The organism is Streptomyces sp. NPDC025784 (assembly GCF_055558435.1).
In genome coordinates this window covers 396,794-497,027 of the sequence record NZ_JBVHMN010000003.1, presented here as the reverse complement: position 1 = coordinate 497,027, position 100,234 = coordinate 396,794, and the positions used below count along the sequence as shown (strand labels likewise).

The following is a 100,234-nucleotide window of genomic DNA, read 5'->3' as shown; positions in this document are numbered from 1 at the left end:
GCCCGCGCGACGCGCCGCACCGCAGACGAGGAACTGCGGTGTCCGGCTCCGCCGGACCTGAATCCGCGACGCCCCGCGTCGCCACCATCAGATTCACTTCACCACCGGCCTGAAGGCCAATGCACTGCGAAAGAATTCCGGTAGCCCGAGGGGCGGACCAGGCCCGATTCGTAGGCGAAGACTGCTGCCTGGGTGCGGTCGCGCAGGCCCAGTTTGACCAGGATGCGGCCGACGTGGGTCTTGACGGTCTGTTCGGCCACGACCAGGCGATCGGCGATCTCCGCGTTCGACAGGCCCTGGGCGATGTGGGCCAGTACCTCGGTCTCACGCTCGGTCAGCTCGCCCACGCGCTGCTTCAGCGGGGACCGCGGTGCGGCGTGCAGGCGGGAGAACTCGGCGATGAGGCGGCGGGTGATGCCCGGCGCGAGCAGCGCGTCGCCCGCCGCGACCACGCGTACCGCCTCGGCCAGCTGGTCGGCGGAGGCGTCCTTGAGCAGGAACCCGGAGGCGCCGGCGCGCAGGGCGTCGTACACGTACTCGTCGAGGTCGAAGGTGGTGAGCACCAGCACCTTGATCCGGGGCGTGTCGTCGGTGATGCGGCGGGTGGCGTCGATGCCGCCCAGCTCGGGCATGCGGATGTCCATCAGGACGACGTCGGGCGCGAGTTCGGAGACCTTGGCGATCGCGTCGAGGCCGTCGACCGCCTGGCCCACCACCTCGATGTCCGGCTGGGTGTTGAGCAGCACGGTGAAGCCCTGCCGGACCATCTGCTGGTCGTCGGCGATCAATACGCGAATGGTGCCGCTCGCGGTCGTCATGAAGTCTCTTCTCCCTCAGGGGCGGTGGGGTCGTCGAGCGGGACGGCGACGCCGTGGCGCGGCAGGAACGCCGCCACCGCGAAGCCGCCGCACGCCGTCTCCGAGGTCACGAGGGTGCCACCGAGCATCGCGGCCCGCTCCCGCATGCCCAGCAGGCCGTGCCCGGCACCGGGAGAGGGTGGTGCCGGGCGCGCGGGACGCGAGTTGACGACACGCACCTGGAGGCCGCGCGGGAAGTGCCACAGCTCGACATGGACCGCTGAACCGGGCGCGTGCCGCAGGGCGTTGCTCAGCGCCTCCTGGACGATCCGGTACGCCGACAGCTCCACGCCCGGCGCGAGGGGAAGCTGCTCGCCGGTGATCTCCGTCGTCACGACCAGTCCCGCGGCGCGCGTGTTCTCCACGAGGGCGTCGAGACGGTCCAGCGTCGGCTGCGGGGAGTCGGGCGCCGCGCCCGAGCCCGCGCCGAGACCGTACGGGTCCTCGGGGTTCTCCGAACGCAGCACACCGAGGACGCGGCGCAGTTCGGTCAGGGCCTCTAGCGCGTTCTGCCGGATGCCCTCCAGGTTCTCCCTCAGCTCGTCGGTGGGGTTCTCGACGAGATGAGGCGCGACCTGGGCCTGGATGGAGATCACGGACATGTGGTGGGCGACGACGTCGTGCAGTTCGCGTGCGATGCGGTTGCGCTCCTCCAGGAGGGTGCGCCGGGCCCGTTCCTCCGCGGTCAGCGAAGCCTGTTCGACCAGCTGGGTACGGGCCTCGCGGCGGCCCCGCAACGCGGTACCGAGCAGGACGACCGCGGCGAAGACGACGACTGCCAGTACCCCGGTCGACCGGTAGACCGTGCCACCGACCAGCCCTTGCAGGAAGTAGGTCACCAGGACGGTCACGGACAGCGCGCCGACTGCGACGCGCGCGGACACCCGCAGGGCGAGGAGGAAGAGCACGAAGGCGTGCGTGATGATCGCCAGTGCGCTCCACGGCCAGTCCGGCCGCGGGCCCGGGAAGCTCATCACCATGTGCGACCTGACGGCCGTGGCGGCCAGCACGGTGGCGCCCAGCGACAGCCACAGGGCCGGTACGGGCCGCCACAGGGCGAGGGCCATCGCCGCACCCTGCGCGGCACCGGTCACCGCGCTCAGCGCGAGACCCAGTCCATAGCTTTCGTTCAGCTCGGCCGACGCCGCGAACGCCAGCCCGAAAGCGAGCCAGCACACCACGACATGCGGCAGCAGGCGCAGCCACCTCGGTCTCGACAGCGGGGGCAGCGGGGCGGCCGCCGGCGAGGCGAGGTCGGCCAGGACCGAACGCAGGACAACTCCCGTGCCGAGCAGGCGGCGTGACCGGGCGCGTCCGGCAGGAGGATCGGTATCGGTGCCGGACGGCTTCGCCGGGTCCCCGAGGCGGGGTGGAGCAGGCACGGCGGGGTCGTCGGCCACGGCCCGGTGCTCCTCGCTCGTCATCTGGTCAACCCTAGGCATGAGGCCTTCCCTTCGCTCCCCCCTGACCGAGACCGTGGGCCCGCACGATCCGGGACGGTCTGCCGGTCCGACGGCGCGGCCCCTGCTCGTGGACGCGGAAGGCGGACCAGCAGACGGTCAGCGCGAGCAGGAACACGGGCAGCCAGGCCAGCCGGGCCGCGACCCAGCCCGGCCCGTCGGGCGCGGTGTGCAGGCCGGCCAGCCGCCCCGCGCGCAGCCCCAGAGCGGTGACCGCCATCATCGACGTCTGGTGCCAGAGGAATATCGTCATCGCGGAGAGGTTGACGAAGGCTGTCACCGCCCAGGCCGCGGGGCGTCGCATCGCCCGGCGCAGCGGCTCACGCAGCAGCAGCGCGAGGCCGCACTGGGCCAGGCCGAAGGTGACCACCGCGAGCGTCGGCGGATTCAGGTTCGAGACCGCGGCGCCCGGCACACCGACCATCGACGCCGGACAGCCCGCCCACGCCACGAGCGCCGCCGTCGCCGCGGCGCCTCCGGCGAACAGCAGCAGGCCCGCCCGCCGTCGGTCCAGTTCACCGCGCGTCCAGGCCGCGCCCAAGGTGTACGGCACCAGCCAGCCCGCTGCCACGTTCACCCAGCCGAGCCACGAGGGGCCGCCCAGGCCGAAGCGAATGAGGTCCACGTGGAGAACGACGGCCAGCGGCCACAACGGGTTGATCCTCGTCACCAAGGGTGTCGCCGCGGTCAGCCCGGCGAAGACCAGCAGGAACCACAGTGGCGACAGGGCCAGTTTCACCAGGGTGTGGACGGTGCCGTAGTCCGTGCCCGCGGCGAGCAGGCACGCCGTGGCCACCGCCCAGAGGCTCAGCACCGCGGCCACCGGCCTGAACAGACGTCCCAGCCGGGCCCGCAGCCACCGCCCGTACGACATGCCCCGCGCCCTCGCCGACGCATGACTCTTCGTCGCCACATGCCCGCCCACCAGGAAGAACACGGCGAGCGTCTGGAAGACCCAGGAGATCGGGGCCAGCCACGGCATGTACTGCAACGGGCTCGCCGCGTGCAGCGCCCCGCCGTCCTCGACGAGGGCCGTCACCAGCCAGTGGCCGAGCACGACGCCGAGGACCGCCAGGGCCCGCAGGGCGTCGACGGCGCGGTCCCGATCCACCGGGGTCGCCTCGTCGATGCGGCGGACACCGCCCCGCAGGGCGTCCGCCGCCACCCGTCGTGTCCGGACGATCCTGCCCCACGCGCCCGGTGTCCCCGGCGTCCCCGGTCCGCCTGTCGTCTCCTGGCTTTCCGAAGCTCCTCGGAGTTCCGTCGCCGCGCCGCGCTCGCCGCGGTCGTCCGGTCGTGTGCCCTTCCGGCCGTGGGCATCGCGCAGGTTCGGCTCACGCACGGGTCACCTCCGAGGTGTCACCGAGGACGATGCGGGCGAGGTTGTCCAGGGACGCCGAGCCCGGCTTGAAGTAGTCGCTGTGCCCGCCGCAGCCCGCGGCGAAGACGTGGGCGCCGAAGGCCGGGTTCATCGGGTCTCTGCCGAAGCCGACGGTCGTGCCGAAGAAATGGGCCCGCGTGTGCGGGACGTGCGCGACCCAGTCGTCCGCGCCCCGGGCCGCCCATACGCGTGCCGACGTGCGCAGCCGGGCCGCCGAGTCGACGCCGGTGCCCGGGCTGCCGAGGAGGACCAGCTCGTCCACGTCCGTGCCCCTGGCCGCGCTGCCGCAGACCACCGTGCCGTACGAGTGGCACAGCAGGGACACGTGCGTCGACTCACCGACGACGCCGCGCAGTTCGCGGACGAAGCCGCGCAGGCGCGGGGCCGCCCCCTCGGCCCGGGCCGTCGTCAGCACCGTCGTGCTCACCGTGCCCGGGGTCTCGTAGCCCAACCAGGCCACGACGGCCGTGCGCGGGCCGAGGGCACGGTGCAGGGCGCGCGCTCCGGCGCGGAAGCGGTCGTACGTCTCCAGGGTGGTGTCGGAGCCCGGGACCAGGACCGCCACCCGGTCGGCGCGGGCCAGGTCGCCGAAGACCTCGACCGCCTGCCCGGGCCCCCGTCCGTCGAACGAGAGCAAGTGGCGCGAGCGTGCGGCCATGGCGCGGTCCGCGGCGGCGCGGCTGCGATCGCCGTGTCCCGCGGCCATGCGGGCCGCCTCCGCGGCGTTGGCGCGGTTCGCCTCGTACGCCCTGCCCAGCGTCGCCGGCGTCAGAGGTGCCACGTCCGCAGGCTCCGGGGCGGGGATCCGCGGGCGGGAGGCGGCGGACACGGGGACGACTACGGCGCCCGTCACCAGTGCGGCGAGGAGGGTGCGACGCAGGCGTCGTCGGAGTCGGAGTAGGAGTCGGAGTCGGTGCGTGAGGGGTGGCTCTGCCGTCGACGGGAGGGCGAACGGTGGCTTCGTGTCCGGCAGGCCGGTGATCAGCAGCTCCGTGTCCGACGAGGCGTCAGAGGGCGGCTTCCCGTCCGGGGGAACGGCAAGCGGGGAACGTGGGGCTCCCCGCCGGGCAGGCTGAGGGCGCGCGTCCGGTGATCGTCCCGTCCTGCTCCGCCTCGCCCGGAATCCCATGGTGTCCTTCCCTTCGGGGAGCCCGTGCGTCGGGCGTCCTCGAAGGGGAAGTTACGGATCGTGACGTGTCGTCGGCGTCCCGCTGGGGAGCTCACCTGGGAGGTAGCTCTCAGGTATTACGGGTATGACCGGGGGCGGCACCAACTGTCCATGATGGAGCGTCACATGTGAGGCGCGTGACGCCAGTCGTGCCGTGCGGGCCGCCGGGGCGGGCCCGCACGCGGCTGGCTCACCAGGCCAGTTGGGCGATCTCCTCCGCCACCACCGCGCAGGCGTCCGCGGCCGGGTCGATCAGGGGGAAGTGGCCGACGTCCTCCAGGAGCGTCAGGCCCACCACCTCGCCCGCCCTGGCCGCCGCGTCGGCGTACGACTCGGCGACCGCCTGCGGCACGACGATGTCGGCACGCCCTTGGACGAGGGTGGTGGCGATGCCGGTGGGCATCAGCTGCACCGGGTCGGCGTAGGGCAGCCGTTCGGCGAATTTCGCTTCTCCCCCGAGGAGTTGGCGGGAGGCTCCACCGCAGACGTCGAGCTTCTCCGCCACCTGGAAGTCCGCGATCGGCGCGAGTGCGACGACACCGCGCAGCGGGGCCGGCCCGTCGGTAAGCCAGGGCGCGTCGGTCGGCAGGACGTGGCGGGCGGCGGCCCACAGCGCCAGGTGGCCGCCCGCCGAGTGGCCCGTGACCACCGTGCGCCGGAGGTCGGCCTGCGGGAGCGCCTCGCGGGCCAAGGCGGGCAGGGCGTCGAGTGCGGCCGCCACGTCGTCGAAGGTGTCCGGCCAGCGGCCCGCCACCGGGCCTTGCCCCGGGCCCGGTCCGCCGGGGCCCGCGTCCGCCGGACCGCCCTGCGCGGGGATCGCGGCGCCCCGCCGGTACTCGACGTTCGCCACGGCGAAGCCGCGGCGGGCCAGGAAGTCCGCGAACGGGGTGATGTGGCGGCGGTCGTACGGGGCTCGCCAGGCGCCGCCGTGCAGGACGACCACGAGGGGGGCGGGGACCGACGGGTCGGGCTCGCGCGGGGTGTAGAAGTCGATCACCTGGTCGGGGTGGTCGCCGTACGCGACGGTGATGTCGGGGTCCACGGGCGGGTGCGAGAAGGCTGACGCCTCTTCCGCTGCGTCGCGCTGGGCGGCTGACTCGCGCTCGGCGCCGGCGTCGTCCTGCATGCTCCAACCTCTCAAGGGTGAAACGGTTTTGGCGGACCAGGGGAGTATTCGGCCGTTGGCGGGGACGGTATCAGGCCGGTGACGTGCGTCGACACGGGGTTGTCACGCTCGGTGAGGGTTGTGCGGGCGGGCCGGGGGTGTCGCGGGGCGCCCGGGGGCCTGTGCGGCTCGCCGGGGGCGACCTTCGCGAGGTGGGCCTTCGGCAGCGTGGGCGGGGTCGTCGGGCGGGGGCCGGAGCTGCTCGCCGGGGGCGCCCTTCACGGGGTGGGCCTTCGGCGGGGCGGTGTCGTCGGGCGGGGGGTCGGAGCGGGGTGTTCGCCCCCTCCGCCCCTGCCCGGCCCGTACACCTGGGGACTTCGCCCCCAGACCCCCGATCGGCCTGGACGGCCTCGTCCGCAAGCGCCGGACGGGCTGAAACCTGCCGCCCAGGCCCCCACACGACGAGCCCGCCGGCCGGACCACGGGAAACGGCCTGGACGGCCTCGTCCTCACACGCCGGACGGGCCGGAACCTGCCGTCCAGCCCTCAAGCCGACCAGCCGAAACGGCCCTACGCCCCAAGCGTCCGCCCCAGTACCCGTGCCGCCCTCTCCACGTCGGCGAAGCCCACGTACAGGGGGGTGAAGCCGAAGCGGAGGACGTCGGGGTGGCGGAAGTCTCCGATCACGCCCTGCTCGATGAGGGACTTCATCACGGTGCCCGCGTCGGCGCAGCGCAGGGCGACCTGGCTGCCGCGTTCGGCGTGGGCGGGCGGGGTGAGGGACTCGACCCGGCCCTCGGGGACGTACTGCGAGACGCAGTCGAGGAAGAAGTCCGTGAGGGCCAGCGACTTGGCGCGGACGGAGTCGACGGAGACGCCGTCCCACACGTCGAGCGCGGCCTCCAGGGCGAGCATCGACAGGATGTCGGGGGTGCCGACCCGGCCGCGCAGCGCGCCCGGGGCGGGGGCGAACGTCGGGCTCATGCCGAAGGGTTCGGCGTGGGAGTTCCAGCCGGGCAGCGGCGAGTCGAAGCGGTCCTGATGGGCGGCGGCGACGTACAGGTAGGCCGGTGAACCGGGCCCGCCGTTCAGGTACTTGTACGTGCAGCCGACTGCCAGGTCCACCCCGTGGGCGTCCAGGCCGACGGGCAGGGCGCCCGCGCTGTGGCACAGGTCCCAGACCGCGAGCGCCCCCGCGTCGTGGATCGCGGCGGTGAGGGAGGGCAGGTCGTGCAGCCGGCCGGTGCGGTAGTCGACGTGGTTGAGGAGGACGGCCGCCGTGCGCGGGCCCAGCGCGCCGGGCACCTCGGCGGGTTCCACGGGGCGCAGCTCGCAGCCCGTCAGTCGGGCGGCGGACGCGGCGATGTAGCCGTCGGTGGGGAAGGTGGTCGCGTCGACGACGATCTCGTCGCGGCCGTCGCCCGCCAGCCGGACGGCTCCGACCAGGGCCTTGAAGACGTTGACGCTCGTGGAGTCCCCGACCACGATCTGGCCCGGGGCCGCCCCGACGAGCGGCGCGATACGGTCGCCGATGCGTTCCGGCGCCGTCCACCAGCCGCTCTCCTCCCAGGAACGGATGCGGAGTTCGCCCCACTGGCGGCGGACGACGTCGTCGACGCGGGCGGGGACGTCGGCCGGCAGCGCGCCGAGCGAGTTCCCGTCGAGGTAGACCGCGTCGTCGAGCACGAACCTCTTGCGCAGTCCGGCGAGTTCGTCGGCCGCGTCCAGCTGCGCGGCTCGTGCGCTCGGCTCGGACTGCACGGCGTTGCCGCGCGGCTCAGACATGGGACCTCGCCGTCCACAGCTCGGGGAACACGTTCTTCTGGGCGCGCTTCTCCAGCCAGGCCACGCCGGCGGAGCCGCCCGTGCCGGCCTTCGCGCCCATCGCGCGGCGGGTGGCGACGAGATGGTCGTTGCGCCAGCGCCAGACCAGTTCCGCGACGTCGGTCAGCGCCTCGCCGAGGCGGGCGAGTTCGTCGTCCTCGGGGCCGGCGTACAGGGCCGTCCACACGGCCTCGACGTCGCGGGACGGCTCGTAGCGGAGGGACACGTCACGCTGCAGCACGGATGCCGGGACGGCGTGCCCGCGCCGGGCGAGCAGCCGCAGGACCTCGTCGTACAGGCTCGGCTCGTGCAGGGCCTTCTCCAGCTCGGCGTGGACGCGCGGCGCACCCCGGTGCGGGACCAGCATGGACGCGGACTTCTCGCCGAGCAGGAACTCCATCCGGCGGTACATCGCGGACTGGAAGCCGGAACCCTCGCCGAGGGCGGAGCGGTACGCGTTGAACTGGGCGGGGGTGAGCTGGGAGAGCGGGCGCCAGGACGCGTTCAGCGCCTCCAGCTCCCGTACGGACCGCTTCAGCGCGGCGACCGCGACCGGCACCCGGTCCTCGCGCAGCGCGTTCGCAGCGGTCTCCCACTCGTGGACGATGACGGTGAACCACAGCTCCATGACCTGGGTCGTCACCAGGAAGACCATCTCTCCGGGGTCGTCGGAGAGGGTGTGCTGAAGGTGGGTCAGGACGTCCGCCTGGACGTAGTCCTCGTACGGAGTCGTTCCCTGGAAGTCGAGATGCGGGGTCTCGGGCTCCGTGGCCTCGACGGGCTGAGCCTGATGGGACATCGCTGTCTCCTGCAATGTGCTCCGGGTAGCGGTCCGCCCCTGCCGTTACCGACACGGGGGCCCCGGTCCCCACCGGGCATCCTCCACAATCGTGCCCCGAAACCGCAAGGTCCGCCTGGTCACACCAGGCGGACCTGCACCCGCCCGGCCGCGGGCCGGGTTCCGGGGCTAGCCCAGGGTCTGGGCCGCCGTCGGCGAGGAGTCCTTCAGGAACTGGCTGCAGCGCTCGTACTCCTCCTGCTCGCCGATCGCCTGGGCGGCGCGGGCGAGACCGTGCAGGGCGCGCAGGAAGCCGCGGTTCGGCTCGTGCTGCGACGATGACGACGGGGTGCGCCTGCGCCGTTGCTCGGCTCGCCGGGACCGCCGGTGTCCCTCATTGTCCGCTCCTGTGGGCACGCCGCCCGAGGACGCCGGCCGAAGTGCTTGTGGGACGGGCTCCGCGCTCGGCCGCCGCGGTCTTTGCCGACCGGCCCGGGGAGCCCTGGCACGTACACAGCCCTTCCGGCGGACTGCGCCCCTGCCACGCGCTCGCTCGGTACTCCGGCGTTCCGGACACGGTCGCGCGGGTGATCAGCCGGAGCCGGAACTGCCCGCCGACTCGCTGGCGGCACGGCGGTGCTCGGCGTTGATGCGCTGCGCTTCCTCGAGCTGGTCCTCGAGGATGACGATGCGGCACGCGGCCTCGATCGGAGTCCCCTTGTCGACGAGTTCGCGGGCGCGGGCCGCGATCCGCAGTTGGTAGCGGGAGTACCGGCGATGGCCCCCCTCCGAGCGGAGCGGAGTGATCAGGCGAGCCTCACCGATGGCTCGGAGGAAGGCCGGGGTGGTGCCGAGCATCTCGGCTGCCCGACCCATGCTGTATGCGGGGTAGTCGTCGTCGTCCAGACGATCATTCAGTGGGTTGTCCGATGTCATGTCACCTCGCTGTGCAACGCGTCGAGGGCCCTGGTGCCGTACGGCACCAGGGCCCCGAAGGAAATTCAACACCATCTGTCGGCCCTATTGCTGCGCCGACCTTCTGTTTCCGCTATCCGGCCCCGGCAGGGCGGAGCGGGGGATCGCAGTTGCGTGACCGGGGACCACCATCCAATCCGGGGTCTTGCGGTACCCGGGCCGAGCGCTTCTCGGGCCGGGCGATCCTGATGGCGTCTACTCCTCCGTTCCTCTCGTGTACCGACCACTGGACGAACTGGTACTGCTGCGGCAGCTCCTCCACGTACGAGCCGCCCAGTGCGGCTCTCAGCTCCGTCACCGTTCTGGGAACGCTGTGGCTTCGAGGCTCGAGAGCCGCACTGACCTGCGTACTTCGTGTTCAGCCACCCGCCAGTTCGTGTCTGGCGGATCTTGTCGACCATGTCTACGAGATAAATCGTATCCATGACAGGGAGCAATGTCTACTCTGGCAAAAGTAGATTTCATCCTTCCGGTGGAGGAAGAGACCTGCCGTGGCCGGCCCTCACCGTTCGGTCGGGAGTCGCTTCCCGTCGTCCGCGCGACCGCTTCATGCCCCTCGGGCGGTGCCGGGGCGGGTGGGCCGAATAAACTCTGCTGTCATGTCGAACCCTGATGAGCTGCTCGTCGCCATCTCCGCCGCTGTGGAGTCCGAGCGAAGCAATCAGATGTCGCTGACCGTGGTCGTCGGCGGTGCCGTCATCACCGGCCGGCTGGCTCCCGAGGCCGTGTGGAGGGAGCGGGTGGCGGAGGTCCTGAAGGACTCGGACCGTCTCGGCCCGTTCTCGGACGTCTTCGCCCCCGGTCCGCGAGGGAACCGGCCCGGTGGCGGGGAGGCGCCCACGCATCTGCACTTCCATCTCGCCCGGATCCTGCAGGGCAGCCTCGGGATCCCGGAGACGGGCGGCATGTACCGAGTCGCGATCAAGGACGTCAGCGCATGGACCGTAGGAGACCTCATCCGCTTCGACCGGTGAGGCGCTGTCTCCGCCCCGTTGCCCGCCGCCGGCGGTTTCCGATCGGACGGCGACACAGCGGTGGGGGCCCTGCCGACGCGAGTCGACAGGGCCCCCACCGAGGATCATGAGGGCGGCCTCTCCGCCCGTCCTCACACGGCCACAGGGTCGGCGCCGCCGAGCAGTGCGGACGCGGTTTGGAGGAGAGTGGGTCCACCCACACCCACGGGCGCGGCCTCGGGGCGGTCGTGGCAGGTGAAGCCGAGGCGCGTCAGCGCCCGCGTGACCTCACCGGCGGTGAAGTCACGCGGGTCCTGGCGGGTGATGACCTGGCCCACCTGCTTGACGGGGTAGCGGCGGCGGCCGATGGTCACGGACACGCCCGTGACGAGCTCGGGCCTGACGCCCTTCATCGAGGCCAGCACCCCGGTCCTGGTCAGGTCGAACGGGTACCGGGCGATGACACAGCGCATGATGCCTCACAGGGGAGAAGTCGCGGGTGGAGGGAGAACGGGCCGCCCCGGGTGAGACGGATCAGCACGCGAGGGCGGGTACGCCCGGAACCCGGCCGTACTCACCCACGCCGCCGGAGCGGACGCCGGGCGAGGGCAGCGGTCCGTCGAGGATGTCCCGCAGCCGGATCCGGTCCGTGTACGCGGAACTGTCGCGGAGAACGGCGAGCCGGACCTGGGTGATCAAACCGGTGCTCTGGTCGTCGCCGTCGCACACGGTCAGGTACTCGACCCGGGCACCCGCCATGACGGCCAGAGCCACCTCGACGGTCATGTCGTCACAAATCCGAGGCCCGTGCCGTTCGATGTCCTCAATCGCGGTCACGGGAGCGGGGTCCGGCATACGGTACGTCGTCCGCGCTGGCGTCAAGAGTGTCTCCTTCGGTGAGGGATGGTCGACTTGGTGGCCCTCAGGGCCCCGGGATGCCAAGAGGACTGCGCCGGCCTAAGCGGCCGAGTCGTTCCCGGGCCGCCGCTGTGCGCTGCGGCGCACCCTCGCGCCGACGGGTCGGCCCTGGCCGGTGCGGCCTCGACGGTCCCGGGACGGCGAAGGCGCGCGGCGGGTGCGTTCCACGACAGGCGCGGTGATGACCACAGGGGACCCGGAGGGCGCCTGGGCGCCTGTGATGCGGCTCAGCTCCGCCTCGCCCGAGCGGACCGGGGTGACGTGCGGGGTGATGCCGGCCGAGGCCATCAGCCGGTTCATGCCGCGGCGCTGGCCGGGGGTCACCAAGGTGACCACGCTGCCGGACTCCCCGGCGCGGGCCGTACGGCCGCCACGGTGCAGATAGTCCTTGTGGTCGCTGGGCGGATCCACGTTGACGACCAGGTCGAGGCTGTCGACGTGGATGCCGCGGGCCGCGACGTTGGTGGCCACCAGGACGGTGACGTGACCGTCCTTGAACTGCGCCAGCGTCCGGGTGCGCTGCGGCTGGGACCGGCCACCGTGCAGGGCCGCGGCGCGGACACCACTGTTCAGCAGGTGCTTGGTCAGCCGGTCCACGGCGTGCTTGGTGTCCAGGAACATGATGACCCGGCCGTCCCGGGCCGCGATCTCGGTGGTCGTGCGGTGCTTGTCCGACTCGTGCACGTGGAGCACGTGGTGCTCCATCGTGGTGACGGCACCGGCCGACGGGTCGACGGAGTGAACCACCGGGTCGGTCAGGTAACGGCGTACCAGCAGGTCGACGTTGCGGTCCAAAGTGGCCGAGAACAACATCCGCTGGCCCTCGGGGCGCACCTGGTCGAGCAGGGCGGTGACCTGGGGCATGAAGCCCATGTCGGTCATCTGGTCGGCCTCGTCGAGCACCGTGATGCCGACGTCGACGAGCCGGCAGTCGCCCCGGTCGATGAGGTCCTTGAGCCGACCGGGCGTCGCGACGACCACCTCCGCGCCGGCACGCAGCGCACCGGCCTGCCTGCCGATGGACATTCCACCGACGACGGTGGCGAGCCGCAGGCTCACCGAGCGGGCATAGGGGGCGAGCGCGTCGGTGACCTGCTGGGCCAGCTCACGGGTGGGGACGAGGATCAGGGCCAGCGGCCGGCGCGGCTCGGCGCGCCGGCCCGCCGTACGGGCCAGTGCCGCGAGGCCGAAGGCGAGGGTCTTGCCCGAGCCGGTGCGGCCGCGACCGAGTACGTCACGGCCGGCCAGGGAGTTCGGCAGGGTCGCCGCCTGGATCGGGAACGGGACGGTCACGCCTTCATGCCCGAGCGTGGCCAGCAACGGGGCCGGCATGGAGAGATCGGCGAACGACTCGACGGCGGGCAACGCGGGCGTGTCCGTCTTCGGCAGGGCGAACTCGCCCCGCGCCGGATGTCGGTTTCCGTGACCGTTGGAGCGGCGCGGGGCGCCGGAGCGGCCCCCGGCGGCGCTTCCTTGGAAGCGGTCGTATGTGCGATTGGTGCGCGTGCGGTTCATGCGGAACCTTCCTCGATGCGGGCACGTAACAAGGAATTCCGCAGCAGAATGAGCGGCGCAGAGAATCGCGAGAACGGGCCGAAAAACAGGGCCGTATCACCCTGGGATTGAAGCCAGCTGGGGCCCGCACCCCAAGGTGCGGGCCCCAGCTGCGAAGTATGCGTCAGCGCCGGTGCGTCAGGCGGGAACGATGTTCTCGGCCGTCGGGCCCTTCTGGCCCTGCGCGATGTCGAACGACACCTTCTGGCCTTCCAGCAGCTCGCGGAAGCCCTGGGTGGCAATGTTCGAGTAGTGGGCGAAGACGTCGGCGCCGCCGCCGTCCTGCTCGATGAAGCCGAATCCCTTTTCCGCGTTGAACCACTTCACGGTGCCAGAAGCCATTTTGTTTCTCCTTCGGAGGGCGGTGTCAGAAATACGCCCTGTGCGCATTCCGTGTCGCCGTGATGATCAGCCGTCGGAAAAACCGTCTGGCAACCACACCCGCAACTGAGATCGACAGTAGCACGGCGCGATCGCCCTTGCGTGCTCGATAATTAACGCTCCGCAGGGCGGCCGAGAAATGCTCGCGCGCTCCGCACCTATTTCTCATTCCACGGGAACAGATATTGCTCTCCGCGGGGGCGGTTTTCCTGTCGTGCACTTCCGCCCGCAGCTCTGTGACCTGCCTCGACGGGAGATGCGCCGCCACCGTCGTCAGCGGATGACACAAACCGCGCGCGCTCCCGACGCCCCCATTCCGCAATGAAGGTCACATCCATCGCGAAGAGCGCAACGACCGGTGGCCACCAGCCACTTCCGCAGGGCCGGCGCGCGGCGTCGTCCCGGAACAGCCACGTGATCGTCACGGCGTCATTCACCCTGAGTGGGTGCGGCCGACCCTTCTCGAAGCCGGACCCCTGTCCCCACGGCCCGGCTTTCGTCTGTCACCTGAGCACTGGCTCGATGTCCGCTGGGTCGAAGACCGGCCCGTTGGACGCGGGCTTGATGACGACCGCGCGGAAGACCTTGAGAACCGCCGCGCGCTGCTGCTCGATCGTCAGCTTCTCCCACCGCTCCCGTATGTCGACAGGGCCCGCCACGAAGGTCGCGGCCTCGGCCCGGTGCAGGGCACGCTCCCGGTGCAGCTCCGCGATCTGCTTCTCCAGGTCCTCGGTGAGCGCGATGTAGCGCGCGGCCGACATGCGCCTGTCCCGCCACGCCTGCTTGAACTCGGCCATATCCCTTTCCAGGGAGGCGAGTTGCTCCACCCCGGTCCAATCCGGTGCACGCGCCTGCACGTTCGCCGGTGCCTTGTCCGAGCTGAGGAACACGGCGTTCCTGATGAGGCGGTCGACTGGTTCGCCCGCCCTGGCCACTCCCCCGCATCCTCCGTCGTTCTTTCCGGGACACGCGTACCGGAACTGCGAGGACGTCTTCGACTTCCGATACGACGGGAAGGCCCGCATCCTGGTGCCGCACCGTCCGCACCGGGCGATGCCGGAGAGCAGGTACTTGGTGGCGTGGTCCCGTACCGTCCGCCCCTGCGACTCCCGCCGGATCTTCTCCATGAGGAGGTACCACTCGTCCGGGGCGATGACCGGCTCCCAGTCGCCGGCCACGGGCTCGCCATGCTCGTCCAGGAACAACTTCCCCTGGTGCATGCGGTAGCCGCAGATCCTCGGATTCATCAGCATCCGCTTGATCTTGGAGTCGTCGAAGAATCCTCTGCTGTGCGACCTGCCTCCCTTGCCCCGCCACTCCCTTGCGATCGTCGCCCAGCGGACCCCGCCGAGGAAGTCCTTGACCGCCTTGCGGAGGTTCTCCGCCTCGTCCGGAACCAGCGTCCTGCGGTCCTCGCGGTTCCAGCCGTACGGCGCCCGGCCGCCGGGCAGCTTCCCCTGCGCGGCCAGCTCCAGGTGCTTGCGCTTCGTACGCCGTGACGTGTCCGCCGAGGTCTTGTCGGCGGTGGCGACCTTGATGCGCGCGACGAGGCGCCCGTTCTCCGTGGACAGGTCGATGTCCGACGCCGACACGGAGTCGAAGACGAGGCGGCGCCCGCGACGCTCGCCCTCCTCGTACTCGTCGATCCACGCGTCGAGTTCGCGCGGCCGGCGCGTGAAACGGTCGATGTCCCAGACGACGACTCCGTCGATCCGCCCGGCCCTGAGGTCCTCCAGCATCTGCCGGAACTCCGGGCGTACGGCCCCGCGCTTGTACGCGGACAGGTCGCTGTCCTCGTAGACCCTGGCAACCTCCCAGCCTCTGGCAGCGCATTGCACGCGACAGTCCTGCTCCTGCCGCGCGACACCGAGACCCCCGGCCTCATCGTCCTTGCCGATCCGGGTGCAGATGCCCACCTGTACGGCCCCGGAGGCCCCCCGACGTGCTGCCATGCGCCGGATGCTCGCACACCGGGATTGATCACATCAACCGCTGTTCTCAGCCCCCCACACGCCTTCTCCGTTCCCCGTCGTCGGCTTCCCGAACTCCAGGGCGCAAGTGGCAGACTGCATCCATGACGACTCACAAGAACCTGCTCGGCGGCCCGGAGCCGACGTACCTCCCGGAGAACGAAGAGGCGTACCGCCTCCTGGGCGAGGAGTCCCAGCCTCCGGCAGAGGTCGCGGCGAAGTACCCCACGTTCTCGCTCGCATGGGCCATGCTCGCCGACGACGCCTTCGAGGCCGGGCGAGTGGTCGAGTCGTACGCGTACGCGCGCACCGGCTATCACCGCGGTCTGGACGCACTGCGTCGGGCCGGCTGGAAGGGCCACGGGCCCATCCCCTGGGACCACCGAGCCAATCGCGGGTTCCTGCGCTGCCTCGCCGCCCTCGCCCGCGCCGCCGGCGAGATCGACGAGAAGGACGAGACGGAGCGTTGCTGGCAGTTCCTCAAGGACAGCAGCACCGAGGCGTACGCCGAGCTGAAGCGGTAGTCACCACGACGAAGGCGACCGTGCCGCCGTTACCGGGAGGCGACGGCGGCACGACACGCACCATCACATGTAGCCCCTTCTCCCGGAGCACATGGCCGCGGCCCTTCCGTCGCGGCGCAGGACGTCCAGGCCGCGGTGGTAGCCGGGTCTGCTGCATTGTCCGTGATCGGTAACGGTTGCCCGCGGCCCTTATGGAACGACGGGTTCCGCGGGCACACTGCGATCACTCACGAGCTGAACGTGCTCACGACAACGCGCACGGGGATGTGCGACGACGACGGGGGAATCCACATGCGTACGACGACCGCTGCCCGGCTGCGCAGGGCCGGCGCCCTGGGCGCTCTCACCGCCGCGGCCCTGCTGGCCACCACCGCCTGCCAGCCGGAGGACGAGGCGCAGGGAGCGGCCTCCCCGTCGTCCACCGCCTCGGCCGGCACCGAGGCCTCCCCCTCCGCCGACGCGTCCGACGCCCCCTCCCCGACGGCGTCCGCCACCGCGAAGGACCCCGCCTGCAAGGGCTGGAAGGGCATCGACCTCATGCTGCTGCCCGGCGTACGGACCGAGGGCGACCATGCCTACCTGAAGGTCCAGGAAGGCACCTGGTCCTGCCCGAGCACCGACATGCCCGTCTGGCACGCGATCGGCCCGAAGCACGAGATACCGCTCTCCGGGACGGCGAAGATCTCCGTGAACCACCCGCTCTACAACACCGAGGTCAACAAGCCGATGGACGTCCGTACCTTCCTGGACAAGGCCGACGCGGCGGCGACCGCGAGCCGGATGTACTTCGCCTACACGATCGACAAGACCGGCACGGTCACGAACCTGGACCAGCGCCGGATGCCCTAGACGCCCCCGGGGCGGGAGGGGTTGCGGTCGCCCGCCGGGGCTCCAGCGGGGGCGCCGTGACACAGCCGTGCGTGAGGCACTCGGGCCGCCGGCAGCCGGGCGCCGGACGCCGGACGGTCACGAAGGCCAGCACCGCCCCGACCACCAGGACGCCCGCGCACAACGGCATCGCACGCCGGAACGCGGCGTTGAAGGCGTCCGCCTCGCGGTAGGCCTCCGGGCCCATCCCGGCGAGCAGCGGCAGCGCGGCCACGGCGATCAGCCCGGCCGCGCGGGCCGCCGCGTTGTTGATCCCGCTGGCCAGGCCCGCCCGCCCGGTGTCGACGGAGGCGAGGACGGTGGCGGTCAGCGGCGCGACCAGGGTGACCATGCCCGCCCCCATCACGAGCAGCGCGGGCAGCACGTCCACCGCGTACGACGCGTCGGGGCCCACCCGCAGCATCAGCAGCATCCCCGCCGCGCACAGCAGTGGCCCCACCGTGAGCGGGATGCGCGGCCCGATGTGCTGGGCCAGTTCACCCGAACGGGCGGAGAACAGCAGCATCAGGACCGTCGTCGGCAGCAGCGCCGTACCGGCCTGGAGCGGCGAGTACCCCGCCACCACCTGGAGCTGGAGCGCGGTGAGGAAGAAGAAGCCGCCGAAGGCCGCGTACACGCACAGGGTCACCAGGTTGACCGCGGTGAACTGGCGCGACGCGAAGATGTCGAGCGGCAGCATCGGGTCGGACCGCCGCCGTTCGACGAACACGAAGCCCACGCCCGCCGCCACGCCCGCGACCGCCGTCACGGCGACCACCACGGACCCGCCGCGGGCCTCGATCAGGGCGTACGTCACCAGTGCCAGCGAGAGGGCGCCGAGAGCCGCGCCGAGCACGTCGAAACCCTTGTGGGCGCGTTCGTCCGACGACTCCGGGACGTGGCGCAGCGCGATCGGGGCGCACACCAGCGCCACCGGGACGTTCAGCAGGAAGACCCAGCGCCAGCCGGGACCGTCCACCAGCCAGCCGCCCAGGAACGGGCCCACGGCGGCACCGACGCCGCCGAAGCCCGACCACAGCCCGACGGCGCGGGCGCGGTCGTCGGGATGGAAGGACGCCTGGATGAGCGCCAGGGAACCAGGGGTCAGCAGCGCTCCCCCGACCCCCTGCAGGGCGCGCGCGGCGACCAGCACGGTGTCGGTCGGCGCGAGCCCGCACAGCAGGGACGCGGCCGCGAACCACACCACGCCCAGCACGAAGATCCGGCGCCGCCCGAAGCGGTCGCCGAGCGACCCGCCCAGCAGGATCAGACCCGCCAGCGTCAGCATGTACGCGTTCACGGTCCACTGGAGGGTCGTGAGTCCGGCGTCCAGGTCGCGGCCGATGCGCGGCAGCGCCACGTTCACGACCGTCGAGTCCAGCAACGCCATGCTGGAGCCGAGGACGGTGGTGAGCAGGATCCACTTGCCCGTGGTCGAGGAGATCCGTACGTCCGGTCCCGCTCCCGGCGTCTCCTGTGCACTCTTCTGCGAAGGCGCAGCCATACCTCGGAGGATACGGAAGGGCCCGGCACCGTGGGAGGTGCCGGGCCCGGCCGCGCGGTACTGCCGCGAAAGGACCCGGGCGGCCGTGGTCCGGCCGCCGCGAGGCTCCCGCGCGCGCCGCTACTTCAGCTTGGTGCCCGCGGAACGCAGCGCCACGCAGGCCTCGCCGACGCGCTTGGCCATGCCGGCCTCGGCGAGCTTGCCCCAGGTGCGCGGGTCGTAGGTCTTCTTGGAGCCGACCTCGCCGTCGACCTTCAGGACGCCGTCGTAGTTCTTGAACATGTGGTCCGCGACGGGACGCGTGAAGGCGTACTGGGTGTCGGTGTCGAGGTTCATCTTCACGACGCCGTTCTCCAGCGCGGTGGCGATCTCCTCGGCGGTGGAGCCGGAGCCGCCGTGGAAGACGAAGTCGAACGGGTCGGCCTTGCCGTGCTTGGCGGCGACGCCCTCCTGGAGGTCCTTGAGGAGCTCGGGACGCAGCACGACGTTGCCGGGCTTGTACACGCCGTGCACGTTGCCGAAGGACGCGGCGAGCAGGTAGCGGCCCTTCTCGCCCAGGCCGAGGGCCTCGGCGGTGCGCAGGGCGTCCTCGACGGTGGTGTACAGCTCGTCGTTGATCTCGTGGCTGACGCCGTCTTCCTCGCCGCCGGTCGGGGTGATCTCGACCTCGAGGATGATCTTCGCGGCGGCGGCCTTCGCGAGCAGTTCCTGGGCGATGGCCAGGTTGTCGGCGAGGGTCTCGGCGGAGCCGTCCCACATGTGCGACTGGAACAGCGGGTTCGCGCCCTTGGCGACACGCTCCGCGGAGATGTCGAGCAGCGGACGGACGTAGCCGTCCAGCTTGTCCTTGGGGCAGTGGTCCGTGTGCAGCGCGACGGTGATGTCGTACTTGGCGGCCACGATGTGCGCGTACTCGGCGAGGGCGACCGCGCCGGTCACCATGTCCTTGTTGTACTGGCCGCCCAGGAACTCCGCACCACCGGTGGAGATCTGGATGATGCCGTCGCTCTCGGCCTCCGCGAAGCCGCGCAGCGCAGCGTGCAGGGTCTGGGACGAGGTCACATTGATGGCCGGGTAGGCGAACTTGCCTGCCTTCGCCCGGTCGAGCATCTCGTTGTAGACCTCGGGGGTTGCGATGGGCATCTGTCCGCTCCTTGTATGTGCGGGTCTGCGTACGGCTGATGCGGTACGTAGGGACTGGTGCTTACGGCCCTGACCTAGGGGGGCGACGTCATCGTCGTCCCCATCTTTCCAGACTTGGCCGGATGCTTGAGACACCCTGTCCGGGATACGGGACCGAGCCGCGGGACCCCGCCGCCGGCGGGGTCCGTCCGGCCGTCGCGCGGGACCGCGAGCGTATGCCGGTGCCGGGCCTCAGTCGAGGCCCAGCTCGTCCTTCGAGTAGGCGAAGAGGTACGGCACCCCGGCGCCGGCCTCGATCTTCTCGGCCGCGCCGGTCGCCCGGTCGACGATCGTGGCGACGCCGACGACCTCCGCGCCGGCCTCACGGACCGCCTCGACCGCGGTCAGCGGGGAGCCACCGGTGGTCGACGTGTCCTCGACGACGAGCACGCGCCGCCCCTTGATCTCGGGGCCCTCGACCCGGCGCTGCAGCCCGTGCGCCTTGGCGGCCTTGCGCACGACGAAGGCGTCGAGCCGGCGCCCGCGCGCGGCGGCGGCGTGCAGCATGGCCGCGGCCACCGGGTCGGCCCCCATGGTCAGCCCGCCCACGGCGTCGAAGTCGAGGTCGGCGGTGAGGTCGAGCAGCACCTGCCCGACCAGCGGGGCGGCCTCGCCGTCCAGCGTGATCCGGCGCAGATCCACGTAGTAGTCGGCCTCAAGACCCGAGGAGAGGGTCACCTTGCCGTGCACCACGGCCTTGTCCTTGATCTGCTGCAGCAGCTCGCCGCGTGTGCCGGGCGGCATTGCTGCGTTGACGTCACTCATGTCCGCCAGCTTAGAGGCGCCGCCAGCTCCAGGTGGTGGTCGCCTCCAGGGGCTCGATGGGGGTGACCAGACGGGGGAGGGTGTTCAGGCCGTTGGGCGGCCCGGTCTGCGGCTCCACGCAGACGGCGGCCTCCTGCTCGTCGTAGACGACGACCCACTCCTCGCGGCTGGCGACCTTCAGCTCGAGCTGCCCCGGCCAGGTGAGCGTCACGTCTACGCCGTCCGGCATGCCGAAGCAATCGTCCCAGGGGCCGGGCTCCGGCTCGGTCCGCCGGCCGGTGGGCAGGTGATCGTCGCCGCGTTCCTCCTGCCAGGCGGGGGCGAAGTCGACGCGGACGTCGTCGCCGCCGTCGAGGCTGCGGTTGAACCAGGGATGCCAGCCGACCTGGGCGGGGAACGAGGAGCCGTAGGTCTCCACGGACATCGTGAGCGTGAGGGAGTCCTCGGCCAGCGTGACGGCGTGCGTGACGCGCGCGGGGTGCGGCCAGGGCTCCACGAGGTCGTAGGTGATCACGGCCTCGTCCTTGCCGGCGCGGGCGGTGCGCCAGGCGCCGTCGCGGGCCGTGCCGTGGATGGCGTGCGGCGGGGAGTTCAGCGGCATCTGCCGTACGGTGGCGCCGTCGAGGAAGCGGCCGTCGCGGATGCGTCCGCACCACGGGACCATCGGGAAGCACCCGAACTTCGCGCCCTGCCTCAGCAGTTCGACGCCGCCGATCCGCAGACTTCCGATCCGTCCGCCGTTGGCCGGCGCCACGGTCACCTCCGCGTCGCCCGCGGTCAGCGTGATGTCTTCGTTACTCACGGAGTTGACCCTACTGGGGTGCGGGCCCCTCGTGGTCAGCGGCGCTTGCGCAGGGCCCGGGTCAGGGCGATGGCCGAGGCCAGGGCGAGGGCAGCCGCCGGGGCGGCCCAGCGGAGCGTGACCCGGGCGGCGGTGGCCTCCGGGGGCGGGACCGGCGCGTACCGGCCGCGCGGGGGAGCGTGGTCCACCTCCTCGGCGCTGCGGCCGATCATCGTCCGGCGGGCGTGCGCCGCCTCGGCCATGGCGTCCTCTCCGTCCAGCACGTCCTCGCCGTCCTCCTCCGTGTCGAACTCCTCCCCCGCGAACTCCCCTTCCATGAGGTCGTCGTCGGCCAGCGGGTCGAGGGACGGGGGCGGCACCTCCGTCTCGAAGACCGAACCGGGGGCGGGCGAGGAATCGGGAGTGGAGTCGGGCGCGGAGTCGGCGGTGGAGTCGGAGGCGGCGGCGTCGGGCGCGTGTCCGGATTCGGGCTCGGGCGTGGGCCCGGGCACGGCATCGGGCGCGGTTCCGGAATCGGGCTCGGACCGGCCGGCGGGCCCGTTCCCGGCGGGGGGCGGTGCGTCCGTGACCGCCTCCGGACCGGCGGCGGACCCGGTGGACCGCTCCGGCTCCGGTTCCGCGGCTGCCGCCGGGGCGAGGCCCGCGGCCAGGCCTTCCGCGAAGCGGCTCAGCAGCCGGGCGCCGGCCGAGGACACCGCGTCCGCGGGCAGCTCCGCCACGCGGCCGTCGCCGGTGGCCGTGCCGCCGAAGGCGAACGTCGTACCGCCGTCGGCGGGAAGGAGGCGTGCGGTGAGGGCGAGTTTCACGGAGCCGCCGCCGCGGACCTCGCTCGCGTCGCCCTCGACGGCGTAGGAGCCGTCGTCCTGCGGGGTGACGGCGAGCCTGCCGCGATAGGTGATGGTGTGGCCGCCGACGCGGACCTTCAGACGGCCACAGACGGGCCGCGTCCCCGCGTCCTGCTGGAGACCGGGCACCGCGCGGGCCACCCGGGCGGGGTCGGCCAGCGCCTCCCTCAGCCGCTCGGGCGGAACCGGAACGAACACCTCATGCTCCATGTCTGCCGAGCCTACCCAGCACGGCGCGGAACGCACCCGGGTATCACCGGATTCCCCCACGTGCTCCTCAGTCGGCGTACCGCGGATGCACCAGCTCCGACGGCGGCAGATCGCGGCCGACCCGGGTGCGGCGGACCGAGCGGGCGTCGGCCGCCAGGCCCGCCTGGGTGAGGGTGCGCGGCCGCGGGCCGTCCGACGGCAGCCGCAGGGGCACGGCCGTCCGGCCGGCCAGGACGAAGCCCCAGTCGCCCGGTGCGCCGGGCTCGCCGCCCCGCGCGCGGTCGGGGCCCGCCGCGAAGCCGGAGTTGCGGCCGCTCACGCGGTAGGGGGTGGTGCGCAGGCCGGCCGCCCGTATCGTCGCGTCCACGGTCCAGAAGGCGTGGGGGCGGGCGGAGACGGGTCCCGCGTGCACGACGAGGCGGCCGTCGGGGGCCAGCACGCGGCGGGCGAGTCCGTAGAACTCCTGGGAGTACAGCTTGGTGCTCGCGGTGATGCCCGGGTCGGGGAGGTCCGAGATCACCACGTCGTACGTGGAGGGGGCCGAGCGCAGCCAGCGGAAGGCGTCGGCGGTGACGACGTGCACGCGCGGGTCGTCGTAGGCGTGCCGGTTGAGGGCGGACAGGGCGGGGTCCGAGCGCGCCAACCGCACCACCTGGGAGTCGAGTTCGACGACGTCGACGCTGCGCACCCCGGGCCGGAGCAGCACTTCGCGCGCGGCGAGGCCGTCGCCGCCGCCGAGGATGAGCACGCGCGCGTGCGGCCCGTTCATCGCGGGATGCACGAGTGCTTCGTGGTAGCGCTGCTCGTCGCGGCCGCTGAACCGCAGGCGGCCGTCGAGGAAGAGGTGGAGGGGGCGGCCGTGGGTGCCGCCGGTGAGGACGACCTCCTGGACACCGGTGCGGAGCGCGACGCGCACGTCCGCCCCGTACACCGCGTGCCGCGCGGCCCGTTCGAAGTCGTCGACCAGCGCGGCGGCCGAGGCGAGGAGTCCGAGGACGGCGACGTTGACGACGAGCAGGGTCCAGCGGGCGCGGCGGGTCAGGTCCCGGCGGAACAGGCCGAGGACGAGGGCGCCGCCCGCGACGGCGTTCACCATGCCGGTGAGCAGGGCGCCGGTGAGCTGGCCGAACATCGGGAGCAGCAGGAAGGGGAAGGCGAGGCCGCCGACGAGGGCGCCCACGTAGTCCGCCGCGAACAGGTCCGCCACCGCTCCGCCCGGGTCCTGGCGGCGGATGCGCTGTATCAGCTCCATGAGAAGGGGGACTTCGGCGCCGATGAGCAGGCCGATGGCCAGGGAGAAGGCCACCAGCAGATAGCGGCATCCGTCGCCCCAGAGGCCGCCCCAGCCGCCGGTCCACGCGAACACCGCGTACAGGGCCATCGCGCTCGACCCGCCGACCAGCGCGAGGGCCGCCTCGACGGCGCCGAAGCCCGCCGCGGCGCGCGGGCGCAGGCGTTTCGCGGCGAGCGAGCCGATCCCCATCGCGAAGACCATGACGGACAGCACGACGGAGGCCTGGGTGACCGAGTCGCCGATCAAGTACGAGGCGAGGGCGACGAGTTCGAGTTCGTACACGAGTCCGCACGCCGCACAGACGAAGACACCGGCGAGGACGAGGAACCTCCCGATGCCCGGGCGGACCGGCAGCCGCGCCTGGCCCTGGGCGCCCCAGGACGGCGGCGCGCCGGGGGGAGCTGGCGCGTGCGGATCGATCACGCTGGGAACGCTACGTCACGCCACCACTACGCCTCGTCACCCACACGTGTGGAACCGCGGCGCTTTGTGGCACCCTGTCCGCCCGGCGCCGCTCCCGTCCGGCGCGGTCCCAACGCCGTCGCCACCCGGACCCCGACCCTGGTGCGGGTCGCCACCAACTGGCCGTCCTCCGGGTACGCGTGCCACGTGCGCCAGTGGATCTGCCCCTCGTGGCGCTGGGCGAGCATGGCGGTGAAGGCGTGCGGGCTGCCGGGGAAGACGCCCGCGAGGCCGTGGGGGTGGTCGGAGACGAGGGCCAGCAACTCCTGGGCACGGCCGGCGAAGGAGCCGGGCGACAGCACCTCGACGCGGGCCGCGAACTCGTACTCCCAGTCGTTGACCCGCTTCGCCACGCCGAGCGGGAGGGGCGTGCTGCTGCCCGGGATGCAGGCGACGGTCTCGGAACAGCGGCCCCGCTCCTCCTCCAGGAGCACCTGGTGGGACGCGCCGAGGAGTCTCAACTGAAGCTCCACCCCTTCCAGTTCGAGGTCGAGCGTGGCCAGGGCCGGCAGCGGTTCACGACCGAGGGCCCAGGCGAGGTCGGCCGCACGCGTGTCGGTGTAGGAGGTGTTCAGGGTCGTGAGCATGGGTCGGCTCCGCTAGCACGCAAAGAGAGGTGGGGTTCCGGCGCACCCGGTCGGCACCGGGGGAACGGCCCGGCCGGCCCGGTCAGGAGGACGCCCGAAGGACGGACCTGAAGGGGAGAAGGACCGGTCCCACGGGCCTCCCGGGACTGTAGGCCCAGGGCTGCGTTGGTGATTTAGAGGGAATCATGAACTGTGGCGCCACCACAGCGTTTTTACCCAACTTCGTAGGGTTTCCATCCCCCCGAGGGCTCCACAGCTCAACTGTTCAACCACGGCGCGCGCCCGGCGCGCGCCCGCGTCTGCCGGAAGCCGCCCCCCGGTGTGCGACCGGACCCTCCGGATCCGCCCCTCTCGACGTGCCGTCGCATATGCCGTGCGCGCGTACCCCCGGCGTGCCACGGCGTACCGCCCGTGGCCTCCCGCACGACGGCGCGTCTCCCCCGACGCGGACGTGCCCGTCGGCGCTGCCGGCCGACGGGCACGTTCGCGTGCTGCGGATGCGCTTCCCCCGAAGGGAGCTCAGCTGCCCCGTGTCAGCTGCCTCCACCGCATCCGCCCCCGCCGCCGCACGAGGACCCGCCTCCGCAGGACGAGCCTCCGCCGCACGACGAGTGGCCACCGCACGAGTGACCCCCGTGGTGTCCGCCGGACGAACCGCTGCCGCAGGACGAGGCACCGCCCGCCCCGCCGGCCCACCAGCTGCTGCTGCCGCTGCCCGAGGAGCCGCGGCGTGAACGGCGGCCCCTCTTCGAGAGGTTGACCTGCCCCACCTTGTTCTGGCTGCGGTCGGTGGCCATGAAGGCCACGACGACCACGATGCAGACGACCGCCAGGATGATGCCGATGACCATGGCGTCACCCTCCTTTCGTTCCCCCGAAGAGGCCCCCCGTGGGCCGTGCTTCCCGGATCTGTTGTCTTGTTCGCTTCTCTTGTCGCTTCGTGTCGTTCCCGGTGCCGCTGTCGTGCGTGAGAGGGGGATGCCCGTGCGCCCGGCGGGCCAAAGCAGAGTTGAGGAACTCCAGAGCTTGGGCGCAGGATGACCGGCATGACCTCCAGCGAACGCCCCTTCCTCAACCGCCGGCTCGCCGAGTTCGGAACGACGATCTTCGCCGAGATGTCGGCGCTCGCGGTGAGTACCGGTTCGATCAATCTCGGTCAGGGCTTCCCCGACACGGACGGTCCGCAGGAGATCCGGGAGGCGGCCGTGCGGGCGCTGCGGGACGGGCGGGGCAACCAGTACCCGCCGGGGCCCGGCGTGCCCGAGCTGCGCGCGGCGGTGTCCGCGCACCAGGAGCGCCGCTACGCGCTGTCGTACGACCCCGACACGGAGGTCCTGGTGACGGCCGGGGCCACGGAGGCGATCGCCGCCGCGCTGCTCGCGCTGCTGGAGCCGGGCGACGAGGTGATCGCGTTCGAGCCGTACTACGACTCGTACGCCGCGTGCATCGCGATGGCGGGCGGGACCCGGGTGCCGGTGACGCTGCGCCCGCACGAGGGCAGCTTCCGTCTCGACCTCGACGAGCTGCGGGACGCCGTCACCGACCGGACGCGCCTGCTGCTGGTCAACACGCCGCACAACCCCACCGGCACGGTGCTCACCCGCGAGGAGCTCGCCGAGATCGCGAAGCTCGCCGTGGAGCGGGACCTGCTGGTGGTGACGGACGAGGTGTACGAGCACCTCGTCTTCGACGGCGCCGAGCACGTACCGCTGGCGTCCTTCCCGGGCATGCGCGAGCGGACGGTCACGATCGGTTCGAGCGGGAAGACGTTCTCGTTCACCGGCTGGAAGGTGGGCTGGGTGACGGCGTCGCCCGCCCTGGTCGGCGCGGTGCGGTCGGCGAAGCAGTTCCTGACCTATGTGGCGTCGGGGCCGTTCCAGTACGCGGTGGCCGAGGCGCTGGCGCTGCCGGACGCGTACTTCGAGGCGTTCCGCGCGGACATGCTGGCCAAGCGGGACGTGCTGGCGGCGGGGCTCGCGGAGGCGGGCTTCGAGGTCTTCCGCCCGCAGGGCACGTACTTCATCACGACCGACATCCGGCCGCTCGGTGAGTCGGACGGCTTCGCGTTCTGCCGCGCCCTGCCGGAGCGCGCCGGTGTCGTCGCGATCCCGAACGCGGTCTTCTACGACCACCGGGAGGCGGGAGCGCCCTTCGTGCGGTTCGCGTTCTGCAAGCAGACGCAGGTGCTGGAGGAGGCGGCGAAGCGGCTCAAGGCCGCGTGGTGAGTCCGGTGCCGCCCGCCGGGCCCGCCCCGCGCGAGGCGACGGAAAGGGGCGCCGCGGCGAGTCCGGGACCGCTCTAGCACCGTGGGCGCCGTCCGCGCGGGCGGCGCGCCGGGGCCCCACGAACGCTACCCGCACAGCCGAGCAAAGCTCGCAAATGACCCGTAAGTTACGCACAGTTCCGGTGTGACCCACCCGAGTACCCTCGCTCGCCCGGCTCTGACGGAGCCCGGGGACCGTGCCCGACCGTCCCGCCTCGCGCCCAGCCTGCCGGCCGCCGCGATGACCGCGCTGGGGCTGTTCGCCGCCGCGCGCCTCACCGGCATCCTCGCGCTCGTCGCGACAGCCTGGGCCACCGGCAGGCACCCGATCGTCCTGCTCGCACGGTCCTGGGACTCGATCTGGTACCTGGGGATCGCGGCGCACGGGTACGGCCGCACGCTCTACTTCCGCCCCAGCGTCGTCCACAGCGACCTGGCGTTCTTCCCGTTGTACCCCGCGCTGGTGCGCGGCGTCACCGCCGTGACCCCGCTCAACGCGGCCACGGCGGGCCTGCTGGTGTCCTGGCTCGCCGCCGGTGCCGCCGCATGCGGGATGTACGCCATCGGGGCCAGGCTGTACGGCCGCGCGGTCGGCACCGCCGTCGTCCTGCTCTGGGGGCTGCTCCCGCACTCGGTGGTGCTGTCGATGGCGTACACGGAGCCCGTGCTGACGGCCTTCGCCGCCTGGTCGCTGTACGCGGTACTGGGCGGGCACTGGGTGTGGGCGGGCGTGCTGGCGGCGCTCGCGGGGCTGTCCCGGCCGAACGGCTTCGCGGTGGCCGCGGCCGTCCTCGCGGCGGCGGCGTACGAGGTCTGGCGGCTGCGCGCGCGGAAAGTTCCCCACAGGCTGTGGACAGGCGCCGCGCTCGCACCGCTGGGCTGGGTGGGTTACGTGCTGTGGGTGGGACGCCGCCGGGGCGATCCGCTCCGCGGCTACTTCGAGGTGCAGCGGCTGTGGGGCTCGCGCTTCGACTTCGGCGAGGGATCGCTCCGCTTCGTCAAGCACCTGCTGCTGGACGGCGACCGCTTCGTGTTCCCCGTGACGCTGGGCATCGTGGCCGCGGCCACGATGCTCTACGCGCTGCTGATCGCCGACCGCGCACCGCTGCCGCTGATCGTGTACAGCGGCGTCCTGCTGCTGATCGCCCTCGGCGGCTCCGGTTTCTTCGAGTCGAAACCGCGCTTCCTGCTCCCGGCCTTCCCGCTGCTGCTGCCGCTGGCGCGGGCGCTGGTGCGCACGGCGAGAGCCCGGCCCTGGCACGCGACCGTGGTGGTCGGCGCCCTGGCCGGGCTCTCTTTCGCGTACGGCGCGTATCTGGTGGTGCTCGCGCACACGCCGTTGTAGGGCCGCCGGCAGGCGTGCCCCGTCGGGGCCGGACGCGGGGAGCGTGCCCCGGGCCCGGACCGGAGGGGCCGGACGCAGCGGACGGGCCGGAGGACTACTCCTCGCCGTCCTCGGGCTTCTCCGCCTCGTTGATCTCCTGCTCCAGGCCGAGCTGCTCGACGAGCCACTTGTCGAACTCGATGGCGGCCCGCACCCAGCTGACCGTGGAGGACACGAAGTGCTCCAGGCTGACGCCGGTGCCGATCAGCATCTGCGCCTCGCCGATCAGGCGGACGGTGCCGTCGTCGTGGGTGTGGCTGTAGACCTTGGGCCACAGCGTGCGGCGGTTCCAGTCGTCGATGGACTCCAGCAGCGCGGGCTTCTCGTCGATCTGGTGCGGCCGGTCGTAGAACGTCCGCACCGAGAAGACCTGCTGGTCACCCTCGCCGCGGAACATGAAGTACGTACGGAACTGCTCCCACGGCGCCGCGAGGTCACCCTCTTCGTCGACGACATACTTCAGCTCCATCTGGTCCAGGAGCTGCTTCACGAGGTCCTGATCCGGGACCACGGGGCCCGCCGGCCCTTGGGGCTGCGGCTCGGGCTGGCCCCCGAAGTTCGGAATCGAGGACGGGTCGATGCTCACCGTGTATTTCCCTTCGTACGGATGCTGTCATCCTCTCCCATCCGGGGCGGGGAGTGGCAACCCCTGGCCGGTCCTTCCGCCGGTGGCTGACAAGATCCGGACACGGCCCCGCCCCGGGTCGACATGTTCCGGTCAGGAACATGGGGAGCGGGGCGCGGCGGGCATCGCGTACGAGGACGGGGACGCCGCCCTCGTACGCCCGGAGGATCCCTCGTCCTGGGCCTCCGGAAGGGTCACAGAGTCTTCCCGGTCGCCGGTCCCACGATCAGACCGTCGCCGAACTGGTCCACACGGACCGTGTCGCCGTCCTTGACCTCGCCCGCGAGGATCTCCCGGGCGAGCCGGTCCCCGATGGCGGTCTGGACGAGGCGGCGCAGCGGGCGCGCGCCGTACGCCGGGTCGTTGCCCTCGTCGGCCAGCCAGGCCAGGGCCGCCTCGGTGACCTCCAGGCCGAGCCGGCGGTCGGCCAGCCGCTTGGCGAGCCGGTCGATCTGGAGTCCGGCGATGCGCGTGAGCTCCTCCTTGTCGAGGGCGGAGAACACCACCAGGTCGTCGAGCCGGTTCAGGAACTCCGGCTTGAAGGAGACCCGCACGGTCTCCAGCACCTGCTGCTTCTTCTCCTCCTCGGAGGTCGTCGGCTCGACCAGGAACTGGCTGCCCAGGTTCGAGGTGAGGATCAGGATGGTGTTGCGGAAGTCGACCGTGCGTCCCTGGCCGTCCGTCAGCCGTCCGTCGTCCAGCACCTGGAGGAGGACGTCGAAGACCTCCGGGTGCGCCTTCTCGACCTCGTCGAGCAGCACGACGCTGTACGGGCGCCTGCGCACGGCCTCGGTGAGCTGGCCGCCCTCCTCGTACCCCACGTAGCCGGGCGGGGCGCCGACGAGCCGGGCGACGCTGTGCTTCTCGCCGTACTCGCTCATGTCGATGCGGACCATGGCCCGCTCGTCGTCGAAGAGGAAGTCGGCCAGGGCCTTGGCCAGTTCGGTCTTGCCGACGCCCGTCGGGCCGAGGAAGAGGAAGGAACCGGTCGGGCGGTCCGGGTCGGCGATGCCCGCACGGGTGCGGCGCACGGCGTCCGACACGGCCCGCACGGCCTCCGTCTGGCCGATGAGCCGGCGGCCCAGCTCCTCCTCCATGCGCAGCAGCTTCTGCGTCTCGCCCTCCAGGAGCCGTCCGGCGGGGATACCGGTCCAGGAACCCACGACGTCGGCGATGTCGTCGGGGCCGACCTCCTCCTTGACCATGGTGTCCTTGGCGGCCTCCTCCTCGGCCTCGGACGCCTCCTCCAGGTCCCGCTCCAGGGCCGGGATCTCGCCGTAGAGCACCTTGGACGCGGTGTCGAAGTCGCCGTCGCGCTGGGCGCGCTCGGCCTGGCCGCGCAGGTCGTCCAGCCGCTCCTTCAGCTCACCGACGCGGTTGAGGGACTGCTTCTCCTTCTCCCAGCGTGCGGTCAGACCGCGCAGCTCCTCCTCCTTGTCGGCGAGGTCACGGCGCAGCTTCTCCAGGCGCTCCTTGCTGGCGGCGTCGGTCTCCTTGCCGATCGCCAGTTCCTCCATCCGGAGCCGGTCCACGGCGCGCTGGAGTTCGTCGATCTCGACGGGGGACGAGTCGATCTCCATGCGGAGCCGGGAGGCGGACTCGTCGACGAGGTCGATGGCCTTGTCGGGCAGGAAGCGGGAGGTGATGTACCGGTCGGAGAGGGTCGCGGCGGCGACCAGCGCGCTGTCGGCGATCTGGACCTTGTGATGGGCCTCGTAGCGGCCCTTCAGGCCGCGCAGGATCGCGATGGTGTCCTCGACGGTCGGCTCGGCGACCAGCACCTGCTGGAACCTGCGCTCCAGTGCGGGGTCCTTCTCGATCCGCTCGCGGTACTCGTCGAGGGTGGTCGCGCCGACCATGCGCAGCTCACCGCGCGCGAGCATCGGCTTGAGCATGTTGCCCGCGTCCATGGCGGAGTCGCCGCCGGCGCCCGCGCCGACGACGGTGTGCAGCTCGTCGATGAAGGTGATGATCTGCCCGTCGGAGTCCTTGATCTCGGCGAGGACCGTCTTCAGCCGCTCCTCGAACTCGCCGCGGTACTTCGCGCCCGCGACCATGGCGCCGAGGTCGAGCGCGACGAGCCGCTTGTCCTTGAGCGACTCGGGGACGTCGCCCTTGACGATCCGCTGGGCGAGTCCCTCGACGACGGCGGTCTTGCCGACGCCGGGCTCACCGATGAGGACCGGGTTGTTCTTGGTGCGGCGGGACAGCACCTGCACGACGCGGCGGATCTCCTGGTCCCGGCCGATGACCGGGTCGAGCTTTCCTTCGCGCGCCGCGGCGGTGAAGTCGGTACCGAACTTTTCGAGCGCCTTGTACTGGCCCTCGGGATCCGGAGTCGTCACCCGGCGCCCTCCCCTGGTCTTCTGGAACGCCTCAAGGAGCTTCTTGGCACTGGCGCCCTGCCGGGAGAGTACGTCGCCCGTCCGGCCGCCCTTCGCGGCGATGCCGATCAGCAGGTGCTCGGTGGAGAGGAACTCGTCCCCGAGCTCCTTCGCGCGCTCGGCGGCGTCGGCGATGACGGCGAGCAGCTCACGGTTGGGCTGCGGCGGAGCGACGGTGGACCCGGTCACGCTGGGCAGGCCCGCGAGGACGCGTTCGGTGCCGGAGCGGACGGAGGGCTGGTCCGCGTCGACGGCGGCCAGCAGATCGATGATGTTCTCGTTGTCCTGCCCCTCCAGCAGAGCGAGCAGCAGGTGGGCGGGGGTGAGATCCGGGTGCCCCTCGGACACGGCACGGCTGGTCGCCGCGTTGATCGCGTCCCGGCTCCTGTTGGTCAGCTCGGCGTCCACGTTCGCTTTCTCCTCCTGGTCTTGCCGACCGTCTACCTGACCCTTCCAGCGTACACAAAGTTGAGTCTATTCCGCTCAAGGATGGCGCGGGAAGCGGGGCGGGTCCCGCCGAGGAAGTAGATTCGGGTCCCATGGCTTCGTATCCGGTGGACCCGCGGCAGCCCGACGCCGCCTACCTCAGCTTCTGGCGCGAACGGCACCTGTGCACGCTCACCACGCTCCGGCCCGACGGCGGACCGCACGTGGTGCCCGTCGGAGTGACATACGACCCCGGCGCCGGTCTCGCTCGGGTGATCGCCAACAAATCCAGCGCCAAGGTGCGGCACGTGCTCGCAGCGGGGACGGACGGGGCGCGCGTCGCGGTCTGCCAGGTGGACGGCCGCCGCTGGGCCACGCTGGAGGGCCGGGCCACGGTGTCGGTGGAGCCGGCGCGCATCGCGGAGGCGGAGCGCCGGTACGCGGAGCGCTACGGGCGCACCCCGTCACCCAACCCGTCACGGGTGGTCATCGAGATCGCGCTCACCTCGGCGATGGGACGCGGCTGATTTCGGCCTCTGTCGTAACCGCCGATACCAGGAGATTTCCCGTGAAACTGCAGCGGCGTCACCGTGTTCAGGTCACGGTGACGCCGCTGCGGGGGGAAGTACCTGAGCGATCTACTACGACGGGGGAATCGCGTCAGGCACTGCGGGGGGTGGCTGCGATGGTCTGCACGTCCGGCTCGTCCGGTCCGGCCAGTCGGTGGTCGCGCTGGTCGAGGTTCACAAAGATCATTCCGTATCGGATGGCGCACCGCACCGGCTGCGGCGCCCCCCGAGGCCGTCGCAGACAGCGGTACGCCCGTACGTCCTCGTCCTCGTCCCGCGTGACCACCACGGGCTCTCCGAACACGGTCACCATCAGTGAGTCACCGCTGTGGGGGATGGCGGTGACCAGGTCGATGAAGTGCCAGCCGGAGCGGTAGGCCGTGGCCATTTCGCGGCGGAACGAGCGGTCGTCGGGAGGTGTGGTCATGTCAGGCCCAGACGCTGTCGTCTTTGCCGGCCGGAGCAATCGGCCAGACGCTGTCACCGGCAACCACGTGCGTCGCGACTGCCGCCGGCCAGACACTGTCGGCCCTGGCGTCGCCCCTCGCGTCGGAGAGACCGCTCAGCACCCCGAGGGCCATGACGGCGGAGAAGGCGGCGACAAGCGCCGAGCGAAGCATTTTGTTACGCATAGTCGGCTTCGTCCTCACTTGAAGGTCCCCTCTTCCCCCGTCGAATACGACGATGGCTCATTCGGGCACGTCATGGCCACACAATCGATGCATCATGTTCCTGCACGTTCAGGACCCTGGGGGGTGGAGATTTGGCAACAAATGGGACTAGAGGGATACATCCCCATGCGGTGACCCAGCTGTGCGAGGACGGAAGCCGTTTCTACGCGAATGCTCTGCGCACGGGACGCATCGCTCGCGCAGACGTGGAGTCCGCTCCCTGCCTGATGGAGTTCGCGCTGCTGCACCCCGATCCCGACGATGCCAACTGGTTGCGTCCCGTACCACCGTCCATCGCCCTGGCCCAGCGTCTCAACCCCATAGAGCACGAGATCACCGAAGCCCGGCGCTTGTCGATCGAACTGGCCGATGCTTTCGAGCCGTTCATGGCGCTCAGTGCCCAGGCCACGGCGACCACACACTCGATCACCGTGCTGGAGGGCAACGACCGGATCAACGCGGCGCTCGACCTGGCCACTGCCCAGTGCCAGGTCGAGATGCTCACGGTCCAGCCCAGCGGCCCCCGGCCCGAACGCAACCTCATCCAGGGGCTGGAACGTGACCGGCCCCTGATCGAACGTGGTGTGCGGATCCGGACGCTGTATCAGCACACGGCCCGCTACAGCCCGGAGAAGCTGGCATACGTCAGCCAGCTCTCCAACGGCAAGGTGGAGCATCGCACCATCGACGAACTGGTCGAGCGTCTCATCATCTGCGACGAGACCGTGGCCTTCATCCCCACACGCGACGACCAGAAGGTCGCCCTGGAGCTCCGCCACCCTGGCCTCGTCCGCTACCTGATCAAGGTCTTCGAGTTCATGTGGGGCCGCGCGGTTCCGTTGACCACCGGCGCCCCCTACGAAACCGCCTCCGACGGCATCACGGAGATCCAGCACTCCATCGCCAAACTCCTGGTGGAGGGCCACGTCGACGAGGCCATCGCGCGCCGCCTGGGCATGAACGTCCGCACCTGCCGTGCCCACATAGCCAAGCTGGCCACCGCCCTCGGCAGCGGCAGCCGCGCCCAACTCGGCTACCTCATAGCGCAGTCGGGGATCCTGGACCAGGATCATTGAGTACCGGGGAATCAGAGCCGCAGGTGACCGCCACGGCACACGAGCACGCATCCGAAGAACTGTGCCGGGCGGGCCTGGAGTTGTACGCCCGCGCCCTGCGGGAGGGCCATGTCGCCCTGCAGGAGACCGTCCTGGTTCCCTGCGTGATCGACCTCGGCCTGCTCCAACCGGAGATCGAGGACCGGACCTCCCTGCACCCTGTACCACCCGCTGTCGCGCTGCCCCGGCTCCTGCGCGCGACGACCGACGCCATCGCGCAACAGCGCCGGCGGGAAGCACGGCTGGCTGAGGCGTTCGAGCCGCTCATGCGGATCGACAGTCCGCAGACGACCGCGGGGGAATCGCCGACGATCAGCGTTCTCAGCGGTCTCGAGCAGATCAACCGATCCATCTCCCAGGCGATGGCCGACGCCCGGCAGGAACTCCTCGCCATTCAGCCCCACACCGGGAGGGACACCGCGGCCCAAGGCGTGTCCCTCGGCCGCGACCAGGCCCTGCTCGCCCGCGGGGGCCGCATACGCACGCTCTACCAGCACACCCTCCGCCACTCGCCGGCCGTGATCGCCCGATACGAGGTACTGAAAGGTGACGCGGAGGCCCGCACTCTGGACGAGGTCACCGAGCGGCTCCTCATCGTCGACCGCGCCGTGGCGTTCATACCGGCGAGCCAGGACCGCACACTGGCACTGGAGGTCCGCAACCCCGCCCTGATCAGGTTTTTCGTCACGGCCTTCGAGCGGCTCTGGCGCCTGGCCACCCCCATGTACCCCAAAGCCGCCCCGCAGCCCTCCGTGGACGGCGTCACGCCCCGCCAACGCGCCATCGCGAGCCTGCTCGTCGAAGGGCACACCGACTCCGTCGTCGCCGACCGCCTCGGCATGAACGTCCGCACCGCGCGCGTCCACATAGCCAAGCTCGCGGCCTTCCTCGGCAGCGAGAGCCGGGCCCAACTCGGCTACCTCATCGGGCAGTCGGGGATTCTGGAGCAGAAAGACCAGGGGCAGTGACCGTCTGGAGCTCCTCAGCACGCGGCGGGCCGTCCAGGCCCGCCTGGGCGATGCGGACGCCGAGTTGGGTGCGGCTGGCCGCGCCCAGGGTCTCCGAGAGCCGGGCGATGTGCGCCCGGCAGGTCCGCACGCTGATGCCCAGCCGCTCGGCGACCACCGCGTCCTGGTGGCCCTCCGCCAGCAGGGCCGCGATCGAGCGTTCCCGGTGGTTGATGCCCTCGATGCCCGTCGAGGGCAGCGGCGAGGCCAGCGGGATCGCCAGCCGCCACAACCGCTCGAACACGGTCACCAGGTAGTCCACCAGCGCCGGGTGACGCAGCTCGAGCGCGATCGTGCGGTCCGGATTCGCCGGGATGAAGGCGACCCTGCGGTCGAAGAGGATCAGCCGCTCGACGACCTCGTCGAGCGTGCGGGCCTCCGCCGAATCACCCATCAGCTCCATGTAGTTGAGCAGGCCCTGGCCGTGCCGGGCGACATGCGTGTACAGGTCGCGCATCCGCACGCCCCGGCGGCGCATCTCCATCGCCCGGTGCAGGCCCTCCGACAGTTCGTCCTCGCGCCGGATGCCGCCCGGCTGCACCGTGAGGACCTCGCTCGTGCACTCCTCGGTCGCCTTGTCCATGGCGGCCCGGATGCGCGGCAGTCCGTCGAGGACGCGGATCGCCACACCCTCGGCCGGGGCCCGGACACGTCCGCCGAGCCCGGCGTACCACTCGAAGGCGGACACCGCGTCGCCGACGCGCGCCTGGCTGGCGCTGACCTCCTCGTACACCCCGCGCAGCAGCCGGGTCATGACCTCCTGCGGCGACGTCGGCACCAGCCAGCCCATGTCGTCCGGGTCGGGGTGCAGCAACGCAAGTTCCAGGAGGCAGGGCACCGCCTCCGCGTCCTCACGGGGCACACGCCCGCGCCGCACAGCCCGGGAGTACACCCGGTCGCCGGCCTCGCACAATCGGTCAGCGCCGTGCGGATGCATGTCCGTCCCGTGCCCGGCCATCTCCCACCCCTGGCTCCAGCCCCTTCTGCGGCAGGCCGCCTTCGCGCCTTCCGCAGCGCAACTATGCGCGGAGCGTACCGGCATCGCAACACGGCTACTCGCTCAGCGTGCAGTCATTTATGCCTGTTTAATGAGATAGATCCCTACCCCCGCACCACGCCTTGCAACAAGCTGATGGTGGTGCGAGGTATCCGCAGAGCGCATGCTTTGTGACGGCGGAGATTCGACTCTATTCGTCGAATACGCCCACCGACTGGAGTGTGAGGCGCAGTGGCTCCCTGACCGGCCCTGGCCGGATTTCCCCCATCCGGCCAGGGTCCTCATGGATGGCCGCTCACGGGGAGGAGTTCTGGTGATACGGATCGGGATTTTCGGGCGAAGCCAGCTGGAGCGCTCAGGCATGCGGCGGGCCGTCGAGCAGGACGATCAAGTGCGTATTGTCAGCGAAGGCCCGACCGCGTCGGCATCCCGACTCGCGTACGCAGGAACTCCGGACTTACTCGTGATGAGCCATTCCAGCGTCGACGAGGCACTGCGCACGCTCAAGGAATTGAACGAGCTTGCCGTCACGCCGAGGAGAGTAGTTCTCGTCGACGGCGTGACGGAGCCCGGGGCACGAAGAATGCTCAGTAGAGGGGCGAATGGCATCCTTCACAGCGGCGGTTGCATGGAAAACCTTGTGTGGGCCGTGCGAGCGGCTGTCGCCGGCAGCGTGGCGCTCGCGCCGGAGGTGGCCCATCCATTGGTCGCTCGCTACCTCGAACCCGGTGGAGCGGCGGACGACGTGAACGCCGCTCGTGAGCGGTTGAACCGGCTCAGCCCAAGATGCCGGGAAATCCTGGGTCTCCTCGGTGAAGGACTCTCGAACCCCGCCATCGCCAGGAAGCTCAGCATCAGCACGCACACCGTGAAAGAGCACATTCGCACGATCTACGAGAGCATCGGCGCCGAGAATCGCATACAGGCCGCCCGAATCGTCTGGCAGGCCCAGTGGTGCGAACAGCTCGTTCCCCAGTCTTGGGGGAACACCTCGTCACAGAGTCCTCTATCTGCATGCGTAAGCGAGATGAACTCCTGTGCCTCAGTCCGATGACGGCTTCCACATCTCTGCCGTTCGCACGGCTGCGTACGCTCCCCATACGGCAAGCCCCAGAGCACAGGCGAGCGCACCGAGAGCGATGGGCGCCATGGACACGGGTGTTGTCACAGAAGTATTGGCGAGCGGGGTGGCCAGCCACCATGAGACCACCAGCCCGAACGCCGCAGCCAGGACCGAAGGCATCAACAGGGACCACATGGCCACCGACCGGAAGATACGGCGGCTGCCCGTCAACACGGACAGCGGGGCAAGCTCCCGTCCGAAGCGGAGGAATTCAGCCATCGCGCTGGTCCCGGCCACCAGACCGATCACGCCCACACCGATCAGCGACATGAGCCGAACCCAGTCGGTGGCCGTCTTCAACTTGCCCGTGTCGGACACGTCGCCCAGAGGGCGGACAGATGCCTTCATCGCAAGGGAGCGGCCGGCGACCTCCTGAACTTCCGATACCGACAGCTGCTTGCGGCCGTGCCCGACGACCAGCAAAGTCGGTGAACCACCCCTGCTGCCACCGGTGTAGGAGACCGGACCGCGTCGCGCGTATCCCTTCGCCCCCTGCGCGACTGCTGTTCTGCTCAGGATTTCGCGAAGACGTACATCTCCGTTCGCCGTGGAGATCCGCGCTGCCATATCGGAACATGGAAGACCGATCTCCCGAAGGGCCACGCAGTCACCGACGATCTCGACCCGGTCGGCGGTCTGTCCTACAGCCAGGAGCAGGTCGCCCGAAGGAAGCTCGCTCTCGAAGATCCGCACCCGGTCGGCTCCTGCGTAGGGAGTGACTCTCAGGACAGTCGTCCCCACTTTCTTCTGCGTCTCAATCGCGCTCTGCGTGAGATCGCCGAACACTCCCGTCCACAGCTGTGTCTGGGCGGCAAGCCCTATCGCGATCACCATGGAAGCCACCAGTCTCGCCACTGAACGCGACCCGACCCCGAGTCGGCGCCCGGAGACGAGAAGCCCAGGAGCCCCCGCCCGTCGGCCGACGCTCGCCATGAACGGACCGAGCCGGCCCACCGCGACCCCGATGACCGCGGGCAGCGTCGCCAGCACGATCACACAGCCACTGGCGTACACAGCTATTCGGAACTCAAGAGGAGCAAGTTCTGTACCTCGCACGGTGGCCAGCAGTGCGAAAGGAAAGACCCATACCGTCCACGCTCTGCGAGTCGGCAGGGAACCCGGCCTGGTGCGGCCGACCCGCCGAAAGCCCGGCTGAAGGAAGATGGCCACGAAGAGCACCACGATCGGAACACCGGCCAGACAGAGCAGGAGCGCCGGCCATGCGTGCCGAGCGTCCGCTTTCGACAGGACGAACTCCACGAGTGGGAACTCCGAGTCCCGTAGAAGCGGGATCGACGCAATCGACGCCGCAAGTGCCGCTCCCCATGCGACAGGAAGCGCGGCCTCGCCGAGCGTGAAGGCAAGTCGGGCTGTTTTCCCGGCACCCAGAGCTCCGAGCAGTGCCGTACGCCTGTCTCGGGGAGCCGCTCCGACTCGCGCCGCGATGACCACGAGGAGAGCCACCGGGAGCAGGACCAATCCGGCATACGCGGCGTAGAATTTCTGCGCCCCAAAGTTGTGAACACTCTCTCCGACGAATCCCGCAGATGCCTCCGGACCGAAACCACTGATCTCGAACATCTTCGATCTGTCGAGCATCTCCGCGCTGGGCCGCACATATGCGAAGCGCTCCGCCGGCGCTTCGAGGCCGTCAGCACCGATGACACCGCCGAAGCGCCCGAACTGCCCCAATGCGAGCCGACTCTTGAAGGAGTTCACCAGGGCAGGCGAAAGAACCGCCTCCCCCGGCGCCGGCCAGTGGGAGAGGCCTGGAGGGAGCGGCGCGCCCTTGCGTATCGGTTCGATGTAGACGACGTCGTACGGCATGGTCCCGATGCTTGCCGTGGTCGGCGCCCAGAGCGCCCGAGCGGTCTCGTGCGGATAGGCGGCGACGAGGCGAGGAGATCTCGCGACACTGCGCTCCGCGCGGGCCTCGAAGGAAGCGGAGGCCAGCACCAGACCACCAGCCGCGAGGGACAAGAGAGACGTGGCCAGGACCAAGGCCCAGAAGCGCACCCGCCCCGCTTCCGCGGCCAGAGCAGCCGTGCGCCCCATGCGCAGCAAGTGACGGAACAGCCCCCTGTCCTTCACGCGGCCTCCCCCGTCTCCGAAGCACCGGCCGACAGCCGGCCCTCATCGAGTCGGACCTGCCGATCCGCTCGCTGTGCGACGCTGACGTCGTGGGTCACCACCAGGAGAGCGCAGCCTCGTTGCCGCGGAACGCTGTACAGCAGTTCTGCCACGGCGTCGCGGTGCATGCGGTCCAGTGCCCCGGTGGGTTCGTCCGCGAGGAGCAGAGCGGGGTCGTTCATCAATGCCCGTGCGACCGCGACTCGCTGCCGTTCACCGCCGGACAGAGTCGCAGTCGACGAGTCCTCCAGCCGCACACCCAGTTCATCGAGCAGGTCAGCGGCACGGGCATACGCATCGCCAGCCTTCATTCCGGCCAGTAGCCCCGCCAGGGCCACATTCTCCAATGGAGACAGTTCCGGGAGCAGTTCACCGAATTGGAAGACCATTCCGACACTTTCACGCCGGTGCCGGGCAAGTGCGCGGGGCGACAGGCCTCCCTGATCGACACCAGCAATACGCACCACACCCGCGTCGGGTTTGATGAGACCGAGGATGCATGTCAACAGCGTTGTTTTGCCGCTACCGCTGGCTCCCGTGACCGCGACAGATTCCCCCGCAGCGACGCGGAGACCAATACCTGCCAGCAGTGACCGGCCCGGCAACCCATACTTCAGATCCTCGACTTCGAGCACGACCCGCCCGGCGTAGCCGCCCACTTGTACCTCCAGAGAGAATTCCCTGCCGCTTGCCGCATTCCGAACGGCGGCGTCACCCCACTTGCGGAGTAGACTCACCGCGAGCGGAGGGGTGGCGGCCGCTACCATCGGCCGCCACCCCTCCGGCTCGTCGAGCCGGATCACCCGGTCCCAGCGGCGATCACTCCACCCAACCGCTGCAGGCGTCAGGCCAGTTGTCGTACACCTCGCAGACCTGCATCTTGAAGATCGTGGAATGCTTCCCGCTCTCCACGGTCCAGGCGTTGCCGTCGTTGTCCTCGAAATGCGTGCCGTCGTAGGACTGTTTGTTCCACAGCGTGAGCTTGTCGCTCGGGTGGGCGGTCCTGTAGTACTCCGCCTTCACGTCATGGCCGTCATCCTGGGTGTCCTGGATGTTCATGACCGTGGCGGACTGTTCCGTCCAACCGCGGGCACCACCCCGACTGGCCGAAAGCGCGAACGCCGGCGACGCTCCCGCAACAGCGATCACGGTGAGCGCGCCAACCGCAGCTCGTCGCATTCCTCTCCTGCTCATTGCACCTTCTTCCTTCTCTCGTCAGAAAGCCTGTCGAATCGTGGACAGACTCATGTCCATTCCCTACGTGATGCAGGAAATGGCCCTCGCGCTCTCCGAGAGCGGGACGGGCAAGGAACAGTGAAGCGTGCTGCCGTCCTCTTCCCACACCCCTCTTTCGGCGGGTTCATTCAGTTCCCCAGCTCTTCGCGAAGGGCGACAACAAGCCCTCGCCCGGGGCACGGTGTCCTGATCACCGCTCACCGCTGGGCCTCATGCACTCCAGGCACACCGCGACATGGCGTGCCTCTCCGGACATCGTCGAACCGGCCGGGACGTCCGCATCACGTACTGGCGCGCACAGGTGGCCCGAACACGACGGCCTGCGGACGGCGCCGGTCGCGTCACGGCCCGGCCGCAGCCGGCTCCCGCAGGCGGCGCAGGAAGAGGCAGCCGACGGCGGGCAGGACGATCAGCGGGAGCAGGGCGGTACGCAGGGACGTGACGTCGGCCGGATGACCGATGAGGGGGCTCGCGAGCCCGCCGACGCCGACGGTCAGGCCCAGGGTGACCCCGCCCGCGGTGCCCATGCGTGTGGGGAGGCAGTCCTGGCCCAGGGTGATGTGCAGCGAGAAGGGCACGTACAGGCCGGCCGACGCGAGGGCGACGAAGAGATGGAGCAGCGGCCCGGGGACGAGGACGACCCCCGCGACGGCGAGGCCCCGTCAGCGCGTACGACCACCGTACGACCCGCACACGGCCGTACCGGGTGGCGAGCCGTCCCCCCGGCCGGCGTGCCCGCGGCGCCGCCGAGGCAGAGCACGAACAGGGCTGTCGTGCCCGCGACTTCACCGCCCGGGGCGCGCCGGGACGCGTAGAGCGAGATGAACGTGCCGAGCCCGACGAAGACGACCGACCGGCAGACCACGGCCCCGGAGAGGCGCAGGAAGGACGGCCGGTCGTTGCTGCCGGAGACCGGCTCCGAGGCCGCACCCGAGATCGTGCCGGGGGCCGCACCGCAGACGGCGCCGACGGCGTCCTCCGTCGGGGCGGGCCGGGCCGCGCGTACGGCCGCCGGGGGCCCACGGCCAGGACGCCCGGCGGGCCGCGGTCACCCGGAGGCCCAGCTCCTGAGCAGGGCCTCGCGGGCGGGGCGCCAGGGCGTCGCTCCGGCCCCGTCCGTGCGTCCCCACTCCAGCAGCCGGTCCACGTCCACCGTGCCGTCCACGAGCCGCTCCAGCAGCTCGACGGAGAGCTCGTACTCGGACTGGACGTAGCCGCCCACGGCCGCGCCGTACACGGTCAGCTCGGCCGTCTCCGTGTCCGTGCGGACGTGGACCTCGAAGGCGGGCGGGGTGTCGGCGCCGCCCGTCGCCAGGTCGATGACCGTGTCGGCCACGCTGTTCACCAGCCAGCGCGTGCTGGACCGCACCGGGGCGTGGTGCACGGCGACACCGCGCACCCGCGGCCACGGCCAGAAGGCCTGCTGGTCCGCGCCCACGGCCTGGATCCCCGCGGCCGTGAGCCGCACACCGCGCGCGTGCCCCTCGGGCTGGGCGCCCAGGTACACGCTCTCCTCGGTGATCCAGAACAGGCCGATCATGGCCACGGGGTGCCTCCAGCGGGACGACGGCGGGACGACCGCACGGCGCCGGGTCCACGACGGCACCACGGCGTGCGGTCCCCCTGTGAGACACCCACGGGCCCGGATCGGTTCAGCCGTCGCCCTACTTGAGGCCGGCGGAGTTGCACGCCGCCTTGTACGCGGCCGTGCAGATCTGCTTGACGGTGTAGATGCCGTCCTGGATCACCGTGTCGTCGATGTTCTCCCTGGTGAGGTCGACGACGGGCACGAGCTGGGCCGGGATGCCCTTGTTCGTGGGGCTGTCGACCTTGTCGCGGGTGAGCGCGTCGAACTCGATCGACCGGCCCTGGACCTTCGCCACGGCCATCTCGGCGGCGGCGCTGGCCTCCTGCGGGTACGACTTGTAGACGCTCATGTACTGGTCGCCCTTGACGATGCGCTGCACCGCGTTCAGCTCGGCGTCCTGGCCGGTGACCGGCGGGACCTTGCTGACGCCGGCGGTCTTCAGGACGTCGATGACCGCGCCCGCGAGGCCGTCGTTGGCGGAGTAGACGCCCGCGATGTTGTCGAGGCCGACGGCCGTGATGGCCTTCTCCATGTTGGCCTTGGCGTTGACCGGGTTCCAGTCCGTGGTGTCGTACGTCTTGGCGATGACAACCTTGTCCTTGAGCTCGGACAGGGCGCCCGCCTTGAACTGCGCGGCGTTCGGGTCGGTGGGCGACCCGTTCATCATGATGATCTTCTTCGAGGTGGCGCTGCCGCTCTCGTCCTGGACCGCCTGGAGCAGGGCCTTGCCCTGGACCTCGCCGACGAGTTCGTTGTCGAAGGAGATGTACGCGTCGATGGGGCCCTGCGCGAGCCGGTCGTAGGCGATGACGGGGATGCCCGCGTCCTTGGCCTTCTTCACACCGGCGGCGATGGCCTTGGAGTCCACCGCGTCCACGAGGATCACGTCGACCTTGTCGTCGACCATCTGCTGGAGCTGGTCGTTCTGCTTGGCCGCGTCCTGCTGGGCGTTGGCGTAGGAGACCGTGCCCTTGTGGCTGGTGAGCTTCTCCACCGTCTCCTTGATGATCGGGTAGTCGAACCTCTCGTAACGGCTGTTCTCCTTCTCGGGGAGGAGCAGGCCCACCGTGATGTCGTCGCCCTTCGAAGGGCTGGCCTTGGTTCCGTCGCCGCCGATTCCGTCCACGACGCCGCAGCCGGCGAGTGACACGGCCATGGCGGACGACGCCAGGGATATGACGGTACGACGCAGACGGGTGTTACGAGTGTTCACATCAGGTGCCTTCCGGGCGAGGTTGCAGCATTGCGACCCAGGTGGCTGAAAGCCAACGCGGCGATCACCTCAGCGTCAAGGAGTAACCACTTAACGAGATGGCAACGGCGTTCTGTGTTCCCCAAGTGAACACGATGGGAAGAGGGTACGCCCTCTCTTCCACCAATCCCCTCGGCTTCACCTTCTGTCATCCACGTCCGCACGGCCAACTGCCGTGGTCAGGGGCGCCGATCGGCCGGAAATCCACCCACCCCAGGCGGTCCGGAACCGCCCGGAGGAACTCGTGGAACCGGCCGGGGAGACGGCGTCCGCGGCCCCTTCGCCCCCTCACCCGCCACACCGGGCGGCCCGTTCACTTCTGCGGGCGCAAACGCCGCAGCCGCGATGAATTGCCATATCCGGCCCACAAGCGGCAGTTCTCTGTGAACACGGCATTCGCGGGCACACCGAAGAAGACGGGCGACCGCGCGGCCGCACCGCCGCCGCGCCCCGGCGGGAACGACGCGAAGGGGCCCGGAGGTTCGACCTCCGGGCCCCTTCGTGGCGCTTGTGCTACTCGGGCTGGCGCTTGGGGCGCCACACCACCAGTGCGCTCGTCTGCTGGACCTCCTGATAGGGGACCAGGTCACGGCGGTAGGAGGCGTGGACGGCCGCTTCACGCTGCTGCATCGCTGCGGCCGCGCCGTCCAGGGCCGACTGGAGCTCGGCGACGCGGGACTGGAGCGCGGCGACCTGGTTCTCCAGTTCGATGATGCGCTTGATGCCGGCCAGGTTGATGCCCTCGTCCTGCGACAACTGCTGGACGGTGCGCAGCAGTTCGATGTCGCGGGCCGAGTAGCGCCGGCCCCGCCCCGCGGTGCGGTCGGGCGAGACCAGGCCCAGGCGGTCGTACTGGCGAAGTGTTTGCGGGTGCAGTCCGGAGAGCTGGGCCGCCACCGAGATGACGTAGACCGGAGTCTCCTCGGTCATTTCGTACGGGTTGCGTCGACGACCGTCCATCTCTTTCATGCTCCCTTCGCGGCCTGGAACAGCTCCGCCCGCGGGTCCTCACCCGCGGTCGCCTCGCGATACGCCTCCAGGGCGTCACGCGCCTTGCCCGAGAGGTCGGTGGGGACCGTCACCTCGACGGTCACCAGGAGGTCGCCCCGGGTGCCGTCCTTGCGGACCGCGCCCTTGCCACGGGCGCGCATGGTGCGGCCGTTGGGCGTGCCCGGGGGCAGCTTGAGGGTGACCGGCGGTCCGCCGAGCGTCGGGACGCGGACCTCTCCGCCGAGCGCCGCCTCCGCGAAGGTGACGGGCACCGTGACGGTGAGGTTGTCGTCCTTGCGGCCGAAGACCGGGTGGGCGTCGACGTGGACGGTGACGTACAGGTCACCCGCCGGGCCGCCCCGCTCGCCGGGAGCGCCCTTGCCGCGCAGCCGGATCCGCTGACTGTCACTGACTCCGGCCGGGATACGGACCTGCATGGTCCGGGAGGACTTGGCGCGCCCCGATCCATGGCAGACCAGGCAGGGGTGCTCCGCGATCAGGCCGCGGCCCTTGCAGTCCGGGCAGGGGTCGGTGAGCGAGAACCCGCCGCCCGAACCCCGCGCGACCTGGCCGGTGCCGACACAGGTCGGGCACACGCGCGGCGTGCCGTTCTTGTCGCCGGTGCCCGAGCAGGCCTTGCAGGGCGACTGCGAGGTCATGCGCAGCGGTACGGTCGCGCCGTCCACGGCCTCCGTGAAGCTCAGCGTGACCTCGGTGTCGATGTCCTGGCCGCGCCGGGGCTGCGTACGGGTGCCGGTGGTGGCGCCACCGCGGTTGAACAGGCCCCCGAAGACGTCGCCGATGCCGCCGCCGAAACCCCCGGTGCCGCCGCCCTGGGCGCCGCCTCCGAAGAGGTCGCCCAGGTCGAAGTTGAAGGATCCGCCACCGGCGCCGGGACCCGGCCGGAAGCCGCCGTTGCCGAAGAGGGCGCGGGCCTCGTCGTACTCCTTGCGCTTCTTGGGGTCGCCGAGCACGTCGTTGGCCTCGGAGATCTCCTTGAAGCGCTCCTCGGCCTTGGCGTTGCCCTTGTTGGCGTCCGGGTGGAACTCGCGGGCGAGCTTCCGGTACGCCTTCTTGATCTCGGCCTCGGTGGCGTCCTTGGGGACGCCGAGGACCTTGTAGAAGTCCTTCTCGATGAAGTCCTTGGTGCTCATCCTCGACGTCCCTCCTTCCTTATCCGTTCAACGTCAGCCCTCGTCCGGGCCACCGTTCTCCTTGTCGTCGGCGGTCTCTGCGGATTCCGGCGAGTCCGCCTTGACCGTCTGGGCCCCCGGCTGGGGTTCGGCGACGGCCACCCGCGCGGGGCGGATGGTGCGCTCGCCGATGCGATACCCCGGCTGCAGAATCGCCACGCACGTCGTCTCCGTGACGTCCGGCGCGTACGAGTGCATCAGGGCCTCGTGGATCGTCGGGTCGAAGGGCTCGCCCTCCTTGCCGAACTGCTGGAGCCCCATCTTCGCCGCGACGGTCTCCAGCGACTCGGCCACCGACTTGAAGCCGCCGACCAGTTCGCCGTGTTCCCGCGCGCGGCCGATGTCGTCGAGCACGGGCAGGAGCTCGGTCAGGAGGTTCGCGATAGCGATCTCCTTGACCGCGATCCGGTCGCGCTCGACCCGGCGGCGGTAGTTCTGGTACTCGGCCTGCAGCCGCTGGAGGTCCGCCGTGCGCTCGCCGAGCGCCGTGCGCACCTGGTCCAGCTGGGCCGTCAGGCCCGCCGTCCGGTCGGCTGCTGCCGCGTCCCCGGCCGGGGCCGCCCCCTCTTCGGGGGCGGCCTTCGGCTCGGCGTCGTCAGGGGTGGCGCCGGAGGGGACGTCAGGCTTCTCGTCGAAACCCGGGGTCTCCTCCGTCACGCGGCACCGTCCTTGCGGTCCTCGTCGACGATCTCGGCGTCGACGACGTCGTCGTCGGCCTTGGCCTGCTCGGCGCCCGGGGCGCCCTCGGCGCCGCCGGCGGCCTGCGCGGCCTGGGCGTCGGCGTACATGGCCTGGCCCAGCTTCTGCGAGACGGCGGCGACCTTCTCGGTGGCCGTGCGGATCTCGGCGGTGTCCTCGCCCTTGAGCGCGGCCTTCAGCTCCTCGACGGACGCCTCGACCTCGGTCTTGACGTCACCGGGGACCTTGTCCTCGTTGTCCTTGAGGAACTTCTCCGTCTGGTAGACGAGCTGCTCGCCCTGGTTGCGGGTCTCGGCGGCCTCGCGGCGGGCGTGGTCCTCCTCCGCGTACTTCTCGGCCTCCTGGCGCATGCGGTCGACCTCGTCCTTCGGCAGCGAGGAGCCGCCGGTGACGGTCATCTTCTGCTCCTTGCCCGTGCCGAGGTCCTTCGCGGTCACGTGCATGATGCCGTTGGCGTCGATGTCGAAGGCGACCTCGATCTGCGGGACGCCACGCGGCGCCGGCGGCAGACCGGTCAGCTCGAACATCCCGAGCTTCTTGTTGTACGCCGCGATCTCGCGCTCGCCCTGGTAGACCTGGATCTGCACGGACGGCTGGTTGTCCTCGGCCGTCGTGAAGATCTCGGAGCGCTTCGTCGGGATCGTGGTGTTGCGCTCGATGAGCTTGGTCATGATGCCGCCCTTGGTCTCGATACCGAGGGACAGCGGGGTCACGTCGAGGAGCAGGACGTCCTTGACCTCACCCTTGAGGACACCGGCCTGGAGGGCGGCGCCGATGGCTACGACCTCGTCCGGGTTCACACCCTTGTTGGCCTCGTTGCCGCCGGTCAGCTCCTTGACGAGCTCGGCGACGGCGGGCATACGGGTGGAGCCGCCGACGAGAACGACGTGGTCGATCTCGGACAGCTGGATGCCGGCGTCCTTGATGACGTTGTGGAACGGCGTCTTGCAGCGCTCCAGCAGGTCGGCCGTCAGCTGCTGGAACTGGGCGCGCGTGAGCTTCTCGTCCAGGTGCAGCGGGCCCTCGGCGGACGCCGTGATGTAGGGCAGGTTGATCGAGGTCTCGGTGGACGAGGACAGCTCGATCTTGGCCTTCTCGGCCGCCTCGCGGAGGCGCTGGAGGGCCATCTTGTCCTTGGACAGGTCCACGCCGTGACCGGACTGGAACTGCTTGACCAGGTAGTCGACGACACGCTGGTCCCAGTCGTCACCACCGAGGTGGTTGTCACCGTTGGTGGCCTTCACCTCGACGACGCCGTCACCGATCTCCAGGAGGGACACGTCGAAGGTGCCGCCACCGAGGTCGAAGACGAGAATGGTCTGGTCGTCCTTGTCCAGGCCGTACGCGAGGGCGGCGGCCGTGGGCTCGTTGACGATGCGCAGGACGTTCAGGCCCGCGATCTCGCCGGCCTCCTTGGTGGCCTGACGCTCCGAGTCGTTGAAGTACGCCGGGACGGTGATGACCGCGTCCGTGACCTTCTCGCCCAGGTAGGCCTCTGCGTCGCGCTTCAGCTTCTGCAGGATGAAGGCGGAGATCTGCTGGGGGTTGAAGTCCTTCCCGTCCAGGTTGATCTTCCAGTCCGTGCCCATGTGACGCTTCACGGAGCGGATGGTCCGGTCCACGTTCGTGACCGCCTGGCGCTTGGCGACCTCGCCGACGAGCACCTCACCGTTCTTCGCGAAGGCGACGACGGACGGCGTGGTCCTGGCACCCTCGGCGTTGGTGATGACGGTGGGCTCGCCGCCCTCCAGAACGCTGACGACGGAGTTAGTCGTGCCCAGGTCGATGCCGACCGCACGTGCCATTTCGATTCCTCCAGCAATGACTTGAGTGGAACGGACTCAAGTGTGCATGACCCTCGCGTCTGGGTCAACAGAGCTGAGTCGAGGACACTCAACTCTTATCTCTTCCCTACACGCAGGAGAGTCCTGACCTGTGGTTTCTCCGTACGGTAGCGGGTCGGCGGCATGACCTCCGTCAGACACGGGCGTACGGATTCTCATCCCGTCCGGCGCTCGCGGGACCCCCGGGAGAGGGGACCGAGGGGCGCGAGGGCACGCGGTCCGGGCGGGCCGGCCGCGTCCGGCGTGTCTGCCGTGCCATACGTGTCTCCCGCGCGCCGCGCGCCATGCGCCTCTCCCGCGCGCCGCGCGGATCACGCACGGGCCGCAGGGCGAACCCGGCGACGACGGCCGCGGCGACCCCGGCCACCCACCAGGCGGCGTCCGTGCCCGCCCAGCCCAGGTCGATCAGCAGGCCGACGAGCACCGCCGCGAAGGCCGCGGCACCGAGGACGACCAGGCACCCCTGCGGGGTCAGCCCCAGCCGGCGCAGCCGGTGGCCGAGGTGGTCGGGGCCGGGGCGCAGCAGCGGACGTCCGGCCCGTCGCCGCGAGACGAGGACGAGGACGGCGTCGGCGGTCGCCAGCGCCGTGAGCGCGAACCCGGCAGCGATCCCGGGGCCCGCCTCCCGCTCGGCGTGCACCAGCACGGCGGCCGAGGCCAGCACGAACCCGGCGAACAGCGAGCCGCACCGCCCCGGCACGATCCGTGCCGGGTGCCAGCCGTGCATCAGGAACCCGGTGAGGGCGGCGGCCAGCACGCTGAGCAGTGCCGCGAGCCCGTCCATGACCTCGGCGGCCGCGCACCCGGCGAGCGCGAAGGCGGTGACGACGCCGACGGTCCCCATCAGCCCGTCGACGTGGTCGAGCGAGCCGAAGGCGTGCGTGACGAACACGATCCAGGCGACGGCCAGCAGTCCGGCGGGCAGCCCGAGGACGTCATAGGGCACGGTCAGCGCGGCGGCGGCGGTCACGGCGCAGACCCGCACGGCGAGCGGCACGGTCCACAGGTCGGCGGCCAGCCCGAGCGCGGCGAGCCCGAGCGCGGCGACCAGCAGCCGGCCGGCCTCCGGGCCGAGCGGGGCGACGTCCGTCCAGTCCCCGAGGGCGGCGACCAGTGCGGTGCCGGCCATGACGGCCACCCCGCCGAGCAGGGCGACCGGCCGGGCCCGCCGTCGGTCGACCACCCCGAGGCGCAGGGCGATCGTCCGCAGCAGCGCGGCGAGTGCGGCGGTCAGGAGCAGGGCGGCGGTGGCGGCGGCGATCCCGTACAACACGACGAGAAATTTATGCCGTGTTGTCACAGTATCGTGTGATTAGCACGACAGGGCGTCACGTGTCCCCGCGAACGGCGGAACCGGCCGGGTGTCTCGCGACCGGACCGGGGAGGGGCGCCACCGCCTCGCACCTGCGGCACCGGACCCCGGAGCGGGGAAGGGTGACACCGCCTGTTCAGGCAACCCTCAGCGACGCAGATCACCGCACTCCTGGCTACAGTGCGGCGCTAGAAGTGGGTAGTCTCAGACGGACTGCATAAGTTACCGCTTAGTAATCACTTCGAGTGCACACTCGGAGCAACACCTCGCAGGCCCGAGGAGCCCCCAAATGCAACTCGCCGCGATCATCGTGTCGCTGGTCCTGACCGTGGTCGGCGTTGCGCTGCTCGCACGCGCCATCGGCCAGTTCGTCCGGTACTTCAAACTGGGTCAGCCGGTGCCCGCCGGCAGCCGAACCGACAACCCCTACCAGCGCAGCGTGACCCTGGTACGCGAGTTCCTCGGTCACACGCGGATGAACCGCTGGGGCATCGTGGGCGTCGCCCACTGGTTCGTCGCCGTCGGCTTCCTGACGCTGCCGCCGACCCTGGCCCAGGCGTTCGGCCAGCTCTTCCAGGCCGACTGGGTGCTCCCGGTCATCGGCGACTGGCTGCCGTTCGAGATGTACACCGAGTTCATCGGCGCGATGACCGTGCTGGGCATCGCCGTCCTCATGGTGATCCGGCTGCTGAGCCTGCCCTCGCGGCCGGGCCGCAAGTCCCGCTTCGCGGGCTCCAAGGCGGGTCAGGCGTACTTCGTCGAGTACGTCATCCTCACCATCGGTCTGGCGATCTACACGCTGCGCGGTCTCGAGGGCGCGCTGCACCACGTCGAGGGTTACGAGGCCGGGTACTTCGCCTCGTACCCGCTGGTGGTGGCCTTCAAGGGGCTGGGTCTGAGCACCCTCCAGAACCTGGTCTACCTGGTCGCGATGATCAAGATCAGCGTGTCGTTCATCTGGATGATCGTGGTCTCGCTGAACACCAACATGGGTGTGGCCTGGCACCGTTTCCTGGCCTTCCCGAACATCTGGTTCAAGCGTGAGGCGACCGGCGGCACGGCACTGGGCGGCCTGCAGCCGATGACCTCGGGCGGCAAGCCGATCGACTTCACCGACCCGGGCGAGGACGACGTCTTCGGTGTCTCCCAGGTCGAGCAGTTCTCCTGGAAGGGCCTGCTGGACTTCTCCACCTGCACCGAGTGCGGCCGCTGCCAGTCGCAGTGCCCGGCCTGGAACACCGGCAAGCCGCTCTCCCCGAAGCTGCTGATCATGTCGCTGCGCGACCACGCGCACGCCAAGGCCCCCTACCTGCTGGCCGGCGGCGGCAAGACCATGGAGGGCGAGGAGAAGGCGTCCGAGGAGCAGCTGAAGGACGTACCCGCCGCGGCCCTCGCCGAGGCCGAGCGCCCGCTGATCGGCACCGCCGAGGAGAACGGCGTCATCGACCCGGACGTCCTGTGGTCCTGCACCACCTGCGGCGCCTGCGTCGAGCAGTGCCCGGTGGACATCGAGCACATCGACCACATCGTCGACATGCGCCGCTACCAGGTGATGATCGAGTCCGCGTTCCCGTCCGAGGCGGGCACGATGCTCAAGAACCTGGAGAAGAAGGGCAACCCCTGGGGCCTGGCCAAGAAGCAGCGCCTGGAGTGGCTCAAGGAGCTCGACTTCGAGGTGCCGGTCGTCGGCAAGGACATCGAGGACCTCACCGAGGTCGAGTACCTGTACTGGGTCGGCTGCGCCGGCGCCCTGGAGGACCGGGCCAAGAAGACCACCAAGGCCTTCGCCGAGCTGCTGAACATCGCGGGCGTCAAGTTCGCGATCATGGGCGGCGACGAGAAGTGCACCGGTGACTCCGCCCGCCGCCTCGGCAACGAGCCCTTGTTCCAGGAGCTCGGCATGGAGAACGTCATGGCGCTGAACACGGCGTTCGGCGAGGAGATGGACGACGAGGGCAACGTCACGCCCGAGTCGAAGAAGCCGAGGTCGGCGAAGAAGATCGTCGCCACCTGCCCGCACTGCCTCAACACGATCGGCAACGAGTACCCGCAGATCGGCGGCGACTACGAGGTCATCCACCACACGCAGCTGCTCCAGCACCTCGTCGACGAGGGCAAGCTCGTCCCCGTCACCCCGGTCGAGGGCATCATCACGTACCACGACCCCTGCTACCTGGGCCGCCACAACAAGATCTACACGCCCCCGCGCGAGATCATCGGCAAGGTCCCGGGCCTCAGGAACGAGGAGATGCACCGCCACAAGGAGCGCGGCTTCTGCTGCGGCGCCGGCGGCGCCCGCATGTGGATGGAAGAGCGGATCGGCAAGCGCATCAACAACGAGCGTGTCGACGAGGCGCTGTCGCTCAACCCGGACATCGTCTCCACCGCCTGCCCGTTCTGCCTCGTCATGCTGACCGACTCGGTCAACGGCAAGAAGAACGACGGCAAGGCCAAGGAGTCCATCCAGGTCGTCGACGTCGCCCAGCTGCTCCTCGAGTCCGTCAGGACGCCGGTGGACGACGAGCCCCCGGCGGGCGAGGCCGAGTCGGAGAGCGAGCCGGAGCCCGAGCCGGTCAAGTGAGCCGGGACCGGCCCGGTGCGAAGGCACCGGGCCGGTGAAGCGGTACAGCCCGACGACGAAGCACCCCATGTCCCCGGCCGGGCCGGAGGACATGGGGTGTTCTCGTCCCCGCCGCCCGGCACGGCCTCGCCGTCGGCGACGGGGGCGGCACGACGGACCCGGGACGGGGACGCTCGCCGCCTCCCCGTGGCCGTCCGGGAGTCGACGGACGGCGCGACCGCGGGAGCACGCCTCCGGTGACGCACCACGGCCGGTCCGCACCGACCGGCCCGTCGGCCCGATCCGACCTGTCCGGGCACCGCCGCCCCATGACATCCGGCCGTTGTCGGCCCGGGGTGACCGATCCCGCACGCCCCCGCTCTTACCGCCCCGCCCCAACAGGGCCATCATGTGCAGGTTGTTGTCGACGGTTCGGTCGGGGTGAATGGTGCGCGGGCGAAGAGGCGGGCGCGGAAGCGGGAGCAGGAGCGACGGCCGGAACGCAGGCCGCGGCGGCAGCGGCATACGCACGGCCGCGGTGGCGGCCGGCGCCGGCTGCGCCCTCCTCCTGTCGGGCTGCGCGGGGCTCGGTTCGGACGACCACGCCGCGTCGGACCGGCACGAGCCGGCGACCGTGGCCAAGGCCCCGGCCCAGCTGCCCGTTCCGCGCGGCAAGGGCAGCAAGGTCGCGGACGACTTCAACGGGGACGGCCACCGCGACCTGGTCCTCAACGACCTCGTCAAGGACCAGAGCCACAGCGACGACGCGGGCATCGGCATCGTCTACGGGACGGCCCACGGACTCGCCCCGGGCGCGCGACAGCTGCTGAACCCGGCGAAGCGGGCGGCCCCCACCAAGGGCCAGTTGCCCGCCGTGTTCGACGCGGAGGCGAGCTGCGACCTGGACAAGGACGGGTTCACAGACCTCGTCGTGTCGACGGACCCGCCCTACGACGGGCAGGGCCGGCCCCCGGTCCCGCTGCAGATCCTCTTCGGCTCCCCCGCCGGTCTCACCGGCAAGGCGGTCAAGCTGGACATTCCCGCGCAGGCACGTTTCGGCAACGACTGGCCGGACCAGCCGGTGTGCGGCGACTTCGACGGCGACGGCGCCCAGGACCTCGTCACTCACGCCTCCGACGGCCGGCTGAGCTATCTGCGCGGCCCGTTCAGCCGCAAGGGAGCGCCGCGTGCGGCGGGCAAGCCGCTCGCCTCCCCCGGCAACGTGCCGACCGGACCGGCCGCCGACGTGAACCGCGACGGCTACGACGACCTCCTCGTCCGCGCGGCCGACGGTGCCGCCAAGTCCGCGGTGGTCCTCGGCGGTCCGGCCGGGCCCACCCGCACGGGCGTCGTCCTGCCCGAGGGCATCGACGTCGCCTTCGGCCGCTTCGGCAAGGGCAAGGCCCTCGACGCGGCGGTCGGTTCGATGGGAGGAACGTCACTGCGCTACGACCTCCCGACCGCCGGCCGCGGCAGCCTGGCCACTCCTGGTTCCGTGCTCGACTCCGGCGACTTCGACGGGGACGGGCTGAGCGAACTCGTCTCCAGCGGTACCGAGCTGCGGGTCCTGCGGGGCCGTACGGCCGGTCTCTCCGCGACCGGCATGGTCACGGTGCGGCCGCCCGCCCGGGGCACCACCCGGGTGCTGGCCGTGGGCGACTTCACCGGGGACGGACGGGACGACCTGGCGGTACGGACGTACCCGGGCGAGACGCGGGACACCGTCGCCGTGTTCGCGGGCACCGAGAAGGGCCTGCTGTCGGCGAAGCCGTCGGTCACCTTCTCCAGCTCGGAGTTCCTCGGCATGGACTCCTGAGCGGACCCCGCACCCGCGGGAACGCCCCCTTGCCGCGGCGACGCGGCAGACGCCCGAACCGGTCCCGGACCGGCGAGGGGTCGGCCCCCTGAGCCCCGCCCGGACACTCCGGCCTCCGCGGTCCCCGTTCCGACACCCCGGCCGGACACCCGGGCTCGGAGACGTGCCCGGCCCTCGTCGGACCCCGCGCCGCGCCCACCGCCCCGGAGCGTTCACGGCGTCCGGGGGAAGCGCTCCCACACCTCCGGACCACCGGAAATCCCTTTCGCCCCCATTCCCTCACCCGCCTCGAAAATTAACCGAACTCACGTACAACCCTTGCACCCCTTGAAGGGTCTCCTGTTCGCCGACCGCCACGTGAATCCTCGGACAACTCCAGGAGAACGCGAGCGGTACGCCCCCATCGACTGTGGATGTCCGCCAGACATCCCCCGCATGCCGCAGGAGAACCCGCATGCACAAGCGCTACGCGCACCACCGACGACTCGCCCTCGCGACGGCCACCGCGGCCGCGCTGACGGGCGGTCTGCTCGGCTTCTCGGCCGCGACGGCAACCGCCGCGGACTCGACGAGGGTCGCCCAGGCCGACTTCAACGGCGACGGCATCGGCGACATCGCCACCTCCGCCGCCACCGCCTACGTCAGCGGACACAAGGGCGCCGGACAGGTCATCGCCCTCTACGGCACCGCCACCGGCGTGTCCTCCGCCAAGCGCACCACCATCAGCCAGAACACCACCGGCGTCCCCGGCACCGCCGAGGCCGGCGACGCCTTCGGCTCGGAACTCGCGTACGCCGACTTCAACGGCGACGGTTACGACGACCTCGCCGTCGGCACCCCCAACGAGAAGGTCGGCACCGACACCAACGGCGGCGGCCTCGCCATCCTCTGGGGCTCCGCGAGCGGCCTCACCGGCAAGGGCGTCGACGTCCCCGACCCGGCCGCCTCCTCCCACGACTACTGGGGCAAGGACCTGGCCGCCGGCGACTTCGACGGCGACGGCAAGGCCGACCTGGCCGTCGGCAGTTCCTCCGCCACCATCTACGTCTACAAGGGCGGTTTCACCACCTCCGGCACCCCGGGCGGCCGCACCACCATCAAGCCGCCGATCGAGTCCGGCACCAACGACTTCCCGTACGGCCCGTTGAGCCTCACCGCGGGCGACGTCAACGGCGACGGCCGCACCGACCTCATCGTCGACGGCTTCGAGACGACCACGTCGACCGGCTGGAACACCAACTACTGGGTGCCCGGCACGGCGTCCGGACTGAGCGTCTCCTCCGCCCAGACGCTGAAGACCGGCATGATCACGGCCGTCGGCGACATCAACGGCGACGGCTACGGCGACATCGTCAGCGGCGCCTCCTGGAACGGCACGCTCGACGACGGCACCGCCGTCCCGGACTCCGCCAAGGGCGGCAAGGTGAACATCACCTACGGCACCGCCTCCGGACCCGGCTCGACCTCCGGCATCACCCAGAACACCGGCAGCGTGCCCGGAACCTCCGAGACCGACGACGGCTTCGGCTGGGACCTCGACCTCGGCGACGTCAACGGCGACGGCTTCCAGGACCTCGTCGTCAGCACCCCGAACGAGGACATCGACGGCATCTCCAACACCGGCATGGTCACCGTCCTGTACGGCTCGGCGAGCGGCGTCAGGGTGTCCTCCGGCGCCCAGGCCTTCGCGCAGAGCACGGCCGGCGTCCCCGGCAACGACGAGAAGGGCGACCTCTTCGGCGCCGACGTGAAGCTCGACGACGTGACCGGCGACGGCAAGGCGGACCTGGTCGTCGGCTCGTACGAGAACAGCGCCAACGGAGCGGTGACCTACCTGCCCTCCAACGGCACGACGATCACCACGAGCGGCTCCCGCACCGTCTCGCCGAGCACCTCGGGCGTCTCGACCACGGGCACGCCGCAGTTCGGCGCCCTGTTCGCCGACTGACCTGCCGCGGCGCGCAGTTCGCCTCTCCGTAGTCGTACCTCTCGCCGGGCCCGTGTACGCACGGGCCCGGCTCCTTCCTGGAGCTCCGCCATGCGCAGACGCACCTCGGCCGCCCTCGCGGCCTCCCTCCTCGCGGCGGGCCTCGCCCCGCTCGCCCTGAGCACCCCCGCCGGCGCGGCCGTCGCCAAGCACTACGACGACTTCAACGGCGACGGCTACCGCGACCTGGCCTACGCCCACGCCTACAGCGGGATCTCGGGCACGGACGGCTGGCAGGGCGGGGCCGTCGTCGTCACGTACGGCACCGCGCACGGGCTCGACACCTCGCACACCCAGGTGGTCCACCAGGACAGCCCCGGCGTGCCCGGCACCGGTGAGGAGGACGACATGTTCGGCGAGTCGCTCGCCGGCGCCGACCTCGACAAGGACGGCTACGCGGACCTCGTCGTCGGCAACCCCACCGAACATGTCGGCAGCGCGCAGTACCGCGGCACGGTCACCGTCGTCTGGGGCTCCCGCTCCGGACTGTCCGGCGGCACCAGCCTCACCCCGAAGTCCGGCGCCGGCGGCCACTTCGGCTCCGACCTCGCGACCGGCGACTTCAACGGCGACGGCTCGCCCGACCTCGCGGTGATCGGCGGTGAGGAGGCCTGGCTGTACCGCGGCTCCTTCTCCAGGTCCGGCTCCCACGGCACCGTCAGCAAGATCGACAAGACGGACGGGGGCTGGTACTCCCACGGCCTCGCCGCGGGCAAGATCGACGGCGACGGAAAGACCGACCTGGTCGTCCTCGGCGCCCAGTTCTCCGGCAGCAGCGTCGCCAGCCGCGTCTGGTTCCTCAAGGGCTCCTCCGGCGGCCTGACCTCGGGCGCCTCCAAGACCCTCGACAGCGACGCCACCAGCGCCGCCGTCGGCGACTTCGACAAGGACGGCTACGGCGACATCGCCCTCGGCCAGCCGGACCGCAGCAGCAGCAAGGGCGCGGTCACCGTCTGGCGCGGCACCGCCTCCGGGCCCAGCGGCTCGACCACCTTCACCCAGGCCACCTCCGGCGTCTCCGGCACCCCCGAGGCCGACGACAACTTCGGGTACGCCGTCTCGGCCGCCGACGCGAACGGCGACGGCTACGCGGACCTCGCGATCGGCGTCCCGTTCGAGGACGTCGACGGCATGGAGGACCAGGGCGGCGTCCACCTCTTCCGCGGCGGCTCCGGCGGCCTCGTCGGCACCCGCTCCTCCTGGATCCCGCAGACGGTGGCGGGCGCGGCCCCCTCCGACAGCGCCTTCGGCCGCGCGCTGCGGCTGCGCGACCTGAACGCCGACGGCAAGGCCGACCTCACGGTCGGCACCGGGGACGACGCCCTCGTCCTGCGCGGCACCTCCACCGTCCCCACGGCGACCGGCGCCCTCACCCTGCCCGACTTCGGCGGCAGCGTCCTCGACTGACCTCCGTCCTCCCGCGCCGGGCCCACGGCCCGGCGCTCCTCTTCTCGAACAGGGCTCCCATGCGCAAGCGCACCCTCCTGCTGGCCGCGACCCTCACCACCGGCCTGCTCACCGCACTGCCCGCCACCACGGCCGCCGCCGCGCCCTCCGGACTGTCCGGCGACTTCAACGGCGACGGCTACCGCGACCTCGCGATCGCCGCGCCCATCGCCACGATCTCCGGCAAGGCCGGCGCCGGCTACGTCGCCGTGGTCTACGGCACGGCGAGCGGCCTGGACACCTCCAAGCGGCAGATCATCAGCCAGGCCACGACGGGCATCCCCGGCACCCCGGAGTCCTCCGACTACTTCGGCGACCGGCTGACCACGGGCGACATGGACGGCGACGGCTACACGGACATCGTCGTCGGCGTGCACAGCGAGCGGATCGGCTCCACCGACGACTTCGGCGCGCTGACGGTGCTGTGGGGCGGCGCCGACGGGGTGAAGTCCGGCACCGACATCTCCTCGCCGCTGCCGCAGTACCGCAGCGAACTGGGCTGGGCCCTGGCGGCGGGCGACTTCGACGGCGACGGCCACACCGACCTGGCCGCCGGCAACAACTCGTCGCCTTCCCTGAACATCTTCCGCGGCCCCATCTCCCGTACCGGCAAGGCCGCTTCGCTCATCGGCATCGACACCGTCGAGCAGACCACGATCTACCCGGACAAGCTCGTCGCGGGCGAGGTCAACGGCGACGGGAAGACCGACCTCCTCGTCATGGGCCAGGAGGAGACCAGCAGCGGCGGCAACCGCACCCGCAGCGTCCTCTACACCGGCTCGGCCACCGGCCCGAAGCCCGGCAAGAAGCTGGCGGGCGGCTACACGGCCACCATCGCCGACGTCGACAAGGACGGTTACGGCGACATCGTCACCGGCAACTTCATGGAGAAGTCCACCACCGAGCCGGACGGCGGCCTCGGCGGCGCGATCACGGTGACCTACGGGGCCTCGGGCGGCCTCGGCACGCGCACGCCGGTGCGGATCACCCAGGACACGGCGAACGTCCCCGGCACCGCCGAGAAGGGCGACGGCTTCGGCTGGAGCCTGTCCTCGGGCGACACCAACGGCGACGGCTACGCCGACGTCGTGATCGGCTCGGACAGCGAGTCCCTCGGCTCCAAGCGGCACGCCGGCCAGGTCACCGTCCTGCGCGGTTCCGCCTCCGGCCTGACCGGCACCGGTTCCAAGTCGTACTCCCAGGACACCGCGAACGTCCCCGGCACCGCCGAGGCCGACGACTACTTCGGCGACGAGGTCTTCCTCACCGACACGAACCGCGACGGCCGCGCGGAACTGGCGGTCGGCGCCCGCGGCGAGAACGGCGGCGCCGGCGCGGTCTGGCTCTTCAAGTCCACCTCCTCCGGCACCACCGCCACCGGCTCCAAGTCCTTCGGCAGCACCACCCTGGGCGGCCCCTCGGGCCTCGCCTACTTCGGGAACGTGTTCGCGGGCTGACCCGCACCGGCCGTGCGGACCACCGGGCCCGCACGGCCCCGCACGGCACATCCGGCCCTGCGGCCGGCGTGGTCCCCACGATCCGCATGCTTCACCTGGAGAACCGACCTGATGCGCATACGCACTTCGGCAGCGCTCGCCGCCCTCCTCACGGCGGGTCTCACACCCCTGACCCTGACCACCCCGGCCTCCGCCGCCCCCGCCAAGTACGCGGACGACTTCAACGGCGACGGATACCGCGACCTGGTGACCGGCGCGCCGTACGCCACCGTGGGCGGCGCCGCCTACGCGGGCGCCGTCGTCGTCGACTACGGCTCCGCGTCCGGGATCAGCGCCTCCCGGCGCACGGTGGTCACACAGAACACCAGCGGCATCCCGGGCACCGCGGAGAAGGACGACGAGTTCGGCGCCTCCCTCGCCTCCGGCGACCTCAACAACGACGGATACGCCGACCTCGTGGTCGGCGCCGCACGGGAGGACGTGGGCAGCGACGTCGACGGCGGGACGGCCGTGATCGTCTGGGGTGGCAAGAACGGCCTCTCCGGCGGCCTCACCGTCTCCGACCCGGCGCCCTCGTCCCACGACCGGTACGGACGGACCCTGGCCGTCGCCGACTTCAGCGGCGACGGCCGGGCCGACCTCGCGGTCGCCGGCGACGGCAAGGACGTCGCGATCCACAAGGGAGGCTTCACCAAGGCCTCCGGGCCCGCGTCCCGCTACCAGGTCGTCACCGGCCTGCAGAGCGGCGCGATCGGCGGCCCGCACTCCATGGCCGCCGGCGACCTGAACGGCGACGGCACGGACGACCTCGTGCTGAGCGGCTCCTACTACCCGGAACCGGGGACGATCTTCGAGGGCACCCTGGTCTACCGCGGCTCGGCCGCCGGGCTCACCTTCGAGCGCGCGATCGACAACGACAACTGGGACTCGACGGCCGTCGGCGACCTCAACGGCGACGGCTACGACGACCTCGTCGCGAGCGCGGAGCCGGACGACGTGCGACCGGGCGACGGCGGGTCCATCAGCACCTACCTGGGCGGCCCCGACGGCCTCGGATCCACCCCGCGCCAGACCATCGACCAGGACACCCCCGGCGTACCGGGCACGGCCGAGGACAGCGACTGGTTCGGCTCGGCCCTGTCCATCGACGACATCGACGGTGACGGCCGCGGCGATCTCGCCGTGTCGGCGCTCTACGAGGACATCGGCTCCGCGGTCCTCGCCGGCAGCGTCACCGTGTTCCGCGGCTCCGCGTCGGGCCTGTCCACCACCGGCGTCAAGAGCTTCACCCAGAACACCGAGGGCGTCCCCGGCACGGCGGAGAAGACCGACCAGTTCGGCAAGGCCGTCCGTCTGGCCGACCTCAACGGCGACCACCGGGCCGACCTCGCCGTCGGCGCCGACGGCGAGAACGACGCCGACGGCGGCCTGTGGATCCTGCGCGGCTCGTCCTCCGGCATCACCACGAAGAACGCGCTCAGCTTCGGACCGTCGTCCGCGGGCGTCCCGACGACGGGCTCCCCGCGGTTCGGGTTCGCGCTGCTGCGCTAGGGGGTGCCGGCCGACGGGCACCCCCGTAAGGGGCGCCCGTCGGTCCCCCTAAGGGATGTCACAGGTCGGCCCCAATGAAGGGCCCGTTGCCCCGGGCCGCGCACGTCGATCCCCGGGACCAGGTACGTTCGAAGACGTGGCTGGATTCAGGATCGGACGCGGCGCCCGGGACAACCGTTCCCCGCAGGCGCGCCCGCAACAACACCAAGCACCGTACGGACAGCAGGGCCCCCAGGGCCGGCAGCAGCCGTACGGCTACCCGCCTGCGCCGCCGCAGCAGCAGTACGGGGGCCGGCAGCAGTACAGAGGCGGCCAGCAGTACGGCGGCGCTCAGCAGGGCGGCTGGCCGCAGGCCCACGGCGGCCACGGCGAGCCGGAGTACTTCGGTGACGGACACCCTCAGCAGGGCCCGGACCCGTACGCGGCGAACAGCCCCGGTCACACCCAGGCCTTCTCGATCGGCGAGGACCCCTACAGCCAGGGCGAGACCTACCGGGCCGGCCAGGCGGCGGCCCCGCCGATAGGCCCCCGGCTGCACTGGAAGGACCTGCTCAGGGGCATCGTGACGGCCCCGGACCAGACCTTCCTGCAGATGCGCGACTACACGATGTGGGCCCCGGCCCTCATCGTGACGTTCCTCTACGGTCTGATCGCCGTCTTCGGCTTCGACGGCGCACGCCAGGACGCGATCGAGGCGACCCTCTCGAACGCCGTCCCGATCGTCCTGACGACCGCCGTCGCCATCGTCATCAGCACTTTCATCCTGGGCGTGGTCACCCACACCCTGGCCCGCCAGCTCGGCGGCGACGGCGCCTGGCAGCCCACGGTCGGCCTGTCCATGCTGATCATGTCGATCACGGACACCCCGCGCCTGGTCGTCGCCATGTTCTTCGGCGGCGACGCCTCCTTCGTCCAGCTGCTCGGCTGGGCGACCTGGATCGGGGCGGGCGCCCTGCTGACCCTCATGGTCAGCCGCTCCCACGACCTGCCCTGGCCGAAGGCCCTGGCCGCGTCGGCGATCCAGCTCATCGCGATCCTGTCGATCGTGAAGCTGGGCACGTTCTAGCGGCCGGCACCTCCCAGACGGAGCGGAGGGGCTCCCCGGACACGGGGAGCCCCTCCGCCGTGTCCCGGGAACGAATGCCGGGCCCCAGCCCCCGTCCCGCCGCTCCTCGATCCCCGAGGCCCGGCGGGCAGCGCCACGTGAGGAACTTCCGGAACTTCCGCCTCGCGTACAACCCCTGTCCTGCCCCGACGGTCTGGGATAGGCCACCACCGTTCCGGGTCGGCGCAGACGACGCGAACGGGACCCGTGGCACCCCGAACGGTCTGGGATGCCCGCGTGCATCCCCGCATGCACAGGAGAAGGCCCAGCATGCACAACCCCATACACACCTCGCTCGCGATGGCGGCGGCGGCCACGCTCACCGGCAGCCTGCTGGTCCTCGCCGCGGGCACCGCCACCGCCACGGGCACCGGACTCCAGGGCGACTTCAACGGCGACGGCTACCGCGACCTCGCCGTCGGCGTGCCGAACGGCGAGGACGGCCTCACGGACGCCGGCTGGGTGTCCGTCGTCTACGGCACCTCGGCCGGCCTCGACCCGGCCAAGCACAAGGTCCTCGGCCAGTCCGGAACCACCCCGGGGTCACCGGAGAGCGGGGACCTCTTCGGTGCGGAACTGTCCGTCGCCGACTTCGACGGCGACGGCTACAGCGACCTCGCCGTCGGAGTTCCCGGCGAGAACATCGGCCCCAACTCCCATCAGGGAGCCGTCACCCTCTTCTGGGGCGGGAAGAGCGGGCTCGGCACCGCCGCCACCACCGTCAAGGACCCCGTGGCCAAGGACGGCAACGAGTTCGGCGGCGCCCTCACCGCCGGGGACTTCGACGGCGACGGGCACACCGACCTCGCCGCGTACAACGGACTGCTCTCCACCGTCTCCGTCGTCCACGGCCCGTTCACCCGCACCGGATCCTCCGGCACCGTGTCCACGGTGACGCTCCCCGCCACGTCGGCGTACGCCGACGGCTTCCTGTCCTCCGGCAACATCTCGGGCGACGCGGCCGACGACCTCGTCGTCCAGTTCCGCGCCTGGCGGACCGGGGAGACCCACGGCTGGTACTTCCGGGGCTCCGCCACCGGCGGCGGACTCGTCCAGGAGGCGGTCCTCCCCGGCGGCGAGACCTCCGCGACGGGCGATGTGGACGGCAACGGCTACGCGGACATCGCGGTCGCGGACTCGCACGAGACCAGCGCCGTCGGCGGCAAGGTCACCGTTCTCTACGGCGCTGCCGGCGGCCTCGGCACCACGCGGGCGGCCACCGCTCTCACCCAGAACTCGACCGGTGTTCCGGGATCCTCGGAGAAGGGCGACGCCTTCGGCGCCTCCCTCTCGCTCGGCGACGTCACCGGCGACGGATACGCCGACCTGGCGGTCGGGGCGCCCGGCGAGGACGTCGGCAGCGTCGTCGACGCGGGGACGGTCGTACTGCTGCGCGGCTCGTCCAAGGGCGTCGCCACCACCGGCAACCAGGCCTTCACCCAGAACAGCACCGGAATCCCGGGCACCGCGGAGAAGAAGGACCGGTTCGGCTCCGTCGTCCTGCTCTCGGACATCAACGACAACGGCAGGACCGACCTGGCCGCCTCCGCCGTCGGCGAGGCCCCGCCCGGCACCATCGACCCGGCCGGCGCCGTCTGGCGTCTGCGCGGCAGCAGCAGCGGGCTCACCAGCACCGGTTCGCTGAGCTTCGGCTCCGACAACGTGGGCCGCGCGGGTGTGGACCCCGGGGAGGAGTTCGGGCAGTCGCTCGGCGGCTGAGCCCGGCGATCCGGAGCCACCCGCTGGAACGGCCGAGGGGCGCCCCGTGCGGGGCGCCCCTCGGCCGCAGACGTTCTCCGCGGTCGCTACTGGACGTCCACGAAGTCGCCGGTGGCGTTGACCGCCGGGGTCGTCGCCGTGCCCGCGAAGCTGTAGCGGAAGTAACCGTCGGTGGAGGCGGTGACGGTCGTCCTCAGGTTGCCCGTCGAGTCGGACTTGATCGTCTTCACCGTGGTGTAGGTGGTGCTGCCCTTCTTACGGAACTGCAGCTTCACCGGCTGGTTCGTGTAGCCGTGGTAGAGGTTGTCCTCCCAGTTGGCGCGGGACAGCTTGCCGGTGACCGTGATGGTCCGGCCCTTCTTCACCGGCTCCGGCGAGGCGTTGACCGTCAGCTTCGAGTAGCGCTGCACCTTGAACGTGGTGGCCGCGTCCCGGTGGATGTAGTCGTAGTCGTTGGCGGAGACCAGCGTGGCGAGGTTCCAGGTGGCCGCCGCGCCGTTGTCGACGAACCCGGTCGACGCCTGCGGGTCGAACGTCAGCGTGCCCGTGCAGGTCGACGTAGTGGCGCTCGCCTTGACGCAGGTGATGTCGCCGTCGTCGTACCAGATCTGCGCGAAGTTCGGCTTCGGACCGGAGGCGCTGATGTAGGTGGTCTCGGCGATGCCCGAATCGTCCGACGCGGTCACGGAGACCTTGGCGGACACCACGTTGGTGGTACCGACGACGACCGGTTTGCCGCCGTTGACGACGACCTTGTCGATCGTGATGTCGCCCGCGCCGCCGTCCTCCGCCTGGGCGGCGGTGGCGCTGGTCGCTGTGGCGACCAGCGCGACGCTGGTGCCGAGCAAGGCGAGGCGCGTGGTTGTGCGCATGGATGTCCCCCCACGGAGTCTTGATCGTCCGGAGGGAGCCTACGGCGTTGGCCAACGGTTCACCACGCGCTTTCCGTGTCCCGATCGCCTCGGAGTCCGAGCGCCGCCGCGTACGCGGAAAGATCCCGTCGCGCCCACCGTCGCCCCGGGCGGAGCCGAGCGGACACGGCCCCTGGCGTCCGGGGCTGAGGGACATGACGATCGACTCCGACGGCCTCGCCGGACCACGCCCCGGGGGTCATTCTTCGCGGGTGTCGTACTCGGCCCGGGACTCGCTGATCTCCTCCGCGTGGGCGTCGGCCCACCCGGCCAGGTCACGGACGACCCGCAGCAGTGAGCGGCCGCGTTCGGTCAGCGCGTAGTCGACCTGCGGTGGAACGGTGTGGTGCACGGTACGGCTGACCAGCCCGTCCCGCTCCAGACCGCGCAGCGTGACGCTCAACATCCGCTGAGTGATCGGCTCGGCCAGTCGCCGCAGCTCGTTGAACCGGTACGTCGACTCCCCCAGTTGGCAGACGACGATCACACTCCACCTGTCGCCGATGCGCTCCAGCACACTGCGGATCAGTGGACGGGACTCCTCCCGGCAGCCCGGGGATCCGGGTCCCGCTTCCGTGCGGAGTTCTTCTGCCCTTGCCGCGGCCACGGTTCCCTCCGGGATACCTGGGCACTTCGAAGTGCTCTCTTGTCCGGATCCGCTCCGGGGATGAGGCTCGATCGTGAGCGGTCGGCAGTGCCGGAGCGAATCAACACGTCCCACCACTGTATGAGCCACGGGGCGGTATCGGAGGCCCGAGGCGGACTGCCACGGTGCACGAGGAGAAACACATGGGAACAATCGGCGTCGGCATCATCGGAGCCGGCCGCGGCGGTTGGGCGGCACTGGGACACATACCGGCCCTCAGAGCCCTGCCCGAGTACGAACTGCGTGCGATCAGCACCACCCGTCGCGAGTCCGCGGATGCGGCCGCCCGGGAGTTCGGCGTGCCGGCGAGCTTCGACGACCACCGCGACCTGATCGCCCACCCGGATGTGGACCTGGTCGTCGTGGCGGTGAAGGTCGCCCACCACCATCGGCTGGTCTCCGAGGTGCTGGAGGCAGGCAAGTCCGTCTACAGCGAGTGGCCGCTGGGCGTCGGCCTCGATCAGGCCGCCGACCTGGCCCGGCGCGCCCACGCCGCACGGGTCCGTACGGTGATCGGTCTCCAGGCGCGCTTCGCCCCCGCAGTGCGCCACGCCCGCGACCTGGTCGCGGACGGCTATCTGGGCAAGGTACTCGGCACCACGCTGGTCGGTTCGGGGGTCGCCTGGGTCGGCGAGACCGACCGGGCCCATGCCTACATCTTCGACGGGGCCAGCGGTGCGACGACCCTAGCGGTCCCGACCATGCACGCTCTGGACGCGTTGAACTTCGTGCTCGGCGACTTCGACGAGGTGTCCGCCAACCTCGTCAGGGGACGAACGGAGGTCCGGATCGCCGACGAGGGGATCACCTCCCCGGTGACCGCACCCGACCAGGTGTCCGTCACCGGCACCCTGCGCGGCGGCGCCGCCGCCTCCGTCTTCTACCGCGGTGCCTGTTCCCGTGGTGACAACCTGCGCTGGGAGATCAACGGCACCGAGGGCGACCTGGTTCTGAGTGCCCCGGGCATCAACGGAAACCTCCAGGTGGCCGACCTCCGCCTGGAGGGCGGCCGGGGGCGTGACAGCACGGTCGCGCCCATCGAGACCCCTGAACACTGGTTCACCGCGGTTCCTCGTGGACTGACGGGACCGGCGCACAACGTGGCCCAGGTCTATGCCGCGCTCGCCGCCGACCTCCGTGACGGCACCCATACCGTCCCGGGCTTCGACCACGCCCTGGACCGGCACCGACTGCTCAGCGCCATCGAAGAGGCCTCCAGGACCCGTATCGCCCAAAGACCTGCTGCCGAGGCTTGAACCACTGGACACATCGGTCGGCACGGACACCGACGAGGACCGCACGGGTCAGCGCCAGCAGCGAACCGTCCTAGAGCGCCTCTTTGTTGGGCTTGACCGCTTCTCCCGACCTGTGCACCGGAGGCAGAACGCTCCAGGCGTCGTTGACCGGATGAGGGTAGTTCCGCAGGTGCTATTTCCGCAGGTCAGCGACAGGGCCAGAGCGGACGCGCGAAAACGCGAGGCCGGCGGATGCTCGGCCTCGCGTTGTGGGGCGATGTCGGGTCGTTCAGGGTGCGATCAGCGCCACACGGGCTCGAAGAGCTGGTACACGAGTGCACTCCTCGCAGGGATCGCCATCGCCGCCGGAGAACTCGTCGACCGCTGCAAGCAGAAGCGCTGACCAGGTCCGAGGTGCGCCGAACCCGTTGGCGATGAGTTGGCCGCTTGTTATCTTCACGCATGATTCATGCATTCTGCGGTGCCCTCATCGGCAGCGTGATCGGGAGGCTTCTCCTTGCGCGGCGAGCGCGGCGAACAGCCACTCAGACCGAAGCAGGGCAAATAGTCTTCTTCCAAGTCGGGGCCAACCTGCCGGACGAGGGACCCCGATACAGCGTTGGCCAGGTACGCGCCGGAGGCAAGTTCCAATGGAAGCCTCGTCGGTCGTGGACGCGACTGCGTGAACTCCCGACAGAACTGCGCTACATTCGCGCACGCCGAGCGACCTTCCGCGAAATGTTGTGGGTCCCGACCAGGGCGCTGGTGATCGAATGCGAATCGCCTGCGGGGCCAGTACGGCTATGGGCCTACCCGGAGCAGGCGGTGCACGTTGTGGAGATGATCCGGCGTGCAAATAGCCCGAACTCGTCGAACACCCCGATTCCCGACGTCAGCAGCTGACACCAACAGGCGCGAACAGCGGCGGGCCGGCGCTGCCCCGTGCCACAACCGCGCCAGATCGAGCGGGGACCGACGGGGAACTGCGGCTGCTGACGGAGGCCACAGCCAGCAGACGTCGAAGTCGGCATCCCGCAGGTCAGACCCCAGATCGCCCCACCTCGCTCCTAAAGCGGTGATGCCCAGGGACTCACCAGGTCAGAGCGCTTCCTTCGACGGAGTGATCGGCTCCCCCGACTTACGTACCACGGGCAGCACACTCCACGGGAAGTTGATCCAGTCGTCGGTGCGCTTCCACACGTACTCGCACTTCACGAGCGAGTGGGACTTCTCATAGATCACGGCGCTGCGGACCTCGGCCACGGTCTCGACGCAGAAGTCGTGCACCAGCTTGAGCGTCTTGCCGGTGTCGGCGACGTCGTCGGTGATCAGGACCTTCTTGTCGGAGAAGTCGATCGCGTTGGGGACCGGCGCGAGCATGACGGGCATGTCCAGGGTGGTGCCCACACCGGTGTAGAACTCCACGTTCACCAGGTGGATGTTCTTGCAGTCGAGGGCGTAGGCGAGCCCTCCGGCGACGAAGACGCCGCCGCGGGCGATCGAGAGCACTATGTCCGGCTCGAACCCGTCGTCGGCGATGGTCTGGGCGAGTTCGCGGACGGCGCTGCCGAACTGCTCGTAGGTGAGGTTCTCCCGTACGGGGCTGATCTCGCTCACGCCCTCGCCGCTCACACCTGGGTCCGATGGAAGTTGAGGTAGGACCGGGACGCCGTCGGCCCGCGCTGGCCCTGGTAGCGGGACCCGTACCGGTCGCTGCCGTACGGGAACTCGGCGGGCGAGCTGAGCCGGAACATGCACAGCTGCCCGATCTTCATACCCGGCCACAGCTTGATCGGCAGCGTCGCGAGGTTGGACAGCTCGAGGGTCACGTGCCCGGAGAACCCGGGGTCGATGAACCCGGCGGTGGAGTGCGTGACCAGGCCCAGCCGGCCGAGCGAGCTCTTGCCCTCCAGGCGCGAGGCGAGGTCGTCGGGCAGGGAGATGACCTCGTACGTCGAGGCGAGCACGAACTCCCCGGGATGCAGGATGAACGGCTCGTCGCCCTCGGGCTCGACGAGCCGGGTCAGATCAGCCTGCTCGATCGACGGGTCGATGTGGGGGTAGCGGTGATTCTCGAACACCCGGAAGTAGCGGTCGAGCCGCACGTCGATGCTCGACGGCTGCACCATGGATTCGTCGTAGGGATCGATCCGCACCCGCCCGGCGTCGATCTCGGCCCGGATGTCCTTGTCTGAGAGAAGCACGCCCTGAGGATACGCAAGGCGCGCGGAGCCACCACAATCGTGATGACGCCGCGCGCCCGTCCTGCTCGTTACCGCTTCTCCAGTGCGACCGGCACCACACTGCGGAGCCGGGCGCAGCGTGGGCACCGGACCAGCCGGCCGGGGCCGAGCCGCTCGGCCTGCTGCATCGGGAACGAAGCGGTGCTGAACACGTGCCCCTCGGCACAACGGACGACGGTGTGCTCCATCAAGTCCTCAGAGTCCCTTCCCCAAGAGCGCGTCTGACTGACGACGAAAGCCACATTACGGGATGAAAGGGACGGCCCTCCAGGCGGCACTCCGGTCCTGCGCGGGCCCTCTCCCACGCCTCCACCGTACGCCCCAACTCCCGCCGCCCGCAGCCGCATCCACCCCCCGAAAACGCGACCGGGCCCCGCGGCTTCAGCGCCGGGGGCCAGGCATGGGGTACAGTGACCGAGCATTGGACACCGGTTCAACCGGCGTCTTACGCGGGTGTAGTTTAATGGTAGAACATCAGCTTCCCAAGCTGAGAGCGCGAGTTCGATTCTCGTCACCCGCTCCATGATGAAACCCCAGACCAGTGGTCTGGGGTTTGTTTGTTGTCCAGTCCAATTTGAGGGTGGTGTGCCCTCCGCGCCCTGAGTCGAGGCGAAGCGCCCAATCGGAGGGGTTGCTGGCGGGTCTTCGACCTTCACGGCGACCAACCGTCGCCCTTGGATCAGACGGTGGTCACCACTTGCGCGTACGTCAGACGTGGGGAGCGTGTGCACCGCGCGTTCTCGTCCGGCCTGCCGATGTTGACGACGACGAGGACCGAGTGCTCGCCGTCGCTGAAGAACTCCTTGTCGATGCCTTCGGGGTCGAAGCCGGTCATCGCCTCTGCGGCCAGGCCGGCGGCGCGGACGCCGATGATGAAGTAGCCGACCTGGAGGAGCGCGTTGAGATTCGCGGACCGCTCGTGCACGGCACGCTCAGCGAAGAGATCCCTGGCCTGGCCGAGGTGCGGGAACCGGCTGGGCAGTTCCTCGTGGACCTCATGATCCGCGGCGAGGACGGCGACGAGCGGGGCTGCCGCGGTCTTGTTGCGGTTGCCCTCGGACAGGTGCTTGGCCAGGCGCTCGCGCGCCTGGGCGGATCGGACCAGCACGATACGCAGAGGCTGCTGGTTCATCGAGGTGGGGGCGTACTTGATGAGGTCGTAGACGGCCTCGATCTGATCGTCCGTTACTGGCTCGTCGGCGAAGGAGTTGACGGTCCCCGCCTGCCGGAACAGAAGGTCCTGGGCTGCGGGGTCGAGCGCGAGGGGGGTGGTGAACCTCTGGTGGGTGAGTGTCTGTGTCTGCTGGGTGTCATGGCGAACTGCAAAGCAGAGGAACTGGGCGCTGACACCCAGTAGGTACACGGCAGTCGTGGTCGTGCCGACCAGCCCCCACAGGAGGGGCCCTGAGCAGCACCGTGTCAGCAGCAGGCCGACCAGCGCGGCGCAAGCCGCCATGGGCAGATGGAAGGCCGCCCAGATCCGCCTGCCGGCGTGGGCGGAGTCCGGCGTCATGGGGGCAGTTCCGTGGGCGGCAGCGGCCAACGCGACGAAGGCGAGCGTCGCGCCGACAAGGAGCGCCAGGACTTCAGCTGCCCCTGGGGCGCCCTGTTCGGACGACGTCACCGCGGTGGCGGTCCACAGTGCCAGTGTGTATCCGTGCGGGGCCGCGCTCGCGGTCACAGCAGCCCGGAGTTGGCCACGGTATCCGCGCTCGCTGCCGGCAGGAGCGCCGAGCCCGACCGCTCCGGGCTGCGCTTGACCATCGGTCGGCGACATGGGCGACGGCCTTGCCACGCCAGTGCTCCTTTCGAGCGCGCCTCGTACGCGGCGCGGGTGTGCGCGAGCGGCACGACTCGGTCGCTGAAGCGTCCGATTGTGATCAACTCACTGATGGAGTCGAGTGCGTCGTGGTCCGGCGGGGCGAATGACGGTGCCGTGCCGGAGGCCACGCCGTTGCATCCAGCATCACGGGCGGTGCCGGAGCCGGGCGTCACCCATTCAAGGGATCATTGCCGCCGTGCCTCGCGGTGGGTGCACCGCTCAGTCGGCCGCGTCGGCGCTGGTGCCCCGCTCGATTGCCAGCCGGGTCAGCTCGACCCGCGAGTTGATGCCGAGCTTGGTGAAGATGTGCTTCATGTGGGTGTTGACGGTGTGCACGGACACGTAGAGCCGGTCGGCGATGGCCCGGTTGGTGAGGCCCTGAACGACGAGCGGGATCAGTTTCTGCTCGGATTCGGTCAGGTTTCCCAACCCCTGGGGGCCGGCCGTGTGGTTCCGCACGGGGGCGGTGCGCACGCCAAGCCGGCGCAGGCGCCGCCTGATCCGTTCTTGATCGCGCCTGGCTCCTGAGGCCGACGCCAGCTGACCCGCTTCTTCGAAGTACGGGATCGCCGGCGTCGTGCCGGCCGATGCCGCCATGAGCTCGCCAAGGTCCTCACACGCCGCCGCCAGGGCCAACGGCCTGCCGGTGTTCCGGTAGCCGGTGATGGCGGACGCCAGCGCACGCGGGTCGCGGTCGAGCAGGCCGTCCACGTGGGCGCGGACCGCCCCGATGAGCTGCCGGCTCTCGTCCTGTGCGGTCAGGCTGCGCAGTGCGCCGGACACGGCCTGTGCGACCGAAAGGTCCTCGTCCCCAAGCGCGATGCGCACGATCCCGGGCCAGTGGGACAGAGGTACCGCAAGCAGCCGCGTCGGCTCACGGCTTGCGAAGCTTCCCGTGAGTGCCGCCGCCGCCTCGCCGTCTTCACCCTCCGCGTCCGCCAGACCGGCGCGCGCCAGAGACACCCACGGACCGTACCGCTGCGTTTTCGTGCCGGAACCGGTTTCCGCGGCACGGAGGTGGTCCCTGGCCCTGGCGAGGTCACCGCGTCTGATCTCCACCCATGCCAGCACGGAGCGGGCCTGCGGATTCGCCAGAGTGATCTCGAGCTCGTCCGCCACCATCAGACTGGCCTCGGCCTCCACGGCCGCGTCGTCCAGCGCTCCCTGTTCGAGTAGTGCGCACGCACGGGCGGCATGCCAGTGGGGAAGTGACCAGCCGAGGCCCAGCGCCTCCGCTTCGCGCTGTCCCTCCCGCAGAATCCGCTCGGTGTCCGCGAGCCGGTCGGTGCTGGTCAGCACGGTGGCCAGCCACAGCGCCGGAATCCGCGGGGGCCGCAGGTAGAGCGCGGCGGACTGGGCGCCGGCGCGTCGGGTGGCCTCCTCGGCAAGCTCGAGGGCGCGGGCCAGGTGCCCGCGGTAGAAGAATGTCTGCGACTGGAACACCATGGCGCTGACGACGACAGCCGGATCGTGGCTCTGGTAGGCGGCCTCGACCAGGCCGGTGTCGGTCTGCTCGGCAGCGGTGATGTCCCCGAGGTACACGTGGCCCGTCGCCTTGGTCTTCAGCAGCCGGACGCGCACGTGGGGCGGCAGCGCGGGAAGGTCCAGGGCCTGCTGGAGGTGTGTCATCGCGGCGGCGTCGTCTCCCGCGGCCTGGTGGATCTCGGCGGCCACCAGGCGCAGGTATGCCTCCTGCAGTGGCTCAAGACCTTCCGGCAGAGTGGCGTCGACCAGGTCGAGCGCCTCGTGAACCCGGCGGGTCCGGCCGAGGTACTTGGCGGCGTCGGTCAGCAGGGAGATGCGACGCCGGTCCTGTGGGGGCAGCAGTCCGGCGACCCGCTGAGCCAAGTCAGCAGCCGCGTCGGGGGCCGACGAGGACAGTTCCCGTACGGCGGTGGACAGCGTGGTCACGGCATCGTCGTCGACCGGGCCGCCCGACATGACGACGTGCCACGCCACCTCGGCCGATCGTGCACCGATGACACGCAGACTGTCGGCTGCCTCCCGGTGCAGAGCGGTCCGTACGGCCAGAGGCAGGTTCTCGTGGACGGCCTGCCGTATGAGGTCGTGACGGAAGGCGAGTCGCGGGCCGTCGGCCGAGAGCAGACCGGCGCTCAGGGCGGCCTCGACGCCGGCCAGCAGGCTGCCGACATGCCTGCCGAGCATTCGGGCGGCCGTGCCGAGGTCGAATTCGCGACCGAGGACCGACCCGATCTGGAGCAGGCGCACGGCGTCTTCCGGGAGCCGGTCCAGACGTCCGGCGATACTCCGCCGGAAAGTGATGGGGATGCCGTCGTGCAGGAGGCTCGCCTCGCCCGCCTCCATTTTGACGGCATCCGTGTCGGCGAAAGCGCGCACCAGTTCAATCGCCAGGAAGGGATTACCCCCGACGCCTCGCAGGAGCCTGGCCAGACCGGGTGACGGGCTCGCCCCGAGGACATCGGCCGCGATGTACTGCAGCTCCTGCTGTGGCAGGGGGCCGAGGGTCAGCCATCGGGCTCCGAGGCGTTCGAGGTCCTCCCGCACCCTGGCCACGGTCGGTCGCTCGGTGTCCGACCGGACCGCCAGCACCCACAGGATCCGCGAGGCGGCCAGTCGTCCAGGCAGGGTGCGGAGCACGAAGAGCGTGGCCGGATCCGCCCACTGCGCGTCGTCCACAAGCACGGCCACCGGGGCGCGCTGAGCCCGGTCCTCCAGAGCGTCCGTGATGCTGTCCAGCAGCCAGAGCCGCTGGTCGTCGGTGGCTGCGGCGGCTCGGTTGGAACCGTCGGAGGACTGCAACGCGGACAGCAGTGCGGCTCCTGCCGCGTACTGGTCGAGCACATCGGCCCGTATCGACACCACATCGAACCCGAGCCGCCGCGCCATCCCGTCCAGCTCCGCGAGCAACCGGCTCTTGCCGACTCCAGGCGCGCCTTCCACGACGACACAGGCGCTCCGTCCGCCACGAATCGCGTCCAGGGCCTCACGGACAACCACGATCTCGCGGTCCCGTCCCCGCAGGCGCAGCCCGGTCATGGCCTGGTTCCCACGCCCACCAGCCTGGTCGTCGGCGGGGTCTGTGCTGCTCATGGGGGAAGCATGGCGCACGGCCGCATCCGCCCTCAACGTCGCTCCCCCGGAGATCGCCGCTTTCACCCGGGTGATTGCCGGTTGTGCGCCGTCGCCTCACCCTGCCGCGACGCATGCTCCGTGCCGTCCGGATTGCCCCTGGAGAGGAGCACAACGTGCGTACAGGCAAGGAATACCTGGCAGCACTGAACGACGGCCGCACGGTGTGGGTGGGCGACGAACTCGTCGACAACGTGGCCACGCACCCCAAGACCCGGGCGTACGCCCGGAGCCTCGCGGACTTCTACGACCTGCACCACCGCCCGGACCTCCAGGACGTCATGACGTTCGTGGACGAGGACGGCGTCCGGCGGTCCATGACGTGGTTCCAGCACCGCTCCAAGGAGGACCTGAAGCGCAAGCGGCGCTACATGGAGACGGTCCTGCGGGAAACGGGTGGCGGGGCGACCCCGCGCACCCCCGATGTCAACAACTACGTCCTGCTGACCTACGTCGACGACCCGGAGCCCTGGAGCAGCCAGGCCGTCGGCACCGACGGGAGGGACCTGACCAAGGGGATCCTCGACTTCTGGAACCTGGTGCGCGAGGGCGACCTCAACACGACGCCCGCGTTCGTCGACCCGCAGACGGACCGCTCACGCGATTCCGCCCAGGCCGAGTCCCCCGCCCTGCAGGTGGTCGGCACCTCGGACGAGGGCATCACCGTGCGGGGCGTGAAGGCGATCGGCACCGGTGCGGCCTTCGGTGACTGGATCCACATCGGCGTCTTCTACCGCCCCGGCATTCTGCCGGAGCAGATCATCTTCGGGGCGGTGAAGCCCAACACCCCCGGCGTCACCATCATCTGCCGCGAGAGCAACGTCCGGGACGCGGAGGAGGTTGAGCACCCGCTCGCCTCCCAGGGTGACGAGTTGGACAGCGTCATCGTGTTCGAGGACGTGTTCATCCCCTGGAACCAGGTGTTCCACATCGGTAACCCCCAGCACGCGTCGCTGTACCCGCAACGCGTCTTCGACTGGCTGCACTACCAGGCCCTGGTCCGGCAGATGGTGCGCGCCGAGCTGATGCTCGGTCTGGCCCTGCTGGTCACCGAGCACATCGGCACCTACCAGCTGCCGCCGGTCCAGACCCGGATCTCCCGGTTCGCCGGCTTCCACCAGACGCTCAAGGCACATGTGATCGCTTCCGAAGAGGAAGGGTTCCACACTCCCGGCGGCCTCTATAAGCCGAACGTCCTGATGTTCGATTTCGGGCGGGCGTACTACCTCGAGAACGTCGCCGAGATGGCCCACGAGATCGTCGACCTGGCCGGTCGTGCCTCGCTCATCTTCCCGACCGAGGGGCAGTGGCAGCGGCCCGAACTGCGGCCGTGGCTGGAGGCGCTGCAGACCGGACCGGTCGGCAGGCCGTATGACCGGCTGAAGATCAGCCGCGTGATCCGCGACCTGTTCCTGTCCGACTGGGGCGACCGCATCAGCACCTTCGAGAACTTCAACGGGACGCCCCTGCTGGCCATCCGCACCCTCACCATGAAGCGCGCCGAGATGTCCCCGAGCGGCATCATGGCGGACCTCGCGCGCAAGGTCTGCGGCATCGAGAAGGTGGAGGAGGAGAAGGAGACCGCGTACACGGCTCAGGCGGACTACGCCCGACGCCAGGACGCCAAGTAAGCAGAATTCGAGGGCCCGGGTCAGAGCACACCGCGCTCCCGGGCCCTTGCGACCGCTGCGCTCCTGTCGTGCGCGTCGAGTTTGCGGAAGATGGCCCGTACCTGTGTCTTGACCGTGTTGTGGGACACATAGAGCTCGGAGGCGATCTCCCGCAGCGTCAGCGGTCCGCACAGGGCGCGGAGCACTCGGCGCTCCCCCAGCGACAGGTCCTGGGGACCGGGGTCGGCAGGCGTCACGACCGTGTCCTCGCCGACTCGGCCGAGCAGATCCGTCAGTGCCCCTGGCGACTCGCACCGGGCCGCCGCCCGCTCGGCCGCCTCGCGGGCCTCCCGGGCCGCGTCCGTGTTGTGTCGCGCATTCTCCAGCCGCGCCCGCATGACGTGGCACAGGGCGCGTACTTGGGGTTCGCTTCCGGCCCGGGGCGAGCCCGCCAGCACCGCTTCCGCGTCGGCCAGAACCCGTTCGGCCCCATCGATGTCTCCCTCTTCGAGGAGTAGGCCGGCCCGGCCGATGTAGGCGGACATGGCGACGAAGTGCCCGCCCAGACCGGCCGTCGCGGCCGCCTGGAGGGCCTCGTCACTCAGAACGCGCGCCTGCTCGTGCCGTCCGGCCAGCAGCGCGCACACCGTCCGCAAACCCAGCGCGCGGACGAGCACCAAACCGTGCCCGGCGGCGTGTGCGTCACGGGTCGCCTCGTCGAGCAGCTCCTCTGCCTCCCCGTAACGGCGGGTCCACAGCAGAGCGGTACCCCGGGCCGTACAGGCCAGGGCACGCCAGGAAGTCAACGGCATGGTGCCGGCAACGGCGGATTCGCCGAGACGGTCGGCGGTCAGCACCTCGCCCTTCAGACAGCAGGCCACGGCCCGAGCGACGGCTGCCGCATCGGACACCGTGCTGCCTTCGCCGACCGTCTCCGGTCCCGTGTGCCTGAGCTGGGCCACATCCAGCCAGCGCCGGGCCGTTTCCGGGGCTCCCCCCGACAGGGCCGCCATCGCCGCCACAACGCACAATCTCCCGTCGGCGGCGACCATGCGGGGCGGCAAGAGGTCCAGCCAATGCGAGACCTCCGCACCACGGCCTGCCGAGACCGCCTCCTCCCAGCCGTCGAGGACCGACGCGACGGCCGCGGGCCCATCGCCGCCCCGCACCCAGTGCCGTACGGCCGCGGTCGTCTCCCTCCGCCGGGCGTACCACTGAGCCGCCGACCGGTGCAGGGACACGACAGTGTCCGGCCCTTGGGACATCAGAGCGTCGGACAGCAGCGAAGACAGTGCTCGGTGATGCCGGTACGCCGACGGATCGGCGGCGGGCACGAGCAGTTGCACGGTCCGCGCGAGTTCACACAGCACCACGCCTGCCTGCTCCCCGGCGAGGGCTTGGCACGGTCCGGCACTCAGCTCGTCGAGGACACTGGTCCGCAGCAGGAACTCGCGCTGCTCGGTGGTGAGCCGGTAGAGGACCTCGCCGGCCAGGTACTCGGAGACCGCTTGCCTGCCGAGGGCCAACTCCCTGTCCATATCGGACTCGTTCACGGAGCGGGCGAGAGCGCGCCCCATGATGCACAGCCCCGCCGCCCATCCCTCGGTGGCCTCATACAGCGCGCTCGACGTCTCCGCGCTCGGAGCGGATCCGAGCAGACCGGTGAGCACGGCCTGTGCTTCCTCAGGGGTGAAGGCCAGGTCGTTCTGGTCGAGTTCGGCAACCAGACCTCGGGCGCGCAGAGCCGGCAGCGGACTTCCGAGGAGGTGCCGGGTCGACATGATGATGCGGAATCCGTCGGGAAGCCTTGCCAGGAAGTCCCCCAGGCTGCGGACCGCGTCGACGTCCGTGATGGATTCCAATCCGTCGAGGATCAGCGTGAGCGGCCTCTGGGCGCCCAGTCCGCTCACCAGACTCGGCAGGATCTCCTCGAGCCACGCGTCGACCGTCCACCCGTCGTCGTCGAGGCGGGCGGGCAGATCCGGCAGTACCTGGTGCAGCGCCCGCAGGATGCAGGACCAGAGCCGGCCCGGGGCGTTGTCGTAGGCGTCCAGGCTGAGCCAGGCGCACTCTCCGCGAGCCACCAGGCGGCGCGACCACTCGGTCAGGAGCACCGTCTTGCCGGCGCCGGCCGACGCGGAGAGCACCACGACGGGCTCGGTCGCCGCGTCAAGCCGACGCAGCAGACGGGGGCGGCTCAGAAGATGCGGGGGCTGGGTCGCAGGATGCAGCTTGAATGCCGCAACGGAGCTGGTCATCACACTTTCCGTGGGATCGTCGAAACGAGCGGAGCCCCCGACGTCCACAGCTCGCCTCGCAGGAGCCGGACATCGGGGGCGGTGGCCGGCCGTCACGGGCCAGGCGGCCTGGTTCGGACCGCTGCCGCCAGGCCTAGTGCGCAGCCCTGAGCGTGCCGAAGCCGCCCGCGAAGTGGACCAGCGGTCGGCAGTTTGCCTTGTGTGCCCACTGGCGGACGTCACCCACGAAGATGGTGTGATCGCCACCGGGGAGCGCCTCGGCGACGTCGCACACGACAGCCGCGATGGCGTCCTTCAACACCGGCACGCCGTGGTCGTCGAAGGTCTCGACGCCCGCGAACTTGTCCGCTTTGGAAACGGCGAAGTTCCGCGCCAGGTGCTCGCTGTCCTCGCCCAGGACATTGACGGCGAAGCGGCCGTGCTCCGCGATCGCGGTCCGCGTGTACAGGTGGTTGCCGATGCAGACGAGCAGCTGGAGCGGGTCCAGGGAGAGGGCGGACACGGCACTCGCCGTCATGCCGATGGGCGTGCTTCCGGAGCACGTGGTGATCACGCTGACACCCGTGGCGAGCCGGCTCATCGTGGCTCGGAAATCGACGGTCATGTCAAGGGTTTCAGTCATCGCAGGACCTCCGTGAAAGTCGGGAAGGGCGTCAACCTTTGTTGCGCAGGGCGCTGGATGAACTCACCGTCCTGCTGGGTGCGTTGGCGGGCTTGATCGTTCGAGCGGGGTGGGAAGGCAGGCGGCTGCCCCGTGACGTACGCGAGGTCGGCGCGCGGTGGCCGGATCGTGCTTCGCCGAGTTCCGGGTCAAGTCGCGCGCCGGCCCTCGTTCATGGCGTGCAGACAGCCGACCGCATACGCGGCGGGGTGACGCTTCAGTCCGCGGGGAGGAGTTCGAGGACGAAGGTGTGGCGCAGCACCGTGTACGGCTGGCCGGTCTGCCCGCGCCTGGGCCCGGAGTCGGCCGCGTACGTGTCATAGGACGCGACCAGCGAGTCCTTGACCCCGAACACCGGATCCGCATCCAGATACGGGTCGTCCGAAGGGAACAGCATGGTGGTCACGCGCTGGAATCCCGGAGCCTCGATCAGCAGGTGCACATGGGCGGGACGCATGAGCGACCGGCCGGTCGCGCCCATGATCTCGCCGACCGGGCCGTCACCGGGTATCGGGTAGCTGGACGGGCGGATGGAACGGAAACTGAAGTGTCCCGTCTCCTCGGTCCGGAACAGCGCACGCATGGCCGGGTCGACCCGGCCGGGCACATCCACGTCGTAGTGGCCCTCCGCGTCGCTGTGCCACACGTCCACCGCCGCGCCGGCCACTGGCGCTCCCTCACGGTCGACGACTCGTCCCTCGAAGAACAGCGGGGTACCGGGCAATCCTCCAGAGATGTCGGCGGCGTCGGGAGGCTGCGGCCTGTCGTCCCTGAAGAAGGGGCCGAGGACGCTGTTCTGCGTGGCTTCGGCAGGGCGTCGATGGCTCAGGGCATCGACGAGCATGGTGACACCGAGCACGTCGGACAGCAGGATGAACTCCTGGCGCGTCGGGGTGCACATCTGCCCGGTGCGAGTCAGGAAGTCCACTCCCCGGGCCCACTCCTCCTCCGTCAGTTCCACGTCACGGACGAAGGCGTGGACGTGCCGCACCAGCGATTCCATGATCTCCGCGAGGCGGGAGTCCTTGGTGTCCCGCATGGTCGAGATCACGGCCTCGGTGATGGTGTCGCTGGTCAGATCACGCATGGCGTGCTCCCGTTGTGGTCGACGCTTCGATGACGGAGTCGGATCGAGGATCTTCGTTGCCCGGTGAGGCCGACGGCGCTTCCCCGGCCCAGGCGCGGGTCAGCAGGGCGCGGACAGCGATCCGGTCCACTGGTCGCGGATTCCAGTAGCCGTCCCTCATGACGAGTTCGGCCGCCTGCTCGATCCCCGATTCCGGCATGCCGAGGTCCCGCAGCGCCCGGGGGGCGCCGAGCCTCCCGGCGAAGTCGAAGAGACCGCTCGCGGCCTCGTCCCCCCGCAGCGCCTGCGCGATGCGCGCCATGGCCTCCGGGGCCGCCGGCGCGTTGTGGGCGACCACGTGCGGCAGGACAACGGCATGGGTTTCTGCGTGTGGAAGCCCGAACGTGCCGCCCAGCACATGGCACACCTTGTGATGCAGGGCCATGCCCACCGTGCCGAGGCACGTGCCCGCCAGCCACGCCCCGTACAACGCATCCGCCCGCGCCGCTACGTCGTCCGGACGCCGCGCGACGACCGGAAGGGATCGGATGAGGGAGTCGAGTGCTTCACCGGCCATCAGGAAGGCGACCGGGTCCCGGTCCTGTGCATAGAGGGCCTCGACGGCATGCGCCATGGCGTTGATACCGCTGACCACCGATGTCGCCATGGGAAGTGTGAGCGTCAGGTCGACGTCGTACACCACCGTGTCGAGCATCACTTCCGGCAGCCGTCGGGTCGTCTTCCTGCGGCCTTCGGTCTCTCCGAGGATCGGCGTCATCTCCGAGCCCGCGTAGGTGGTGGGCAGCGCCAGCTGCCGAAGACCGGTCCGTACGGCGATGGCCTTGCCCAGGCCGATGGTCGATCCACCACCGAGGGCGAGCACGGAGTCAGCTCCCACGGTTCTGGCATACGCGACCGCCTTCTCCGTGACGTCGACCGGGGTGTGCGCAGCCGCTTCGGTGAAAGTTCCCGCTGCTGCGGCACCCAGCAGGTCGCGCATCTGGGCCGCCTGCTCCACTTGACCAGGGGTGCACAGGATGAGCACCCGGCGGCATCCGAGAGCATCGGCTTCTTGCGGAATGCGGCTGCGCGTACCGCTGCCGAAGACCACCTTGGTGATCTGTCCCCGGTGCACGAATGTCTTCATGAGAATTTCCTCGGTCCTACCACTCCTGTATTCATGGAGGGAAGCGTCGGCACTCGGATGATGTGCGTCAATAAGATCTGTGAGTGATAACGCGGATCGGCGCGGGAATACCCTTTTCGCGCGACGTGCACCGACCCAGCGGCCTGTGGATCGGATGCGATATCCCTCATCTGCGCGATGCCGATGGATGCCCAGGCGTTGCAGCGTGGAAGCACGTGTCCGACGGGTGGGACGCGACGCGAGGAGGCGGGCGGGTCTGCGGCAAATCCGCTCCCGGAATTCCCACGACGTCCGCAACGATATGGGAGAGCCCGGCCGAATTCCTGATGTCGCGTTACGAAAACAGCGTCCGATGGGTCCACATCGGCGAGAGAGATCCGAAACAGCCTCCAAAGCCGTGGCGACTGCCGGAGGGTGCGTCGTCGGCGGTGGGCGGGTTCGGGTCGAGCGGTGTGCCGAATGTGCTGATCCAGGCCCTGTCCGAGCGCGGGGTGTCGGGGCTCGGCGTGGTCTCGAACAACTGCGGGGCGATGGAGTCGGGCCTGGCCGTGCTGCTCGGGGCCGGGCGGATCGCCCGGGTGACGGGGTCGTACATCGGCGCGAGGAGTTCGCCCGGCAGTATCCGGTCGGTGAGCCGGAGGTCGAGATGATCCCTCAGAGCACGCTCGCCGAAAGGCTGCGAGCCGGCGGCGCCGGGTCCCCGCCTTCTACACCCCGGCCGGGGTGGGTACGCAGGTCGCCGACGGCGGGCTGCCCTGGCGCTACGACGGCTCGGGCGGCGTGACGCTGGCCTCGCCGCCGAAGGAGGTCCGCGAGTTCGACGGCACCCAGTACGTGCTGGAGCCCGGCATCCGCACCGACTTCGCGCTGGTGCGGGCCGCGAAGGGCGACCAGCGTCCCGGCGGCGGCAGCTCTACACCGCCTCCAGGGCGGTGAACTGCTCGGCGAACACGTCGCCGGCCGGCGTGTGGAGAAGAAAGGCGTCCACGCCGCGCACGCCCTCCTCCTCCGCGCCGACGAGTTCACGGCATCCGTCCACGTGGCTGCGCACGCCCGGAAGACATGCCTTGCCGGCGGACGGGGCGGACACCTCCATGCCATCCCCCCGCCCCGCGCGTCCAGCCCACCGCATCCACTCCGACATCACGCCGCACCACCTTGTGCCGCTCGCCCCGGGCGATCAGGTGAAGGGCCATCAGCCTCAGGGATCGCGGGGTTCATCCAGACCGCCTTCTTTGTGGCACGCTCCGGTTGGCCATCCAGCAGCAAGGATCGCTCGAATAGGCGATGCCCCTGGCCGGCGCCTGCCCGAAGCTGGTCGCGATGCCGGCGGACCGCAGGGCGCGGCCGCGTCGACGCCGGTTTTTTCGAAGCCGTCGGTCCAGGCGGCGTCCCCGTCGAACGCGCCCGAGTCGCAGGCGCACCGACACCGCCGTGAATCGGCCGGGCGTCAGCGCCCGACTCGTTTGCGCACACCATCCACCATTGCCGAAATAGGGATGCGTCATGTCTCTCGCACTCCACCCCGCCGCCCAGGACCTTCTGTTCCGAGAGGCCCGGACAGCCAATACCTTCACCGATGAGCCGGTGACGGACGAACAGATGAGGGCCATCTACGACCTCGTCAAGTACGGCCCCACCTCGATGAACCAGCAGCCGCTGCGGATCGTCCTGGTCCGCTCCGACGATGCGCGGCAGCGGCTGGTGCCGCATCTCGCCGAGGGCAACCGGAAGAAGACCGCCACCGCCCCGCTGGTCGCGATCCTCGCCGCGGACAACGAGTTCCATGAGGAGTTGCCGACCCAGTTCCCGCACTTCCCGCAGGCCAAGGACCTGCTCTTCGCCGAACGTGTGGTACGGGAGAGGTCCGCTTCGCTCAATGCAGCGTTGCAGGTCGGCTACTTCATCGTCGGCGTCCGCGCCGCTGGTCTGGCGGCCGGCCCGATGACGGGATTCGACGCCGAGGGGATCGACAAGGAATTCTTCGGTGACGGCGAGCACTCCGTACTGGTCGTGGTCAACATCGGCACACCCGGAGATGCCGCCTGGTTCTCGCGCAGCCCGCGCCTGGCCTACGACGAGGTCGTCACCACTGTGTGACGCCGGGCGCGCATCTGTGGCATCCGGCTGCGGGCCCTGGAGGACGTGTTCGCCCATGCCGCGGCCGAGGACGTCACCTTGCGGATCGACGGGATGGCGGCAGCAGCAGGACATTGGTACGCCGGTTACGCCCTCGCCGGCGACCTGTCCCTCCCGCAGGTCCGCAAACGGCTCACCACGACCACTCCCGAACCGGTCACCGTCCTGCCGGGCAGCCCATGGAACCAAACCACGGCCGCCACCGAACGGATCTTCGACCACCTCACCCCCAGCGAGGAGGGCGTGGCCCAGGGCCGGCTGGCCGCGCTCGGCGGAGTGCTTGACCTGCTGCACGTCACAGCCCGGACAGCAGCACGGGCCGAGCTGGACAGGCCGCCACGGCGTTCGAACGGGCAACTCGCTCCCGCGTCGCCGCCGGCCACTCCACTACCCGCGCCCTGCGGCGCAGTGTCCGGATGGTCTGGAACGACCCCGTGCGGCGCGGCGACGGTGCCGGACTGGCCTGTGATCAGGCCCGCGCAACCGTGCCAGCACGCCGAATCAGCACAGGTCAGCGACCGTCCGGCCGCCCGAGCGCCGTCGCTTCCCAAGCTGAGAGCGCGCGTTCGATTCTCGTCACCCGCTCCACGACAGAGGCCCAGGTCATCGACCCGGACCTTTTCGCTGTCCGCTGCGATCACGCGTCGCATGCCGGGTGCGCGCCGGAACGCCGATCGTCCGGATCACCCTGTTCACGGCATCGGACTTCCGGCCCGCGCACCCGGCTTCGAGCCCCGGCAGACCGACCGAACCACCACGCTCACCACTCGTCGAGGCGGCCGGCTCCGCTCCCCGCGCGCGGACCGGCGCCGGCCGGGTCTGCGCTACTGGCGGTGACGGCGGGACGCCTGCCGCGGCGGCAGGGTCAATGTGATCTGCCGGACGAGCTGCTGGAAGCAGGACAGGGCCGCCAGAGCGGGCAGGGCGGCTCCGGCGATACCGGTGAGGGTCTTGTCGGCCTCAGCCACACACAGCGTGATCGCCACGGAGGAGAACACCAGAACGATGAACCATGAGTGCATGGCCCGGCGCCGGTGCAAGGCGGTTCGCAGGATGGAAAGAGAAGCCACCATCCAGGGGCCGTACACGAGAATGGGCCACTGCGGGATCACCCCGCTCCTCGAGCCGGACGAAATGCCCTGCAGAGGCGCGTAGGCCGCCATGCCGCCGAAAACGCTGACCATCGCCGCGATGACGGCAATGAATGCGAGGATGACCAGGCTGCCCGTTCGCAGCCACCTGACGCGGGGTCTTCTGACTCGAATCTTCCGATGCCCGGCAGAGGATTTCCGGATGGGTGGAAGCTGGGCGGTGATCTTCGCCAGATTCTCCATCGGGTCGTTGAAGTCGACGACGGGTACCGACTCGCTGCGCGGTGGCGGAACCACGGCCACCGGCTCCGCCGGAACGGCTGCCGGCTCCGACGGAACGGCCTCCTGCAAGAGGTACGCGAGTTCCTCGACCGGGTCCCAGCCCGAGTCGGGGGGCATCACCAAGGGCGCCCCTGGGTGTAAGGCATCGACGGGGGTGTCGTGCCAGCCGACACCCGACCCGTATGAGTACGCGTCGGAATACCATTCATGCTGCGCAAAGGGGGGGTCCGCATACTCTCGGTTCACAGAAATGCGCCCCCTTTACGCACGGTCCGCATGACAGTCGGACTTTTCCTGACTGTTCCACCGCTGATCCAGCTCCTCCTGAAGTGCCTCCAGCAGCACAAGGAACTCGCGGAGCAGTGACTCACTGACCTGTACTGTGACTCTCGCGTCACCCTCACGCCAGGCGTTACGCGGCACGAACGCCGAGTTCGCCACACCAGTCACGTAAGCGTATTTCTCCGCTTTCGCGTCACGGGTCACGAGCGGTTTACCCTCCCCCGTGTCGCAGCGAGGCATGCCATGAGGCCTTGCTTTCGTCATATCCCGCTAACGCTGCTCCCGCTGCTCCAGATGCGCGGCAAATGAGTGACCCCAGCGCGGAGGAAACGTTGAGGAGAACATTTCTTCATTAATGTCCACCCGCCTCGCTCCGCACGCCATGAGTCCAACGGGTTGTCATCTAAAAACTTCTTGCGCCGGGAACAGAAGTCGTTGTGACCGTGACCAACAACAGCACGTCGGCCTCCACCACAGGCCGCCGACGCCTCGGCGGTACGGCGCCACGAAGATACGGGGATCAAGCGTCGGCGACCGGGGATCGGGGATCGGGGCGCGAGGATCCCGGATCCCCGCGCTAGGCGGCGACGACCGCGACCCCCGTCCTGCCTCCGTCGACGTCGACCACGGTCCCGTGCACGAAGGCCGCCTCGTCGCTGGCCAGCCAGACCACGGCGTGCGCGATGGCGTCCGGCGTACCGACGCCACCGGCCGGGGTGCCCTTCATCATGATCTCGCCGGGATGCGGCTCGGCGCCCTCCGGGGCCGGGGGCAGGATCACACCCGGCGAGACGGCGTTCACCCGCACGCCCATCGGCCCGAACTCCGCGGCCCAGGCCCGCGTGAGCGTCTCCATGGCTCCCTTGGTGGAGCTGTAGAGCGCGCCGAGGGGAACGGCCAGGCGCGCGATCCACGAGCCGAGGTTGACGACCACCCCTCCGCCGGACTCCGCCATGGCCGGGGCGACGGCGGCGGTGAGGAAGAACGGCGCCTTCACATTGACGCCGTAGACCTTGTCGAACGTCTTCTCGTCGGTGTCGACGGTGCCGGGGGCCGGGTAGATGCCGGCGTTGTTCACCAGGATGTCGATCCGCCCGCCCAGGGTCGCGCGGGCCCGGTCGGCCAGGTCCTGGGAAGCCTCCGCGCTGCCGTCGAGGTCCGCCGCCAGGAAATCGGCCCGGCCGCCGGCCGCCCGGATCCCCTCGACCACCCGCGCACCCCGTTCCTGATGGCGCCCGGACACGACGACATGGGCGCCCTCGGCGGCGAACGCCTCGGCGATCGCCTGCCCGATATTGCTGGTCGAGCCCGTGACCAGCGCCGTCTTGTTCCGCAGTCGTTCAGCCATGACGCGCTCTCCCTTGTCTCGCGGTGTGCGGACCACTGTGCGTCGCAGAAAATGGACCGGCAAGTCCAGACTGGGAAGGGTCCCTCAGGGGCGGCTCCGGACCCGCGGAGCCTGGCCCTCCTGCCGTAAAATGGACCCGTCGGTCCATAGCCGTTCAGCCGAGGAAGGAGGGGAGGCCGATGTCGGACGCTCCGACCGCGAAGGGCCGCGCCACCCGGGCCCGCATCGTCGAGGGGGCTGCGGAGGTGCTGCGCGAGCAGGGTGTCGCCGTCACGACTCTCGACGACATCCGCAGCCGCACCGGCACGAGCAAGAGCCAGCTCTTCCACTACTTCCCCGACGGCAAGAGCGAACTGCTGCTGGCCGTGGCCCGGTTCGAGGCGGACCGCGTCCTGGAGGACCAGCAGCCGTACCTGGGATGCCTGGACTCGTGGCAGGCCTGGCGCCAGTGGCGGGACGTCGTGGTGGAACGCTACGAACGCCAGGGCGACTCCTGCCCCTTGGGCGCCCTGTTCCTTCAGGTCGGCCGGTCCAGCCCGGGAGCACGGGCGATCGTGACCGAGCTGATGCGCCAGTGGCAGCGGCAGCTCGCCCACGGCGTGCGCGCCCTCCAGGAGAACGGCCTCGTGTCCGCGGCCCTCGACGTGGACCGCACGGCCGCCGCGCTGCTGGCGGGCATCCAGGGAGGCGTGACCATCATGATGTCCACGGGCGACTCGACCCATCTGAAGGCGGCGCTCGACACCGGCATCGAGCACCTGCGCGCGAGCGGGGCCGAGGCGGGAGCCGAGGACGGGGCCGAGGGGAAAGCCCGGGTGGGACGGACCTGACGGTCCCCGTCGCCGACACCGTCGCCGCCGTCGTCGACATGGCCGACGGCGACGACGGCCGGGTCAGCGGGCCGCGGTGGGGGACCCGCTCACTTCACGTCGAGGTAGTCGCCGGTGGCCTTGGCCGCGGGCGTGGTGCTCGTACCCGCGAAGTAGTAGCGCCAGTAGCCGTCGGCGGAGGCGGTGACCGTGGTCTTCAGGTTTCCGGAGCCGTCGCTGTTCACGGTCTTGACCGTGCTGTACGTGCTGCTGCCGGCCTTGCGGAACTGCAGCTTGACGGGCTGTCCGGTGTACCCGTGGTACAGGTGGTCCTCCCAGTTCGCCCGGGACAGCTTGCCCGTGACGGTGATCGCCTTGCCCTTGGCGACCGGCTCCGGCGAGGCGTTGACCGTGAGCTTCGAGTAGCGCTGCACGTGGAACGTGCCGACGTCGGTCTTCTTCGCCGAGTCGCCGTCCTTGGCCTTCGCGTACGCGCCGATGTGCCAGGTGCCGGCCAGGGCGTTGTAGTGCAGGTCGTACTCGGGAACGATCGTGTACGTCGACGTGCAGGTGACCGTCGTTCCCGACGTGCACGTGGTGCCCGCGTCCGAGTCCTGGGTCCAGAAGGCGTCCGGGTCGCTCCAGGTGCCGTGGTAGAGGTACGTCTGCCCGGACGTGACACCGGCCGGATCGGAGGCCGTGAAGGTGACCTTGAAGGTCACCTTGTTCGTCGTGCCGACGGCGACGTCCTTGCCGCCGTTCACCACCACGTTCGACACCTTGGTGTCGCCCACCACGGTGTCCGCGTGAGCCGACGGAACCGCGACCGCGGCGGCTGCCAGCGCACCCGACAAAACGGCGCCGATGGCGAATTTACGCATGAGATCCCTTAGGAATGAGGCCTGTTGCCCCCGGCAGGCGCCCGATTGGTGAACGAACTGTAAGGGACACCGAAAAGCGTCCGTACACCGGTCCCGGGCGCCGCGCGGCGCTCCCGACCCGCGCCTGCCCGCAGCGCCCCGGGACTCCGGCCGTCCACGCCGAAATCGTGTCGTGTCCGTGTCCCCGTGCCCCTATCCTGCCGATTCCCGGCCCACGAGGGCCCGGGTGACAGGGGGACCGTGAGCAGAAGACGCTACGTGGCCAGGGGCGTGCCGGGCGGCTACCGGATCTGGGACAACCGGGGCCGCCGATGGTGGGGCGACCTGTACGAACTGTGCCCCGACGACCTGCTGACCGAACTCAACGGCGCGGCGGACGGCGAGCGGATCGCGGGGCTGCTGCGGCGGTACCGGGGCTTGAAGCGGTAGGACCGCCGGCCCCGGGGCACGACCGGTGGACGCCGGCCCTCGCGTGCGGATACTTGGGCCATGGAATTCGCCGTCCTCATGACCCTGCCCGGGCTGGTGATCGCACTGACCGTCGTGGCGTTCGCCGACCAGCTGCTGCTTCGGGCCGGGCGGGCCGGGCTGCTGCCGTGGCGCAACGGGGCACGGCAGGGGCAGATATCGGCGACCGGCTTCGAGCAGCTGCACGCGAGCCTGTCGCCCGGCAAGCAGGACGAGCTGAAGGAGCGGCAGTCCTCGTTGATGATGCGGGACGACGAGGAGGACGGCGCGCCGCCCCACCGCACGACGGTGGACCTGGACGGAGGGGTCGCAGTCGTACGGATGCCGCACGCGGGTCGGAGGTAGGGCCCGGACCGAAGGCGGTGGCGCCCGTCGCGGGCGCGGCCGCGCCCGGCCGGTGCCGCGGAGCGAACCGGCCGGAAGGCGGTGTCAGCGCAGGGCGTCGAAGGTGATCTCGAGGTGGCGCGGGCCGCGCAGGACGGCGTTCGGGCGGTAGGGCGGCGGATCCTCGACGAGACGCGGGTTGTCGAGCCGGCGGGCCAGTTCGGCCAGGGCGATCTGGGCCTCCAGACGGGCCAGCGGTGCGCCGAAGCAGCTGTGGATCCCGCTGCCGAAGCCCAGGTGCTGGATGTCCTCGCGGTCCGGGTCGAAGCGGTCGGGCTCGTGGAACCGCTCCGGGTCCCGGTTGCCCGCGGCGAGGACGAGCCAGATGCGTGAGCCCTTGGGGATGGTGACCCCGCGCAGCTCGATGTCCGCGATGCAGGTGCGCTGCGGCACGAGCTGCACCGGCGGTTCGTAGCGCAGGAGTTCCTCGACGATCTTCACGGACAGGCCCGGGTCGTCGCGCAGCCGCCGGAGGTACTCCGGGTGACGCAGCAGGGTGAGCATGCCGTTGGTGATCAGGTTGACGGTCGTCTCGTGCCCGGCGATGAGCAGCAGCACCGCGGTGCTGAGCACTTCCATCGTGGTCATCGCGCCGTCCGGACCGTGGCTGTTCACGAGGTCGGACAGCATGTCCTCGCGCGGTTCCCTCGCGCGCTGCTCCACCAGCCCGTTCAGGTACATGCCGAGCTGGAGCCGGGCCTCCTGCGCGGTCTTCATGGACTCGGCGCTCGTACGGGTGTCGGGGTCCAGGCCCGCCACGATCGGGTCCACCCAGGCGCGGAAGCGGGGTTCGTCCTCGCGCGGCACGCCGAGGAGCCGGCAGATCACGGTCACCGGGAAGGGGTACGCGAACTGGTCGACCACGTCGATCTTCCGCGCGTCCCCGAATCCGTCGATCAGGTCGGTGACGATCTGGGCGAGTTCACCCCGCATGGAGTCGATGCGGGTGGGCCGGTGCGGGGGGCCGAAGGAGCTGTTGGCGATCCGCCGCAGCCGGTCGTGCTCGGGCGGGTCGAGCCGGATGAAGCTCGGCGGCAGCCCCGTCGCCTCCGGCCCGGACAGCTCGTCCTCGCTCGCGACGGCGAGGTTGGTGAAGTCGGAGCTGATCCGCGGGTCGTGGAGCAGGCTCTCGATGTCCCAGTACGAGCTGATGACGTACGGACCGCCCTCCTCCTCGTGCAGCACCGGGGTCTTGCGGAGCTCCTCGTACAGCGGATACGGGTCGGCGCGGTTCGCGAAGTCGGTGATCTGGCGCAGGAGCGGGGCTTGCGACATGAGTGGTCCTCGGGGGCGTGCGGGTCCGTGGGGACGTGGAGCGGGGGCGGGACTCCGGTCAGTGGCGGGCCGGGGTGAAGACCAGCTGCCGGTCGGCCGGCGAGTAACCGCTGAGGGTCACGGTCGGGCCGTGCGTCGGCAGGGACGGATCGGGGAACGCGGCGTCGACCGGCTGCCGGCCCTCGGGACGGCGGTCGACGGTCGCGAACTCCACGGGGAACGGCGCGCCCCGCTCGATCTGCCGCTCGTAGAACTCCAGCCACCGCGTGTTGCCGAAGCTCACGGCGGCGATGATGCGTCCCTGATAGCCGTAGACCCCGACGAACCTGCGCTCGGCCAGCGAGCCCTGCGTGATCATGATCTGCTCGCCCATCGGGGGGACACCGACCGACTTGATGTTCACCCCGAACTGCGAGGACCAGAAGGCGGGCACCCACAGGTGCGGACGCCGGTCGGCGCTGGAACTGATCATGTTGTGCGCGGCGACCTCGGCCTGGGCCACCGCGTTGCCCCAGTGCTCCAGCGAGAGGAACTGGTAGCCGAACAGCGCGTGCGGGGACCGGGCGACGTCGCCGGCGACGAAGATGTCGTCGGTGACGATGCCCCGGAAGTCGAAGGCGCGGCAGCCCGCGTCGCACGCGATGCCCCGGGGTCCCGCACCGAGCCCCGACCCGGTCAGCCACTCGGTGTTGCGCATCGAGCCGAGCGAGACGACCACGAGGTCCGTCTCGACGACGCTCTCGTCGGAGAGGTGGGCGGCCTTCACCCGGCCCACCGAGTCGCTCTCGAGTCCGGTGACCATGACGCCGGTGCGCAGGTCGACGCCGTTCTCGTGGTACAGCTCCGCGGACACCGAGCCGATCACCCCTCCGAGGGCGCCGACCAGGGGCGCGCCCGCGCGTTCGGCGACGGTGACCGCGAGGCCCATCTCCCGGCAGGCCGAGGCGACCTCCGACCCGGCGAACCCGGCGCCGATGATGAGGACACGGCGCGGGCCGGCCCTGAGCCGCCGGTACAGGGCGGCGGCGTCGTCCCGGGTGCGGAGCAGGAAGACACCGTCCAGGTCCGCCTCCGACTCCTTCGGCCAGGGCCGGGCGCGGACGCCGGTCGCGATCAGCAGCCGGTCGTACTCGACCTCGTCCCCGTCCGCGAGCCGTACCCGCTTGGCCGTCATGTCGAGACCGGTCGCGGCGACACCGAGGCGCCACTTCGCGTCGATCTCCCGGCGCCGCGGCAGGTCGGTGTGCAGGGCGGACGCCTTGCCGAGCAGGACGGCCTTCGACAACGGCGGCCGGTCGTACGGGTCGTAGGGCTCGTCGCCGATCATGGTGAGGGAACCGGTGAAGCCCTCGGCGCGCAGGGTCTCCGCGGCCCGCAGGCCCGCGAGCGAGGCGCCCACGATCACGATCCGGCCCTCGCGCCGGAACCAGTCCAGATAGTCAGTGGGCATCGGACGACTCCCGGGCGGCCTCCTCGGACCCGACGGGGGCGGCGCCCGCGCCGTGCAGCCCGTCGGCCGTGATCGCCTGGACGGGGCAGGCGGCGACGGCGCGCGCCAGCTTCTCGCGCTGTTCCTCCTCGGCCCGCGGGTTGTAGACCAGCGCCTCCTCGCCGTGCATGGCGAAGACGTCCGGCGCGAGGAACGCGCACTGCGCGTATCCCTGACATTTGTTGAGATCGACGACAAGCCTCATCGACGCTTCGACCTTTCCACGGCAGGGTCCGTTGCGCACCGCCTGTTCGGCGTTCGCCCGAGGACGGAGTCCCGGTCATCTCCCGCACGTCAGCTTGGGTGCCGGGCGGGTCCCGCGCCCGGCGGGAGTGCCGATCGGGTGAGGGCACCGGGCCGCGGGCGTCAGTGCGCGGCGGGGATCCGTGCGCCGCGGCCCGCCACCACGAAGATGTGGGCGCCGATGATCAACGACCAGGCGGGGAAGACCAGTTCGGCCCACGGGACGTTCGAGGAGACGAACAGCAGCGTCAGGGTGGTGAGGAAGCCGAGCACGGTGAGCCAGCGGGGCAGGACGCCGAGGCGGTGCCCGATCACCGACAGGGAGCAGGTGAAGACCGCCGCCATCCGCATCGCGTACCCGGTCATCAGGCTGTAGGCGAAGTGACGGCCGAAGTCCCAGGTGGGCAGCGAGGGGGTGGCGCCGGCGGGGTGTGCGGTGGACAGCACGGCCCCGGCCGCCGCGGCGGCACCGAACATGCTGGCGGTGAAGACCAGCCCGCTGCCGAGGAAGACGGTGGCGAGGAACTTGTCCTCGCCCTCGCCGACATGGGCCCGTACGGCGCCGACGAACCAGAGGAAGAAGATGCCCGCGAACGGCACGAGGGCGAGGGCCGTCCGCACGGCGGTGCGCCGCGCCGAGTCGCTGAACCCCTGGGGGGTGACCGCGTCGGCGCCCTCGGGAATCCCCAGCCGGATCAGCACGATGGCCGCGGCGAGCAGCAGCGCGAACACGATCCCGGCGAGCCCGGCCGCCCTCGGGGTCAGGAGCCCGGCCGTCCGCGAGGTCTGAGGGGTCCGCCCCGACGGCGGCCGTCGCCCCGGGCCCGTTGTCTGCATGCGCCGTTCGCCTCCTCCGCTCCGTTCCCCGGCACCAAGCAAGCCGTCTCCCGGACGGCGGCGCCACCGGGAGACGGCCGAACGGCACACGGACGGCGCCACGGGCCCGGCGTGCCGGGCGCGGCTCCGGCCCGAGCCGCGGGGTTCAGGACCCGCCCGGCCGCCGGGCGGGGAAGCCGTGCGTCCGGGCGCCGGCCACGACGAGCAACGCCGGCACGAGGAGCGCGAGGACGCTCCACGGGAAGGCCCCGGCGCCGCGCAGGTCGAGCAGCAGACCGCCCACGGCCCCGCCGGCGGCCATGAACGAGTTCCAGGTGGTGACCAGCAGGGCCTGCCCCCGGTCGCCCCCGGCGTCGGTCACCGCGGTCTGGAGGAGGGTGGCGACGCCGCCCCAGCCGAGCCCCCACAGGACCACGGCGGCGTAGACGACGGCCGTATGACCGGCGAGCAGCGCGAGCAGTGCGGCGGCGGCCAGGAACAGGGCGGCGCCCGCCACGGTGAGCGCCCGCAGCCGCCGGTCCACCCACGCTCCGGTGACCCAGATGCTCAGCAGGGAGGCGATGCCGAAGACCAGCAGCACGGTGTCACGGGAGTCCCCCATGCCGTACGCGTCGAGGAACGTGGCGATGTACGTGTAGAGGATGTTGTGGGCCAGCACATAGGTGGCGACCACGAAGAGGACGGGCACCACCCCGGGCAGGCGCAGGGCTCCCAGCACCGACGCGCGATGCTCCGGCGGCTGTCCGGGGTGGTCCGGGACCGCCGCCGCGATCCACCCGACCAGGACGACGGCGACCGCGGTGACGAGGCCGAAGGTCAGGCGCCAGCCGAACACTCCACCGAGGAACGTCCCCACGGGGATGCCCAGGGACAGGGCCAGCGGGATGCCGGCCATGGTGATCGCGATCGCCCTGCCCCGCAGCCGGGGCGGTGCCAGCCGGCGTGCGTAGCCGACCAGTTCGGCCCACACGACGGCCGCGGCCATGCCCGCGACGAACCGGAACACCATGGTGAGCGCGTAGTCGGACGAGAGGGCCGTGACCGTGTTGGCGGCGGCGAAGGCCCCCACCGCCGTCAGCAGCAGCCGCTTGCGCCGCCATGCGGCCGTGGCCTTGGACAGGGGTATCGCCGAGACGCCCGTGGCGATCGCGTAGACGGTGAGCGCCTGCCCCATCGCGGACTCACCGACCGACAGGTCCCCGGCCATCTCGGGCAGCACGCCCGCGGGCAACGCCTCGGTCAGCACACCGAGGAACGCGGCGGTGGCCAGGGCCAGCAGGGGCGAGAGGGGCAGCCGGTCGCCCTCGCCCCGGGCGGACGACGCGGACGGCGCGGGCGGGAGGGAGGAGCCGGGCCGGGCCGGGGGCCCGGATGACGCGGGGGGACCGGCAGGAGCGGCACGCTCGGCCGGAGCGGCGGGACCGGGCTGGTCATGAGGCTCAACTGGCATGTTCCGCTGGGAGATCGACATGCGGGTATGGTCAAACCCTCACACTGATGTGAGGGTCAACCCGGTCCGTCATGAGGTGAGTCACATGCGCATCGGCGAGCTGTCCGAGCGCACCGGCACCCCTCGCCGGCTGCTGCGCTACTACGAGGAGCAGGGACTGATCGTCCCCGGCCGTTGCGCCAACGGCTACCGGGACTACGCCGAGGCCTACGTGGACCGGGTCCTGCAGATCAGGGGGCTGCTCGACGCCGGGCTGCCGACCCGGATCATCAAGCAGATCCTGCCCTGCCTCGGGCGACCCCGGACGATCGAGATACCCGAGGCGACCCCGGAGACGATCGCCACACTGGAGCGCGAACTCGACCGCATGACCGCACGCATCCGCTGCCTGTCCCGCAACAGGGACGCCGTCGCCGACTACCTCGACGCCGTGCGCGCCGGCCCCGGCGGCGCGGACGGCGGCTGAGGACGCCCCCGAACACGGCCTACGGGACGCCGAGTTCGAACAGGACGTACCCCGCGTACGACCCCGACGCCACCGCGGCGATGCCGAGCAGCGTGATCTGGAGGGGCAGCGCGAGGCGGCGCAGGTGCAGGGCGAGCGGGATGAACAGCGGGAAGGCAGGCAGCAGATAGCGGGAGATGTTGCCGAATATCTGCTGGCTGCCCAGGACGAGGGCGACGGTCAGGACGGTGTGGACGACGAGGACCACCGGGGGACGCAGCCGGATCAGGAGCGGGATCAGCAGCAGGGCCGCCAGGACGACGGCGACACCGATGACGTCCTCGAAGGGGAACGCGAAGAGATAGTCGAAGTGGCCCACCGCGACCGAGCTGAACACGTCGAGGCTGTGCCGGCCGTAGTCGAAGGTGTGGGCCCAGGCACCCGTCTGGAGTTTGAAGTAGCCGCCCCAGTCGCCCATGCGGTGACCCACCCAGGCGAGATAGCCGGCGAGGCCGAGCGGGGCGACGGCGACGGCGGCGACCGGACGCGCGACACCGTCCTGGCGGCGCACGAGCGCGAGCAGCGCGGCCACGGTGAGGGCGGCGATCAGCGCGGTCGCGGTGGGACGGGTGAGCCCGGCGGCACAGGTGAGGAACCCGGCGGTGAGCCAGCGGCGGCTCATGACGGCGTGACAGGTCCAGGCGGCGAGGGCGACGTACAGGGACTCCGAGTAGCCCGACCACTCCGTGCCCGAGCCCGGCCATACGGCCCACAGTCCGGCCGCGGCGAGCCCGGCACGGGGTCCGCCGATCCGGGCGGTGACCGCGTGGATGCCGAGCGCGGCGACGAACGAGGTGACGACCGACACCAGCATCCCGGCGCCGTACAGGCCGAGGCCGGTGCACTCGGAGACGAGCCGCATCAGGGCCGGGTAGAGCGGGAAGAACGCGGCCGAGTTGCCTTCGAGGGTGATCAGTCCCCTGGCTCCGGGGACGGGGACGAGCGCCGGGTCGTACCCGTGCGCGGCGATCTGCTGGTACCACCAGCCGTCCCAGCTGGCCAGCACGTCCCAGGGGTGGGCGCCGCCGCCGAAACGGGGGTTCTTGGTCCGGTAGTCGCCCGCGGAGTGCAACAGATACATGAAGACGGAGAAGCCGACGAGCTTCAGCGTCCCGTACAGGGCCAGCACGGGGCCGTACCGGCCGGCCGCACGGCGGGCGAGCAGGTTCCACCGCTCGGTCCGCGACCGTCGTGGTGCCGGCTCGTCCGCGGGTACGGCCTCGGCGGCGCCCGCGGTCACGGGGTGCGGGCGTCCGCCGGTGACCGGCGGGGCGGTCTGCGCGGTGCGGTTCACGAGCCCTCGCCCCCCGTCCGGTCTCGGCGGGACCGGACGGGGAACACCCAGGCCCGGAAGAGCAGGAAGCGCAGGAGCGTCGCGGCCAGGTTGGCGCCGACGAGCACGACGATCTCGGCCAGGTGCGCGGCCCCGGGCGCCAGTCGGTGCAGGGCGGCCAGCGAGCCCGCGGTGAGGGCCAGGCCCACCAGGAACACCAGGAGTCCCTTGGCCTGCTGGCGGACGGCGCCGCCCCGGCCGCGCAGCCCGAAGGTGAGCCGCCGGTTGGCGGCCGTGTTCGCCAGCGCGCAGACCAGCAGTGCCAGCGCGTTGGCCGCCTGCGCCCCGGCCGCCGGGCGCAGGAGGGCGTAGAGCAGTACGTAGCCGGCGGTGCTCACCGCGCCCACGGCGGCGAAACGCGCCAACTGGCCCGCCAGCGCGCCCCGTGCTCCCCCGTCGGGGCCGCGGCGCAGTCCGGACGTGGGCAACGTGCCGCGGGCCAGTGCCCGGCCGATCCGCGCGATGCCGCGCAGGTCGGCCAGCGCCGTGGAGAGGATGTCGACCCGGCTGTCGGGGTCGTCGACCCAGTCGACGGGCACTTCGTGGATACGCAGCCCGGCCCGCTCGGCGATCACCAGCAGTTCGGTGTCGAAGAACCAGCCCGAGTCCTCCACCAGGGGCAGCAGCCGCTCGGCGACGTCGCGCCGCACGGCCTTGAACCCGCACTGCGCGTCGGAGAAGCCGACGGCGAGGGTCGAGCGCAGCAGGACGTTGTAGCAGCGGGAGATGACCTCGCGCTTGGGTCCGCGCACCACCCGCGAACCGCGGGCCAGGCGGGTGCCGATGGCGATGTCGGAGTGCCCGGAGATCAGCGGGGCCACCAGCGGCAGCAGCGCCGACAGGTCGGTGGACAGGTCCACGTCGAGATAGGCGAGAACCGGGGCGGGCGAACGCGACCACGCGGTGTGCAGCGCCCGGCCCCGGCCCTTCTCGGCCAGCCGCAGCCACTCCGCCTCGGGCAGCTCGGCGGCGAGCCGGGCCGCGATCCGCGGGGTCGCGTCGGTGCTGGCGTTGTCGGCGACGGTGATCCGGAACGGGTACGGGAACGTCTCGCGCAGATGGGCGTGCAGCCGCCGCACGCTCGGCTCCAGATCCTTCTCCTCGTTGAACACCGGGACGACGACGTCGAGGACGGGCTCCCGGTGGTGCGCGGGCACCGGCGTCCGCAGCGGCAGCCCGTCCGTGGGGCGGCGGTCCGCCGGGCAACGGTCCGCGGGACGGGCGTCCCGGTCGCGGCGGTCCGTGACAGCGCGGTCCGGATGCCGGCGGTCCCCGGAGGGGCGGCTCATGAGGGGGTCCGTCAAGGCGGTCGTCCCTGCTTTTGTCACGATCGATCCGTATCTGTCTTCTGTCGCGGAGCGTGCCGAGGGCGTCGACGGCGCAGCCGCGATCACGGAAGGGGGCCGGTCAGAGGTCGGGGCCCTGAGGCGGGCCGGAGGCCGGGGCCGGAGGGCGGAGGTGTCGGCCGCTAGCCGGGGTCGGCCGAGCCTTCGAGCGCCGACGACTCGACGGTCGAGGGCGTGGTCGTCGGACTGACCGGCGGGCTCGGCCGGTTCGTGGCCGAAGGCGGTGGTGTGACGGCCTTGGTCGTGGTCGTCGTCGGGTCCGGGGTCACCGTGGCCGAACCGCCGGTCGAGGTCGCCGACGGGGGCGGCCCGGAGGTCTCCTCATCGGGCCCCGCGGTGTTCGTCGCGGTCGAGGAGGGGGGCTCGCTCGGCGACAGGTCGGGCGTCGGCGACGGGGTCGTGTACGGGTACGACGGACTCGTCATCGGCCGGGGGACGGGGCCCTGCGGCTGGTCCCGGCCGGGGTCGCGGGGCAGCAGGAACAGGCCGATGCCGAGCCCGGCGACCGCCAGGACGGACCCCACGGCCCTGCGGGCCGCGCGTGCGCGGCGGCGGGCCCGGACACCGTCCCGCAGTCGGACCAGGTGCTGCGACTCGAAGGGGGCGTGCTCCTGGGAGTCGCGCATCATGCGCGCGAGCTCCCGCTCGAAGTGATCCATCGGACTCCCCTTCACCCCACCGGCTCGATGACATCGGCCAGGAGCCGGCGCAGCCGCGCCACACCCCGTGACGCATGGGACCGGGCCGTGCCCACCGGGCACCCGAGCGCCTCCGCGACCTGCTTCTCGGGCAGGTCCTGGTAGTAGCGCAGCACCACCGCGGCGCGCTGCCGCGGCGGCAGCTGGGCCAGCGCCGCCTCCAGCCGCGACCGCTCGACCACGGAGGCGGACACGTCAGCGTCCTGGGCCAGTTCGGGGACCTGCGCGACGGGGTTCTCGCCCCACCAGCGGCGGCGCGCCGAGCGGGCCGCCGCGCGTGCCAGGACCGTGCGGACGTATGCCTCCGGGGCCTCGTCGGCGATCTTGGGCCAGACGAACCACAGTTTGACGAGGGCCTCCTGGAGCAGGTCCTCGGCCCGGTGCCGGTCGCCTCCGACGAGCAGCCGCGCGAGATGGAACAACGCCGACCAGCGGGCTGCCACGAACCCGTCGAACCCGTCGGCCCGGGCCTGCTCCATCCGCATCGTCCCCCGCTCTCGCCAGCTCCCCCGCCAGGGATCCAGCTCCCTGCACCAGGGATAAAGACACTGACCCCCGGCCCGCGATGCACTCCTTCGCTGTGATCCGGGTCACGCGGGCGACGGAGCGGGCCGGGGCGCCGGGCCGCGGTGCACCTGAACGGGAGGGCGGACACGGCGTATTGGGGTGCGCGCGGGCCGCTGAACGGCGGCGCGCGGGCCGCGGAACAGGAGTGTGCGGGCCCGCAGCGCAGGAGTGTGCGGGCCGTGACACGGGGGTGCGCCGGCCGCGAACCCGGACGTCAGGAGGCCGGGCCGACGCTCTTGATCGCCTCGCGGATACGGCAGTACGTGCCGCAGCGGCAGACGTTCTCGATCCGGTCGATGTCGGCGTCCGTCGGGCTGGACGTCCGCTTCAGCAGGGCCACCGCGGCCATGATCTGCCCGGGCTGGCAGAAGCCGCACTGCGCGACGTCGTGGTCGATCCAGGCCTGCTGGACCGGATGGAGCGTGTCGCCGTCGGCCAGCCCCTCGATCGTGGTGACCTCGCGGCCCCGGCAGTCCGCGACCGGGACGACACAGGGCTGGATCTCGGCGCCGTCGAGGTGGCTGGTGCAGGCACGGCAGACCCCGACCCCGCAGCCGTACTTGGGCCCGGTGACGTGCAGCAGGTCGCGCAGGACCCACAGCAGCGGCATGTCGGCCGGCGCGTCGACGGTGACCGGCTTCCCGTTGAGGACGAAGGAGTAGGAGGGCATCGGCACCGTCTCAGAAGGTGAGGGGGAAGCGGCGGGGGCGGGTGCCCGTCGCACGGGCGTAGGCGTTGGCCACGGCACCCGCCGCGGCCGGGACGCCGAGTTCACCGGCGCCGCCGGGGGCGCCGGTGGAGGGCATGATGTGCGCTTCGAAGCGCAGCGGGGCGTGCCGCTGGCGGGCGTAGTGGAAGTCGGCGAAGCTGCCCTCGCGGACGGCGCCCCGGTCGATGTGCAGTCCGGCCCGCAGCACGGTGGAGATCCCGTCGACGGCGGTGCCCATGAGCTGGGCCTCGAGTCCGCGCGGATTGACGGCCGTTCCGACATCGGCGGCCATCACCACGTGGGTCACCCGCGGTTCGTCCGGGTCGGTGGCGTCGATCTCCACCAGGCAGGCCACGCAGGAGCCGTACTCCTCGTGCACGGCCACGCCCTGGGCCCTGCCCCGGGGCAGGGCGCGGCCCCAGTGACCGGCGCTCGCGACCTTGTCGAGGACGGCCCGGACCGCCTTGTTCCTGAGCGTCCTGCGCCGGAACGCGATCGCGTCCTCGCCCAGACTCGCGGCGATCTCGTCGACGACGATCTCCTCCGCGGTGCGCATCGTCCCGGAGTCCACCGACCGCCAGGCGCCCAGCGGCATCGCGAGTTCGACGGAGCCGGAGTCCCCGCCGACGCGGCCGAAGTTGTACAGGCCGCTGTCGCTGGGCAGCGGGCCGGACTCCGGCGTCCGCCCAGCGCGGGAGGCTGCGCCGGTCGCCGCGGCCGGCCCGCCCGGGGTCGCCGCGAGCGCGCCACCGGCCCTCGTCGTGCCGGCCGGCCCGCCCGGCACCGCGCCGGACCGCCCGCCCCGCACCGCGAAGCCGGACTTCTCGAACACCTCGCTCACCGACGCCGTCGCGTGGGTGAACGCGACCACCCGGCCGCCGGCGTGACTGGCCCGGATGCGGTGGTGGCTGGCCGGGCGCATCCGGCCGTGCCGGATGTCGTCGTTGCGGCTCCACATCAGCTTCACCGGCCGGCCGGCGGCCTTGGAGACGAGGGCCGCCTCCACGGCGGCGTCGTAGTTCAGACGCCGTCCGAACGAGCCGCCGCCCCGCATCACATGGACCCTGACCTTCGATGCCGGAAGCCCGACGGCGGAGGCGATCGTGTCGCGCGCGTCCGTCGGCGTCTGTGAGGAGAACCAGATCTCGGCCCGGTCCGCGCGCACGTCCGCGACCGCGGTCAGCACCTCCATCGGGGCGTGGGAGACGAAGGCGAACTCGAACTCCCCCGTCACCTGGCGGGTTCCGAGCAGGGGCGTGCCGAGCGGCGGGACGGCCGCGCGGAGCCGGGCACGGACGGCGTCGTCGGACAGGGCGGCGAGCGGGCCCGGCGCCCAGGTGACGCGCAGCGCGTCCCTGGCCCGGAACGCGTGGTGGAAGGTGTCGGCCACGACGGCGACACCGCCCGCGGCCCGGACGACCGCGTGGACGCCCGGCATCGCGCGGGCCGCCCGGCCGTCGACGGAGACGAGCTTCCCGCCGAGGGTCGGCGGCCGGGCCACCACGGTCGGCTTCGCCCCGGCCACCGTCAGGTCCCCGGCGTAGGTCGCCTTTCCGGTGACGATGTCCCGCGCGTCGACACGGGTGGTCGGCCGCCCGATCACCCGGTGCCGGGACGCCGGTTTCGGCTCGGCCGGCACGGCGGGCCGGTGGATCGCCGCGGCGGCAGCCGTCAGGGACCCGAAGGTGGCGGTGCGTCCGTCGGGGGCGACGACCATGGTGTCCCGGGTGCGCAGCAGGCGCGGCGCGAGGTGCCACCGCCGGGCGGCGGCCGTCACCAGCTTGGCGCGGGCGGTGGCGGCCAGGGCGCGGGCGGGGTCGTACAGCGACGAGACGGAGTTCGAGCCGCCGGTGTACTGGTTGCCTTCCCTGCGGGCCTCGGCGAGCGGGATGTCGACGTCGGCGAGCCGGGCGTCCAGCTCCTCGGCGATCATCATGGCGACGGCGGTGGTGATGCCCTGGCCGACCTCGACGCGCGGCAGCCGTACGACGACCCTGTTGGCCGCGGTGACCTCGAGGACGAGCATCTCCTCGTCGGTGCCGGTGACCAGCACGTCGGACGGGCCGCCCGTGCCCGCTCCGGAGGGTTCGGCGCCCTCCGCCGAGGACGCGTCGCAGCCGAGCGGCGCCGCGACGGTCAAGGTGGACGCGGCAAGCGAGTAGACCATGAACTTCCGGCGGGACAGCGGACGGGCCAACTGACGCTCCTTCTCCGGGCATCCGGTTCCGCGCGACGGACGGTCCTACGGGCGGGATGCGCACGACGGGCACGCGTACGACTGGTAGGAGGCGCGAGCCGGGCGAGAGGTTGCGTCCGGCGGCCACCGGGCCGGGCCGCCGCGCACCGTCCGCTGTCCACCGGGCCGGGCCGCCGCGCGCGTCCGACCGTGGGACCGGCGGATATCTTGGCGCGCATGCAGTCCTACACCATCGGCCAGGCAGCCCGGCTCCTCGGCGTCAGCCCCGACACCGCCCGGCGATGGGCGGACGCCGGGCGCGTGCCCACGCACCGGGACGAGGGCGGGCGGCGGCTCATCGACGGGCGCGACCTGGCCGCCTTCTCGGTCGAACTCG

Annotated in this window: 84 protein-coding genes, 1 tRNA gene and 4 pseudogenes (1 of these 89 only partly in view); 27 read left to right on the top strand and 62 right to left on the bottom strand. The window is 71.0% G+C overall.

The genetic code is table 11. The features are described from left to right. Positions 1 to 98: 98 nt before the first annotated feature. The 9 genes and pseudogenes from ACZ4IF_RS11785 to ACZ4IF_RS11745 all read right to left on the bottom strand — a co-directional run bounded on the left by ACZ4IF_RS11785 (position 99) and on the right by ACZ4IF_RS11745 (position 9,509). Positions 99 to 818 (bottom strand): response regulator, encoded by a 720-nt coding sequence (locus ACZ4IF_RS11785; RefSeq protein ID WP_467561761.1) that lies wholly within the window; start codon positions 816 to 818, stop codon positions 99 to 101. Beyond that, positions 815 to 2,281, bottom strand: coding sequence for a sensor histidine kinase (locus ACZ4IF_RS11780; RefSeq protein WP_359489324.1), 1,467 nt, complete (start codon positions 2,279 to 2,281; stop codon positions 815 to 817). The genes ACZ4IF_RS11785 and ACZ4IF_RS11780 overlap by 4 nt, the downstream gene beginning before the upstream one ends. A 10-nt stretch (positions 2,282 to 2,291) precedes the next feature. Next, positions 2,292 to 3,500 carry an acyltransferase family protein gene (locus ACZ4IF_RS11775; protein ID WP_467561797.1) on the bottom strand — a complete coding sequence of 403 codons (1,209 nt, stop codon included), beginning with the start codon at positions 3,498 to 3,500 and terminating at the stop codon, positions 2,292 to 2,294. 151 nt (positions 3,501 to 3,651) lie between these two features. Then, positions 3,652 to 4,578, bottom strand: coding sequence for an alpha/beta hydrolase (locus tag ACZ4IF_RS11770; protein ID WP_467561795.1), 927 nt, complete (start codon positions 4,576 to 4,578; stop codon positions 3,652 to 3,654). Positions 4,579 to 5,056: 478 nt separating this feature from the next. Continuing rightward, positions 5,057 to 5,992: an alpha/beta hydrolase gene (locus ACZ4IF_RS11765; RefSeq protein ID WP_467561759.1), complete on the bottom strand. Its 936-nt coding sequence runs from the start codon at positions 5,990 to 5,992 to the stop codon at positions 5,057 to 5,059. 549 nt (positions 5,993 to 6,541) lie between these two features. Further along, entirely contained in the window at positions 6,542 to 7,756 is a 1,215-nt protein-coding gene (gene kynU, locus ACZ4IF_RS11760; protein ID WP_467561757.1) for a kynureninase, read from the bottom strand. After that, positions 7,749 to 8,594 (bottom strand): tryptophan 2,3-dioxygenase family protein, encoded by an 846-nt coding sequence (locus tag ACZ4IF_RS11755; protein WP_028799208.1) that lies wholly within the window; start codon positions 8,592 to 8,594, stop codon positions 7,749 to 7,751. Before ACZ4IF_RS11755 ends, kynU begins: the two co-directional genes overlap by 8 nt. 168 nt (positions 8,595 to 8,762) lie before the next feature. Continuing rightward, positions 8,763 to 8,906, bottom strand: a pseudogene (locus ACZ4IF_RS11750) (DUF3151 family protein); the annotation flags it as partial. Between the two features lie 258 nt (positions 8,907 to 9,164). Further along, positions 9,165 to 9,509, bottom strand: coding sequence for a helix-turn-helix domain-containing protein (locus ACZ4IF_RS11745; protein ID WP_028799209.1), 345 nt, complete (start codon positions 9,507 to 9,509; stop codon positions 9,165 to 9,167). A gap of 638 nt (positions 9,510 to 10,147) precedes the next feature. Between ACZ4IF_RS11745 and ACZ4IF_RS11740 the strand changes: the two genes are divergently transcribed. Continuing rightward, positions 10,148 to 10,522 carry a hypothetical protein gene (locus ACZ4IF_RS11740; RefSeq protein ID WP_467561755.1) on the top strand — a complete coding sequence of 125 codons (375 nt, stop codon included), beginning with the start codon at positions 10,148 to 10,150 and terminating at the stop codon, positions 10,520 to 10,522. Positions 10,523 to 10,653: 131 nt separating this feature from the next. On the opposite strand, the gene ACZ4IF_RS11735 is transcribed toward ACZ4IF_RS11740, so the two are convergent. From ACZ4IF_RS11735 to ACZ4IF_RS11715, 5 genes are all read right to left on the bottom strand, one after another. Then, complete coding sequence (locus ACZ4IF_RS11735; protein WP_028799211.1) at positions 10,654 to 10,974, bottom strand: SCO5918 family protein; 321 nt, start codon at positions 10,972 to 10,974, stop codon at positions 10,654 to 10,656. A 61-nt stretch (positions 10,975 to 11,035) separates the two neighbouring features. Further along, positions 11,036 to 11,356 (bottom strand): CBS domain-containing protein, encoded by a 321-nt coding sequence (locus ACZ4IF_RS11730; protein WP_467561793.1) that lies wholly within the window; start codon positions 11,354 to 11,356, stop codon positions 11,036 to 11,038. A gap of 102 nt (positions 11,357 to 11,458) precedes the next feature. Beyond that, positions 11,459 to 12,934, bottom strand: coding sequence for a DEAD/DEAH box helicase (locus ACZ4IF_RS11725; RefSeq protein ID WP_028799213.1), 1,476 nt, complete (start codon positions 12,932 to 12,934; stop codon positions 11,459 to 11,461). Between the two features lie 177 nt (positions 12,935 to 13,111). After that, positions 13,112 to 13,315 (bottom strand): cold-shock protein, encoded by a 204-nt coding sequence (locus ACZ4IF_RS11720; protein WP_030590130.1) that lies wholly within the window; start codon positions 13,313 to 13,315, stop codon positions 13,112 to 13,114. Between the two features lie 542 nt (positions 13,316 to 13,857). After that, positions 13,858 to 15,306, bottom strand: coding sequence for a recombinase family protein (locus ACZ4IF_RS11715; RefSeq protein WP_467561752.1), 1,449 nt, complete (start codon positions 15,304 to 15,306; stop codon positions 13,858 to 13,860). A gap of 122 nt (positions 15,307 to 15,428) precedes the next feature. On the opposite strand from ACZ4IF_RS11715, the gene ACZ4IF_RS11710 reads away from it, so the two are divergent. Together ACZ4IF_RS11710 and ACZ4IF_RS11705 are read left to right on the top strand one after the other, a co-directional pair. After that, a complete protein-coding gene (locus tag ACZ4IF_RS11710; protein ID WP_467561750.1) occupies positions 15,429 to 15,848 on the top strand; it encodes a DUF3151 domain-containing protein in 420 nt (139 codons plus the stop codon). 291 nt (positions 15,849 to 16,139) lie between these two features. Continuing rightward, positions 16,140 to 16,697 carry a hypothetical protein gene (locus ACZ4IF_RS11705; protein ID WP_467561748.1) on the top strand — a complete coding sequence of 186 codons (558 nt, stop codon included), beginning with the start codon at positions 16,140 to 16,142 and terminating at the stop codon, positions 16,695 to 16,697. On the opposite strand, the gene ACZ4IF_RS11700 is transcribed toward ACZ4IF_RS11705, so the two are convergent. The 8 genes from ACZ4IF_RS11700 to ACZ4IF_RS11665 form a co-directional block, all read right to left on the bottom strand. Then, the gene (locus ACZ4IF_RS11700; RefSeq protein ID WP_467561745.1) at positions 16,666 to 18,219 is read right to left on the bottom strand and encodes an MFS transporter; all 1,554 of its coding nucleotides are present in this window, start codon (positions 18,217 to 18,219) and stop codon (positions 16,666 to 16,668) included. The two genes, ACZ4IF_RS11705 and ACZ4IF_RS11700, sit on opposite strands and share 32 nt — an antisense overlap. 120 nt (positions 18,220 to 18,339) lie before the next feature. Then, entirely contained in the window at positions 18,340 to 19,362 is a 1,023-nt protein-coding gene (gene fbaA, locus ACZ4IF_RS11695) for a class II fructose-bisphosphate aldolase (RefSeq protein WP_095935609.1), read from the bottom strand. 231 nt (positions 19,363 to 19,593) lie between these two features. Beyond that, positions 19,594 to 20,145 (bottom strand): orotate phosphoribosyltransferase, encoded by a 552-nt coding sequence (pyrE, locus tag ACZ4IF_RS11690; protein WP_179332516.1) that lies wholly within the window; start codon positions 20,143 to 20,145, stop codon positions 19,594 to 19,596. A gap of 31 nt (positions 20,146 to 20,176) precedes the next feature. Continuing rightward, complete coding sequence (locus ACZ4IF_RS11685) at positions 20,177 to 20,968, bottom strand: aldose epimerase family protein (protein ID WP_467561743.1); 792 nt, start codon at positions 20,966 to 20,968, stop codon at positions 20,177 to 20,179. A 35-nt stretch (positions 20,969 to 21,003) separates the two neighbouring features. Then, positions 21,004 to 22,023 (bottom strand): SRPBCC family protein, encoded by a 1,020-nt coding sequence (locus ACZ4IF_RS11680; RefSeq protein WP_467561741.1) that lies wholly within the window; start codon positions 22,021 to 22,023, stop codon positions 21,004 to 21,006. A 67-nt stretch (positions 22,024 to 22,090) separates the two neighbouring features. Then, positions 22,091 to 23,740, bottom strand: a complete 1,650-nt coding sequence (locus tag ACZ4IF_RS11675; RefSeq protein ID WP_467561739.1) for a polyamine aminopropyltransferase — start codon at positions 23,738 to 23,740, stop codon at positions 22,091 to 22,093. Between the two features lie 26 nt (positions 23,741 to 23,766). Continuing rightward, the gene (locus ACZ4IF_RS11670) at positions 23,767 to 24,366 is read right to left on the bottom strand and encodes a DUF2617 family protein (RefSeq protein WP_467561737.1); all 600 of its coding nucleotides are present in this window, start codon (positions 24,364 to 24,366) and stop codon (positions 23,767 to 23,769) included. A gap of 533 nt (positions 24,367 to 24,899) precedes the next feature. Then, positions 24,900 to 25,217, bottom strand: a complete 318-nt coding sequence (locus ACZ4IF_RS11665) for a hypothetical protein (protein ID WP_359489304.1) — start codon at positions 25,215 to 25,217, stop codon at positions 24,900 to 24,902. A gap of 186 nt (positions 25,218 to 25,403) precedes the next feature. On the opposite strand from ACZ4IF_RS11665, the gene ACZ4IF_RS11660 reads away from it, so the two are divergent. Both ACZ4IF_RS11660 and ACZ4IF_RS11655 read left to right on the top strand, forming a co-directional pair. Then, positions 25,404 to 26,591, top strand: a complete 1,188-nt coding sequence (locus ACZ4IF_RS11660; RefSeq protein ID WP_467561734.1) for a pyridoxal phosphate-dependent aminotransferase — start codon at positions 25,404 to 25,406, stop codon at positions 26,589 to 26,591. 183 nt (positions 26,592 to 26,774) lie between these two features. Next, positions 26,775 to 27,974: a hypothetical protein gene (locus ACZ4IF_RS11655; RefSeq protein WP_467561732.1), complete on the top strand. Its 1,200-nt coding sequence runs from the start codon at positions 26,775 to 26,777 to the stop codon at positions 27,972 to 27,974. A 94-nt stretch (positions 27,975 to 28,068) separates the two neighbouring features. On the opposite strand, the gene ACZ4IF_RS11650 is transcribed toward ACZ4IF_RS11655, so the two are convergent. Beyond that, positions 28,069 to 28,599 (bottom strand): YbjN domain-containing protein, encoded by a 531-nt coding sequence (locus ACZ4IF_RS11650; protein ID WP_467561730.1) that lies wholly within the window; start codon positions 28,597 to 28,599, stop codon positions 28,069 to 28,071. Positions 28,600 to 28,832: 233 nt separating this feature from the next. Beyond that, a complete protein-coding gene (clpB, locus tag ACZ4IF_RS11645; RefSeq protein WP_467561728.1) occupies positions 28,833 to 31,430 on the bottom strand; it encodes an ATP-dependent chaperone ClpB in 2,598 nt (865 codons plus the stop codon). 131 nt (positions 31,431 to 31,561) lie between these two features. Here clpB and ACZ4IF_RS11640 point away from each other — a divergent pair, with 131 nt between their 5' ends. Then, positions 31,562 to 31,975 carry a pyridoxamine 5'-phosphate oxidase family protein gene (locus ACZ4IF_RS11640; RefSeq protein ID WP_467561726.1) on the top strand — a complete coding sequence of 138 codons (414 nt, stop codon included), beginning with the start codon at positions 31,562 to 31,564 and terminating at the stop codon, positions 31,973 to 31,975. A gap of 133 nt (positions 31,976 to 32,108) precedes the next feature. Here ACZ4IF_RS11640 and ACZ4IF_RS11635 read toward each other — a convergent pair whose 3' ends face one another. After that, positions 32,109 to 32,444 (bottom strand): hypothetical protein, encoded by a 336-nt coding sequence (locus ACZ4IF_RS11635; protein ID WP_345639845.1) that lies wholly within the window; start codon positions 32,442 to 32,444, stop codon positions 32,109 to 32,111. A gap of 336 nt (positions 32,445 to 32,780) precedes the next feature. Here ACZ4IF_RS11635 and ACZ4IF_RS11630 point away from each other — a divergent pair, with 336 nt between their 5' ends. Both ACZ4IF_RS11630 and ACZ4IF_RS11625 read left to right on the top strand, forming a co-directional pair. Further along, positions 32,781 to 33,764 (top strand): helix-turn-helix transcriptional regulator, encoded by a 984-nt coding sequence (locus ACZ4IF_RS11630; RefSeq protein ID WP_467561724.1) that lies wholly within the window; start codon positions 32,781 to 32,783, stop codon positions 33,762 to 33,764. A 23-nt stretch (positions 33,765 to 33,787) separates the two neighbouring features. Further along, positions 33,788 to 34,771 (top strand): helix-turn-helix transcriptional regulator, encoded by a 984-nt coding sequence (locus tag ACZ4IF_RS11625; protein ID WP_467561722.1) that lies wholly within the window; start codon positions 33,788 to 33,790, stop codon positions 34,769 to 34,771. Here ACZ4IF_RS11625 and ACZ4IF_RS11620 read toward each other — a convergent pair. Continuing rightward, the gene (locus ACZ4IF_RS11620) at positions 34,725 to 35,768 is read right to left on the bottom strand and encodes a helix-turn-helix transcriptional regulator (RefSeq protein ID WP_467561720.1); all 1,044 of its coding nucleotides are present in this window, start codon (positions 35,766 to 35,768) and stop codon (positions 34,725 to 34,727) included. The genes ACZ4IF_RS11625 and ACZ4IF_RS11620 overlap by 47 nt on opposite strands. Before the next feature lie 352 nt (positions 35,769 to 36,120). On the opposite strand from ACZ4IF_RS11620, the gene ACZ4IF_RS11615 reads away from it, so the two are divergent. Beyond that, on the top strand, positions 36,121 to 36,861 hold the full coding sequence (locus ACZ4IF_RS11615) for a LuxR C-terminal-related transcriptional regulator (RefSeq protein ID WP_467561718.1): 741 nt from the start codon (positions 36,121 to 36,123) through the stop codon (positions 36,859 to 36,861). Here the strand turns inward: ACZ4IF_RS11615 and ACZ4IF_RS11610 are convergent. From ACZ4IF_RS11610 to ACZ4IF_RS11560, 11 genes and pseudogenes are all read right to left on the bottom strand, one after another. Further along, positions 36,850 to 39,021 carry a hypothetical protein gene (locus ACZ4IF_RS11610; RefSeq protein ID WP_467561716.1) on the bottom strand — a complete coding sequence of 724 codons (2,172 nt, stop codon included), beginning with the start codon at positions 39,019 to 39,021 and terminating at the stop codon, positions 36,850 to 36,852. The genes ACZ4IF_RS11615 and ACZ4IF_RS11610 overlap by 12 nt on opposite strands. Beyond that, positions 39,018 to 39,719, bottom strand: coding sequence for an ABC transporter ATP-binding protein (locus ACZ4IF_RS11605; RefSeq protein ID WP_467561714.1), 702 nt, complete (start codon positions 39,717 to 39,719; stop codon positions 39,018 to 39,020). Before ACZ4IF_RS11605 ends, ACZ4IF_RS11610 begins: the two co-directional genes overlap by 4 nt. Positions 39,720 to 39,879: 160 nt before the next feature. Next, positions 39,880 to 40,119, bottom strand: a complete 240-nt coding sequence (locus ACZ4IF_RS11600; protein WP_467561712.1) for a hypothetical protein — start codon at positions 40,117 to 40,119, stop codon at positions 39,880 to 39,882. A 518-nt stretch (positions 40,120 to 40,637) separates the two neighbouring features. After that, positions 40,638 to 41,269 (bottom strand): annotated as a pseudogene (locus ACZ4IF_RS11595) (MFS transporter); the annotation flags it as partial. Between the two features lie 75 nt (positions 41,270 to 41,344). Further along, positions 41,345 to 41,836, bottom strand: a complete 492-nt coding sequence (locus ACZ4IF_RS11590; protein WP_467561791.1) for a hypothetical protein — start codon at positions 41,834 to 41,836, stop codon at positions 41,345 to 41,347. Between the two features lie 124 nt (positions 41,837 to 41,960). Beyond that, a complete protein-coding gene (locus tag ACZ4IF_RS11585; RefSeq protein ID WP_467561710.1) occupies positions 41,961 to 43,097 on the bottom strand; it encodes a sugar ABC transporter substrate-binding protein in 1,137 nt (378 codons plus the stop codon). Positions 43,098 to 43,649: 552 nt separating this feature from the next. After that, entirely contained in the window at positions 43,650 to 44,096 is a 447-nt protein-coding gene (locus ACZ4IF_RS11580; protein ID WP_095935595.1) for a heat shock protein transcriptional repressor HspR, read from the bottom strand. Between the two features lie 5 nt (positions 44,097 to 44,101). Further along, positions 44,102 to 45,280: a molecular chaperone DnaJ gene (gene dnaJ / locus ACZ4IF_RS11575; RefSeq protein ID WP_467561708.1), complete on the bottom strand. Its 1,179-nt coding sequence runs from the start codon at positions 45,278 to 45,280 to the stop codon at positions 44,102 to 44,104. 33 nt (positions 45,281 to 45,313) lie between these two features. Next, complete coding sequence (gene grpE / locus ACZ4IF_RS11570; protein ID WP_467561706.1) at positions 45,314 to 45,976, bottom strand: nucleotide exchange factor GrpE; 663 nt, start codon at positions 45,974 to 45,976, stop codon at positions 45,314 to 45,316. Further along, positions 45,973 to 47,823 (bottom strand): molecular chaperone DnaK, encoded by a 1,851-nt coding sequence (gene dnaK / locus ACZ4IF_RS11565; RefSeq protein WP_028799240.1) that lies wholly within the window; start codon positions 47,821 to 47,823, stop codon positions 45,973 to 45,975. Before dnaK ends, grpE begins: the two co-directional genes overlap by 4 nt. Before the next feature lie 172 nt (positions 47,824 to 47,995). After that, positions 47,996 to 49,135, bottom strand: coding sequence for an MraY family glycosyltransferase (locus ACZ4IF_RS11560; protein WP_467561704.1), 1,140 nt, complete (start codon positions 49,133 to 49,135; stop codon positions 47,996 to 47,998). A gap of 328 nt (positions 49,136 to 49,463) precedes the next feature. On the opposite strand from ACZ4IF_RS11560, the gene ACZ4IF_RS11555 reads away from it, so the two are divergent. The 8 genes from ACZ4IF_RS11555 (at position 49,464) to ACZ4IF_RS11520 (ending at position 62,815) form a co-directional block, all read left to right on the top strand. After that, complete coding sequence (locus ACZ4IF_RS11555; protein WP_095935591.1) at positions 49,464 to 51,755, top strand: (Fe-S)-binding protein; 2,292 nt, start codon at positions 49,464 to 49,466, stop codon at positions 51,753 to 51,755. A 517-nt stretch (positions 51,756 to 52,272) separates the two neighbouring features. Further along, positions 52,273 to 53,550: an FG-GAP repeat domain-containing protein gene (locus ACZ4IF_RS11550; protein ID WP_467561702.1), complete on the top strand. Its 1,278-nt coding sequence runs from the start codon at positions 52,273 to 52,275 to the stop codon at positions 53,548 to 53,550. Between the two features lie 454 nt (positions 53,551 to 54,004). Beyond that, a complete protein-coding gene (locus tag ACZ4IF_RS11545) occupies positions 54,005 to 55,498 on the top strand; it encodes an FG-GAP and VCBS repeat-containing protein (RefSeq protein ID WP_467561700.1) in 1,494 nt (497 codons plus the stop codon). Between the two features lie 90 nt (positions 55,499 to 55,588). Continuing rightward, a complete protein-coding gene (locus ACZ4IF_RS11540; protein WP_467561698.1) occupies positions 55,589 to 56,944 on the top strand; it encodes an FG-GAP and VCBS repeat-containing protein in 1,356 nt (451 codons plus the stop codon). A gap of 59 nt (positions 56,945 to 57,003) precedes the next feature. Then, positions 57,004 to 58,440 carry an FG-GAP-like repeat-containing protein gene (locus ACZ4IF_RS11535; RefSeq protein WP_467561696.1) on the top strand — a complete coding sequence of 479 codons (1,437 nt, stop codon included), beginning with the start codon at positions 57,004 to 57,006 and terminating at the stop codon, positions 58,438 to 58,440. A 111-nt stretch (positions 58,441 to 58,551) separates the two neighbouring features. Next, on the top strand, positions 58,552 to 59,991 hold the full coding sequence (locus ACZ4IF_RS11530) for an FG-GAP-like repeat-containing protein (protein ID WP_467561694.1): 1,440 nt from the start codon (positions 58,552 to 58,554) through the stop codon (positions 59,989 to 59,991). A 55-nt stretch (positions 59,992 to 60,046) separates the two neighbouring features. Next, positions 60,047 to 61,057, top strand: coding sequence for a Yip1 family protein (locus tag ACZ4IF_RS11525; RefSeq protein WP_467561692.1), 1,011 nt, complete (start codon positions 60,047 to 60,049; stop codon positions 61,055 to 61,057). 309 nt (positions 61,058 to 61,366) lie between these two features. Continuing rightward, positions 61,367 to 62,815, top strand: a complete 1,449-nt coding sequence (locus ACZ4IF_RS11520) for an FG-GAP-like repeat-containing protein (protein ID WP_467561690.1) — start codon at positions 61,367 to 61,369, stop codon at positions 62,813 to 62,815. Between the two features lie 86 nt (positions 62,816 to 62,901). On the opposite strand, the gene ACZ4IF_RS11515 is transcribed toward ACZ4IF_RS11520, so the two are convergent. Further along, the gene (locus tag ACZ4IF_RS11515) at positions 62,902 to 63,687 is read right to left on the bottom strand and encodes a single stranded DNA-binding domain-containing protein (RefSeq protein WP_467561688.1); all 786 of its coding nucleotides are present in this window, start codon (positions 63,685 to 63,687) and stop codon (positions 62,902 to 62,904) included. Between the two features lie 238 nt (positions 63,688 to 63,925). Beyond that, on the bottom strand, positions 63,926 to 64,333 hold the full coding sequence (locus ACZ4IF_RS11510; RefSeq protein ID WP_467561686.1) for a winged helix-turn-helix transcriptional regulator: 408 nt from the start codon (positions 64,331 to 64,333) through the stop codon (positions 63,926 to 63,928). A gap of 182 nt (positions 64,334 to 64,515) precedes the next feature. Between ACZ4IF_RS11510 and ACZ4IF_RS11505 the strand changes: the two genes are divergently transcribed. Next, the gene (locus tag ACZ4IF_RS11505) at positions 64,516 to 65,628 is read left to right on the top strand and encodes a Gfo/Idh/MocA family protein (protein WP_467561684.1); all 1,113 of its coding nucleotides are present in this window, start codon (positions 64,516 to 64,518) and stop codon (positions 65,626 to 65,628) included. 1,077 nt (positions 65,629 to 66,705) lie between these two features. Here the strand turns inward: ACZ4IF_RS11505 and ACZ4IF_RS11500 are convergent. Both ACZ4IF_RS11500 and dcd read right to left on the bottom strand, forming a co-directional pair. Continuing rightward, complete coding sequence (locus tag ACZ4IF_RS11500; protein WP_467561789.1) at positions 66,706 to 67,215, bottom strand: phosphoribosyltransferase; 510 nt, start codon at positions 67,213 to 67,215, stop codon at positions 66,706 to 66,708. A 20-nt stretch (positions 67,216 to 67,235) separates the two neighbouring features. Beyond that, a complete protein-coding gene (gene dcd / locus ACZ4IF_RS11495; protein ID WP_426676940.1) occupies positions 67,236 to 67,811 on the bottom strand; it encodes a dCTP deaminase in 576 nt (191 codons plus the stop codon). A gap of 488 nt (positions 67,812 to 68,299) precedes the next feature. Here dcd and ACZ4IF_RS11490 point away from each other — a divergent pair. Further along, positions 68,300 to 68,373: transfer RNA gene (locus ACZ4IF_RS11490), tRNA-Gly, on the top strand. A 156-nt stretch (positions 68,374 to 68,529) separates the two neighbouring features. Here ACZ4IF_RS11490 and ACZ4IF_RS11485 read toward each other — a convergent pair. Both ACZ4IF_RS11485 and ACZ4IF_RS11480 read right to left on the bottom strand, forming a co-directional pair. Beyond that, positions 68,530 to 69,114 (bottom strand): annotated as a pseudogene (locus ACZ4IF_RS11485) (malonic semialdehyde reductase); the annotation flags it as partial. A gap of 777 nt (positions 69,115 to 69,891) precedes the next feature. After that, positions 69,892 to 72,744 (bottom strand): helix-turn-helix transcriptional regulator, encoded by a 2,853-nt coding sequence (locus ACZ4IF_RS11480; RefSeq protein WP_467561681.1) that lies wholly within the window; start codon positions 72,742 to 72,744, stop codon positions 69,892 to 69,894. A 155-nt stretch (positions 72,745 to 72,899) separates the two neighbouring features. Between ACZ4IF_RS11480 and ACZ4IF_RS11475 the strand changes: the two genes are divergently transcribed. Then, positions 72,900 to 74,414 carry a 4-hydroxyphenylacetate 3-hydroxylase family protein gene (locus ACZ4IF_RS11475; protein ID WP_467561679.1) on the top strand — a complete coding sequence of 505 codons (1,515 nt, stop codon included), beginning with the start codon at positions 72,900 to 72,902 and terminating at the stop codon, positions 74,412 to 74,414. Between the two features lie 20 nt (positions 74,415 to 74,434). Here ACZ4IF_RS11475 and ACZ4IF_RS11470 read toward each other — a convergent pair whose 3' ends face one another. The 4 genes from ACZ4IF_RS11470 to ACZ4IF_RS11455 all read right to left on the bottom strand — a co-directional run bounded on the left by ACZ4IF_RS11470 (position 74,435) and on the right by ACZ4IF_RS11455 (position 79,489). Further along, a complete protein-coding gene (locus ACZ4IF_RS11470; protein WP_467561677.1) occupies positions 74,435 to 76,651 on the bottom strand; it encodes a winged helix-turn-helix domain-containing protein in 2,217 nt (738 codons plus the stop codon). 133 nt (positions 76,652 to 76,784) lie between these two features. Further along, positions 76,785 to 77,273, bottom strand: a complete 489-nt coding sequence (locus tag ACZ4IF_RS11465; RefSeq protein ID WP_356119794.1) for a flavin reductase family protein — start codon at positions 77,271 to 77,273, stop codon at positions 76,785 to 76,787. 256 nt (positions 77,274 to 77,529) lie between these two features. Further along, positions 77,530 to 78,399, bottom strand: coding sequence for a dioxygenase family protein (locus ACZ4IF_RS11460; protein WP_467561675.1), 870 nt, complete (start codon positions 78,397 to 78,399; stop codon positions 77,530 to 77,532). Further along, positions 78,392 to 79,489, bottom strand: coding sequence for a maleylacetate reductase (locus tag ACZ4IF_RS11455; RefSeq protein ID WP_467561673.1), 1,098 nt, complete (start codon positions 79,487 to 79,489; stop codon positions 78,392 to 78,394). The genes ACZ4IF_RS11460 and ACZ4IF_RS11455 overlap by 8 nt, the downstream gene beginning before the upstream one ends. Before the next feature lie 398 nt (positions 79,490 to 79,887). Between ACZ4IF_RS11455 and ACZ4IF_RS11450 the strand changes: the two are divergent. Beyond that, a pseudogene (locus ACZ4IF_RS11450) lies at positions 79,888 to 80,419 on the top strand (CoA transferase subunit A); the annotation flags it as partial. A gap of 19 nt (positions 80,420 to 80,438) precedes the next feature. Here the strand turns inward: ACZ4IF_RS11450 and ACZ4IF_RS11445 are convergent. Next, positions 80,439 to 80,576 (bottom strand): hypothetical protein, encoded by a 138-nt coding sequence (locus ACZ4IF_RS11445; protein ID WP_467561671.1) that lies wholly within the window; start codon positions 80,574 to 80,576, stop codon positions 80,439 to 80,441. Positions 80,577 to 81,031: 455 nt separating this feature from the next. Between ACZ4IF_RS11445 and ACZ4IF_RS11440 the strand changes: the two genes are divergently transcribed. After that, positions 81,032 to 81,625, top strand: a complete 594-nt coding sequence (locus tag ACZ4IF_RS11440; protein WP_467561669.1) for a malonic semialdehyde reductase — start codon at positions 81,032 to 81,034, stop codon at positions 81,623 to 81,625. An 863-nt stretch (positions 81,626 to 82,488) separates the two neighbouring features. Here the strand turns inward: ACZ4IF_RS11440 and ACZ4IF_RS11435 are convergent. Together ACZ4IF_RS11435 and ACZ4IF_RS11430 are read right to left on the bottom strand one after the other, a co-directional pair. Continuing rightward, positions 82,489 to 83,154, bottom strand: coding sequence for a DUF2637 domain-containing protein (locus ACZ4IF_RS11435; RefSeq protein WP_467561787.1), 666 nt, complete (start codon positions 83,152 to 83,154; stop codon positions 82,489 to 82,491). A 742-nt stretch (positions 83,155 to 83,896) separates the two neighbouring features. After that, positions 83,897 to 84,667 carry an SDR family NAD(P)-dependent oxidoreductase gene (locus tag ACZ4IF_RS11430; RefSeq protein ID WP_467561667.1) on the bottom strand — a complete coding sequence of 257 codons (771 nt, stop codon included), beginning with the start codon at positions 84,665 to 84,667 and terminating at the stop codon, positions 83,897 to 83,899. A gap of 179 nt (positions 84,668 to 84,846) precedes the next feature. On the opposite strand from ACZ4IF_RS11430, the gene ACZ4IF_RS11425 reads away from it, so the two are divergent. Further along, positions 84,847 to 85,497 (top strand): TetR/AcrR family transcriptional regulator, encoded by a 651-nt coding sequence (locus ACZ4IF_RS11425; protein WP_467561665.1) that lies wholly within the window; start codon positions 84,847 to 84,849, stop codon positions 85,495 to 85,497. Positions 85,498 to 85,586: 89 nt separating this feature from the next. Here the strand turns inward: ACZ4IF_RS11425 and ACZ4IF_RS11420 are convergent, their stop codons facing one another. Beyond that, positions 85,587 to 86,357: a calcium-binding protein gene (locus tag ACZ4IF_RS11420; RefSeq protein ID WP_467561663.1), complete on the bottom strand. Its 771-nt coding sequence runs from the start codon at positions 86,355 to 86,357 to the stop codon at positions 85,587 to 85,589. Between the two features lie 240 nt (positions 86,358 to 86,597). Here ACZ4IF_RS11420 and ACZ4IF_RS11415 point away from each other — a divergent pair, with 240 nt between their 5' ends. Both ACZ4IF_RS11415 and ACZ4IF_RS11410 read left to right on the top strand, forming a co-directional pair. Continuing rightward, the gene (locus tag ACZ4IF_RS11415) at positions 86,598 to 86,786 is read left to right on the top strand and encodes a hypothetical protein (protein ID WP_359489242.1); all 189 of its coding nucleotides are present in this window, start codon (positions 86,598 to 86,600) and stop codon (positions 86,784 to 86,786) included. Positions 86,787 to 86,846: 60 nt separating this feature from the next. After that, complete coding sequence (locus tag ACZ4IF_RS11410; protein ID WP_467561661.1) at positions 86,847 to 87,170, top strand: DUF6191 domain-containing protein; 324 nt, start codon at positions 86,847 to 86,849, stop codon at positions 87,168 to 87,170. Positions 87,171 to 87,254: 84 nt separating this feature from the next. Here the strand turns inward: ACZ4IF_RS11410 and ACZ4IF_RS11405 are convergent, their stop codons facing one another. From ACZ4IF_RS11405 to ACZ4IF_RS11385, 5 genes are all read right to left on the bottom strand, one after another. Then, positions 87,255 to 88,484 (bottom strand): cytochrome P450, encoded by a 1,230-nt coding sequence (locus tag ACZ4IF_RS11405; protein WP_467561659.1) that lies wholly within the window; start codon positions 88,482 to 88,484, stop codon positions 87,255 to 87,257. A 58-nt stretch (positions 88,485 to 88,542) separates the two neighbouring features. Further along, positions 88,543 to 89,934: an NAD(P)/FAD-dependent oxidoreductase gene (locus tag ACZ4IF_RS11400; RefSeq protein WP_467561657.1), complete on the bottom strand. Its 1,392-nt coding sequence runs from the start codon at positions 89,932 to 89,934 to the stop codon at positions 88,543 to 88,545. Then, entirely contained in the window at positions 89,924 to 90,178 is a 255-nt protein-coding gene (locus tag ACZ4IF_RS11395; protein ID WP_467561655.1) for a ferredoxin, read from the bottom strand. The genes ACZ4IF_RS11400 and ACZ4IF_RS11395 overlap by 11 nt, the downstream gene beginning before the upstream one ends. Positions 90,179 to 90,339: 161 nt before the next feature. Beyond that, positions 90,340 to 91,053: a hypothetical protein gene (locus ACZ4IF_RS11390; RefSeq protein ID WP_467561653.1), complete on the bottom strand. Its 714-nt coding sequence runs from the start codon at positions 91,051 to 91,053 to the stop codon at positions 90,340 to 90,342. A gap of 145 nt (positions 91,054 to 91,198) precedes the next feature. After that, positions 91,199 to 92,524: an MFS transporter gene (locus tag ACZ4IF_RS11385; protein WP_467561651.1), complete on the bottom strand. Its 1,326-nt coding sequence runs from the start codon at positions 92,522 to 92,524 to the stop codon at positions 91,199 to 91,201. A 64-nt stretch (positions 92,525 to 92,588) separates the two neighbouring features. Here ACZ4IF_RS11385 and ACZ4IF_RS11380 point away from each other — a divergent pair, with 64 nt between their 5' ends. Further along, positions 92,589 to 92,969 (top strand): MerR family transcriptional regulator, encoded by a 381-nt coding sequence (locus tag ACZ4IF_RS11380; RefSeq protein WP_359489229.1) that lies wholly within the window; start codon positions 92,589 to 92,591, stop codon positions 92,967 to 92,969. 19 nt (positions 92,970 to 92,988) lie between these two features. Here the strand turns inward: ACZ4IF_RS11380 and ACZ4IF_RS11375 are convergent, their stop codons facing one another. The 6 genes from ACZ4IF_RS11375 to ACZ4IF_RS11350 all read right to left on the bottom strand — a co-directional run bounded on the left by ACZ4IF_RS11375 (position 92,989) and on the right by ACZ4IF_RS11350 (position 99,828). After that, entirely contained in the window at positions 92,989 to 94,173 is a 1,185-nt protein-coding gene (locus ACZ4IF_RS11375; protein ID WP_467561785.1) for a hypothetical protein, read from the bottom strand. Positions 94,174 to 94,298: 125 nt separating this feature from the next. After that, complete coding sequence (locus tag ACZ4IF_RS11370) at positions 94,299 to 95,498, bottom strand: bifunctional glycosyltransferase family 2/GtrA family protein (RefSeq protein WP_467561783.1); 1,200 nt, start codon at positions 95,496 to 95,498, stop codon at positions 94,299 to 94,301. Positions 95,499 to 95,809: 311 nt separating this feature from the next. Beyond that, entirely contained in the window at positions 95,810 to 96,346 is a 537-nt protein-coding gene (locus tag ACZ4IF_RS11365) for a hypothetical protein (RefSeq protein ID WP_467561649.1), read from the bottom strand. Between the two features lie 11 nt (positions 96,347 to 96,357). Next, the gene (locus ACZ4IF_RS11360) at positions 96,358 to 96,864 is read right to left on the bottom strand and encodes a SigE family RNA polymerase sigma factor (RefSeq protein WP_467561647.1); all 507 of its coding nucleotides are present in this window, start codon (positions 96,862 to 96,864) and stop codon (positions 96,358 to 96,360) included. 302 nt (positions 96,865 to 97,166) lie between these two features. Then, entirely contained in the window at positions 97,167 to 97,622 is a 456-nt protein-coding gene (locus ACZ4IF_RS11355) for a (2Fe-2S)-binding protein (RefSeq protein WP_095935558.1), read from the bottom strand. A gap of 10 nt (positions 97,623 to 97,632) precedes the next feature. Then, a complete protein-coding gene (locus ACZ4IF_RS11350) occupies positions 97,633 to 99,828 on the bottom strand; it encodes a xanthine dehydrogenase family protein molybdopterin-binding subunit (RefSeq protein WP_467561781.1) in 2,196 nt (731 codons plus the stop codon). 246 nt (positions 99,829 to 100,074) lie between these two features. On the opposite strand from ACZ4IF_RS11350, the gene ACZ4IF_RS11345 reads away from it, so the two are divergent. Next, positions 100,075 to 100,234, top strand: partial view of a TOBE domain-containing protein gene (locus tag ACZ4IF_RS11345; protein ID WP_467561645.1) — the 5' end (the start) only. Its footprint extends 236 nt past the window's final position; only the first 160 of its 396 coding nucleotides appear in the window; the start codon lies at positions 100,075 to 100,077; its stop codon lies beyond the right edge, outside the window.

Coding starts and splice junctions, on each gene's coding strand:
- ACZ4IF_RS11720 (WP_030590130.1), bottom strand. CDS start 13,315: ATGGCTTCTGGCACCGTGAAGTGGTTCAACGCGGAAAAGGGATTCGGC.
- ACZ4IF_RS11555 (WP_095935591.1), top strand. CDS start 49,464: ATGCAACTCGCCGCGATCATCGTGTCGCTGGTCCTGACCGTGGTCGGC.
- ACZ4IF_RS11410 (WP_467561661.1), top strand. CDS start 86,847: ATGGAATTCGCCGTCCTCATGACCCTGCCCGGGCTGGTGATCGCACTG.
- ACZ4IF_RS11460 (WP_467561675.1), bottom strand. CDS start 78,399: ATGCGTGATCTGACCAGCGACACCATCACCGAGGCCGTGATCTCGACC.
- ACZ4IF_RS11350 (WP_467561781.1), bottom strand. CDS start 99,828: ATGGTCTACTCGCTTGCCGCGTCCACCTTGACCGTCGCGGCGCCGCTC.
- ACZ4IF_RS11535 (WP_467561696.1), top strand. CDS start 57,004: ATGCGCAAGCGCACCCTCCTGCTGGCCGCGACCCTCACCACCGGCCTG.
- ACZ4IF_RS11725 (WP_028799213.1), bottom strand. CDS start 12,934: ATGAACCGCACGCGCACCAATCGCACATACGACCGCTTCCAAGGAAGC.
- ACZ4IF_RS11405 (WP_467561659.1), bottom strand. CDS start 88,484: ATGTCGCAAGCCCCGCTCCTGCGCCAGATCACCGACTTCGCGAACCGC.
- ACZ4IF_RS11540 (WP_467561698.1), top strand. CDS start 55,589: ATGCGCAGACGCACCTCGGCCGCCCTCGCGGCCTCCCTCCTCGCGGCG.
- pyrE (WP_179332516.1), bottom strand. CDS start 20,145: ATGCCGCCCGGCACACGCGGCGAGCTGCTGCAGCAGATCAAGGACAAG.
- dnaK (WP_028799240.1), bottom strand. CDS start 47,823: ATGGCACGTGCGGTCGGCATCGACCTGGGCACGACTAACTCCGTCGTC.
- ACZ4IF_RS11425 (WP_467561665.1), top strand. CDS start 84,847: ATGTCGGACGCTCCGACCGCGAAGGGCCGCGCCACCCGGGCCCGCATC.
- ACZ4IF_RS11515 (WP_467561688.1), bottom strand. CDS start 63,687: ATGCGCACAACCACGCGCCTCGCCTTGCTCGGCACCAGCGTCGCGCTG.
- ACZ4IF_RS11590 (WP_467561791.1), bottom strand. CDS start 41,836: ATGATCGGCCTGTTCTGGATCACCGAGGAGAGCGTGTACCTGGGCGCC.
- ACZ4IF_RS11380 (WP_359489229.1), top strand. CDS start 92,589: ATGCGCATCGGCGAGCTGTCCGAGCGCACCGGCACCCCTCGCCGGCTG.
- ACZ4IF_RS11710 (WP_467561750.1), top strand. CDS start 15,429: ATGACGACTCACAAGAACCTGCTCGGCGGCCCGGAGCCGACGTACCTC.
- ACZ4IF_RS11435 (WP_467561787.1), bottom strand. CDS start 83,154: ATGCCCCCCGACTCGGGCTGGGACCCGGTCGAGGAACTCGCGTACCTC.
- ACZ4IF_RS11635 (WP_345639845.1), bottom strand. CDS start 32,444: ATGACCACACCTCCCGACGACCGCTCGTTCCGCCGCGAAATGGCCACG.
- ACZ4IF_RS11660 (WP_467561734.1), top strand. CDS start 25,404: ATGACCGGCATGACCTCCAGCGAACGCCCCTTCCTCAACCGCCGGCTC.
- ACZ4IF_RS11400 (WP_467561657.1), bottom strand. CDS start 89,934: ATGCCCACTGACTATCTGGACTGGTTCCGGCGCGAGGGCCGGATCGTG.
- ACZ4IF_RS11420 (WP_467561663.1), bottom strand. CDS start 86,357: ATGCGTAAATTCGCCATCGGCGCCGTTTTGTCGGGTGCGCTGGCAGCC.
- ACZ4IF_RS11505 (WP_467561684.1), top strand. CDS start 64,516: ATGGGAACAATCGGCGTCGGCATCATCGGAGCCGGCCGCGGCGGTTGG.
- ACZ4IF_RS11680 (WP_467561741.1), bottom strand. CDS start 22,023: ATGGAGCATGAGGTGTTCGTTCCGGTTCCGCCCGAGCGGCTGAGGGAG.
- ACZ4IF_RS11530 (WP_467561694.1), top strand. CDS start 58,552: ATGCGCATACGCACTTCGGCAGCGCTCGCCGCCCTCCTCACGGCGGGT.
- ACZ4IF_RS11600 (WP_467561712.1), bottom strand. CDS start 40,119: ATGAACATCCAGGACACCCAGGATGACGGCCATGACGTGAAGGCGGAG.
- ACZ4IF_RS11525 (WP_467561692.1), top strand. CDS start 60,047: ATGTCACAGGTCGGCCCCAATGAAGGGCCCGTTGCCCCGGGCCGCGCA.
- ACZ4IF_RS11395 (WP_467561655.1), bottom strand. CDS start 90,178: ATGAGGCTTGTCGTCGATCTCAACAAATGTCAGGGATACGCGCAGTGC.
- ACZ4IF_RS11390 (WP_467561653.1), bottom strand. CDS start 91,053: ATGCAGACAACGGGCCCGGGGCGACGGCCGCCGTCGGGGCGGACCCCT.
- ACZ4IF_RS11700 (WP_467561745.1), bottom strand. CDS start 18,219: ATGGCTGCGCCTTCGCAGAAGAGTGCACAGGAGACGCCGGGAGCGGGA.
- ACZ4IF_RS11545 (WP_467561700.1), top strand. CDS start 54,005: ATGCACAAGCGCTACGCGCACCACCGACGACTCGCCCTCGCGACGGCC.
- ACZ4IF_RS11580 (WP_095935595.1), bottom strand. CDS start 44,096: ATGGACGGTCGTCGACGCAACCCGTACGAAATGACCGAGGAGACTCCG.
- ACZ4IF_RS11440 (WP_467561669.1), top strand. CDS start 81,032: ATGTCTCTCGCACTCCACCCCGCCGCCCAGGACCTTCTGTTCCGAGAG.
- ACZ4IF_RS11620 (WP_467561720.1), bottom strand. CDS start 35,768: ATGGCCGGGCACGGGACGGACATGCATCCGCACGGCGCTGACCGATTG.
- ACZ4IF_RS11740 (WP_467561755.1), top strand. CDS start 10,148: ATGTCGAACCCTGATGAGCTGCTCGTCGCCATCTCCGCCGCTGTGGAG.
- ACZ4IF_RS11755 (WP_028799208.1), bottom strand. CDS start 8,594: ATGTCCCATCAGGCTCAGCCCGTCGAGGCCACGGAGCCCGAGACCCCG.
- ACZ4IF_RS11705 (WP_467561748.1), top strand. CDS start 16,140: ATGCGTACGACGACCGCTGCCCGGCTGCGCAGGGCCGGCGCCCTGGGC.
- ACZ4IF_RS11355 (WP_095935558.1), bottom strand. CDS start 97,622: ATGCCCTCCTACTCCTTCGTCCTCAACGGGAAGCCGGTCACCGTCGAC.
- ACZ4IF_RS11520 (WP_467561690.1), top strand. CDS start 61,367: ATGCACAACCCCATACACACCTCGCTCGCGATGGCGGCGGCGGCCACG.
- ACZ4IF_RS11765 (WP_467561759.1), bottom strand. CDS start 5,992: ATGCAGGACGACGCCGGCGCCGAGCGCGAGTCAGCCGCCCAGCGCGAC.
- ACZ4IF_RS11785 (WP_467561761.1), bottom strand. CDS start 818: ATGACGACCGCGAGCGGCACCATTCGCGTATTGATCGCCGACGACCAG.
- ACZ4IF_RS11385 (WP_467561651.1), bottom strand. CDS start 92,524: ATGTCGATCTCCCAGCGGAACATGCCAGTTGAGCCTCATGACCAGCCC.
- ACZ4IF_RS11465 (WP_356119794.1), bottom strand. CDS start 77,273: ATGACTGAAACCCTTGACATGACCGTCGATTTCCGAGCCACGATGAGC.
- ACZ4IF_RS11665 (WP_359489304.1), bottom strand. CDS start 25,217: ATGGTCATCGGCATCATCCTGGCGGTCGTCTGCATCGTGGTCGTCGTG.
- ACZ4IF_RS11640 (WP_467561726.1), top strand. CDS start 31,562: ATGGCTTCGTATCCGGTGGACCCGCGGCAGCCCGACGCCGCCTACCTC.
- ACZ4IF_RS11670 (WP_467561737.1), bottom strand. CDS start 24,366: ATGCTCACGACCCTGAACACCTCCTACACCGACACGCGTGCGGCCGAC.
- fbaA (WP_095935609.1), bottom strand. CDS start 19,362: ATGCCCATCGCAACCCCCGAGGTCTACAACGAGATGCTCGACCGGGCG.
- ACZ4IF_RS11735 (WP_028799211.1), bottom strand. CDS start 10,974: ATGCGCTGTGTCATCGCCCGGTACCCGTTCGACCTGACCAGGACCGGG.
- ACZ4IF_RS11730 (WP_467561793.1), bottom strand. CDS start 11,356: ATGCCGGACCCCGCTCCCGTGACCGCGATTGAGGACATCGAACGGCAC.
- ACZ4IF_RS11430 (WP_467561667.1), bottom strand. CDS start 84,667: ATGGCTGAACGACTGCGGAACAAGACGGCGCTGGTCACGGGCTCGACC.
- ACZ4IF_RS11470 (WP_467561677.1), bottom strand. CDS start 76,651: ATGACCAGCTCCGTTGCGGCATTCAAGCTGCATCCTGCGACCCAGCCC.
- ACZ4IF_RS11745 (WP_028799209.1), bottom strand. CDS start 9,509: ATGACATCGGACAACCCACTGAATGATCGTCTGGACGACGACGACTAC.
- ACZ4IF_RS11480 (WP_467561681.1), bottom strand. CDS start 72,744: ATGAGCAGCACAGACCCCGCCGACGACCAGGCTGGTGGGCGTGGGAAC.
- ACZ4IF_RS11360 (WP_467561647.1), bottom strand. CDS start 96,864: ATGGAGCAGGCCCGGGCCGACGGGTTCGACGGGTTCGTGGCAGCCCGC.
- ACZ4IF_RS11715 (WP_467561752.1), bottom strand. CDS start 15,306: ATGGCAGCACGTCGGGGGGCCTCCGGGGCCGTACAGGTGGGCATCTGC.
- ACZ4IF_RS11780 (WP_359489324.1), bottom strand. CDS start 2,281: ATGACGAGCGAGGAGCACCGGGCCGTGGCCGACGACCCCGCCGTGCCT.
- dnaJ (WP_467561708.1), bottom strand. CDS start 45,280: ATGAGCACCAAGGACTTCATCGAGAAGGACTTCTACAAGGTCCTCGGC.
- kynU (WP_467561757.1), bottom strand. CDS start 7,756: ATGTCTGAGCCGCGCGGCAACGCCGTGCAGTCCGAGCCGAGCGCACGA.
- ACZ4IF_RS11365 (WP_467561649.1), bottom strand. CDS start 96,346: ATGGATCACTTCGAGCGGGAGCTCGCGCGCATGATGCGCGACTCCCAG.